Annotated in this window: 71 protein-coding genes, 1 tRNA gene and 1 pseudogene; 35 read left to right on the top strand and 38 right to left on the bottom strand. The window is 45.4% G+C overall.

All coding sequences use genetic code 11. The features are described 5' to 3' along the window. From ABIO93_RS06625 to ABIO93_RS06640, 4 genes and pseudogenes are all read right to left on the bottom strand, one after another. Positions 1 to 215, bottom strand: a pseudogene (locus ABIO93_RS06625) (hypothetical protein); the annotation flags it as partial. Between the two features lie 45 nt (positions 216 to 260). Continuing rightward, positions 261 to 2690, bottom strand: coding sequence for a phenylalanine--tRNA ligase subunit beta (gene pheT, locus ABIO93_RS06630; protein WP_348065710.1), 2430 nt, complete (start codon positions 2688 to 2690; stop codon positions 261 to 263). A 157-nt stretch (positions 2691 to 2847) separates the two neighbouring features. After that, entirely contained in the window at positions 2848 to 3222 is a 375-nt protein-coding gene (locus ABIO93_RS06635; protein ID WP_348065712.1) for a nuclear transport factor 2 family protein, read from the bottom strand. A gap of 81 nt (positions 3223 to 3303) precedes the next feature. Continuing rightward, positions 3304 to 3963, bottom strand: a complete 660-nt coding sequence (locus tag ABIO93_RS06640) for a DUF1684 domain-containing protein (protein ID WP_348065714.1) — start codon at positions 3961 to 3963, stop codon at positions 3304 to 3306. Positions 3964 to 4147: 184 nt separating this feature from the next. Between ABIO93_RS06640 and ABIO93_RS06645 the strand changes: the two genes are divergently transcribed. Together ABIO93_RS06645 and ABIO93_RS06650 are read left to right on the top strand one after the other, a co-directional pair. Next, entirely contained in the window at positions 4148 to 4525 is a 378-nt protein-coding gene (locus ABIO93_RS06645) for a response regulator (protein ID WP_348065716.1), read from the top strand. A gap of 8 nt (positions 4526 to 4533) precedes the next feature. Next, positions 4534 to 5295 carry an MBL fold metallo-hydrolase gene (locus tag ABIO93_RS06650; RefSeq protein WP_348065718.1) on the top strand — a complete coding sequence of 254 codons (762 nt, stop codon included), beginning with the start codon at positions 4534 to 4536 and terminating at the stop codon, positions 5293 to 5295. Positions 5296 to 5311: 16 nt separating this feature from the next. Here ABIO93_RS06650 and ABIO93_RS06655 read toward each other — a convergent pair whose 3' ends face one another. Beyond that, positions 5312 to 5944 (bottom strand): response regulator transcription factor, encoded by a 633-nt coding sequence (locus ABIO93_RS06655; RefSeq protein ID WP_348065720.1) that lies wholly within the window; start codon positions 5942 to 5944, stop codon positions 5312 to 5314. A gap of 62 nt (positions 5945 to 6006) precedes the next feature. Continuing rightward, a complete protein-coding gene (locus tag ABIO93_RS06660; protein ID WP_348065722.1) occupies positions 6007 to 9021 on the bottom strand; it encodes a two-component regulator propeller domain-containing protein in 3015 nt (1004 codons plus the stop codon). A 327-nt stretch (positions 9022 to 9348) separates the two neighbouring features. Between ABIO93_RS06660 and ABIO93_RS06665 the strand changes: the two genes are divergently transcribed. From ABIO93_RS06665 to ABIO93_RS06675, 3 genes are all read left to right on the top strand, one after another. Beyond that, complete coding sequence (locus ABIO93_RS06665) at positions 9349 to 13143, top strand: choice-of-anchor Q domain-containing protein (protein WP_348065724.1); 3795 nt, start codon at positions 9349 to 9351, stop codon at positions 13141 to 13143. Positions 13144 to 13234: 91 nt separating this feature from the next. After that, a complete protein-coding gene (locus ABIO93_RS06670) occupies positions 13235 to 14221 on the top strand; it encodes a ScyD/ScyE family protein (RefSeq protein WP_348065726.1) in 987 nt (328 codons plus the stop codon). Positions 14222 to 14241: 20 nt separating this feature from the next. After that, on the top strand, positions 14242 to 15210 hold the full coding sequence (locus ABIO93_RS06675; RefSeq protein ID WP_348065728.1) for a c-type cytochrome: 969 nt from the start codon (positions 14242 to 14244) through the stop codon (positions 15208 to 15210). 9 nt (positions 15211 to 15219) lie between these two features. On the opposite strand, the gene ABIO93_RS06680 is transcribed toward ABIO93_RS06675, so the two are convergent. Together ABIO93_RS06680 and ABIO93_RS06685 are read right to left on the bottom strand one after the other, a co-directional pair. Beyond that, a complete protein-coding gene (locus ABIO93_RS06680; RefSeq protein WP_348065730.1) occupies positions 15220 to 15912 on the bottom strand; it encodes a molybdopterin-dependent oxidoreductase in 693 nt (230 codons plus the stop codon). Positions 15913 to 15923: 11 nt separating this feature from the next. Beyond that, on the bottom strand, positions 15924 to 17153 hold the full coding sequence (locus tag ABIO93_RS06685) for a DUF819 family protein (protein WP_348065732.1): 1230 nt from the start codon (positions 17151 to 17153) through the stop codon (positions 15924 to 15926). 169 nt (positions 17154 to 17322) lie between these two features. Here ABIO93_RS06685 and ABIO93_RS06690 point away from each other — a divergent pair, with 169 nt between their 5' ends. The 6 genes from ABIO93_RS06690 to ABIO93_RS06715 all read left to right on the top strand — a co-directional run bounded on the left by ABIO93_RS06690 (position 17323) and on the right by ABIO93_RS06715 (position 22288). Continuing rightward, positions 17323 to 17835 carry a DinB family protein gene (locus ABIO93_RS06690; RefSeq protein WP_348065734.1) on the top strand — a complete coding sequence of 171 codons (513 nt, stop codon included), beginning with the start codon at positions 17323 to 17325 and terminating at the stop codon, positions 17833 to 17835. A 90-nt stretch (positions 17836 to 17925) separates the two neighbouring features. Continuing rightward, complete coding sequence (locus ABIO93_RS06695) at positions 17926 to 18417, top strand: (2Fe-2S)-binding protein (RefSeq protein WP_348065736.1); 492 nt, start codon at positions 17926 to 17928, stop codon at positions 18415 to 18417. A 13-nt stretch (positions 18418 to 18430) separates the two neighbouring features. Further along, the gene (locus tag ABIO93_RS06700; protein ID WP_348065738.1) at positions 18431 to 20620 is read left to right on the top strand and encodes a molybdopterin cofactor-binding domain-containing protein; all 2190 of its coding nucleotides are present in this window, start codon (positions 18431 to 18433) and stop codon (positions 20618 to 20620) included. A gap of 359 nt (positions 20621 to 20979) precedes the next feature. Next, a complete protein-coding gene (locus tag ABIO93_RS06705) occupies positions 20980 to 21750 on the top strand; it encodes a type IV toxin-antitoxin system AbiEi family antitoxin (RefSeq protein WP_348065740.1) in 771 nt (256 codons plus the stop codon). A 60-nt stretch (positions 21751 to 21810) separates the two neighbouring features. Further along, positions 21811 to 22134, top strand: coding sequence for a nucleotidyl transferase AbiEii/AbiGii toxin family protein (locus ABIO93_RS06710; RefSeq protein ID WP_348065742.1), 324 nt, complete (start codon positions 21811 to 21813; stop codon positions 22132 to 22134). Then, entirely contained in the window at positions 22121 to 22288 is a 168-nt protein-coding gene (locus ABIO93_RS06715; RefSeq protein WP_348065744.1) for a hypothetical protein, read from the top strand. The genes ABIO93_RS06710 and ABIO93_RS06715 overlap by 14 nt, the downstream gene beginning before the upstream one ends. A 170-nt stretch (positions 22289 to 22458) precedes the next feature. Here the strand turns inward: ABIO93_RS06715 and ABIO93_RS06720 are convergent, their stop codons facing one another. The 3 genes from ABIO93_RS06720 to ABIO93_RS06730 all read right to left on the bottom strand — a co-directional run bounded on the left by ABIO93_RS06720 (position 22459) and on the right by ABIO93_RS06730 (position 25703). Next, positions 22459 to 24021 (bottom strand): phosphatase PAP2 family protein, encoded by a 1563-nt coding sequence (locus ABIO93_RS06720; RefSeq protein WP_348065746.1) that lies wholly within the window; start codon positions 24019 to 24021, stop codon positions 22459 to 22461. Between the two features lie 18 nt (positions 24022 to 24039). Further along, entirely contained in the window at positions 24040 to 24966 is a 927-nt protein-coding gene (locus ABIO93_RS06725) for a hypothetical protein (protein WP_348065748.1), read from the bottom strand. Positions 24967 to 25151: 185 nt separating this feature from the next. After that, positions 25152 to 25703: a hypothetical protein gene (locus ABIO93_RS06730; RefSeq protein ID WP_348065750.1), complete on the bottom strand. Its 552-nt coding sequence runs from the start codon at positions 25701 to 25703 to the stop codon at positions 25152 to 25154. 232 nt (positions 25704 to 25935) lie between these two features. On the opposite strand from ABIO93_RS06730, the gene ABIO93_RS06735 reads away from it, so the two are divergent. After that, positions 25936 to 26442: a DUF6265 family protein gene (locus ABIO93_RS06735; protein WP_348065752.1), complete on the top strand. Its 507-nt coding sequence runs from the start codon at positions 25936 to 25938 to the stop codon at positions 26440 to 26442. 18 nt (positions 26443 to 26460) lie between these two features. Next, a complete protein-coding gene (locus ABIO93_RS06740; protein WP_348065755.1) occupies positions 26461 to 26979 on the top strand; it encodes a DinB family protein in 519 nt (172 codons plus the stop codon). A 71-nt stretch (positions 26980 to 27050) separates the two neighbouring features. Here the strand turns inward: ABIO93_RS06740 and ABIO93_RS06745 are convergent, their stop codons facing one another. The 4 genes from ABIO93_RS06745 to ABIO93_RS06760 form a co-directional block, all read right to left on the bottom strand. Then, a complete protein-coding gene (locus tag ABIO93_RS06745) occupies positions 27051 to 27518 on the bottom strand; it encodes an RES family NAD+ phosphorylase (protein WP_348065757.1) in 468 nt (155 codons plus the stop codon). Positions 27519 to 27520: 2 nt separating this feature from the next. Then, a complete protein-coding gene (locus ABIO93_RS06750) occupies positions 27521 to 27955 on the bottom strand; it encodes an antitoxin Xre-like helix-turn-helix domain-containing protein (RefSeq protein WP_348065759.1) in 435 nt (144 codons plus the stop codon). A gap of 113 nt (positions 27956 to 28068) precedes the next feature. Further along, positions 28069 to 30087, bottom strand: a complete 2019-nt coding sequence (locus ABIO93_RS06755; RefSeq protein ID WP_348065761.1) for a thioredoxin domain-containing protein — start codon at positions 30085 to 30087, stop codon at positions 28069 to 28071. A 15-nt stretch (positions 30088 to 30102) separates the two neighbouring features. After that, positions 30103 to 31737: a T9SS type A sorting domain-containing protein gene (locus ABIO93_RS06760; RefSeq protein ID WP_348065763.1), complete on the bottom strand. Its 1635-nt coding sequence runs from the start codon at positions 31735 to 31737 to the stop codon at positions 30103 to 30105. Between the two features lie 129 nt (positions 31738 to 31866). Between ABIO93_RS06760 and ABIO93_RS06765 the strand changes: the two genes are divergently transcribed. The 3 genes from ABIO93_RS06765 (at position 31867) to ABIO93_RS06775 (ending at position 33817) form a co-directional block, all read left to right on the top strand. Then, on the top strand, positions 31867 to 32325 hold the full coding sequence (locus tag ABIO93_RS06765) for a hypothetical protein (protein WP_348065765.1): 459 nt from the start codon (positions 31867 to 31869) through the stop codon (positions 32323 to 32325). Positions 32326 to 32408: 83 nt separating this feature from the next. Continuing rightward, positions 32409 to 33722 (top strand): MFS transporter, encoded by a 1314-nt coding sequence (locus ABIO93_RS06770; RefSeq protein ID WP_348065767.1) that lies wholly within the window; start codon positions 32409 to 32411, stop codon positions 33720 to 33722. A 20-nt stretch (positions 33723 to 33742) separates the two neighbouring features. Further along, a tRNA-Val gene (locus tag ABIO93_RS06775) sits at positions 33743 to 33817 on the top strand. 208 nt (positions 33818 to 34025) lie between these two features. Here ABIO93_RS06775 and ABIO93_RS06780 read toward each other — a convergent pair. After that, a complete protein-coding gene (locus ABIO93_RS06780) occupies positions 34026 to 35651 on the bottom strand; it encodes a serine hydrolase domain-containing protein (RefSeq protein WP_348065769.1) in 1626 nt (541 codons plus the stop codon). A 292-nt stretch (positions 35652 to 35943) separates the two neighbouring features. Between ABIO93_RS06780 and ABIO93_RS06785 the strand changes: the two genes are divergently transcribed. The 4 genes from ABIO93_RS06785 to ABIO93_RS06800 all read left to right on the top strand — a co-directional run bounded on the left by ABIO93_RS06785 (position 35944) and on the right by ABIO93_RS06800 (position 40316). Further along, positions 35944 to 36477, top strand: coding sequence for a sigma-70 family RNA polymerase sigma factor (locus tag ABIO93_RS06785; protein WP_348065771.1), 534 nt, complete (start codon positions 35944 to 35946; stop codon positions 36475 to 36477). A 5-nt stretch (positions 36478 to 36482) separates the two neighbouring features. Next, positions 36483 to 36701, top strand: a complete 219-nt coding sequence (locus ABIO93_RS06790) for a hypothetical protein (RefSeq protein WP_348065773.1) — start codon at positions 36483 to 36485, stop codon at positions 36699 to 36701. Positions 36702 to 36829: 128 nt separating this feature from the next. Then, entirely contained in the window at positions 36830 to 37507 is a 678-nt protein-coding gene (locus ABIO93_RS06795; protein ID WP_348065775.1) for an ATP-dependent Clp protease proteolytic subunit, read from the top strand. 1066 nt (positions 37508 to 38573) lie between these two features. Further along, positions 38574 to 40316 (top strand): serine hydrolase, encoded by a 1743-nt coding sequence (locus ABIO93_RS06800; protein WP_348065777.1) that lies wholly within the window; start codon positions 38574 to 38576, stop codon positions 40314 to 40316. Positions 40317 to 40344: 28 nt separating this feature from the next. Here ABIO93_RS06800 and ABIO93_RS06805 read toward each other — a convergent pair whose 3' ends face one another. From ABIO93_RS06805 to ABIO93_RS06840, 8 genes are all read right to left on the bottom strand, one after another. After that, positions 40345 to 41667 carry an NIPSNAP family protein gene (locus ABIO93_RS06805; protein WP_348065779.1) on the bottom strand — a complete coding sequence of 441 codons (1323 nt, stop codon included), beginning with the start codon at positions 41665 to 41667 and terminating at the stop codon, positions 40345 to 40347. Next, positions 41668 to 42258: a hypothetical protein gene (locus tag ABIO93_RS06810; protein WP_348065781.1), complete on the bottom strand. Its 591-nt coding sequence runs from the start codon at positions 42256 to 42258 to the stop codon at positions 41668 to 41670. It abuts the gene before it with no gap. Positions 42259 to 42379: 121 nt separating this feature from the next. Next, a complete protein-coding gene (locus ABIO93_RS06815; RefSeq protein ID WP_348065783.1) occupies positions 42380 to 43102 on the bottom strand; it encodes an alpha/beta hydrolase in 723 nt (240 codons plus the stop codon). 49 nt (positions 43103 to 43151) lie between these two features. Next, positions 43152 to 44329 (bottom strand): IS3 family transposase gene (locus tag ABIO93_RS06820; RefSeq protein WP_348065785.1). Its coding sequence is split into 2 segments (ribosomal slippage): positions 43152 to 44059 and positions 44059 to 44329, totalling 1179 coding nucleotides; the frame shifts between segments, so codons are not numbered across the junction. Between the two features lie 344 nt (positions 44330 to 44673). Continuing rightward, positions 44674 to 45186 (bottom strand): hypothetical protein, encoded by a 513-nt coding sequence (locus ABIO93_RS06825; protein ID WP_348065787.1) that lies wholly within the window; start codon positions 45184 to 45186, stop codon positions 44674 to 44676. Between the two features lie 11 nt (positions 45187 to 45197). Beyond that, positions 45198 to 46397: a C10 family peptidase gene (locus tag ABIO93_RS06830; RefSeq protein WP_348065789.1), complete on the bottom strand. Its 1200-nt coding sequence runs from the start codon at positions 46395 to 46397 to the stop codon at positions 45198 to 45200. Positions 46398 to 46838: 441 nt separating this feature from the next. After that, positions 46839 to 47075 carry a hypothetical protein gene (locus ABIO93_RS06835; RefSeq protein WP_348065791.1) on the bottom strand — a complete coding sequence of 79 codons (237 nt, stop codon included), beginning with the start codon at positions 47073 to 47075 and terminating at the stop codon, positions 46839 to 46841. 48 nt (positions 47076 to 47123) lie between these two features. Then, the gene (locus ABIO93_RS06840) at positions 47124 to 47912 is read right to left on the bottom strand and encodes an SDR family oxidoreductase (protein ID WP_348065793.1); all 789 of its coding nucleotides are present in this window, start codon (positions 47910 to 47912) and stop codon (positions 47124 to 47126) included. A gap of 136 nt (positions 47913 to 48048) precedes the next feature. Between ABIO93_RS06840 and purH the strand changes: the two genes are divergently transcribed. The 3 genes from purH (at position 48049) to ABIO93_RS06855 (ending at position 52351) form a co-directional block, all read left to right on the top strand. Then, positions 48049 to 49584 (top strand): bifunctional phosphoribosylaminoimidazolecarboxamide formyltransferase/IMP cyclohydrolase, encoded by a 1536-nt coding sequence (gene purH / locus ABIO93_RS06845; RefSeq protein ID WP_348065795.1) that lies wholly within the window; start codon positions 48049 to 48051, stop codon positions 49582 to 49584. A 109-nt stretch (positions 49585 to 49693) separates the two neighbouring features. Continuing rightward, a complete protein-coding gene (locus ABIO93_RS06850) occupies positions 49694 to 50569 on the top strand; it encodes a hypothetical protein (protein WP_348065796.1) in 876 nt (291 codons plus the stop codon). A 162-nt stretch (positions 50570 to 50731) separates the two neighbouring features. Further along, entirely contained in the window at positions 50732 to 52351 is a 1620-nt protein-coding gene (locus tag ABIO93_RS06855; protein ID WP_348065798.1) for a sodium/solute symporter, read from the top strand. A gap of 71 nt (positions 52352 to 52422) precedes the next feature. Here the strand turns inward: ABIO93_RS06855 and ABIO93_RS06860 are convergent, their stop codons facing one another. Together ABIO93_RS06860 and ABIO93_RS06865 are read right to left on the bottom strand one after the other, a co-directional pair. Next, complete coding sequence (locus ABIO93_RS06860) at positions 52423 to 52866, bottom strand: peptidylprolyl isomerase (RefSeq protein WP_348065800.1); 444 nt, start codon at positions 52864 to 52866, stop codon at positions 52423 to 52425. A 130-nt stretch (positions 52867 to 52996) separates the two neighbouring features. Next, a complete protein-coding gene (locus ABIO93_RS06865; RefSeq protein WP_348065802.1) occupies positions 52997 to 53761 on the bottom strand; it encodes a lytic transglycosylase domain-containing protein in 765 nt (254 codons plus the stop codon). A gap of 482 nt (positions 53762 to 54243) precedes the next feature. Between ABIO93_RS06865 and glp the strand changes: the two genes are divergently transcribed. The 5 genes from glp to moaA all read left to right on the top strand — a co-directional run bounded on the left by glp (position 54244) and on the right by moaA (position 58259). After that, a complete protein-coding gene (gene glp / locus ABIO93_RS06870; RefSeq protein ID WP_348065804.1) occupies positions 54244 to 55434 on the top strand; it encodes a gephyrin-like molybdotransferase Glp in 1191 nt (396 codons plus the stop codon). Between the two features lie 55 nt (positions 55435 to 55489). Beyond that, the gene (locus ABIO93_RS06875) at positions 55490 to 55729 is read left to right on the top strand and encodes a MoaD/ThiS family protein (protein WP_348065806.1); all 240 of its coding nucleotides are present in this window, start codon (positions 55490 to 55492) and stop codon (positions 55727 to 55729) included. Between the two features lie 36 nt (positions 55730 to 55765). Continuing rightward, the gene (locus ABIO93_RS06880) at positions 55766 to 56215 is read left to right on the top strand and encodes a molybdenum cofactor biosynthesis protein MoaE (protein WP_348065808.1); all 450 of its coding nucleotides are present in this window, start codon (positions 55766 to 55768) and stop codon (positions 56213 to 56215) included. 112 nt (positions 56216 to 56327) lie between these two features. Continuing rightward, on the top strand, positions 56328 to 57236 hold the full coding sequence (moaCB, locus tag ABIO93_RS06885) for a bifunctional molybdenum cofactor biosynthesis protein MoaC/MoaB (RefSeq protein ID WP_348065810.1): 909 nt from the start codon (positions 56328 to 56330) through the stop codon (positions 57234 to 57236). Positions 57237 to 57266: 30 nt separating this feature from the next. Next, positions 57267 to 58259 carry a GTP 3',8-cyclase MoaA gene (gene moaA / locus ABIO93_RS06890; RefSeq protein WP_348065812.1) on the top strand — a complete coding sequence of 331 codons (993 nt, stop codon included), beginning with the start codon at positions 57267 to 57269 and terminating at the stop codon, positions 58257 to 58259. Between the two features lie 146 nt (positions 58260 to 58405). Here the strand turns inward: moaA and ABIO93_RS06895 are convergent, their stop codons facing one another. Further along, positions 58406 to 58651, bottom strand: coding sequence for a hypothetical protein (locus ABIO93_RS06895; RefSeq protein ID WP_348065814.1), 246 nt, complete (start codon positions 58649 to 58651; stop codon positions 58406 to 58408). A 233-nt stretch (positions 58652 to 58884) separates the two neighbouring features. On the opposite strand from ABIO93_RS06895, the gene ABIO93_RS06900 reads away from it, so the two are divergent. Further along, positions 58885 to 59289: a hypothetical protein gene (locus ABIO93_RS06900; RefSeq protein WP_348065816.1), complete on the top strand. Its 405-nt coding sequence runs from the start codon at positions 58885 to 58887 to the stop codon at positions 59287 to 59289. A 57-nt stretch (positions 59290 to 59346) separates the two neighbouring features. On the opposite strand, the gene ABIO93_RS06905 is transcribed toward ABIO93_RS06900, so the two are convergent. The 5 genes from ABIO93_RS06905 to ABIO93_RS06925 all read right to left on the bottom strand — a co-directional run bounded on the left by ABIO93_RS06905 (position 59347) and on the right by ABIO93_RS06925 (position 66189). Beyond that, positions 59347 to 60537: a glycosyltransferase family 87 protein gene (locus ABIO93_RS06905; RefSeq protein ID WP_348065818.1), complete on the bottom strand. Its 1191-nt coding sequence runs from the start codon at positions 60535 to 60537 to the stop codon at positions 59347 to 59349. A gap of 66 nt (positions 60538 to 60603) precedes the next feature. Further along, positions 60604 to 61533 (bottom strand): alpha/beta hydrolase, encoded by a 930-nt coding sequence (locus tag ABIO93_RS06910; RefSeq protein WP_348065820.1) that lies wholly within the window; start codon positions 61531 to 61533, stop codon positions 60604 to 60606. 46 nt (positions 61534 to 61579) lie between these two features. Beyond that, entirely contained in the window at positions 61580 to 62884 is a 1305-nt protein-coding gene (gene xrtN / locus ABIO93_RS06915) for an exosortase N (RefSeq protein ID WP_348065822.1), read from the bottom strand. Next, a complete protein-coding gene (locus ABIO93_RS06920; RefSeq protein WP_348065824.1) occupies positions 62871 to 65462 on the bottom strand; it encodes an XrtN system VIT domain-containing protein in 2592 nt (863 codons plus the stop codon). The genes xrtN and ABIO93_RS06920 overlap by 14 nt, the downstream gene beginning before the upstream one ends. Before the next feature lie 139 nt (positions 65463 to 65601). Beyond that, on the bottom strand, positions 65602 to 66189 hold the full coding sequence (locus ABIO93_RS06925) for a hypothetical protein (RefSeq protein WP_348065826.1): 588 nt from the start codon (positions 66187 to 66189) through the stop codon (positions 65602 to 65604). 121 nt (positions 66190 to 66310) lie between these two features. Here ABIO93_RS06925 and ABIO93_RS06930 point away from each other — a divergent pair, with 121 nt between their 5' ends. The 4 genes from ABIO93_RS06930 (at position 66311) to ABIO93_RS06945 (ending at position 72894) form a co-directional block, all read left to right on the top strand. Beyond that, positions 66311 to 69394: a PVC-type heme-binding CxxCH protein gene (locus ABIO93_RS06930; RefSeq protein WP_348065828.1), complete on the top strand. Its 3084-nt coding sequence runs from the start codon at positions 66311 to 66313 to the stop codon at positions 69392 to 69394. A 121-nt stretch (positions 69395 to 69515) separates the two neighbouring features. Beyond that, entirely contained in the window at positions 69516 to 69770 is a 255-nt protein-coding gene (locus tag ABIO93_RS06935) for a hypothetical protein (RefSeq protein WP_348065830.1), read from the top strand. Further along, positions 69757 to 70059: a type II toxin-antitoxin system RelE/ParE family toxin gene (locus tag ABIO93_RS06940; protein WP_348065832.1), complete on the top strand. Its 303-nt coding sequence runs from the start codon at positions 69757 to 69759 to the stop codon at positions 70057 to 70059. Before ABIO93_RS06935 ends, ABIO93_RS06940 begins: the two co-directional genes overlap by 14 nt. A gap of 135 nt (positions 70060 to 70194) precedes the next feature. Then, positions 70195 to 72894, top strand: coding sequence for a PVC-type heme-binding CxxCH protein (locus ABIO93_RS06945; RefSeq protein WP_348065834.1), 2700 nt, complete (start codon positions 70195 to 70197; stop codon positions 72892 to 72894). On the opposite strand, the gene ABIO93_RS06950 is transcribed toward ABIO93_RS06945, so the two are convergent. From ABIO93_RS06950 to ABIO93_RS06965, 4 genes are read right to left on the bottom strand one after another with little or no spacing between them, the layout of a single operon-like run. Continuing rightward, positions 72891 to 73814, bottom strand: coding sequence for an NAD(P)-dependent oxidoreductase (locus tag ABIO93_RS06950; RefSeq protein WP_348065836.1), 924 nt, complete (start codon positions 73812 to 73814; stop codon positions 72891 to 72893). The two genes, ABIO93_RS06945 and ABIO93_RS06950, sit on opposite strands and share 4 nt — an antisense overlap. Beyond that, positions 73811 to 75340 (bottom strand): class I adenylate-forming enzyme family protein, encoded by a 1530-nt coding sequence (locus ABIO93_RS06955; protein WP_348065838.1) that lies wholly within the window; start codon positions 75338 to 75340, stop codon positions 73811 to 73813. Before ABIO93_RS06955 ends, ABIO93_RS06950 begins: the two co-directional genes overlap by 4 nt. A gap of 2 nt (positions 75341 to 75342) precedes the next feature. Beyond that, entirely contained in the window at positions 75343 to 76332 is a 990-nt protein-coding gene (locus ABIO93_RS06960; protein WP_348065840.1) for a ketoacyl-ACP synthase III, read from the bottom strand. Next, entirely contained in the window at positions 76329 to 77219 is an 891-nt protein-coding gene (locus tag ABIO93_RS06965; RefSeq protein WP_348065842.1) for a diiron oxygenase, read from the bottom strand. Before ABIO93_RS06965 ends, ABIO93_RS06960 begins: the two co-directional genes overlap by 4 nt. Positions 77220 to 77551: 332 nt before the next feature. On the opposite strand from ABIO93_RS06965, the gene ABIO93_RS06970 reads away from it, so the two are divergent. Beyond that, positions 77552 to 78472, top strand: a complete 921-nt coding sequence (locus ABIO93_RS06970) for a TIM barrel protein (RefSeq protein WP_348065844.1) — start codon at positions 77552 to 77554, stop codon at positions 78470 to 78472. 159 nt (positions 78473 to 78631) lie between these two features. On the opposite strand, the gene ABIO93_RS06975 is transcribed toward ABIO93_RS06970, so the two are convergent. Together ABIO93_RS06975 and ABIO93_RS06980 are read right to left on the bottom strand one after the other, a co-directional pair. Next, a complete protein-coding gene (locus tag ABIO93_RS06975; protein ID WP_348065846.1) occupies positions 78632 to 78940 on the bottom strand; it encodes an isoamylase early set domain-containing protein in 309 nt (102 codons plus the stop codon). 148 nt (positions 78941 to 79088) lie between these two features. Beyond that, positions 79089 to 81350, bottom strand: a complete 2262-nt coding sequence (locus tag ABIO93_RS06980; protein ID WP_348065848.1) for a TonB-dependent receptor — start codon at positions 81348 to 81350, stop codon at positions 79089 to 79091. A gap of 212 nt (positions 81351 to 81562) precedes the next feature. On the opposite strand from ABIO93_RS06980, the gene ABIO93_RS06985 reads away from it, so the two are divergent. Next, positions 81563 to 81973 carry a DoxX family protein gene (locus tag ABIO93_RS06985; protein WP_348065850.1) on the top strand — a complete coding sequence of 137 codons (411 nt, stop codon included), beginning with the start codon at positions 81563 to 81565 and terminating at the stop codon, positions 81971 to 81973. Positions 81974 to 82038: the final 65 nt, after the last annotated feature.

The following is an 82038-nucleotide window of genomic DNA, read 5'->3' on the forward strand; positions in this document are numbered from 1 at the left end:
GACTTATTAAAGTCTTTTTCCAAAGTAGTGTATTTTTTCTTTATTTCTTTCGCTTCTTCCTTGAGTTGGGTATTCGACAGACGAAGCTCCGTATTTTCACGTTGCAGCTCTGATATTGACCAGGTTAGTTTCTCTTTTGTATTGATCAGTATCTCGAGCTTTTTTTCAAGGTCGGATAACTTGTGTTCAATGATACGTTCAATGCTCCTTTCCATTTGCTAACCTTAAAATATCGCCCAAAGCAAAAATTCAGTATCTAATCATTTTCGGATGACGGCTTCAAACTCTCTTTCGTAAGCCCCGATCAGTCGCTGCATGGTTTTGTCAATGACTTTATCAGTCAATGTTTGCTGGTCATCTTGCAGCGTAAAGCTGATCGAATAGGACTTTTTACCTTCCAGATTAGCGCCTTCGTATACATCAAACACATTCACAGAACGCAGCAGCTGGCGCTCGGTCTTGTAGGCGATCTGGCGCAGCTCTTCAAAGGTGATCTTCTTGTTGACTACCACTGACAGATCCCTTCGCACTTCCGGGAATTTGGACACTTCTTTATATTCAACGGCTGCATGGTACTGGCGCAGTATGTAATCCCAATCAAAGTCGGCAAAGAAAACGGGAGCTTTCACGTCGAGTTTTTTGGACAATGAGCCATGAAGCAATCCAAAAGAGACCACCGCTTTACCCTTGAATGACAAGGTAAGCCCTTCTTTGAAAATGGCAGTATCAGCCGGCTGCTTTTCCACTTCCCTGATTTTGACAGCGGTCAGCACCTGATTGACAAAAGCGGCCAGATCATGGAAAACAGTCTCGCGCGACTTTTCAAACCAGCTTTCCTGCGCAATGCTGCCGGTTACGAATACCGATAACCTTTCCTTTTCAACATACTTTTCGTTGATCTCGTGGTAGGTTTTGCCAAATTCAAATACTTTCAAATCCTTCTGGCGGCGGTTGCTGTTGTAGGCGATCACTTCCAGTCCCGAGAAAAGCAGGGTCTGGCGCATTACGGACAGATCTTCGCTGAGGTAATTGAGAATCTTGACAGGATTACCAGCCAGACTTTCTCCCAACGAAGCCTGATATTCGGGCTTGGTCAGTGAATTGTTGATCATTTCATTGAAACCATTTCCTACCAATAATTCGGCAACCCGCAGTTTGAGCTTTTCAGGATCATTAATTGGAAAATCAGAAAGGAAATCTGAGCTCAGCGTCTCAGAAAGCTCGACTTGTCCAAACCCGTAAATGCGCAGGATTTCCTCAATCACATCCGCCTCTCTTTGCACATCGACGCGGTAGGGTGGAACGATTGCCATAAATGACGACTCATTTTCGTCCGCAAGCTGTATGTCCAGACTTTCCAGAATAGTTTTGATCAATGCTCTGTCAAGCGTTTTTCCAATGAGCCTGTCAATGTTCTTATAGCTCATCACGACCCGAAAGTCTTGCACGGGCTGTGGGTAGATGTCGGTGATCTCGGAGGTAACAGTTCCTCCTGCGATTTGCTCAATCAGGAGTGCAGCCCTTTTCAATGCAAAAAGAGGCATATTAGGATCAGTACCCCGCTCAAAACGGAATGACGAATCGGTTTTCAATGCAAAACGCTGAGCAGTTTTACGAACCCAGGCAGGGGAGAAATACGCGGATTCAAGAAATATAGCAGTCGTTTGGTTAGTCACACCCGAAGTGAGCCCGCCAAAAACGCCTGCGATACACATAGGCTCGGGGCTGCCACTGCTTCCTGCATTACAGATCATCAGATCAGAGCCCGAAATTTTTCGCTCTACGCCATCCAATGTAATGAATGGTGTGCCGTCAGCAACTGTGGTTACAACTACTTTGTTTCCAATGACTTTTTCTGCGTCAAATGCATGCATGGGCTGACCCAGCTCGTGGCATACATAGTTGGTGATATCGACAATGTTGTTAATCGAGCGGATACCAATCGTTTGCAGGCGGTCTTTAAGCCACTGGGGAGATTCTCCTACTGTAATTCCGGAAATGGTCAGTCCGGTATATCTTGGGCAGGCGTCCTGATTTTTTACTTCAACCGTGATAGGAAGCGTATGGTTGGTAACAGCAAACCCGTCCACAGAAGGCAGCGTAACCGGCCGGTTCAGAACCGCTTTCAGATCGCGGGCAACACCATAATGCGAGGCCGCGTCGGCACGGTTGGGCGTGAGCCCTATTTCAATTAAATAATCAGATGAAATTCCAAAATATTCACTGGCAGGTGTTCCATTAGCAAGTGCCGTTTCCAGTACCAGGATACCGTCATGGGAGCTGCCCAAGCCCAGCTCGTCTTCGGCGCAGATCATGCCTTCGGAAAGTGCGCCTCTTATTTTTGATTTTTTCAAAACTAATGGCTGATCGCTGCCTGTCGGGTAGAGTACCGCGCCGACTGTGGCGACGATGACCTTCTGGCCGGCAGCCACATTGGGAGCGCCGCATACGATAGACAATAGGTTTTCGCCACCTACATCAACGGTGGTAAGGCTTAAACGGTCCGCCTCGGGATGTTTTTCACAGGTCAGCACCTGGCCGATGAGCACGCCCCGCAAACCACCTTTAATGGATTCAATCTCTTCAATGCTTTCAACTTCAAGTCCGGTTGCCGTTAAGAGCTTTCCGATTTCCTGGGGTGTTTCTGTGATTTCAATTAATTCCTTAAGCCACTTATAAGAGATCTTCATGCGAATGCTTTAAAAAATAAAATTTCAAGGCTGCTGCATCCAAGCAGGGCGCCTTTCTCGCAAAATTAATGATTTAAGTTTGAGATGTATGTGCTACAAAAGAAAATAGCCGGGTCTTTCGACCTGCGGCTATTTTCCTGTTTTATTTCAAAATATATTACTGAGCGGGCGCTACCTCATAGAAAAATTGCTCACTAACAATCTTACCATCAGCCACTTTGTACAATGCAATCTCTTCCATTGGCACCCGGCCCATTCCTTTAAAGGTGATATCCATCGTGAGGCTAATTGAAAAATAGTTGCCTGCTACAACCGGATCGGAGAGCTCCTGGCCGTGAAACTCTTCAATCATTGCCTGAAAATGATTTCCTTTTTCAACGATCTTATCCAATCCCTTAACAGTGGTCATGCCGGGCGATCCTTCGGGTTCGATGCTGACTGCATCTTCCGAATACAATTCCTTTTGCGCCTGCTCGTATTTATTCTCGCGGCTTAGTGCTACAAGGCGTTCTGCAATTTCAGTCGTTGTCATGCTGTGTTGTTTTATTTGAATGGAAATGTAGATATTTCCAAGTCACAAGTTTACGATTTAATATAAATAATTTATTAAATCTCACTCATGCACAGCAGATTCAGTGAGTTCACCGGCCTGGATAGCCGCAGTGAGCGTGTTTTCTGCGGGTGGGACGGGGCAGGCATAGCTGGCCTGGTAAACGCAGTAAGGATTATAGGCTTTATTAAAGTCGAGCACGATCACATTATTCTTGATCTCTGAAAGCGGATAATCCAGGTAACGCCCACCGCCATAGGTTTCTTTTCCACTGGTTGCATCTCTGAAAAGAACAGAGATTACACTTTCATTTTTAAGCAGCAGCAGCTTTTGAGCCTCACCCGCCACAGTAAAATTAGCGTAGCCATATTTTTCATATTTCTCAGAGGTGCCGTCCGTATATTTGACTACCACTTCCTTATCATCTTTCATATAAGGAGAAATATTGGCCTTAATGCGAAATGAAAGATTAGGCTCAAAGTAATGCAAACCGTGAAAACTAGCTTTGTCTGCAATAGGGGAGTCTTCTGTGGTTTTGAACTGCTCGTCCTTAGCTGCGCGCTCCCCTAGGATCTTGGTTTTATACTTTTCAGGACTTGCAGCGATCAGGTCTTCGCTGGAAGAACCGGCGCTGAGGCCTGTGAAATTTTCTACCACAAAATATGCCAGAATTGCGATGATCATCGCGATCGTGCTGTATCGGATCACTTTATTTTTGAACATAAGCCTCAATTATTGTAAACGGATTGCAAACTTACACCCGAATGTCAGCTTTGAAAAAGTATAGGATGTTTATTTACTTTTTTATGATAATTTTGAAACTTCACACCCGGGCTGTTTGCGATGTTGGTTGAAATATACCTAAATTGACCTGGCAAATTATTAAACACAATACCTGACCCATCATATGTCATACACAAAACGAGTACTCATTGCCGAAGACAGTTCAGTGATTCAAAATCTGGCAAGGAAGATTCTGGAATTTCAACATTACGAGATCACTTCGGTGAAAAATGGAGAACAAGTATTGCAACTCCTTGAAAAAGAAGATTTCGATATCATTTTGCTTGATATCAATATGCCTGTGATGGATGGAATGGAGTGCGCCAGAAGCATTCGTAAGTTGCCAAACGAGAAAACGGCCAAGACACCGATTGTAGCGATAACAGGTAACGCCAAGAATTACTCTGAGGAAGATTTCAAAGAAGCAGGATTTGACGATGCGTTGATGAAACCCTTGAATTTTGACCGCCTGGTTGAAGTGGTTGCGCATTTGACAGAATAAAAAACCTGATGAGGATTACATTTTTAGGAACCGGCACCTCGCAGGGAATACCCGTTATTGCCTGCGAGTGTGCCGTTTGCCGTTCTAATGATCAGCATGACAAGCGTTTACGGACTTCCGTGTGGATACAGGCCAACGGAAAATCCTTTGTAATTGATACCGGGCCCGACTTTCGGCAGCAGATGTTACGGGCCAATGTAAAAGAATTGGACGCTGCTATTTTTACACATCAGCATAAGGATCATACTGCTGGCCTGGACGATATCCGCGCATTTAATCACCGTCAGCAAAAAGATATGCCTTTGTATGGCAGGCTGGAAGTGCTCAACCAGATCCGCAATGAATTTGCCTACGCTTTTTCCGAAAAACGCTATCCCGGCGTTCCGCATTTCGAGCTTCATGCCATTGAAAACAAGCCTTTCGAGATAGAAGGCGTGCAGTTTATCCCGATCGAGGTTATGCACCACAAACTGGCCGTTTACGGCTACCGGATCGGGGACTTTACCTACATTACCGATGCTAACTTTATCTCAGAAGAAGAGCAAGAGAAGATAAAAGGCTCGCAGGTACTCGTGCTGGATACCCTCCAAAAAGAGCCGCACCTGTCCCATTTCACCCTTTCGCAGGCGCTGGAATTAATCGATAAATTAAATGTGCCGCAGGCTTACCTGACCCACATCAGCCACAAGCTGGGCTTGCATTCGGTGGTTGAAAGTGAATTGCCCTCCAATGTCAAGCTGGCCTACGACGGATTGGTGCTGGATTTTTAATGCCCGTCAAAGCATCTTACACCAGCCTTTGTTTAATGGCCAGGCTCACCGCTTCGGTGGCGCTGTTTACATATAGCTTGTCGTAGATATTTCGAATGTGGTTGTTAACAGTGTTGTAGGAAATACCACACTCAGCGGCGATCAGTTTGTAGCTGTAACCTTTTACCAAAAAGCCCAGGATATGTTTTTCGCGTTCGGTGAGATGGTAGTCTTTCTGGGCTTGGGTTTCCCCAGAGAAGTGCCGCAAAACCTTGGCGGCAATGCTGCCCGTCATCGGGGCGCCGCCTTCGAGGGCCTCTCTTAAACTTTCCAGAAATCGTTCAGGACTTGTTTTTTTAAGAAGGTACCCGTTGGCCCCAGCCCTCAGGCTGCCAAAGATGCGCTCATCTTCTTCAAAGTTAGTCTGAATCAACACGGGTAATGCGTCAAAATGCTTTCGCACCAGTTTGGTTGCCTCAATGCCGTCTAAACCGGGCATATCGATATCCATCAGCACAAGGTCGGGCTTGGAGCTGGTAATGTCGGCCACCAGGTTGGTCGCATTGTGAAAGGTACCAGTGCATGTAAAGTCAGCCGAAAGGTTCAATAGCATTGCTACGCTATTTAGCCTTTCCTGATTATCGTCGAAAATGATGATCCTTGATGTCATTGCGCAAAATTAGCGACTCCCAAGTTAGTATTAGATAGCAAATATTTGCCATACAAATTCGACTAAAAAGCCAGTGTGATGGTCGTTCCGCTCATTTGCCGGGATTGGATCGTGAGCTTTCCCTTCATCTGGGCAGCACGCTGCTGCATATTCGCCAGACCGTTTCCCCGTTTGATGTTAGCGATGTCAAACCCTTTACCGTTATCTTTAATAACCATGGTGACAGTGCCATTATCGTAGTTGATATCGACATCCAATGCACTGCATTCGGCATACTTGGCCGCATTGTTGATGGCCTCTTTAAATATCAGGTAAAGGTTTTTGCGGGTTTGCATGTCCAGTTTCATTTTTTCAAGCAGTTTGTCTGTTTCAAAATGAAACGCAATGTCTTTGGACTCGGCCAGTCCGCTCCCGAAATGGAACATGCGGGCAAACACATCTTGGATCTCGTCGCTGCCCGCTTTTACACTCCACACAATGTCGCTGAGCCCTTCCTGCACCTGCTGTGCATTTTCTTTTATTTTTTGAACCACTTGCTGATGCTCGGCTTTATCGATTTGCATCAGCAGCGCCTGGCTGTAGAAAGTAATGCTGCTCAGCGTGCTTCCGATTTCGTCGTGCATGTCGGCGCTGATGCCATTCCGTATTCGCTGGATTTGCAAGACCTGCCCAAGCCGGTAGCGGTAAAAAAGGTAGATCAAAAAACCGATGGACAGCGTGCAGAGGATAAAGAACCAGGGGGATTTGTACCACGGCGTGATCACTTTCACAGCAGCCTGCCATTCCTGTACACCCCAATCCGCGCCTGCTACCGAAACCTGTACCCGCAATGTGTATGTACCAGGCGGCAGACTGTTCAAAAGCAGCTTGTTTCCATTTTCGAACATGTGCCATCCGTCATCGTCCCACCCGTCTAGCCGGTAGCGGAACCGGTTGAGCGCCGTGTTATGATAATCCGGGCTCATAAATGAAAATGCAAAAAGACGATCGCCAGGGTTAAAAACAATCTGGCTGTCCGACTGATGGTTTATGACCGTATCCGCTTTATTCTGCCCTGCATTGAATTTGGAATACGATATCAGCTCCAATCCGCGCTCTTTTTGCGCGCTGGTATCCATCCGCGCCGGATCAAAGGCAACAATGCCATTCAGGCCTCCAAAGTAGAGCGTGCCGTCTTTTGATTTGAGATAGGATCCGTGGTTGAACTCCGTATGCGGCAGCCCGTCCGATATGCCGTAGTTATAAAACTTTTGCGTGTTAGTGTTTAAACGGGATAAGCCTTTGTTGGTGCTCAGCCAGAGATTTCCGCGCTGATCGGGCAGGGATGCATAAATGTTGTTATCGGGCAGGCCATCCTCGGTGGTAAAAAGCCGCGCATTTTTCAGGGTAGTATCAATGCGGATCAATCCTTGTGTCGATCCGGCCCACAATGCTTTGTTATACCAAACACTATGAAATATTTGCAATGCGGGCAGCTTGATCTTGTCTGCGGCACCCTGTCCGTAATGTTCCTGGATGGTCGCATCCTGATTGAGAATATACAGACCATTGGTCGTACTGACCAAAGTTCTGCTGCCGGTCCAGGGCGTAAAGTGGTTTACACGTTCATTTTTGATATACCTGCCTGCTCTGTCGTTAAACAGGACCGGTTTCAGGTTCCGGGTATCGATCATAGCCATCCCACCCCAGGTACCCATCCAGAAAGTGTGATCATTGAGCTTGTAAAAGGAAGTAAACCCACGCCCACTGACAAACGGAAACTCCACAGGATAGTACTGCTCGGTCTCAGGTTCTATTTTAATGAATTGGGTTCCATCGGTGACGGCATAAACCTGGTCTTTTGCAAACAGCACTTTGTAAGGGATCACATGTTCCCCCGGGATACTCTTTGGACGGTGCAGCACCATGTGCCGGGCTCTGGCAGTGATCGGGTCAATTTGATGGAACATATAGGCCATACTATCAGCCCGAAAGCCATACGAGCATACCCATATTCTCCCTGAGCTGTCCTCGGTGATTCCCCGTATGCTGCTACCAATGTCGCCTGGCTTCTCCAAAGGCACACTCAGGTATTTTTTGAATACTTCCTCAGTCAATGTAATCTTGAAAAGGCCATCGACGCATGATATCCAGAAACTGTCGTCCGTGCTCAGAAACGTCGCAAAGAAAAAGATACTGGCGCCCGATTTTTGCCGCAGCCGGGTGGTTAACGCAGTGAACTGGCCTGTTTTCTGATTTAAAAAGCCAATCTCTTTTTTCGCGTTATACCATGCATATCCTTTTGAATCCTGGTATATGAAATCCGGAATGAATGGCGCGTCAGCCTCCATGATGGGCCCAAAAGTTTGATTGATAAAGGAGTATTGGCGCATCTGGCCTTTTCCCTTTCCCGATTGTTTGTAATAGATGGTGATCGCGTCCGTGCCGGATTGTACAACGCTGGCCACCTGGTACTGGCTGGCAAACTGCTCCGGCCCGGCCAAATTGACCCGTCGAATGAAATTCGCCTTCTGGTCGATCACATCCAGCGAATTACCTCCCATGTATGCATACAGATTACGTTGACGATCAGAAAAAAGCCTGGACACCTGACTTTCGGCTGAAAGTGAAAGCTCAGGGCCGGCTGGCGGCGTATACAGGGCAACGGGAACATGATTTTTGTCAATCTTCACCAGCCTACCTGCTGATATGGCCACCCATGCGTTGTGATTTTTGTCGAAAAATATATTCAGATTTTGTTTGGAATCAACCCCCTTGATATGCCGCGAGGGATCGATGGTGACGCAGGTCAGATTGATGGGATCTACGATGCTGACGCCATTATTGTGCGCAAGCCAAATGTTGCCAGCCGGGTCTGTCCGCATTTGGTTGATGAGTGTGCTGCCGCCAATGGAGCGGGTTAGCATCCCTGTGAAATTCTGAAATGTATAACCGTCGTAGCGCCAAAGATCCTGGCCGGTTCCTACCCACATGAAGCCGCGGCCATCCTGGGACAGGCTGCGCGTGTTTCTGCTGGGCAGTCCTTGCTCAGGTCCCAGCAGCTGAATGTTAATGCGTGTTTCAACGGCCTGCGCCATGCAGGGATTGATCAAATTTTGGAATACGAAAAGAAGTAATCCAAAACCCTGGATTTTTACGGATAAACCTAAAATTATAAACCTGGGGAGTTTACGTAGCATGCAAGATCGGACAGCATTTGTAGAGGAGCTCAAAGGTATGCGCGGAAAGATAAAATAACAGCTGCGTATAGCAAGAATTTGCTATTGTGCCTTGCAGCTACATTGTATTCTTTTGCTAACACAAAATCCAGCATCCATATAAGCCTGGCACCTGCTCTTGTTACTTCCGGGACACGCCGCTTTTTAGATATTTCGATTTTACTCAACGTTATTGATCTATTCCAAATGGAGAAATTTTACACTACCTACCTCAGCAGGTTTTTATTCATGATCTGCCTGCTTTCTTTGTTTCAACTGTTTCCTTTCGAAGCTTTCGGTGCAGTTAAGCAGAAAGATTCGCATCGATCCAGGTCACTGCTATCCGCAACAAAAAGCGCGGCAAATCCTGCAACCCATCCTGCAAGGAGAGATAGGAAAAACAGGCAGGCATCCGACAGTATTTCAACGAGCCGTATAGACAAAGCCATTGCCGCATCTTTAAAAAAGCATCGCGCAAAAAGCAGCAACGGAATGCGCGCAACCAAGGCGGAAAGGTCTGCGGCAGTTCCACCTGTTTTGTATGTCAATGCAAACAGGAATGATGGGGCCTTCGATGGCAGTAGCTGGGAAAATGCATTCGACAACTTATCAGAAGCGTTTAAATATGCCCATGAAAATGCCGGAGTTGGGCAAATATGGGTTGCTAACGGCGTTTATCGCCCGGAATACGACTTCGATTATACAGAACAAGTAGGGGGAGATCCAAACGACCACACGTTCAGGTTAGTGCCCAATGTAAAGATCTTTGGCGGCTTTAAAGGAGTTGAGAAATCCCTGGCCGAACGCAAACTCATGGCAGCTTACAGTACTGAGTTTCAAATTTCGGAAGACAATGAGGATGAAGATATTGTAACCATTCTCGACGGAGGCGACCAACTATACCATGTAGTCACGTCGGCAGGCGAAGTAGGCAGTGCCAGTCTGGATGGGTTTATGATATATGGCGGAAATGCAGGCAACCTGACAGATGCCTCCGTAGAGGGCATGACAATTCCACGCAATGCAGGCGGCGGAATTGTGGTTGTTAATTCGTCTCCAACATTGAGCAATCTGCTGATCAGATACAATTTTGCGGTAAATGGTGCCGGGATCTTCGTTAGTAATTCTTCTTCATCATTGAGTAATCTTGAAATTGCCAACAACCGTGCAGCAAATAATGGTAGTGCAATCTATACTTCTCAGTCTAATGTCGTTTTAACCAATTCGATCTTCCACGACAATCGTGCGGATGGAACCGGTGGCGTTTTACTGCTTAATTCCTCCGATGTGCTTACCAATATTACCATATATTACAACAATGGGGAGTTTGGAGGCGGCGTGTATATTTCGGGTGGTTCTCCCAAGATCCGTAATACCATTATCCACAGAAACGATAGCTCCATAGGAATTCAAGTGGAGGTAGTGGATGGTGGCACCCCTTCTTTCGCCAACTGCCTTGTTACGGGAAGTGGCGGAAGCGGCTCGTGGAATACCGGTTTCGGGCAGGATATGGGTGGTAATATTGACGCAGACCCTGTCATGCATCGCTTCTCAAGTCTTACTTTCGGACTGCACGCTGGCAGTCCTTGCATCAATAAAGGTAACAATGTGTTTTTTCAGCCAGGCCAAGTACCCGATCTGTCAGGCTTCACAACGGATCAAAGGGGAACGCCACGGATCATGGATGGCACGGTGGATATGGGCGCTGCGGAGAGTTTATTCGGGATTTTATCTTCCAACCTCACCCCGAACGAGGACGAAATATTATTTGTCAAAAAAGGCGGCAGTGGCTCAAAAAACGGGTCCAGCTGGGATAATGCCGCGCCCGAGCTGGCTGACGCACTTTTTGCTGCTAATCTCAATGACCGTATTTACGAAATATGGGTTGCGGGTGGAACGTATCATCCATTATACCGCCCTGATAATTTCTCGAATGCGGATCCCAAGAGCCCGTACAATTCTTTCCTGCTCGTTCCCAGCGCCAGTATATACGGCGGATTTAAAGGGGATGAATCAGAACTCGCCGATCGCGATCTCAGCCTGACAGCTAACGCCAGTATTTTGAGTGGCGATTTCAATGAAAATGACAGCTTCAATTTCAGCGACCTGTCTAATAGCGGCATCAAAAATGAATTCAGTGAAAACGCCCGCCACGTGGTTTATAGTTTCGGCAGCAATGAATTGAATGGTTTCACGATCGAAGGGGGGAATAATACGACTCCAATTCCGGGAGAAACGCTCTTCATTGACCAAACAATTGTTCCCACTGAGTACGGCTCAGGTATTTTGTCTCATGCTGGACGCGGGACTTTTGAAAACCTGGTGATCAGAAATAACTTAGGTGGCAAAGGCGGGGGATTTACGGCATACGAAAGTGGCGAGTCGATCACCAATTCGGTTATTTACCACAATTATAATAAAGGATCTGGCGCCGGTATTATGATAGCTTACCCGGAGGCTTTGGTTATCAATAATACGAATGTGGTACAAAACCTGTCGGTAACCGGGCTAGGTGGAGCGGGCGTCTCTTCGACCGGTAGTGGACTGCTAGCAATTGGAAACAGTATTATTGCTAATAACATATTGAGGGACAATGAGGACTCTCCCCATGCTAACCTGTATTCCGTCGGATCATCCGAAGCTTACGCAGGCAATAATATCATTGCCGGAAGTGGGGGAAGTTTGAGCTGGCAGCTCAATGATTTTAACGATGAAGGTGGAAACATGGATGTAGACCCGCAATTTGTGGACATGAATGCCGGTGACTTTTCACTGACTGAATGTAGCAGGGCAATTGACGCGGGAGACACCCAACTTTATCCCCCTTGGAATGCTGTTCCCGGGACAGATATAGTGAGTAACAGCAGGATTTTTAATAGTCGGATAGACATTGGTGCGTTCGAATTCCAGAGCGTGCGATCACCCAGTGCAACTGCGCTGGCTGGCAATGCAAAAGAAAGTTCTTACACCTTCGAAGACAATGCTACGCATACATTCATGGCCGAAGCTGATGTGTGTGATTCAGACCTGCTGACGCTGGTACCGACCAATTTGAGCGGCGTGGTTACTGCCAAAGTGTGGGTCGATACGCAGGTGAATTCCTATGCCGGCGCCGTTTATCTGCAAAGGCACTTCGACATTACTCCGGACGATAACGCTGAATCTGCAACGGGCCGCGTGGTGCTGTATTTTACGCAGGGTGAATTTGATGCGCTGAATTTGAAACTCTTGACTGATTCCGAATATTTACCGACCGGAGAAGTAGCGGGGGAAGAAAAAAGAAAGGCAAACCTTCGCATTTACCAGTTTCACGGACCAAGCTTGGACGAAAGCGGAAGCCCTGCATCTTACGGAATTTCAAGAACTGTCATCGACCCCGGCGACCAGGATATTAAATGGAATGCCGGATTAAACCGGTGGGAAGTCTCATTTTCCGTCGAAGGTTTCAGCGGTTTTTTCGCAGGAACTGTTAGCCAGAATCCACTGCCCGTTCGCCTGATCAGTTTTGAAGGAAAACAGAGGGATGATCAAAAAATAAAACTCGACTGGAAAGTAGCAGAACAGGAAGGCATAGATGTCTACGAAGTGGAGTACAGCCCAAATGGTAAAACGTTTACCAAAATCGGTCAGGTAGTCGCTAATATCCTGGCAAACACAGACTACCATTTCACCGATACCCTTTCGCATCATGGCGATGTAGCCTACTATCGCTTGAAAATCAATGAACTGGACGGAAAGACAGCATATAGTAAATTAATATCTATCAAAATACTGACACAGCAAGGATTGGTCGCTTACCCGGTTCCAGCCAAAAACGAACTCTGGATCGATTGGCAGAAAAGTAACGCGGTATCTGCTGAGTTTATTGATTCCAATGGCAGGATCTTAAAAACAATCAAGAAATTATCCGCGTCCCAAAAAGTAGATATATCAGCATGGCCTAGGGGCTTATTCTTTTTGAAAACAAGCGAAAATACTGTCTTAAAAGTACTAAAAGAATAATAGGAGGCCAGGCCGATTTTCAGACATACCAATTTTACTCAACGTTACTTTCAAGATTGCAATTATCAAGTAAAACTCAATGGAAACAAAAATGAAAAAGTTTATTTACTCGCTTCCAACGTTACTAACTTTCCTCTTTTTCGTGCTGGCCTGCACAGACCATGATTCATTTGTTCCGGAACCCGAATTTCTCTCTTCCGAGCCTTTTGTAAGCGGCCTAAAATCACCCGTTGGGATAGCCCTTGATGACAAGGGGAATATCTGGGTAACCGAGGCTGGGACAGGTAGCAACAACGATGACGCGAGCATTGCCATGATCACCCCGTCTGGCACGAAAACTATATTTGTAGCCGGGTTGCGGTCCATCACCAATCAGGGATCAACAGAAGGAATTGGCCATTTGCTTTACCGCGACGGGAAGTTGTATTTCCTGCATGGCGTCAATGGCATGCTCTATGTAGCCGACGTTTCCTCATTCAAAGCGGGTGATAAGCCTGTCAATATCGCTGACATTCCTTCTCAGGATGTTGCTACTTATATTAAAAGTCTGGCCTTAGCCAAGCCGGTGAATTCCAATGCATTCGATCTGGTATTCGGACCGGACGATCATTTGTTTATTGTCGACGCGGGTAGCAACGCGATTTTTAAAAGAGATAAAAAAACAGGTGAAATCAGTCTGTTCACCCACTTTCCCGAAGCTTCGGCAGGTGTAGATGCAGTGCCGACAGGCATTGTTTATGACGGGGCCAAGTTCTTTGTAACCACTTTAACGGGCTTTCCTTTCACGCCGGGTGACGCAAAAATCTATACGGTCGATCAGGCAGGAGCTTACAGTGAGTACAAAAAAGGTTTCACGACCCTTTCGGGTATCGTACTTTCAGCCAACAACAAGCCATTGGTATTGCAGCACGGAATATTCGGAAAGGGATTTGAGGCCAAATCAGGCAAAGTCCTCGACGAGAAAGGCAACACCATCTTCAACTCCATTTCCCAGCCAACTGATATCGTTCGCGCTGCCGACAAAATGTATTATCTGCTGAGCTACAAGGACGGAACAATCGTTAAGCTTAGCTATTAATAAGAATCCCTGACACTAGTATGAAAGCATTAAAAATTTCCGGCAAAATACTCGCTGGCCTGTTGGTTCTTGTTGCAGCAGCCATCGTTTATCTCAAAACGGCCCTACCCAATATCGCCCCTGCCCCAGCTCTTAAAATACAGCGAACCGCGGCACGTATCGAGCGTGGGAAATATCTGGCCAATCATGTGACGGTCTGTATGGATTGCCACAGCACCCGCGACTGGTCTCAATATGCAGGGCCACTTTCCGGCGCATTAGGCGGAGGGGGCGAGGAGTTTACGCAGGAAATGGGTTTTCCCGGAAAATTTTATGCACCCAATATCACACCTTTCGCACTGGCTAGTTGGACGGACGGGGAAATTTTCCGTGCCGTCACAACCGGTGTGAATAAAAGCGGAAAAGCATTGTTTCCCGTAATGGGCTATCACCGGTTCGGCCAGCTCGATAAGGAGGATATTTACTCGGTGATTACCTACATTCGCGAATTGCCTGCGGTGCAAAAGAGTATCCCTCAGTCTGAACCGGATTTTCCTGTCAACATCCTTATTAATACAATGCCTCACGAAGCTTCCTTTACAAGTCGTCCTTCGGAGACCGATCAGGTGGCTTATGGCAAATATCTGATCACCGCGACCGGCTGTGTAGATTGTCACAGCAAGACGGAAAAAGGCGCGGTGATTGCCGGAACAGAGTTTGGTGGAGGAATGGAATTCAGAAGTCCTACCGGCGTTGTGCGCTCGGCCAACATTACCATGCACAAGGAAACCGGGATTGGAAACTGGACGAAAGAAGCCTTTGTAGCACATTTCAAAGCCTATACCGACAGCAGCTATGTTTCACCGAAAGTAGCATCCGGTGAGCTCAACACGCCCATGCCCTGGGTCATGTACTCAGGCATGAAGGAAAAGGACCTTGCCGCGATCTTCACCTATCTGAGTACGATCAAACCCATTGCGCATAGCGTAGTAAGGTTTGAGAAAAATTAGATCTTCTTTCTAACTATACCGATCATTGCGCCAGGGGTAAGCCGTGCTCGAATAGCCCCTTAGTTCCCAGAAGCCCAGCTTGTTGAAGGACAAAAACTCGATCCGGTTGATCCATTTACTGCCTTTCCATGCGTAAAGCTGCGGGGTGATCATTCTGACCGGCCCGCCGTGATCGCGCTCCAAAGGTTTGTTATCGGCGGTGTGAACCAGCAGTACATCTTCTTTTAATGCTTCTTGCAATGAAAGATTGGTCGTGTATTGATCAGAGCCATGACATAAAATGTGTGTGGCCGATGATCTGGGCGAGACCAGGGCCGCCAGATCAGCCATACGGACACCTTTCCAGGGAACATCCATGCGCGACCAGGTCGTTACACAGTGAAAGTCGCTGGTATCTTCGGTCTGAGGCAGGGCCATGAAATCATCCCAGGTTAAAGTAACAGGCGATTCTACGTCTCCATCGATGACCAGCTTCCATTTCTGATGTGAAATGTCAGGCTTAAAACCCAGATCGAGTACAGGCCATTTTACGGTTTTAATCTGTCCAACAGGCAGCTGAGGCATGCCGTGACGGTTAATGGGGCCGCTGCCCATGGGCTTAGCATCTGAAACAGAGGGGGTAGTCGCCATTTGATCTTCAAAGCGAGCCTTCAGTTTCATGCGGGCCTCAATAATTTTATCTAATTTGCTTTTCTCTTCCATGTTTTAATAAATTAACCTTCGCTTACCCATTGCATCATTAAGGCAGTCAGATAACCGCCATAGGTCCCAATTGCATACCCTAATATAGCAAGTAAAACGCCAACTGGTGCCAGGGAAGGGTGAAAAGCTGCTGCTACCACGGAGGCCGAAGCCGAGCCGCCCACATTGGCCTGGCTTCCAACAGCCAGAAAGAAGAATGGTATTTTCAGCCATTTACATACCAAGATCAATAGGATACCATGAATGCTGATCCAGATCAGGCCAATGGCAAACAGGCCCGGGTTCCCGGCAACAGCGCCCAAATCCATCTGCATACCAATGGTGGCGATCAGCACATATAAAAATACCGAACCCAGTTTGGAAGCCCCCGAATATTCCAGTTTGCGAACTGGTGTGACTGAAAGGCCAATTCCGATCAGGGTGGCAATGGTAATGACCCAAAAAAAGTTGGACGTAAGGCTATATTTGGCAAGAACAGGGTAGTTTTCAGCTAAATAAGGGGTAATGATCTCCGCCAGCCCATGCGCCGCGCCCGTGGCTCCAAAGCCCGCGGCAGCCAGAAAAATGTAGTCGCGAACGGCAGGCGTTTTTTCGTTGGCAACCTGATCCGAATCCAGATGCTCTTTCACCCGCTGAACCTGGCTGCTGTCAGCGCCTAGCAAATGATCCATGTTGGCAGCCATCCCTGCTCCATAAATGAGTGCAGCCATCCAAAGCTCTGCAATCAGCACATCCACGGCTACCATTTGGGAGAACAATGCATCGCTAGGGTGAAAGACTTCCCGCAATGCAGTCTGGTTGGCGCCGCCTCCGATCCAGCTGCCTGCAATGGTGGCAAGGCCCCGCCAAACAGCGTCCGCGCCCTGGCCCGCTACGGTTTCCGGACTGATCATACCCACCAGCCACAATGCGATAGGACCGCCAATCATGATCCCGGCCGTACCGGCCAGCATTGCAATGAGCGCTTTCGGACCCAGGCTGGCCAGCGATTTCCAGTCCATTCCAATGGTGAAAAGCACCAGGCAAGCGGGCAGAAAGTATTTGGATACCACCGGGTATAGCTGGGAGGTAACCCCGTTGATAATGCCAAATGAATTAAGCAGACCCGGAATAAAGTAGCAAAGCAGCAATGGAGGAATGATACTGTAAAACCGTTTCCACTGCGGAAGTGAAGCAGTATAGAAAATAGATGCCAGAATCAGCATTAGCAGTCCAAGTACGACAGCGTCGTTTGTGATCATTGTTCGGAATTCAGTTTCAGCGGTGGTTAATGGGTAAAAATAGCTTTGTTTTCGAATAAAATAGCCATTAGCCTCTCAGGTTAGTGCTTTCTAATTTTTTCTAAAATATTTGCCTCCGTCGTGATCCATGTTGGCAGGTTACTTGTTATCGGTAAAAAAACTTCCAATCATGATCATCTCAGAAGAAACAAAATCCGCTACGGCAGACAGGCAGTTATTTATTAAAATGGTAGTCTCCAACTGGGAATTGCAAAATCAGCGCCTCAATGGACTGATCGATAAACTCTCCGATGACCAAATGTTGCAACCGGTGGCGGCTGAAAAAAACAGGGCCATCTACCTGCTTGGACATTTAATTGCGGTCAATGACGGTATGATCCCGCTACTGGGACTGGGAGAAAGACTTTTTCCTGAACTCGAAACGCCTTTTGTCAAAAATCCCGACGATGTGGCCATACATACCGCTTCGGTAGCCGAGCTACGGGCCAGCTGGATAAAGTTAAACAATGCGTTGACTGTTTATTTCAATGGCATGGATCCGAGTGATTGGTTTACCAAACACAGCGGGATTTCCGAGGAGAATTTCGCCAAAGAGCCGCATCGTAACAAGCTTAACATTTTGATTAACAGGACCAACCATCAGGCCTACCACCTTGGACAACTGATCTTTTTAAAATCCTAATGTAACCGACTGGGATTGTTATTGTCGGGTTTTTAAGATATTTTACGTCTTCATTGTCAAGATCACTTCAATACTTGATCACCTTCATATATGGCGAATTATAATTTATTGGTAAATGGCAAAAGGGTAAAGGTGGATGTGGAGCCTGATATGCCTTTGCTTTGGGTAGTACGGGATTTTGCGGGGCTGAAAGGAACAAAATTTGGCTGCGGAATGGCGCTATGCGGAGCCTGCACCGTGCATTTGAACGGGCAACCGACCCGGGCCTGCCAGATGCCGATATCGAGCGTGGGCAAAAATGACAAGATCACAACCATCGAAGGAATAGGGGATGGCAAACTGCACATTATCCAGAAAGCCTGGATCGAAGAGCAGGTCCCTCAATGCGGTTACTGCCAGTCGGGACAGATTATGTCCGCCGTTGCTTTACTTAAAACCAACCCCGAGCCGACCGATGCAGACATTGACTCCGCCATGAGTGGGAATCTGTGCCGCTGCGGCACCTACGACCGGATCCGCAAGGCTATTCACCGTGCTGCCGGTGAGATGAAGGTTTCGGAAAGCGGAATTGGGAAAAGGTAGTTTTTGTAAAGTTGTGATCAACCCCTTAGCCAAAAAGACATTGGAAAATATACCAACTTCACGCCGCGATTTTATCAAGGCATCCTCTCTGACCACATTTGGGCTGGCATTGGGAATCTCGGGTTTTAGCAGGGATGCGGCCCTGAAAAAAATTACTCCGGCCATTTTGAGACTGGAAATCAATCCCTTTATCATCATTGATACGGCGGGTAACATCACATTGGTAAACCCGCGTCCTGACATGGGACAAGGCTCTACCCAGGCTGTACCCTCGCTTTTGGCAGAAGAGCTGGAAGTAAGTCTTGAAAAAGTGCTGATCGTCCAAAGCGACGGAAGGGGCAAATATGGCAGCCAGACCTCCGGTGGAAGCAGCTCTGTCAGAGAGCTTTGGATGCCGATCCGAAAAGCTGGCGCAGCAGCCAGAGAAATGCTCACAACTACCGCAGCCAAAAAATGGAATGTGCCAGTCACAGAATGCGTAGCCGAAGATGGTAAAATACATCACAAGGCTACCGGCAAGAGCCTGACTTACGGTGAGCTGGCCGATGATGCCTCCAAGCTGGAAATCCCCAAAGACCCCAAACTGAAAGAAGCCAAGGATTTTAAGATCATTGGAAAATATAATAAGCGCCTTGATGTTCCCGAACGTGTGAACGGCAAGGCTGTCTACGGCATTGACATTGATATACCCGGTATGGTTTATGCCAGCATTCTGCATTCACCGGCCATACACGGGAAAGTGGTTTCCATCGATGATTCGGATGCCAAAAAAGTGAAAGGCGTTTTGCAGGTTATCAAAACCGAACGTACCATGCCCCACCGCAGCTCTGAGGCCGTAGCCGTAGTGGCCACCAACTGGTGGGCGGCGTTAAAAGGCAAAAAAGCGTTGCGCGTCAAATGGGACAATGCAGACTATGAAAAAACGCTGACGACGGCCGGCTATTTTGCCCAGACCTACGAGGCGGCTAAAAAAGAGGGCATCAATTTTGAGGAAAAAGGAGACTTTACCGCCAAATACACGACTGCCAAAGATAAGCTGGAAGCGCAGTATGAGACGCCTTTTCTGGCCCATGCCCCCATTGAACCGGAAAATGCGGTCGTACATGTCAAAGAGGACGGCTCGGTGGAAATATGGGCGCCTGTGCAAGGCCCCGACTGGGCCATGCGCGATGTGTGCGGCTATTTAAAGATCAAGCCCGAGCAGGTAAAGATCAATGTGACACTGCTGGGGGGAGCCTTTGGGCGGAAGGCCTATCACGATTTTCTTTTGGAAGCGTGTCATATTTCAAGGGAAATTAAAAAACCAGTCAAGGTAATATGGACGCGGGAGGATGATATCAGCCAGGGACCTTACCGTCCGGGTATGCTGAGCCACATGCAAGGTTTTGTCGAGGATGGTAAAATAACAGGCTATCATCACCATGCGATCGGAGAATCCATTGTGAGTCAGGTTTTTAAAGGTTTGAAAACAGACGAAGCAGATCCATGGCTGAGTGAAGAGATTAGTACGGGGAATAATAAGTACAATTTCAGTTCGGCTTCCAAAGTGAGCTGGACTCATGTGAAAACTGATATTCCAGTCGTTTGGTGGCGCTCGGTATATGCTTCCAATTTTGGCTGGGGCCAGGAATGTTTCATTGACGAGCTGGCCCATCTCGCCAAAAAAGATCCATTGAAGGCCAGATTGGAGATACTGCCAGATGAGCGTTTTAAAAAAGTATTAGAAACGCTTGCCGAAAAAGCCAATTGGGAAGAAAAGCTCCCAGAGGGCACAGGTAAAGGAATCGCTATCTTCAAATCCTTTGGCAGCATTTCGGCATGCTGCATTACAGTTTCAAAAAGTGGGAGGGGCGTTAAAATTGATAAGATCGTATCAGTCATTGACTGCGGTCATTACGTGAATCCCGATAATGTCAAAGCCCAGACCGAGGGCAATATCGTCATGGGCATTACCGCCGCTATTAAGGACGGCATAACATTTACCAATGGTGTTTGTGACCAGAGCAACTATCATCAGTACAATGTACTCCGGCTCAACGAGACACCGGCCATGGACATTCACATTGTCGACAGCGGAGCTGTTCCGGGAGGAGTGGGAGAGCCAGGCTTGCCACCTGTGGCGCCAGCATTAGGGAACGCAGTTTTTGCCGCTACCGGAAAAAGGCTTCGTAAACTACCATTTGACATCACCAATCTCGCCTAAATCAAAATCAGGCTGGGTTGCTATGGCTTATGATGAGAAGCTTGCCGACCGGGTCGCACAGGCGCTAGTGGAGCTCCCGGTGTGGCTAAATCTGCCAAACAGAAAAAGTAATGCATGGCCTGCTGGCCGGTCGGATATATAAGCTGGAAAAGGTGCAGGGAAAGGTGTGTGGACCTATGTTGTGATCGAAAAGCTAATCCGAGCCAAGAAGCTCTTACGGTTGGAGGGTCAGGTTGGAAGGTTATTTTTTAAAAATATTGGAAATTGTAAACTAAAAGTATACATATATAGTTATTTTTAATGAAATTGTCTTGCTTAGATCACTTAACGATCATTAAAATTTACACTATAAGTAAACTATGAGTTTACTAAATAACATAAAAATAAAGAATTTGCTCGAAAACTGGCTTCCAGGCCATGTAGCCACATCAGCTTGGCTTAAAGAGATGGGTGTATCTCGGCAATTAGTGCAACGCTATCAGCAAAGCGGCTGGGTAGAAGCCATCGGTGTAGGGGCATACAAAAGGCCAAAAGAATTCGTGGGATGGTACGGAGCCGTGGCTAGTCTTCAAAAGCAGCTTTCCTTGGATGTGCATGTGGGTGGTCCAACTGCATTCTCCGTCAGAGGTGGGGGGCACTACCTTCGCCTGGGAAAAGAACCTATCTTCTTATTTTCTGTTTTGAACGAGCACTTGCCTAAGTGGTTCACTGACTTTAATTGGGGTAACCCAATACATCATCTAAGAACATCAACATTTCCAGTAGACGTTGGCGTTGGAAGCTACAATCACCTTAACATCGAATTAAAAGTATCTGCGCCAGAGCTTGCAATCCTTGAATGTCTGTATATCAGTCCAAAAGCATTTGATCTGTTGGAATGTTATCAGATCTTAGAAGGACAGCAAACATTGAGGCCGGAGCTCATGCAGCAGCTTCTGGTTGAATGTAGTTCCGTGCGCGTTAAAAGGTTATTCTTATATATGGCCCAGAAAGCAAAGCTGCCGGTTATGAAATACCTGGATTTAGAAAAAATAGACTTGGGGACTGGCGACCGGAGCATCGTAAAACAAGGAGTCTATAACTCCAAATTCCGGATAAGTATTCCAAAAGAACTGGTGGATTATGTTTGAAACCTATAGGAAAAAAGTTGAACTTCTTATCAAAGTCATACCTCTTATCAATGAAGCGGGATGTTTCGCATTACACGAGGGACGGCCATAAACCTGTTTATCCATAACATGCCCCGACTTTCGGTGGATATCGATCTTACCTATGTGCCTGTCGAAGACAGGGAAAGGTCTCTGCGTAACATTAGCGAAGCCCTGATACTGATCAAACGACGGTCTGAAGCCTCGATACCGGATGTGAAAATTCAACACAGGCAGGATGCAGGCAAACTTTTGATTATGCACCAAGGATTAGAAATAAAGCTGGAGGTCAATTTGGTAGGCAGAGGAGTAATCGAAGATATCAGTCTGACAGACAGAGATAAAGCTTTTTTTGCTCAGTTTTAAGCAAGTGCAGCCGGATTGGGCAATATACGATTTTGAAAAATTTCCTTCCATCCAGTGGAAACTCAAAAACCTGAACGCGCTCAAAAAAAGTAATCCGGCAAAACATCAGCAGCAGTTTGAATTGCTGCAAGGAAAACTGGGCGATCCGTCGTGATTATGTAAGGCTGGTGGATATGCTTACAACAGCCTTAAAAAGAAGAGCAGGGGAATAAAATTAAAATGAGCCCGATTGAATACCAGGCTCATTTCACAAATCTAGTCACTAAACCTTGTTTATTTTTTAGGGCAGTCCATTTTGAAACTCTCTTGTCTGTACAGATTCAGTTACTGGGCTCCGTCCGCTTTGGCACGCTGCACGGCATACTCTCCCACTTTGTGACCGGACGCAAGTCCTGCTTCGCAGTCAAAGCGGTAGTGGATTAGCCCGTAAATGCGCGAAACAGAAGCCTCGCTGGCCATTGCATCGAGCTTTGCTTTTTCGGTCGGGAAGATGAAAGCCAGTAGTTCGGCCGCAGCGCCCGAGAATGTCGAATGCCCTGATGTGTAAGACGGGAAGTTAGGTAGCCCGACAGATGTTTTGATCTTGCTGTCCATCTGATTAGGGCGGGGATAGTAATAATAATATTTGGCATCCCAGCAAGCAATTCCTGCGTCTTGCAATGTAGTGCCTAGCAGCGCAAGTGTGCGGGCGGTACGCACTTCACTGAAATTGTTCTTGTGACACAAATCAGCGCCTCTGCGGTGCCAGTGTCCCGGAGGCGTATAGCTTCCTACCCCGTCAGACCAGAAGCTTGCAATTTTAGCTTGTTCACGGGTCTGATTTTTGGCAATGTCACGCAGCTCGTCCATATTTTTTGTGTATTCAGCACTTCCAATTGCCGGAGGCGGACTTGGACGTAAAGTCGGCAGTGTTGCTTTATCAAAATTCCAGGTTGCCACAAAACCATAAGTAGGTAGCATAGGAGGGCGAGCAGGGAATTCCTGACTTAACCAAGGCTCGGTAGTACCAATGGTTTTTGCGTTTGCGATCATTTCGGCAGTTTTGGCCTGGTTGTTGGCCGTAGCCATGCCGTCGGTTTTCGCTCTTGCCATTACTTTTGCGCCTACGGCTTTACCCAGTTCTGCGCCGGCAAGGATATCGCTTTCCACATTCATGCCTGCCCAAAGACGGCTGTTTTTATGTTGGGCCAGCTTCTCTTCCAAAAATGGTACTTCGCCTGGAAACATGGCTTTTAATACCAGGAAAGAGGCTTCTGCTACGACTGCGTCCTCGGACGGATAAGAAGGCAGGTCCGTAACTGGAAGCAGTGTTTTGATAGACTCATCAGTCTTGGAAGGCGCCTTGCGGTTGTATTTGAATTTGTAATTCCATGCGCTGATCAATGCATCGTACTGGGCCACGCTCAGGTAGGCCAGCGCGCGCGCCGTATAGGGCGGGTTGGCGAAAGGAAACTTGGGGTCCGCCAGTGGATTGGCTGCATCAGGCAGTGGGTATTTGCCATCTTTGTTGGATGCCGGCGGGGTATTGTAGCGGGCAGAAAGCTCGCGGCCAATCTCATTCCAGCGAAATACAGCGCCCGCGCCCCAGTAGCTGACTTGTTCTTTTTGCTGGGGCGTCACTGCGCCAACCACTTCTTTAAGTTTTTTGAGCTCTGCTTTGTAGTAATCCGAGGCAACTGCCGTCGGCGCAACCACCGCCACGTCGCTGGTCGATGCGAGTACATAAGGCTTCCAGGTGCCTGCATTCTGGTCCAGACTGGAAGGTGTATTAATGCCCGCGGTCGGTTCGTCTACTGTTTTGGTACAGGAAGAAACAATCGTTACAAGCATTAGTAATGTTTTGGCGTATTTGAAATTAATACTGCGCAATGGGTTTGTATTTTTCATTAGAATAGAAATGATATTTTATTTTTTATCTGCTTTCGCGTACCGGAATTGGTAAAGCACCCCAATCGAGTAAGAAGTGCTTTTACCCACATTGGACCCTTCAATCACTTTGGAGAAGCGTGCATTAACCCCTATGTTTTTAGGCTGGAACTTGGCATAAACACCTACCTGGGTGGACTTCATGTTATTGGTTGGAAATGGCATGTCGTTTCTGCGAATGTTATCGCCTCCGTCACATGCTCCGTGTTCCAGAAACGCCTCTCCTTGAATGGCTTTTTTCAAATAGCCCAGTCGCACGGCGCCATCATAAGCATTGGGAACACTGACCCGATTGGAGTTATATAGTTTGCCGTCTGCCTGGTAGGTGTCGCGATCAATGTCGATCTTGCTTCTGAAAATATAGCTAGCCGAAGCGGTCATGTAAATTCCGCCCTTGTGCCGGTAACTGGCCAGTAGCCTTGCTGTAGCGGTTTTACATTGCAGCCCGATGGACATAGGGAGAAAATCGGGAATATAATCGCCCACCGGAATGGAGGCGCCTGCGATGGCATGCAGTGAGAAACCCGACACATTGATAAACCGGTATTTGATCCAACCCGAAGCATCCTGAAAACCGCGCTGCCATCTCAGGTTACCTGCACTGGTTTTGGTGCGTATATAGGGAATGCCCGCGATAATGTTCAGGTTCTTGGTAAGACCAACGGCCAGCATGGCCATACCGGCTTGGGCGGTATGGGTACCGATGTTGAGGTTTTCTCTCAGTAAAGCATTTTCCCAATACTGGTCCCAGGAGCTGTGGTTATAGGAAACGGCAAGACATGCGGTATTCTTACCCATATAAATGGCGTCATTAGGCATTTGGGCAAAAGCGGAAGACACACAGCCTACGCATGCGAACAAAAGCATAGCCAGTAATCGCTTTCTGATTTGTAAAGAATGCAACATATAGAAATTTAATTTGAAGTAATACGTATACCGAAAAATGTCCCTATAAAGGAATTCCCCAGCTTATGGTTTTAATTCTTGGTCAGTGACAATGCTGTCGTGATGTAGTTTGCCTGCAATGACAGCCCAAATGGTCGCGCTGAGATTAACGAAGCAATGAAGCGGGCTGGGCCCGTTAATGTGGCTTAGGAAAGTTCGGGTGGGGGCGTTGATAAAAGACTTTCGAATGACCTATACGTCAGCTCAAAAGGGGAAGGAAATAATGGTTGCGTTTCAGGCAAAAATTGTTTCGCATAAATCGTGAAGTCGTAGGAGTTGGAAACGTAATTTTTTAGAATGCTGCCAAGTAGCTTGATCATTTTTCCGTAAGGCTGCCCTGGTAAATCTGCCTGAGGATCTGCAGTGACCTGCATGGCGTTGGCCAGCTCGAAAAAATGATCCCTGGCGGCCTGATTGGATTTTAATGTGATATAAAGCGTATCATTTTCATGGAGCACACTAGTAGGATTGTAAAAATTTCCGTCTTTTCTGACCAGTCCTTCGATTTTCCCACTCACCTCGGCGTGCTCTGTATAGGGTAGGGAGGGCAGGTACATTTTCACCAGCCGGGTATCTTCTACATGATTTGAAATGGAGGCAACCTGGTAATTTTTCCCGAAGAAAAGGATAGCAAAGCTGAGCCCAAACGTGTGGTAGAGCAGCAAAGCTAACAGCGCTATGGGTAGCGATTTTTTCAATTTCAAGAGGATTTATATCCAAATGTAACAATAATCAGTGCAATTAAGCAAGAAGTGTTTCCAAAATGGCTAATCTCCTGTCAGTCTGCAAAATGTAGTCACCATCGGTTATTTATACCGGAATGCAAAGGAGCCATTTGAGCGGCTGCAAGCATAAGTATTTTTGATTTCCGACTGGTTGCGCCGCCGATTTTCACTAATTTACCATTGTAATTGTAAAATGGAGCTTACCATGAAAAAGACCGGCAAATTAATGCGAGGCGCGCCGCTGTGGACTGCTTTGTCAGCCATTTTGCTGGTAATGGCTTTTTCGGAGAATGCTGGCTTTACAAAACAGGATTTTGAAAAGCTGAAACCATTGTCTGGCCTTTGGATTACCAAACGCGCCAGCGGTGATATCTACGAGCAGTGGGCCATGTCCTCGGAGTCGGAACTGACCGGAAAAAGCTACAAAGTCCTCAAAACCGATACCTTCCTGCTTGAAACGATGAAGCTTTATCATAGCGGAGGCGAGATCGTGTTTGCACCTGTGGCGGCAGGGCAGAATGAAGGAAAAACTGTGCTCTTTAAATTGAGGTCCATCCAAGGCAGCAAGTTTGTTTTTGAAAATTTAAAGCACGATTTTCCGCAGCGGATCGTCTATGACATCAAATCCCAGGATTCGTTGCATGCCTATATCGAAGGACAGGTCCAGGCAAAAAACAAGCGGATCGATTATCCTTACAGTAGAATACATTAAAAATAATAGAGCAACACCATGAAAAGATCCGAGATTAACCCAATGCCACCCTTTTTTGATCGTTACATCAACCTGGTTGAGGATATCGACATTTTTGAAGCATTTGAAAAATATGCACCTGAACAGATCTATTCTGAAATTTCAAAGCTGAGCGCGCTGGGAGATCAGGTTTACGCCGAAAATAAGTGGACAGTGCGTGATATTTTACAGCATGTCATCGATAATGAGCGGATCATGTCTTACCGCGCCTTGCGTTTTTCAAGAAATGATCAGACTGAGTTGCCTGGTTATGATGAGGCGGTTCTGGGAGCCAACACCATTGCCAGCCAGCGCACGATCCAGGATCTGATGGAAGAGTTTACTCAGGTGAGGGCGGCGACCAAACTGATGTTCAAATATATGAACAATACCATGATCCATTGCGCCGGAACGGCCAATCAAACACGAATCACGCCCTTGGCACTGGGATTTGTGATCATCGGGCACCCGATCCACCACATGAATGTGATTCGTGAGAGGTACTTTCCGTTGTTATAACAGGATCAGACAATGGGGCTATGGCTAAGCCTTGGAATGCTTTTACAGCAAAAATGGAGTATCACTAGTGATCATCGATACTTCTTTAGAATATCTTCAATCCTGGGATCAGGAATCAGATTTGTGGTACCTACTAGTATGGCCTGCTTATAATCCGGGTGCATGGTGTTGATCATATAATTAAATGCTTCCGGCATTACCGCTGACGGTACTTTTAGGGCAATCGACTTTGCCTCGCGGTACCATTTATCTCCTAGCGGCAAGCATAAGGAGTAGTCGTTGGGATCCCTCCATGTAGAATTTAGTGTCTGTGCACTAACTTCTTCTATGGATACTGTATCGGGAATAGAGATGAACATGATCTGAAAATCGTTGTTAAACCCAACTCCCTGTCTCCTAACCATGTTCTCAAGAAATGCTAATGGGATTGACTCGGCAGCATATAGTACTTTATTACCAGCACTGTTCCATCGTCCTTGTACGCCAGACGCAAATAAAGATCCGCTATACAGTTTGTGCACAATTCTGTAAATGAGCATATTTATACGGGATACCCTTGTGCAAGCTTGTCGAGTTCCTCAGACAAAACGTCAACACCTCCACCGGTTCCAAGCCAATCCCAAGGCTTTTCGGTTGAGTTCCAGAACGGTTTTTGAAGCCAATAGTTGAATTCGTCTACATTGCCAAAAATCTGCTCGCCCTTTTCGAATAAAGCAATCAGTTTCAGTAAATGCTCCCCGTATAAAGGATCAAGCTTTTTTTGCGAGTCTTTGTAGTTGCTGATCGTCCGTGAAGTAAGATTGATTAGTGCTGCCAAATTCCTTTCGGACATCTTAATGGCTTCGGCAAAATCATAAAAAACCTTTGGCTGCAAACCTTTACGGGCTAAAATTACAATTGCAAAGTTAGTTGCTATGTCCAGATTTGTAAATTTTGCCCTGATGCTAAGGTTGGGCTGGCTTATTACTGATTTCATCGCGCTATCTTTTACATAAATTCCTGAACAAATGTATGAATTTTTTCTCGATTAAAAGCGAAAATTTTCCTTTGTGTGATATACGTAGTGCCTGATGACCGACATTAGATTTCTTACAACCTGCCCGAAAGCTGGGCAAGAGCGTCTTCAACCCGCGTTACGGGCAGCTGACAGGTTTTATCGTAACAAATGTAGATAGCTGTTTTTGCATTCAGGTCTGTCCGGTTTTCAAGCAGCGGCAGATTTGATGCTGTTGTGGTTCCCATGACGATCTTATTGGGGATGAAAAACCGGTCAAAGTCCTTTCTGATGGCCTCTGCCTCGTGGCCGACGATGACGATTTCGGCCGTAGGCACTGACCTGAGGCAGTATAAAGCTGCCCAGTTGGTCACCCATTGCACATCTGCGAGCAGCAGCTTGGTGATTTTAGCGAGCATTTTGTCGGAAATTTTACTGTAATCGTCCCGATCGAGCATTTTGCCCAAAATGTAAAGGTTATGGGCCATCATGGAATTGGAAGCAGGGATCACATTGTCAAAAATTTCTTTTTTGCGGGCAATGAGCGTTTCGCCATAAGCGTCGGTGAAGTGAAAGAAACCCTCTGACTGGTCATAAAAGTTATGAATGCTGTAATCGGTTAGCTGCTGTGCATTTTGGATCCACTGCTCATCAAATGTGATCTGGTAAAGGCCCAGGTAGCCCTCAATGACGGCTGCGTAGTCTTCCAGGAATGCGGTAATCGAAGCCAGCCCGTTTTTGTAGCTATGCCATAATTTATCTTTTGCTGTCATTTTATCAGCGATAAACCGGCCGGTAGCCACTGCAAGTTCACGGATTGATTCATCGCCCAGGGCCCGGTAGCAATCGCATAATCCTTTGATCAGAAGCCCGTTCCAGGAGGCCAGGATCTTGTCATCCAGTCCGGGGCGGATTTTCTCTGCTCGTTTTAGGGCGAGCCTGACCAATGCATTCCGGTACAGCTCCGGCAGCTGATCAGAGAAAATACCGGCGGCTTTGGCTGTTTCTTCGACAGCATGCGTCAGGTGCAAATGGTTGTAGCCGTGCTCCCAATTGCCTTGCTTGGAGATTTTGTATAGCTTGGAAAACCATTCAAAATCATCTCCTAACGTCTGGCGCAGTTCCTGCTGAGTCCAGATATAGAATTTCCCTTCAATTCCCTCACTATCCGCGTCGAGTGCTGAGTAAAAACCACCGTCATTACTTAACATTTCAGACCGAAGCCACTCGATCGTACGTTGAATACGGTCGGCATAAACCGGATTTTGTGTCAGCGAAAACGCTTCGGCATAAATGCTCAGTAGCTGGGCATTATCATACAGCATTTTTTCAAAATGAGGAATAAACCAGTCTTCATCGACCGAGTACCGCGCCCAGCCTCCACCTACATGATCGTAAATGCCGCCCAATGCGATCCTGTTTAATGATAACTCTAAGTGTGCGAGTGCGTCTGGGTTTTGACTGATATCATAATAACGCAGCAGAAATTTGTAAATGGAGGGCATCGGAAACTTGGGTGCCCTGTCCATTCCTCCTTTTTGGGTGTCAAAATTTCTTTGCAACTGCTCAAACATCAGATCCAGGTTGGCGGTGCTATACACAGCGGTCGAATCAGTCAAGCCGTATTTTTGCGAATCCGAGACGATCATATTTTCAACAAATCCTTCGGCGGAACTGGCCAGTTCATCATAATGATCGGTAAATGCCTTCTGAATGCTATGGAGGAGTTGAACCCAGTTTTGAGGGGGCAAATAGGTCACCCCGTAAAAAGGTTTACTGGTAGGCAGCAAAAAAACGTTTAGCGGCCAGCCTCCGCGCACACCCATGGCCTGGACAGCATCCATATATACAGCATCCACATCGGGCCGCTCCTCTCTGTCCACTTTAATGCAGACAAAATAGTCATTCATTACGGCGGCAACGGCCTCTTTTTCAAAACTTTCCCGCTCCATCACGTGACACCAATGGCAAGCAGAATAGCCGATACTAACCAGAATGGGCTTGTTTTCGGTTTTCGCTTTGGCAAGCGCCTCGGGGCCCCAAGGATACCAATCGACTGGATTATGGGCGTGCTGAAGAAGGTATGGGCTGGTTTGCTGACTAAGACGGTTCATGGAGCAGATGGTAAGCTATTGAAGAACAACCACTTTTTTAGTGATCGTTTTTAGAGAAGTAGTAAAGCGGGCAAAATATATACCCGAAGAGATGACGGGTAATGGGACTAGCTCTGTGGTCTGGCCAGCCACTGATTTAATTTTCTTTTCAAAAACCAGCTGGCCTTTAGTGTTGATCAAAGAAAAATCCACATCAGTGGCGCCATTCACGCCCGTTAGTGCCACATTGAGCTCCCTGCTGACCACACTGGGGTACACATAGGCTTCTGACAAGAATGGTTGGGTCGAACTGATGATGTCAGTCAGGTCAAATTTGCAGAGAAAAATCTCTTTTCCTTTCAATGAAATTGTCCTGGACCATTTTTGATAGGAGACAAAAACATCGGTCTGCGCGTTATCAGCCGCATATGGGTTTTGCGCAGCAATCAAAATCTCATTTCCCTTCACAGCTCCTCTCCAAACCGGGGTTTGCTGCTCCATCAGATCCCGGGCTGACTGCGGTATGACTAGTTGATAGCTGCCCTCGAAGATATCCTTAAATGCAGAAAGGCGGTAGAGGCCATAGATGAAGTGCTCATAGGCCGCATAGTTTTCCTGACGGTTGCCCGGAAAGGATGGATTCTCCCAAAACCATAATCCTTTTGCGCCCGAAAAAAACGGAAATATGGCTGTGGCCTCGGCCATAAAAGGGGTGATCAAGGGCGTAGCGGGGTCATAGCTATCATGGATCCGCATCCATACAAAGGGAATGACGGGTTTATTACTCCATGCCGTATTGGACTCTATATTGAAAAGAAGGTAGGACAGATAGTCTTTGCCGATGGGATGATCATAGCCGTAATAATAGTAAGGAGAGGGCGAGAGAAAATCCAACCCATTGTAGAAGCTGCCCCCGATTTTACCGGTGTTATCCTGGGTCAGGTAGTGGGTGCGGGCCAGGTTGGTGGTCCAGTCCTGCCAGCTGTTGGCGGTAATGTTAAGCCAGGTATTGCGAACGGGAACGTCACTATAACTGGTAATAGATGCTTTGACGCCTTTGGCCCTCAGGCGGTTGATGGCCTCTGTATACCACCAGCGCAAATCGCGTTTATAAGTAAATACAAAATCGGCATCCGACAGGCTGCGATAGTTCTGTGGGATCTTCGGGTTGGTTTTAAGGGCCAAAATATCGCGGTCTTCGCGCTGCATCCGCTCAATGTCCAGGCAAACAATATCTGAATCCGAAATGGTGCCGGCGTAGTTATCCCAAAAACTGCGGTAAGCAGCCGTGTCATTTCCCCATGGACTGCGCAGCGCATTGTCCGACCAGGGCTGATCCCCCCCCGAGGAAGTCGCCACGCCATACCATAAGATAGCCCGGTTCTGTCCTTTCAGTGAGCCGGGTTCTGGCCCGCTGTATGCAGCGATGTGGCTGAAACCGTGTTTGAGTGGCTGCGACTGGGTATCGCCAAACCTGGGGCCACTGTAAATGATCTTAAAGGGCAGGGTGAATTCGGGAAACTTGCTCCACTCGATGGTGTTGTTGACAGTCACCGGGTTTAGTATATAAGCAGGCTTGCAATCCTGTCCCCATGATTGGATCGAGATGGTAAGCAGGAAAAGAAAACCGGTGTAAGCCGTCGTGAAATAGATCTTTGTAGAGTGGATCATAAGAATTGACCAGACAAATTCGTTACTTTTGCGTTGCGAGTAATTTGATTTTTCCGCGAAAGCAACAATATTTTATTCGCTAAAAAGTTTTCATTTTAAAATTGCCTTGAAACATAAAATCTGACAGCTATGAGACGAATACTGCTTTTTATCCCGCTTTTATCGATGCTTTTATTACTGGGTTGCGATAAGGACAAAGATAAGAACGAAAACCCGACGCTGACAGAAAAGGATAAAATACTGATTAATTATCCCTGGCGCATGTCTGCGGTGACAGATTTGTCCTATAAAGACATTCCTGTCAATAAGCTCAATACCCAGACGCAGGGGATTAAAGAAGTAATGGATATCCAATTTCTTCAAAATAATGTCACCAAGGCGATAGACCAAAAATCCAAGCAGGTAATTAATGGAGGTACGTGGTATTTGATCAATGAAAATAAAGTACTTGACATTAAGATTTCGGGCTTTTCAGGCGAGTTTGGGGTGGAAGAGCTTACTAACAGCAAACTAAGGTTAAAAAGTAAAATGCCCGTTGATGGCGTAGAGCAGGAAACGATCATGGTTTTCGAGCCTGTCATCAAATAAAGCGGGTGGGCATATAGGATTTCTTTAAACGAGCGGCGGATAAAATCTGTCGCTTTTCTTATTTTGTGGCAAATTTAGTAAGAATGACAAAGAACAACCCCTCTATCATTAATGCCTGGTGTATGTACGACTGGGCCAACTCAGTTCACGCCCTGGTGATCGTTTCCAGTATTTTTCCCGTTTATTTCAGCGCTACGGCGTTGAGTGCATCAGGTACACCCGAGATCGATTTCCTAGGGATGCATATCAAAAGCTCAGTGCTTTTTTCCTACACCGTTTCCGCTTCTTTTCTGATCACAGCCCTGCTGATCCCGTTATGCACGGCAATCGCTGATTTTACTGGCAGGAAAAAAACGTTTATGAAATTTTTCTGCTACACGGGTGCGGTGAGTTGTATGCTGCTGTATTTTTTTACCAAGGATACGCTGACCGCCTCTGTTTTTCTGTTTGGACTTAGTTTGATTGGGTGGGCTGGAAGCATTGTTTTTTATGATTCCTACCTGCCTGAAATTGCCACCGAAGAAAACTACGACCGCTACAGTGCCCGTGGTTTCTCGATGGGCTACCTGGGCAGTGTTTTGCTGCTGCTTTTTAACCTGAGCATGATACTGGCCCCGCAATTTTATGGCATTACCCACAAAGCCATTCCGGCCAGGATCTCCTTTCTGACGGTCGGTATTTGGTGGATTCTCTTTGCGCAGATCCCCTTTCATTACCTGCCCCAGGGCAAAACAGCCAAAAAAAGAGCAGGCAACTGGGTATTGAATGGTTTTAGTGAATTAAAAAAGGTTTATTCACAGCTTCGAGAGCAGCCTTACTTAGCCAAATTCCTGAGCGCCTTCTTTATTTACACCATGGGGCTGCGTACTGTGATGTATGTGGCGACGATTTTTGGGGCGACCGAGCTAAAACTTCCTTCTCAGAGCCTGATCATTACTGTGCTGCTGATCCAGTTGGTGGGAATTGCAGGCTCCTACGCTTTCGCCTGGCTCTCGGGAAAGATTGGCAATATCTTTGCGTTAATGGTCGGGGTGAGCATTTGGATAGGGATATGCATGGGGGCCTACTATACTACGGAGGCATCCGAGTTTTATGTCATTGCCTGCATGGTAGGAATGGTCATGGGTGGGATCCAGTCGCTCTCCCGGTCTACTTATTCCAAGCTCATTCCGGAGAATGTGCCTGATACTGCGTCCTATTTTAGTTTTTATGATGTCACCGAAAAGCTGGCCATTGTGATTGGTACTTTTATTTATGGCGCAGTCGAGCAACTGACCGGAAGTATGCGCAATAGTATCCTTGCTTTGCTCGTAATTTTCATCATCGGCTTAGTGCTGCTCTACCGGATCCCTTCGCGTAAAGTTTACCATTTCGAATTGGAAACAAACAAAAATTAGGCTATTATCGCGGCTCCAACAGGATGTTAGCTCAGCTGGTTCAGAGCGCCGCCTTGACAGGGCGGAGGTCAGCGGTTCGAACCCGCTACGTCCTACTTTCATAGCCCATTAAAATCAAAAGCTCTGATTTTAATGGGCTTTTGACTGGACTACGCCTGGGAAGGAATTAATATCTTTCTTGATAAATTTGCATCATGAAAACGACCCTACCGACCGAGACCCTCCCTGATAAAAACAATGACAATAGCGCTATGAGCACTTTGCATTCCCTCTCACCTTAGCTTTTTCTAAACTGTCTTGAATTTATTTGACCTTATTGAATTTGATATTGAAAGCCCGTGCCATAGTTATTGCAAAATTTGTGACTTGACCTGTTTTCGTTTTTGTAAATCTAAGGTCAGCTCTCAAGTCTGGGACCATAAAATGATCCTTATTGATCACAATAATCGGATAGTCATTAGCCGGGGCTTGATGCAGCAGCAGTTTGCCATCTTTCAATTCAATGGTAAACGAAGCTTTTACTTCATCGGAATAGTATGTGCCCAGATACAAATCAATGGCTGCTTTTGTCGAATCTACCTTATAAAAGGTGTAATGATCAAAAGGAGGATTAATGTAAGCCACTTGGTGGGTTTGGGTAAAGTCGAATGCACCTTCACCCCATTTAAACTGGGTGGCCTGTGTGGGAGCTAGAACCTGGTCCCCAATCGCTAATTTTTTATCCGTAATCTGAAACGATACACTGCCTGTTATACCACTTTGATACTGGCCCGCATACCGCTGTAATTGATCATAGGGAATAACAATAGGACGGTCGGGTGAAGAGTTGGAAGGACTTTCTTTCTGCGTAGTATTCCCAATAAAAAGTTTCTCCACTTCTACAATTAAATTAGTCCTGGCCGTATCGAACTGCGCCGAGTTACTTAACCAAGCAATCGACAAGTCTAATTGTGGGAAGCGCTCTAGCATAGCCCGGTAGCCTGCCGTTGCCCCTGAATGCTGAATGAAGTCTAATCCGTATCGCTTGCTTACGAATAGGCCTGCCCCGTATGAATTTAGGCTTCCGTCAATAAAGCGGTCGGTCTCTATTAGTTTTGCCAGCAACGAGGGAGTACCGAACTGACCATTCCAATAGTATTCATTCCATTTGATCAGATCCTCCGTCGTGGTCAAAAGGCCGCCATTGCCGTAAGCATTTTCATTGGGCATGTCGGTTTTAAATTCTCCTTTATCTGCGCTGTAAGCCAAAGCCCGGTTAACCACTATTCTCTTAAAATCGTCGCGCCACTGTGTATGGATCATTCCAGCTGGGAGAAAGATATGTTTTCGGGTGTACTCGGCCAAACTCATACCACTTACCCGCTCAACGATGATAGCTAATAGGTTATAATTTGAGTTGCTGTAAATGAATTTTGTGCCTGGTTTATTGTTGAGGCTCTTTTGCTCAGAGACGATTTGTAAAACATTAGTATTGTTGTAGGTCTTGGTCGTCCTCGGCCATCCAGCCAGTTCCGAAATTGTTCCCCAATCCCGAAGGCCACTGGTGTGATGAATTAGCTGACTAATCGTTATGGGATCATCATAGATTGGAAGTTCGGGAAGATACATTCGTATGTTATCCTGTAAACCCAATTTTTGTTGTTGCTCAAGTAGAAAGACGGCTGCTGCTGTAAACTGTTTGGAAACTGAGCCAGCTTCATTGATAGAGAAATTAGTCATAGGTACCTGGTGCTCCATGTCGGCCATTCCCCAGGCCTTTGAATAAATGAGCTTCCCGGAACGGCTTAGGGATAGCTGACATCCCGGACGATCAGGCTGGTAACGGCTGAACATTTGATCTATGACGGTGAGCGTGTCCTGCAAGGATTGAGCAAAAGTAACGGACAACGAAGTCAGAAGTATCGTCACTACAAAGCATGCTTTCCGCATTTTTATCAGCAATTAAGTTGGGAACCGAATTTAAGAAGGCTTAGGGGGATAAAATATACCGCATCTCTGCCTAGTCCAATTGGTTCTTTCTGCCCAGTGCTACGGTGGCAGCACTCTTGATAGCAATGATGAGATCGGTATTTCCAGGTAGATATTTTCTTTGTTTGACTTCATTTTTCCGTAGTCTATAATTTCAGGTGATAATTTTTTTCTTATCAGTGGGTGATAATTGGGCGTAATTCCGATAAACCATAAAAAGCGTTAGCGTATGATTTCGATACAAAGCCTGTCAATGAACGCAGCCCTGCTGACCGACCGTGAGCGGACGCTGGAACGCATCTATGCGAAAACCTATCCGATGGTGCGGCATTATGTGAAGGAAAACAGTGGCACCGACGATGACGCCAAGGATATTTTTCAGGAAGCGCTCATCACCTATTACGAAAAGGTGGTATACGACCAGCTGACGTTAACTTCATCGCTGAGCACCTACCTGATGGGCATTTGCAAGAATCTCTGGCGGCAGGAGTTGGACAAGCGGGCTCGCAAAACATGGTTATCGGAGGCGCCAATTGATGAAGTCGGCGAAGAGGTTATTGTAGATGACGAGCAGCCAACAGCAACGTTAATGGCCTTCGTCGAGCAATTGGGAGAAACCTGTAGATCGCTTCTGGTCAGCTTCTATTACTTCGGTCAGCGGTTAGAGCAGATCGCTGAGCAGCACAGTTACCGGAGCGTGCGCTCAGCTACGGTGCAGAAATTTAAGTGCTTGGAGCGGCTGCGCAAAGCCGTAAGCCACCTGTCCATCAACCAGTTCAAATTATAATGCCCATGCGTCCACTGTTAAACGAAGTGCAACTGTTGGAGGATTACCTCAAAGGCACTTTACCCGAAGAACAGCAGCTCGACGTAGCGGTTCGCTTGCTGTGGGATCAGGAATTGCAGCAAAAGCTGGCCAGACAGCGACTGGCGTATAAGGCCCTGCGCCTGTTTGGGCGCCGGCAGCTCCGAGCCGAGTTAGAAGCCATCCACACCCGCCTGTTCGGATAACCCCTAAGTAATCACCCAACCGTTTGATATTGCCCGATTGCTTTATACGAGCGATAGGGCTTCGTATTGCCCTGAATCAACCATCTTTTCAAGAGTCAACTTTCATCACATATTTATTTTCCTACCTTATGTATTACCCAGACTTTAGCCGCAGCGAGTTCCGCCGGTTCGCCGTACACCATCAGCACCTGAACGGCCTTACCGTCGACCGGTATCTACACCAAATCGAAAACATGACCCGGTCGGTCATTGAGGAACGCCCGATGAACTTCCGGGAGGTCGACGTCTTCTCGCGCCTGATGGCTGACCGGATTGTGTTCATGGGCGCGGCCGTCGACGACAACATTGCCAACGTGATCATAGCGCAGTTGCTGTTCCTGGAGTCGGTCGATGCCAAGAAAGACATCCTGATGTACATCAACAGTCCCGGTGGTTCGGTTTACGCAGGTTTGGGCATTTACGACACCATGCAATACGTCCAGCCCGACGTGGCGACCATCTGCACCGGCATCGCCTTATCCTTCGGGGCGGTATTGTTGTGCGCGGGTGCAGCCGGTAAACGGTCGGCTCTCCCTCACGCCCGCGTCATGATTCACCAGCCACACGGTGGCGCACAGGGCCAGTCGGTGGACATCGAAATCACCGCCCGCGAAATAGTCAAGCTTAGAAATGAGCTGTACGAAATCATGGCCCTTCATAGCGGCCGGTCAGCCGAAGAACTCGAACGCTGGGCCGACCGTGACTATTGGATGAAAGCCGAAGAAGCGAAGGTACATGGCTTTGTCGACGAAGTGCTAGTGCGCTAATCTAGCCGAAACGCCTGCGCCCGGGTGTTATCACTACAACACAAATAGCCGTCAGCCCAAATCCAGGGCTGACGGCTATTTGTATCTGCGCCAAGCCGGGACTGGACTTGCACCAGTATGGTAGAGATTTTTAGGCGGCTAACATTAGCAGATACTTTTGCCAATCCATCTATGTTAGTGTAAGGGTGATTTTCATAGGGCTAGGTAACACTGCATTCAGTCAGGCAATTCAGGAGAAACCAGAAGCACAAAAGCCTAAAATAGAATTGGACGAGCCTATTTTTATGGTTGTCGAAGTGCCCTTAGAGTAGTGAACTTGATGCCGAAATGGATTCCCGGCAGACAATCTGGAAAAAGAATACGCGTGAGATACATACAGCCTGTTGAATTCCCGTAACAACACGTACCTATTCATTTAAAAAAGTTGTCGAAAAAAAACTGAATCAGCATAAGCTGGCAGTCAATGCCATGTTCTCTCAATTCCTTTTACATATTAACCATGGGTATGAGTACCTAGGGAAGTTATTTTTAGAGCGTAATTTATAACTATGCGTTACGCGTTCTACATTGGCTGGATAACTTTCATTTTACTTCTAGGATCGTGCCTGCTGGCTTATGGACAAGCAACAGCCCTATTGACTGGCTAGGTGACAGATGCGACGACAGGAAAACCCATGCAGCTTTCCTGGTTCAGGAGTGGCCCGGTTTATATGAATTTGGTAAAATGAATGATACGCCATCGGAAAGTACAAAACCCATTAGGCACCGAGCATCATGAAACGTCGGAAATATTTCATGATTACTGAATTACAGGGGCTAGAACAGTTGACATGTGAACCACCGCCATGAAATGAAGTCGATTGAAACATTCCCGGATGCAGCGAAAGTATCTGGGCAAATTTTTGTATACTATATCCAACTTCTCAGGGGCTATAATCCATTGCAATTCGTAAAATCGGCCGAAGCGGCAACTTTTACATTTCGTTAACCTTATTTTACCGATACTTAACAGACGCCAGGATAACTACTTGTAGCTTTGATGAAATCCATTCCAACCAAACCATCCATGAAAAATCAACGCCTGCTTCTGATTCTTTCCTTTCTATTCGTTGTATTTCACGTCCACGCGGATGATCTGGACGATTTTATCCGGAGCCAAATGCAGAAGCGGGGTATTCCCGGTTTGTCCCTGGCTATCATTCAGGACGGAAAAATCTTGAAGGCTCAGTCCTATGGGTTTATTGATAAGGATGGAAAGGTGCCTGTCACGACGAACACTTTGTTTCAGGCAGGCTCGGTTAGTAAATCGGTTGCGGCTATGGGCGCCCTGTATCTCGTTGAACAGAATAAACTTTTTCTGGATGAGAATGTTAACGTAAAACTTAAAAGTTGGAAAGTCCCTGATAATGAATTTACAAATGATAAAAAGGTTACACTGCGCGGGATACTCAGCCATACTACCGGTCTTACAGTGCACGGATTCCCGGGATACGCTGTGGGCGCCAAGATGCCTTCGGTCGTGGAGATTCTGGATGGGACAGCCCCAGCCAATACACCACCGGTTCGCGTAGACTTTGTTCCGGGCTCCCGTTGGAGATATTCAGGAGGTGGCTATACTGTCATGCAACAGCTGATGGTGGATGTGACTGGCTCTGTCTTTCCGGAATTCATGAAAAGTCATGTGCTTTCGCCACTTGGTATGAAAAATAGCACCTACCAACAACCTTTACCCCAGGAATTGGCAAAATTGACGGCAACCGGTCACTACAACAATCGAAGTTTGGTGAAGGGTCGCTGGCACATTTATCCTGAGATGGCAGCAGCGGGATTGTGGACTACACCGTCTGATCTGGCCCGGTTCGCGATCAGTATTCAGAATGCTTATGCTGGAAAATCAGGAAGTGTATTATCCCAGTCCATGACCCGCCAAATGTTGACAGATCAGAAAAACAGGGATGGACTTGGTGTTTTTTTGCAGGGTGACAGTGCTACGCTCCGCTTCGGTCACAGTGGGCGCGACGAGGGTTTTGATGCGTTACTTACCGCTAGTGTGGACAAAGGACAAGGCATTGTGATCATGATCAATGCGAATGATAACTCGCTTATGATGGGCAGAATTGTTGATTTTATCGCTGACTATTACCACTGGGATGGATTTCCTGGTAAGCGCGCTAAACCGGCCGCGGTAGATGTGGATTCCAAAACTTTAACGGCTTTCGAAGGGCGATATGAATTATTTAATAATCGAATTATCACTTTTGAAGCTGATAATCAGCGCCTTTTTACCCTGGAAGATGGTTTTGTTGATGAAGAATTTGTGCCCGTCGCTAATAATACGTTTACATCGACTGACCGCAATGTTTCTGTAACCTTCAATGCCGACGCTAATGGAAATGCGACTGGCTTCACGCTTAAAGACAAGGGCCAAGGCTATGAGCGAAAGGTACCACGTATTGGGCCGCTTGCCGATGCCCATCAAACCAATGCCGATCCTGATCCGTTACGCACACCCAAAATCATGGCGGTTTTGCAGGCTATGGTAAAAGGTGGTAAAATATTAGAAGAAGCATCAGGCCTCACTTTGGGAGCCAAACGAGATTTTGCAGGAGGAATGCGAGAACCGGAAACTTTGAAATCATTAACTTTTATTCATTCGGAGAACGTTGCCGGCCGGGGAATTCAACGCCATGATAGCGACGTAAGCGAAATAATAACTTACCAATTGAAGTCCAATCAGCCGGACACCTATATACTCGTCCATCTGACCTCCGATGGCTTGGTTACGGATTGCGATCTCGTTGAAAAATAATAGCTATTTGAAGCGAACACAGATACCGCTATTCATTTTTTAAAGGATAGACAATTTCGGTTCTATGAATTGTAATTGCGTCGGCCAGACCTTCCATCTCCAAGGTGCTTAGGAACTTGCTTGTACCTACTTTTCTTGCCCGGTAATCGGCTTCATTGTTATAAAAGGCTATCGAGAGAATCAGGTTCTCATCCTGAAATACCGGAAGCTGCAAAAAGTCATTCCTTTCATCCCCACTAATCCAAAAGCTTATTTTATTGATCCCTGCCTTTCTCATTGCTGGTAAATAGCATTGGCGGAGGAGTTTAATGAGCTTTGATCTCTTTTGGTTTGATATGTAATAATCTAGCACCACAATCCCGCCATTATTACTAAACCATTCCCTATTGATTAATTCATTACTTCCAGCTTCAAGGCCCAGAAGTGGCTTAACTAACTGCACATTATCGTTATTGACAATCATGCTGTTTGCTTCCGTCCGATTCTTTTTCCATACAGGACCAAAGTAGAAATTGTTAAGAAACAAACTTCTGGACTCCATGCTTTCGAAGCCTCTAAACCATAAAAAATGGGTAGTATCGTTATTTGGAGCAAATTGTCCCATCGGATAGCCGCCGGCTTCTATCTGGGCATGAATTAGTTCTTTCTGGAATAAGTTATTGAACTCGGAAGCTTTACCTGGTTTTAATAGATAATTTCGCACTTCAAGTACATTAATGCCTAAATTAGGTACTGATATTGTTGGCTTTCTTGAGAAGTGCATATACCAATTCCATTCCCAGGATTTTCCATCATCAGCCGAAAATGCCTGGCTCCAAACCGGGTGTTCTGGATCCATAGCATTCCAGTTAAAACGGACAAGGATGTTATCTCCCAGATATTGATCCCGGCAATAAAAGTCCCCGATTTTTCCATTAAAGGAGCCGATCATCGGTGTGTCAAGTGTTCCGTTGTTGCTATCTGACCAGTGGATGCTCCAAAGTTTGGTTTTTGGATTAAAGATACGCAGTGCCGATCCTTCGAATGGTTGATCTTGAATGGTAGCGGTATATTTCTCGACGTTACCAATGCCAAGCAAAATCTTTTGGGTTTCACTTTTAGAATTGAATATATTCCAATGCTCATTTCCTTCCAGCCTACTTTGTCTTTTTGTGTTTGTTACCTCCCACAGTCCCTGAAGAAAGTCGAAATCCCGTTCCGAGGAATTCGCAGAGGCTTGAACAATCAGCGTTCCTGCCGTGGTTATTGTCATATTTGTTGATGATACAGCTTGTTCTGTTTTTTTTATCTGAGCCTTTAGGGTTATCGTGTAAAGAATGCTCAGAATCAGTAGTATATAATATTTCATCATTTAAAACTTAGTAAGATCCATATACCAGTTCCATTCCCATTGTTTTCCGTTGTCTTCTGAGTAAGCCTGTCGCCACTGTGGATGCTCCGGAATTGTATAATCCCATTGATAAACGACGAATATAGGTTTTCCCTTAAATTCATCTCTGGTAAAGAAGCTTCCAACTTTACCCTCAAAAGAGCCAACTACCGGATGTAGGTCCAGGGTGCCTTCGTTACTGTCGGCCCAATAATCTGTCCAGAGCGCGGTTTTGGGATTGAACAGCCTAAGTGCTACGGCTTCATAAGGATTGCCGTTTATGGTTGCTGTAAAAGTTTCGCGGTTTCCGATACCAAGGAGTATTTCCTGTAATTCCAGGACTGAATCGAATTTGTCCCATTCTTTGCTACCGGACAATCTTGACCGTAATTTTCGATTTTCAACCTTCCATTTGCCCATCAAAAAATTAAAATCGGTCCTCGATGAGCTCGCAGAGGGGGTCAAAATTATTGTTCCGTCTTGATTAACTTGTACGTGTTTCATCATATTGCTTTCTTTCCCCTGCGCATTCGTTCGATTGGAATACAACAGACTAAGCAAAATCAGGGGCATAACATTGTATTTGCATAGAATTTTCATGACGAAGAAAGGATACTGTTTTTCAACACAAATCTGCGGTCTTAATGGTTGGTACAACTCATCCAATTTATCAGTAATAGATAGTCCAATAATTTCATGGCAATTTTGAAACCAATAATTTCAAATTGTCAAGGATCAGGCTCGGCTGGTCAATCATGATATGGTGTCCCGAATTTGTAGTGGCGATATGAGTAAAATCGGTTAAACCATTTTTTAATGATTCGTGTGCATTATACCAGCGTTGCTTCACTGATGATGGATGGTTGGCATCCACTTGCATGCTGGTCAGTACAATTACGGGTACATTTGGCAATGGGGGTAATGTGCTGGTATACTGTGAATCTTCGATGACTTCCCTGGCTTCAAGCGTCCCACCGAAATTGGCACCGTTGGCATTTTTGGATGCATCGTATAGCATGTCTTCCTCAGCCTGCGAGGGACGATTGTAAGATTCGTGGGAGGGATCAACAAATAATATGGCTGCGGTTTTCAGCGGGTTTTTAATCGCATAGTCTCTGACAATCATGCCCCCTAATGAGTGGCCGATCAATATTACTTTTCTTCCGTTGGCAAACTGATTGATAACGCTTTCCAACTCGCTTCGTAAGCGTGCGATATTTCTTGGGCCGGGGCCATTTTCTGATCGCCCGTAACCTGCCCGGTCATACATGAGCACATCATAGTTGCTGCTTATTTGTGAGGCAAGGGAGTTGTTGTTCCATACGCTATGGTCATCGCCTAACCCGGATTCCAACACAACCAAGTACTTAGCGTCTTTTATTACGGAGAATGATTTCAGTTTGTGCGTGCCTAACATGATCGGTGTTTCCGTAAAGTGGAATTGCAACAATAAAGAGGACAAAAGATTAAGCCGCAATTTTCTGCTTGTTTAAAAGTTCTTCAAATTCTTTGGGAGAGACATATCCTAAGGCAGAATGTAATCTTTTTCTGTTATACCATATTTCAATGTATTCGAATACAATCACGGCGGCCTGCTGCTTATTTATGAATTTGTTTTGGTAAACGCATTCTGCTTTCAAGGTCTTGAAAAAACTCTCTGCAACCGCGTTATCCCAACAATTTCCTCTCCGGCTCATGCTTCGGATCACGAAAGGATTTTTGTCCAATAGATTTTTAAATTCATTGCAGGCATATTGAATTCCTCTATCCGAGTGGAAAATCAGCTCAGACGTTATATTTCTATTTTTCTGGGCCATTTTCCATGCAGGTATCACAGTGTCAACAGCTTTCATTGTTGCGCTTAATGCCCATCCGATGACTTTCCTGTCAGCTAAATCCAATATCACTGTTAGGTATAACCAGCCCTGAATTGTCTTGATGTACGTGATGTCAGACACCCATACGGTCGCTATTTTGTCTGCTTTAAATTGCCTGTTGAGTACATTTCCAACGACTGGATATTTGTGTTCAGAATCTGTTGTAACTCGGAATTTCCTCTTAACAATGCTTCTTATTTTTGCTTTTTTCATCAGCCTGGCAACCCTTGGACGGGATACTTTAACGTCTAACTTAACCAGCTCCTGAGTGATCCTAGGGCTTCCATAAGTTTGCCTACTATTACCATGAATAGCTCTGATTTTCTCAGTGAGAACCTGATTTTCAATGGATGTATTTGATAATCCATTGTTCAGCCAAGTGTAAAACCTGCTTCTGCTCACTCCAAATACTAGGCACATTTTCTCAATGGGAAATAATTTCCGGTGATTTTTTATGAACCGGAATATTTGCCATCGCTCCTGGAGAAAATGCCGACAGCCTTTTTTAGTATATCTCGTTCAAGTTGTGTGTCGCGGAGTTCTTTCCTTAGTCGAGCCAATTCCTGATCCGTTTCGCTCAAAATTACCTTTCCATTGCCAGGAAAACTACCGTTCTGTTTCGCGGAAAACTCTCTGCGCCAGCGGTATAACATCGCTGGTGGAATATCCAATTCTTTTGCCAATGCACCAAGGTCTGTGCGGCTATTGCTCAGTTCAACGCTCATCAGTTTGAACTCCTTGTCAAATACTCTTCTTTCTCCTGACATAAGTGTTAAGTTATAAAAGTTCCCTTAACTCAGTGTCCACTTAAAGGTATCAAGTCCAGACTTAAAACGACCAACCCCGAGCCACTCGTCCTAAATTTAAGTCAAATAAAACAAAGTAGCCTATGTATTATCTAATTTTTTGGATACTACTAAGATAGAGCCTGAAGGTAGGTTGTCGTCTGGCTATCGGACTAGATTGCTGTTGTTTAAAGATGATCAGTCCCTTCAAATCCGGCAAGAATTATCAATTGAAAAGGGTGCCTTTTGGAGACACCCTTTTCAATAGTGCAGCTTAGAATAAGTAGAATCAGCTTTGTTTGTTATAAAAACCAATAGATTGGTACTTATGGTTTTATAACTTTGAATGTGCTGAGGTCAGCATTGGGTTTGGCCTCGTCCCACTCCAATTGCCCGTTATAGGAAGCTTTATTAATGGCGGTGTAGGCTTTCCTAATCACATATGATGCTGCTATCGTATCCGTGCTCCCGTCCTCAAATTCAAGATAAGTAATGCACTCAAGTGATTTGTCGTTATCTATATTAGGAAAGTTTGCGAAAACCTGAAGATGGTAATGGTCGTTAACTGCAAACTTTTCGATGACATAGCCATACGGGGCATCCATCCAAGGGTCATAAATCAATTTTCTCTTCCCATTTATCAGATAATAGACTCTGAATCTAGTTAAGGACTCTGGATTGCTAGGGTCAAGTAAATCTGTGCCTTTTGGATCCTTAATCGAGATGTAGACACTGTTTGAGAAGTACATACCCAATAATGCTTCATCTTTACTGTCTTTGCAGCCTAAGTTTAATATGCTGAAAACCAACAGAATAAAGTAATATGATAAATTTTTCATGGCTAAATCAGTTAAGGTTTGATATTTGTAACCATTACCAGGTTCTGATAAGCAGATCCTAGTTTGTTGGGATCCCAGCCAGTACTTGTTGTATAAAATGCATTGCAGGAACCATCCCATCCCCAATTCATCCGTAACATTGGGGCGGCAGGTGACCCGCATGAAAAGTATTGATAGTAACCGTCGCACACCCAGGCATGGCCGCCAAGATTAGGATAAACGCCGCCAAGGACTACAGGCCTCGCAAAATTCAAAATCTCACTAGTTATGGTATTTATATTGTATGGACCGTAGGCGGCACCAGGCGAATAGCCAAAACCATTAGCAAAACCTGACGGGATTGCGCTTCCATAAGCAGATGACCCGGTGCAGTCATACGTCATATTAACACTGTTAGCGGCAGCTCTCATCAAACGAGCTGTTTCTGGCTTTTCCGCTCCCATTTCAGACCAATTGTAATTATTGGGGAAGTGGTGAAAGTTCATAATTTCGGCCATCGCTGTTGCAACACAGCCAGTTAGCATACGTCCATTCGGCATACCCATACATCCAAATGAAAAATCAAATGGCATTTGAGAATTCCATGAGACCTGTTGTCCCCAGGAGGCGGTGCCTAGTGTTACATATATCTGAGAGTCCTGGCAAGGTGGGTTTACAGGAGCATCCGTAGTCCTGGCCCCCGATTTTCGTGCGCTTTGAACCCATTCATTAATAGCAGTTGTGTTTCCTAGTCTTTCCCATTCCTTCAAAATTCCGGGGTCAGGTTCGGAATTACTTAGTCTTGCCTTCTTGATTGACTCCCTGTAACTATCCATGGTTTCTCTTACCCCGTTTGGAAGCTCCTTATCAACAGGAAAATCATTGGTGTCAGAAAATGCGAGTATAGGAATCGTCTTTTTTTCTGCCGAAACAATTACGAACCCACCTTCATTATAGGTAATTACGTAATAAAGTACCTCCCCGGCCTCATCGTTGAAAGGGGTAACGTTTTTTATGGTTTTTTCTCTGTCGCCGGTTCTGGCATTCTTTGCATCATCTTTACTTGTAGCAACCGAAACAAATACATCGAAATTCCTTGCGATTGTTAAGACTGCTTTCGGGATTACTTCTTTAAGTTGGCCTGCATTGTTTAACGAGTCTACTTGTTCCGGCCGCTGGCATGAAGCAACAAAAATCAACAGCACCGACAATACCCAATAAATTTTTTTCATTAAAATAGCATGTTAAAAATCCAACCTCCCAACACACATTTGTGCGACTTCGTGATGTAGTGCAAATGTGTGTCAGAAGGAGAAGTATTTCCAACAAGCTATGCTTATAACTCTATAGCCAATGCTTTTAAAGTCATAATCAAAACTGATAATTCAGAGTATTGGAGGTGTATAGCCTCGCTGAATCTTCGAATGGGAATGCTTGAATGTAATTTATCGGCTATTTCTTCTCTGGATTTGTCCTGCGATTTGCTCCTCATGTAGAGAATAGCGTCCAGACGCGCGGTTTCAGTTTAGCCTGGGAGTACACCATTAGAGGTGAGCAGCGAAATAAGAACTCTTCGTTATCTGTGGCCGAATTGAAAAGCGTTTTCGCCTTCTGATGCTTTGCGGAGTCTTGGGAAATTAATAAATTGATCAGGACATCAGTATCGAAATAAATCATAGATTCACTTCATTGGCCATTGCGGATAAATCCAGTTTTGGATCAACCTTTACATTTTTGAACCGGTCTATGATAGGCAGGGACTTTTTGTAAAGTTCCTTTTGGCTAAGCGGGCGTGCTTTTTCTACGTCTTCTATTACAATTTTGATCTCCCTGTCCCCGAAGATTGCACGGACAGATTCAAGGAAATGTGCATTTAAGCTACCGGATTTTATTTGAAATGTGTGTTGCATGGTTAGGCCTTTTTACAAATGTAACATAGTTGAAACCAAAATTCAATCCTACATACTCTCAGTCCTGCCCCCATCCACCGCCAAACTAACCCCGCTGATACTCCCAGCAGCCGGGCTGCAAAGGAATGCTACTGCCGCTGCCACTTCCTTGGCCTCGCTAAATCGTCTGATTGGAATGGCTGATTGTAATTCTTTGGCTACTTCTTCTTTGGATTTGTCCTGCGATTTGCTTCTCATTTCGAGAACAGCATCCAGACGTGCAGTTTCTGTGTAACCGGGTAGGACATTGTTCGATGTAATGCCAAACTGCCCCAATTCGAGGGATAGTGTTTTGGACCAGCTTGCCACGGCGCCGCGGATGGTATTGGAAACGCCCAAACCAATGATCGGTTGCTTGACAGAGGTGCTGATAATGTTCACAATTCTACCATAACCCGCTTTTTTCATGAACGGAACCACAGCCTGAGCCAGAAACTGATTGTTGATCACATGCATTTGAAAGGTCTTCAAAAACTGATCTGGTTCTGCGTCAATGATCGGACCTCCCGATGGACCGCCGGTGTTATTGACCAGGATATGTACTTCCGGGCAAAGGCGGAGGTAGTTGTGTATCGCTTCTTTTACATTTTCATGATCGGCAAAGTCGGCGACTACATATCGGTGAAGTTGCCCCATGGATGTATCGAGGTCTTCGACCGCTTCCCCCAATTTTTCTTCATTCCGGGCTACCAAGGTTACATTTGCGCCAAGTAATGCCAATTCAACGGCCGAAGCCAGGCCGATTCCTTGCGTGCTTCCGCATACCAAAGCTGTTTTTCCGGTCAAGTCCAGGTTCATAGTTTTTCGATTTTAAACAGGTTATCCCTTGATGATATGTCTTTGATTTAGTTTGTTCCTCCTTCAAACTTCGTGCTTTTTTCGGCTATCTTTGCGGTTTATTTTCAGTTTGTACTCTTACAGCTAACGTTGCACAATGTCTAAAAAAATCCAATCCGCGCTTATATCTGTTTATTATAAGGACGGACTTGAACCTTTGGTTCGCCTCTTGCACAACAACGGTGTTAAACTTTATTCAACCGGAGGGACTCAGACTTTTATTGAAAACCTGAATATTCCTGTTACTGCGGCAGAAGAACTGACCGGTTACCCCTCTATTTTTGGCGGTCGCGTCAAAACATTGCATCCTGCTATCATGGGTGGTATTTTGTACCGCCGAGACGATGCCGGTGATGTTGCCCAGGCAGAACAATACAATATTCCTGCCATTGATATGGTCGTAGTGGATCTGTATCCGTTTGAAGAAACTGTTGCTTCCGGTGCAAGCGAAGAAGATATCATTGAGAAAATTGACATTGGCGGCATTTCATTGATCCGTGCAACCGCGAAGAATTTTAAAGACACATTGATCGTTTCGTCGCGTAGCCAGTACGCAGAGGTAGTGGAATTGCTGAATGCAAAAGCCGGTACTACTGACCTCGAAGACCGTCGCTATTATGCAGGCCAGGCTTTTGGTGTGTCTTCTCATTATGATGGCGCTATCAATCGCTTCTTCACCGCTGGTACTGAAAAAACAGACAAAGACCTTTTTGATTTTACCAGCCTTGCATCACAAACTTTGCGCTATGGCGAAAACCCACACCAGAACGCGACCTATTATGGTGATCTGGACGGGATTTTTGACAAATTGCACGGTAAGGAATTGTCATATAATAACCTCGTAGATGTAGATGCCTGCGTGAACCTGATCGACGAATTCGTTGGCGCTGATCCTACATTCGCGATCATCAAGCATACCAATGCATGCGGAATAGCCACTGCGCCGACAGCGAAAGAGGCTTACGACAATGCTTTGGCATGTGATCCAGTTTCTGCATTTGGCGGAGTCGTGATTACCAATGCGAAAGTGGATCTGGCTACGGCGGGAGAACTGAACAAACTGTTCATGGAAATTCTCATTGCACCTGAGTATGATGAAGAGGCTTTACAACTTTTGAAATCGAAGAAAAACAGGATTTTGCTGAAACGCAATGCGGTAGATCTGCCTCAGGTGATGTTCAAAACGATCCTTAATGGTGTGCTGGTTCAAGACAAAGACTTGTCTACTGAAATCGCTTCTCAATTCACGACTGTAACTGAAAAAGCGCCTACAGAGAATGAATTGACAGCATTGGAATTCGCATTGAAAGTTTGCAAACATACCAAATCGAATACTATCGTGTTGGCAAAGGAAAACCAGCTGCTGGCAAGTGGTACCGGACAAACTTCCCGCGTGGATGCATTGCGCCAGGCGATTGATAAGGCGAATGCATTTGGTTTTGACTTGAGTGGTGCTGTTATGGCGTCAGACGCATTCTTCCCATTTGCCGATTGTGTTGAAATCGCGCATTTGGCTGGAATTACTGCCGTAGTACAGCCAGGAGGCTCTATCCGTGATAAAGATTCTACCGAATATTGCAATGCGAATGGAGTAGCAATGGTCACTACGGGGATTCGTCATTTTAAACATTGATTTTCGTTGTCGGCCTGAGCGGAGTCGAAGGCATCTGTGCACGATGCCCTTCGACTCCGCTCAAGCCGACAAGTAAAGCCATTGCATAAATTAACTAGCGTATCATTCATTGAAAAAGCACAGTCCAGTCAAAAGAGCGATTTTCCGGTCAGGGAAATTTCTTTTGATTGGACTGTTTGTTTTAACGGTCAGCCTGTTTTTTCTCTATCCTCAATTATTTTACTGCGAACTGATTGGCTTTTCGAGTTTTCGGTCGGAAGCAGGAACAATCTATTTCAGCCCTGATGTCAATCCCGTATATGATGTGGCTTTAAAAAGAGTTGTCAGGCAGGCCGAGACGCGTGTGGATTCATTTTATTCAGGGAAAAAATCCAAACCAATTATCATCATTTGCAGCAATCCGCAGGAGTACCAAAAATATTGCAGCAGTACAGAAGGCGCGGGATGCAGCCTGGGCACGCCCTGGGGACATTCTTTCGTCGTTTTGAATGGACGGGAGATGAACATCGATGTGGTCGGACACGAAATGGGGCATACTGAATTGCTGGAACGCCTGGGTTGGTGGACAATCGCGACAGAGATCCCCCAATGGTTTAATGAAGGCCTGGCTTTAATGCTGGATAAGCGTTTTGTCAATAATCCCGATCCTGCAGGGCGCTACCTCGATTATATGGACGAGTGGATGTACTACACGGGCGGCGGGCAGGAAATTTCGGAACTGAAAGACATGGAAACGATCAAAGGATTTTTCAGCGGCGGGCAAAAGCGGGTGATGCGTGCCTATATGTCGTCGGGGATGGAAGTTTCGTACTGGCTGACATTGGCTGGCGACGACGGATTGAAAACATTGATTTCCGAAATCAAAAAGGGACGTTCTTTCGACGATGCTTACCGGGAAACAGAAAAGCAAAGGCTGAAAACTTACTTCAAAAGACTTCCGGCGAATCCGCTCCGTTTGGGGAATTCAAAGAAAATATCAGAGTAAAGCTTTACGAATATGTGCTTGTAGCTATATTTATGAACTCCTTATAAAAAGCAAGGATAAACGTCTTTACGACATTTATAATTTTGTACTATTTTCGGAATTTAATGTACCTTTCGATTTATACCAAAAAGCCTCATCCATTCATCTATTTTATTATTTGAAATGCAACAATTACAAACCCTGGATTATGTCGTTTTCTTCTTCTATTTCATTGTAGTCTCCGGTTACGGTTATTGGATTTATCAGCGGAAAAAGTCCACCACAGAGTCAACCAAGGATTTCTTTTTGGCAGAAGGCTCTCTTACCTGGTGGGCGATCGGTGCATCCCTCATTGCTTCCAACATTTCGGCGGAGCAGTTTATCGGGATGTCGGGAAATGGTTTTTCGATGGGTTTGGGTATCTCTACCTATGAATGGATGGCGGCAGCGACTTTGGTGATCGTGGCCGTTTTTTTTATGCCCATTTATTTAAAGAACAAGATTTACACCATGCCTCAGTTTCTGAGCCAGCGATATAATCCGACTGTAAGTTTGATTATGGCTGTTTTCTGGCTGGCGCTATATATTCTGGTGAACCTTACTTCCATCCTTTATCTGGGAGCATTGGCGGTATCAGGTATTTCCGGACTCGATTTTCAGTTTTGCATGATCGCGCTGGCCGTTTTCGCTATCATTATTACGGTGGGAGGTATGAAGGTGATTGGTTATACCGATGTAATTCAGGTGTTCTTCCTGGTAATTGGCGGTTTGGCTACTACCTATCTGGCTATCAACCTGGTTTCAGGCGATGCCGGTATCGATGGTGTAATGAGCGGTATTAAAATGATGCGTGAAAATCACGACGATCACTTTCACATGATTTTCCCAAAAAGCAGTCCGTTTTACATGCAGCTACCGGGATTAGCGGTGTTGCTAGGCGGTATGTGGATTGTGAACCTGAACTACTGGGGATGTAATCAGTATATTACCCAGCGTGCGTTGGGTGCGGACTTGAAAACAGCCAGAAATGGTATCCTGTTTGCAGCGTTTTTGAAATTATTAATGCCTGTGATCGTGGTTTTGCCGGGTATTGCGGCTTATGCATTGTATAGCAAAGGAATGTTCCAGGCCGAAATGCTGGATGCCGATGGAGCATTGAATGCAGATAAAGCTTATCCCGTACTATTGAATTTGTTGCCAGCTGGCCTGAAAGGGCTTTCATTTGCTGCACTTACCGCCGCAGTAGTGGCATCTCTGGCCGGAAAAGCCAACAGTATTTCAACGATTTTTACCCTGGATATTTTCAAAAATTACATTGGTAAAAATGCAGACGAAAAGACACTCGTAAGAATCGGCCGTATCGTAGTGGTAGTGGCTATGATCCTGGCGATCGTCGTATCTCCTTACATGGGTATCGATAAAAAGGGAGGTTTTCAGTTCATTCAGGAGATGACCGGGCTACTATCGCCGGGTATTTTTGCTTCCTTCATCATGGGTTTCTTCTGGAAACGTACCAATTCAGCCGGAGCATTGTTCGCGATCGTAGGTGGATTTTTGATCGCATTAGCGATGCACAACAATTATTTCCCATTTGCAGATTGGACACAGGTTCCGTTCCTGGATCGTATGGGACTGGTATTCCTGATATGCGTGGTAGTGATGGTAATCTTGGGGCTAGTTATGCCGGATGAGAAAAAAGGCCTCGCTATCGATTCTTCCATGTTCATACCTCACCGTACCTTTATCATCGGAGCAGTTGTGGTACTGGCGATCATCATCTTCTTGTACTCACATTTCTGGTAAGAATCGTTACCACAATATAAAACAGCAAAAGGCCCGATTTCGGGCCTTTTGCTGTTTAGGAGAATGCCAGATTAAGCTACTTCCTCGATAATCGTAATCTTCTGGATCTTATCACCCTGGCGGAGCAGATCAACTGTATCTACACCTTCCACTACTTTTCCAAAGCAAGTATGGTTTCCATCCAAATGCGCCGTGTTATTACGGCTATGGCAAATGAAGAACTGAGAACCACCGGTATCACGTCCAGCATGTGCCATTGACAGCACGCCGCGATCGTGGTATTGGTTACCTCCGGTCAGTTCGCATTTGATCTTGTAGCCCGGACCTCCACGGCCGGTGCCGGTAGGATCACCACCCTGAACCATGAAGTCAGGAATAACGCGGTGGAAAATCAGGCCGTCATAAAATCCTTTTTTCGAAAGGTCAACAAAGTTTTTCACTGCGATTGGAGCATCCTGATCATAAAATTCGATCAGCATGGTCCCCTTATCGGTGATCATTTCCGCTTTTGTCATATCAATAATAGAGTATTTGAATAAAATTAAACGTTGCCACAGCAGGTTTTTTACTACCTTCTATAACAACACAAAGAAAAGGATAATGTATCCTTTTCTTCTCATATGCGATCAAATAAAATGATTGTTCTCAGGAATCGGTGGAAGCTCTAACCAGCTGTTTTGCTAATAGCGCAGCGGCTTTTTTCTGCTCCACTTTAAAATCTGCAAGACGATCCACAACGTCGCCGCTTCCCCACTCCCTACTTCTTTCAGGGTTTGAGAACCATTCTTTAACGGCAAGCAGCTTGTAGATGTACCTGGTGGTTTCTGAATTTAAACGAAGTTTGAAGTAATCATCTTTGTTCTGTGAATCCATTCTGTTCTGAATGTGCGTAGGGCCGGCATTGTATGCAGCAGCTACGAGTGTCCATGAACCCAGTTGGCGGTGCAGCTCGCGGAGGTATTTGCCCGCAGCGTGCGTTGATTTAACTAAATGCTTGCGGTCGTCCCTGGTTTCATTTACAACCAGCCCGAGAGATTTTGCTGTTGACGGCATGAACTGCCAGTAGCCCCCTGCGCCTCTGTGTGATGTAGCTTCATCGCTCATTGCGCTCTCAATTAGAGGAAGATATTTGAAATCGGCTGGTACTCCGTACTTTTTAAGAATCGGTTCTATAATTTTGATTCTTTTTTTTGTCTTTGTCATCAGCTTACGAAAAGTGGGATTGTCGTAATTTCTGATCGTGTTTTGATATCGCTCGGCGATACGAAGCTCTGATAATGGGATGGCTTCGCCACAGAAGTCAATAGCAAGAAGATCTGAATTGATAATAGTTGCTTCTTTCAGTTCCTTCTTTTCCACCCCCACCTCGCTTGTCGGCGTCTTGCCCCAGATAGCGATTGAGAAGGCCATAAAGATAAGTCTTATCATGCATTTTGTATTTCGTGAAACATAATTTTTGGCCTGAGCCAGGGTGCAAAGATAACGCTATTGAATTAATAAAATTTCATTTTTGGGTAAAAAACTGATTTATAGGCTTTTATACAATATGGTTGTAGTACTAATTCAAGATTGTAGAATTTGGTATGTTCTAAGTGTTTCACGGTAAAATCTTCGTCTACTTTTCCTAAACTGGAATTTTAATTGGTAAAATCGCTTTTTTGCCAAATCCAGATTCTAAATTTAAATATGATTATACCGGGGGTGAAATATTTTTAGCTCTACTTACTAATTGATAGTCAGTCGGTTACATAATTTTATAGAATTAATTCGCTATGCCATAAGTGCAATTTTAGCTCGATTTGGCGTTTTTTGTAAAAAATCGATTCTCCTTCCGTCTGTATTTTTGAGTGACGGAAGTGCTAAATTGCAGGTCCGAATTTCCATTCACTAATATGGTCACTGTCAACGAGGCGAAACAAAAAATTATTGCAAACTCATTGGTTTTACCTTCCGAAACACGTCGGTTGGAGAATGCATTAGGACATGTTTTGGCGCAGGATATTCTCGCGCCGATCTCCCTGCCATCGTTCCGCCAGTCGTCCATGGATGGTTATGCAGTGATACATTCCGACATCCTTTTTGACGGAAGTTCGTTGCCCGTTTCTGGAGAATCGAAAGCAGGCCAGACTGAAATTCAGAAATTACTGCCTGGTACAGCCATCAGGATTTTTACAGGAGCGCCCGTGCCGGAAGGCGCTACGGCTGTTGTCATGCAGGAACATACGGTATTGGAAAATGGCTATGTCAGCATTCAGGAATTTCCGGTGAATGCGGGCAAAAACGTCAGGAACATTGGCCAGCAAATACAAGCCGGAGTTGTTGCCCTGCCCAAAGGCACCTATATCACGCCGGGAAGCATTGGTTTTTTGCTGGGTATGGGGGTTGAAAACGTGGAGGTTTACCGAAAACCGAAGATCGGCTTGTTGGTGACTGGCGACGAACTGTTGAAAACCGGCGAGCCGCTGGTATATGGCAAAATTTACGAATCCAACTCAGCAATGCTCGTCGCAGCGTTAAAAGAGGAAAATATTGCTGACATTGAAGTCAAATATGCAGCCGATGATCTGGATTCCACCATTGCGGCATTGAACGAGCTTTCCATTCATAATAATGTTATACTTGCCACAGGTGGGGTTTCGGTAGGGGATTACGATTTTGTAGGAGTAGCTTTGCAGGCGATACAAGCTGAGACTGTGTTTTATAAGGTAAGACAGAAGCCAGGTAAGCCGCTGTTATTTGCGAAAAAGGGTGAGAAACTGTTTTTTGCTTTGCCAGGTAATCCTGCTTCGTCGCTGGTATGTTATTACGAATACGTGCTTCCCGCACTGCGTATGATCACGGGCAGGCAAGATGCTTTTTTGAAAACATTAAGATTGCCGTCGAAGTACGCGTATTCATTCAATGGTGAAAGGGATGAGTTTCTGAAAGCATTGGTCGAGGAAGACTTCGTGACCCCGCTCGATGGCCAGGAATCATTTGCTTTGCGCTCATTTGCGATGGCCAATGCGATTATTTACCTTCCCGTAACGCAGAATGTAGTAGCCGAGGGTGATTTGGTAGAAGTTCATTTATTGACTTTCTGAATCAGATTTTGAGATTCATTGTTATCGAAATGACCATTAAATTAAATTGCTACAAATGAGCCTTCATGTGATGTACTATGGAATGCTGGCCGAAATTACAGGGTTAGCCGAGGAGGTCTGGGTAGGAGATAGCCAGCTTACAGTCGGAGGATTCCGGAACCAGCTATTGGATAAATATCCGGCTATGCGCGAAAAAAAATTTAAAGTAGCGGTAAATCAGAAGATTTCGGAGGATTTTGTTCCTATTGATGCACAATCAGAAATCGCATTGCTGCCGCCTTTTGCAGGCGGTTGATCGATTTCAACCAATTATCATTTAAATGTCAGTTTGATGGAGAAGGTACATAAGCCCAAAAAAGTGTTTGTTCAGGGACCGATCAGCCCGGATTTTGTTTCAAAATCCATTGCCAGTCACCAGTCCAAAACGAACATTGGCGCACATGCTATTTTTCTGGGACAGATCAGAGCAGATAAAAAGGAAACGGGATTGGTGAGCGGCATCGAATATACCGCTTATGAAGAAATGGCCGAACAATTGTTTCACGAGATCAGAGAGGCGGCATTTGCGAAATTTGAACTCAGCTGCATGCACATTTACCACAGTCTAGGCGTAGTTCCGACAGGAGAAATTAGCCTTTTCGTGTTTGTTTCCTCGCCCCATCGCCGCGCTGCTTTTGAGGCATCCGAATACATTGTGGAAGAGATAAAGGCAAATGTCCCAATCTTCGGCAAAGAGCTGGTGGGGGAAGGCGGGGAGTACGTGTGGAAGGAGAATAAGTAGTACTTCGGCTGACGGCCGTCGGCTGTCAGAATTTGACCGTTGACCATTGACCATCGCAATTCACTCATTGACTCATTGACCATCGACTCATTCACTCATCCACTCATTATAAATGGTTGACATTACATACAAGACTAATACCCTGAGAATTGCAACTGCGCAGGCTATTGTACAGGTGAGTAAACCCGAGACCATTCAAGCCATTGAAAATAGGGCAGTACCGAAAGGTGATGTGTTCGAAATGGCCAAAGCAGCAGGTTTTCTGGCGGTCAAAAAAACACCGGACCTTCTCCCTGATTGTCATCCAATTCCTGTCGAATATACTGGTGTGCAATATCGCATTGAGGGATTGAGTATTTTTATTGAACTGACTGTCAAGACGATTTATAAAACCGGCGTCGAGGTAGAAGCCATGCACGGTGCATCCGTGGTAGCGCTCACGATGTACGATATGCTGAAACCCATTGATAAGGGTGTGGAGATCAGAAATATCAGGTTATTGGAGAAAAAAGGAGGAAAAAGTGATCGAAAAGCAATTCCTGAAAATCTGAAAACGGCTGTAATTGTTTGTTCCGATAGTATCTCAAAAGGGCTTGGTGAAGATAAATCCGGTAAAAAAACCATTGAAAAACTGGAAGCTATGAAGCTCAGCATTCAGGATTACAGCATCATTCCGGACGATAAAACAGTTATTCAGGATAAGATTAAAAGTCTTTGTGCCGCTCATTATCAATTGATTTTGATCACTGGCGGAACCGGTTTATCGCACAGGGATGTTACACCGGAAGCAGTATCGGAGCTTTTGGACCGTGAAATTCCGGGAATTGCGGAAACAGCACGGCAATATGGCCAGGAACGTGTCCCTACTGCAATGCTTTCCCGCTCGGTCGGTGGCCTTGTGGGCGATACGCTGGTGGTGACCATGCCTGGCAGTACCGGAGGTGTTACGGAATATATAGATGCTCTTTTCCCACATATTTTGCACGTTTTCAGCGTTTTGGAAGGCAGCAGGCACGAGTAATGAGCATCGTAATCAATTAGTTATAAGTAAATGTCACTACCCATTACAGATACATTTGGCCGTAAGCATACCTATCTGCGCATTTCGCTGACGGATAAGTGCAACCTGCGTTGTACCTATTGTATGCCGCAGGAAGATATGCAGTTTATGCCATCCAAATGGCTGATGCAGGCTGATGAAATTCAGGCACTTGCGGAAATTTTCGTGGAAATGGGTGTAGAAAAGATACGTTTAACTGGCGGCGAACCACTGATCAGGAAAGATGTCGGGCAGATTGTGTCTAGTCTGGGAAAATTACCCGCGTCGCTCACATTGACGACCAATGCGGTTTTTATTGATCAGTTTATCGGTGATTTGAAGGAAGCGGGTGTTGACTCTTTGAATGTCAGCCTGGATACATTAAAAGAAGAACGCTTCAAAAGCATTACCAAACGCGATCATTTTACCAAAACACTGAATAACATCCGGCTGCTTTTGTCGGAAAATTTTGTCGTCAAACTGAACATGGTAGTGATGCGCGGCGTGAATGATGATGAGGTCAATGACTTCGTCAGACTGACGCTCGATCAGCCGAATTTGCATGTTCGGTTTATCGAATTCATGCCTTTCAATGGTAACCAGTGGGATATGTCAAAGATTGTATCCTATGCTGACCTGATCACAGACATTACTTCTGAATTCGATTTCCAGAAGCTCACGGGAGAGGTGCATGATACAGCTCAGCGGTTTCAAGTAACCGGTGGCGCCGGTACATTCGGGATTATTGGAACGGTAACACATCCGTTCTGTGCGGGATGCAACCGGATCAGGCTTACTGCGGATGGCAAGCTTAAAAACTGCCTTTTTGATACGTCCGAAATGGATTTACTTACTCCGCTACGTCAGGGACAGGACGTTAGGGGCCTTATTTACTCCCATTTTCACAAAAAACACTTCGCGCACGGTGGCCACGTTGATTTTACAGAAAAACAGGCGAAGTCAGAATACGAACAAAACCGCAAAATGATCGCTATTGGCGGTTGAGCAGCCCATTATTCCTGCTCCATCTAAAATTTTTCAGGGTCTCTATATTGGGACAAGACAGCGTGTACTTGTATCTGATGATTAGTCTGACGCAGATTTTATATCTCTGACGGCCTCTGGCGTAAATTTCAGTTTGTAAAACGCCATTATTCTGCGTCCAGCATTTTGAACACTGGATCTTCATCAATCAGTAAATCAGGTTGGTCCCTATATTTTTTGATTCTCTGATTCACCTCCTCTTTTTGCCAGGCTGGAACAATTTCATCATCCGACTCCTTAATCAGTTCAACGGCGTCCATTTTTTGCAAATCTTCTATCAATGAAGCAGCATAATCCTTTTTAATCCTGATATGATAAGTTACCGACATATGAGTATCTGATTGATGTTGCATTCAACTTGACCGTTTTACCAAAGTTAAACAAACGAGGTCAGATTTCAGTTTTCGAGTACTACAACAATCCGTATTAACGTAACCATTTTGGCCTAATTTTATACTTATCGCCATTCAACATCAATTTCTGCCGTTCAAGTAATGCGTGCAACATGGCCGTAGAAGGTATCATCATTAGTGAAAATCATTCAAATTTTTACTCAAAGTAACCTTCATAAGCCATGAAAAACGTGATGAAAACAATTGCTGCAGCCGCATTCGGACTCTTCTTAGTGAGTAGCGCCGTAATCGCAGACCCAATCATCGAAGCCAAAGCAGAATGTAAAAATAACACTTGCGAGAATTTTCGGGTGGGTATGTACCGCGTCAGGAATACCGTTTCTATGAATGTATTAATGGAAAAACAAAAAGGGCAGCGTGTCTCAATCAAGCTGCTCGATGCAAAAGGAAAAGTAATGCACGAGGAAGTTGTGCCGAAATACCTTACCAAATTTGGCCGGAAACTGAATTTCGAGGAGATCAAAGACGGTGACTACACGCTGGAAATTTCTGACGATTCGGAGAAAATCGTAAAAAACATTCACCTGGAAACCAATGATGTCAGAGAAACTGCACGTACGTTGGTAGGGATGAATTAAGGTTCTAAAAGTGTGCGTTACGGGTTTGAAGCCGCAACATTCCTGTAACGCCGCTTTTTATTGATTAGCCAATTCTTCTTGCGAGGGACGTGGCCGCAGCTTCACCGCCAGCAGATCGTAAGTGATTTTTGCCCAGATCAAAATACAGGGTACAGCCTTTATCACATAAGGTTTCATCCATTCATTTCGTATAAATGGTGGAAAAACGTCAGTCGGTGACAATGCTGTGAACACGAATGCTAGTACCAGTAAAAAATAGTTGCCCTTTTCAGGATATTGCGAATAATACCAAAGCGCCACGCCACTGATCGCAATGATAAATGTGGGCGACTCAGCCCGGTGATTGAAAATAACCACCCAGATCAGGATCGATGCGAGTATAAGCATTCGGAAATGGAAATTACCGTATGATTTGATCCTTAATAGTGGGATGCAAAAAAGCACCGCACCCGCTACACTCACATAAGTTTTATTGACCTGCCACCCAAACCAGGTTTTCAGCCAGCCAATCACCGACAGCCCGTCGGAAATGGAATGATCATTGGCGAGCATATGGCCCCAGCTTTTGTACAGAAATATAAACTGATCCATATCCACCACCAGCAGCGGAAAAATGGTGAAGACGATGACCCAAAATGCAGTCGTGTAAGTGAGTTTGAATTTATCGGGATATAGAAGGTACAGCGCGAGGCCGACAATGCCGAACAGCTTAATGTAGATCGTGGAAACCAGGCAGAATGATGCCATCCAGTACTTGCCCCGCTCTAAAAAGCCGAAGGTAAAAAGTAGCAATCCGGCGATCAATGCATTGCTTTGCTCGTTTTGAACCGAGGTAAGGAGTTCTACCAGCATGAAAACGAGTATCAATCCTTTGGTACGGATATCAATTTTAGGCAAATAATAAACCGAAAAGAAAAGTACGGTAACATTCAGAATGTTCCACAACGAAAGGCCCAGCACGTCGGGAAGTACGGCTAGCAAACCGAATAGCAGCGCGAACGTGGGGCTATACTTAAACAGATCCCACTGCTCTTCCTCAAACAGCGAATATAAATCCTGTCCATGAATCAAATGGAAGAAGGACTGCTTGAAAATGATGTAGTTGTTGTAGGTAGTATAAAGCCTTCCGCCTTCGAGAAAGGTTTTGAGATCACTGAAATAGGATTGCAGGCTGGCAAAAATGGCAACACCAATAAATACAATTAGTATGGACCTCTGATTAGTCAAAAAGCGGTTTATTGCTGTCATAAGGCGGGATTATCTCCTTCAATTTTAAATTCTGTCCAAATTTAGAGATAAAAATCACACCTCATTTCAATTCTTCATATACCCAAGAGATTTTAGCCATCCTTCCATCGCTGCGGGCCAGTTGGCCAATGATCCTTTTCCTTCCGTGCGCATACCGTAGCCATGTCCGCCTTTGGGATACAAGTGCATTTCAGCAGGTATTTTTTTGTTTTTTAAAGCCAGGTAATATTGAATGCTGTTCTCAACAGGAACGCCGGTGTCGTCCATAGCGTGCACTAAAAACGCTGGCGGTGTCTGTTCGCTGACCTGCAATTCATTGGAGTAGTACTTGATCAGCTCGTCAGATTTTTCGGGTCCTAACAAATTATCACGCGAGCCACCGTGAGCGATACTTGGCTGAAGAGAAATAACCGGGTAGAGCAAAATGGAAAAGTCTGGCTTTGCGTCCTTTGAGGCCTTTTCCCCCATATTGTAATGCGTCGACAATGTTGCCGCGAGATGTCCTCCCGCGGAAAAACCCATTACGCCGATTTTATTGAGGTCAATGTTCCATTTGGTGGCGTTTTGACGAATCAGCTTCATTCCCTGCATGGCGTCCAACAGAGGAACTTCATGCTGGTGCGTCATTGCTTTTTCATTCGGCAGCCGGTACTTCAATACAAATGCTGAAATGCCACGATCATTGAACCATTTGGCAAAATCACTTCCTTCATGCGAAGCAGCCAGAATTCCGTAGCCTCCGCCGGGGCAAATCATGACAGCTGCGCCGGTAGCGGTTTCTTTTGGGGCAATGTAGGCAGCGATCGTCGGGACGGTAACCCCGCTGATGCGCAAAATTCCGCTGGCATCGGTAACCGATTTTTCTTCGACCGAACTGGTTTTGAAATTAGGTATTTTGCCGTCTGGCCAAAGGTTAATGACTTCGGTTTGTGCCATGGATTGATAGGATAATGCGGAAAGGCTCAAAGCGATAAGGGCTGCCGATATTTTTCTCATTGATTGTGTTTTTCATCAATAAGACGCTTTGAGATGCAATTTACCCTCAAATACGGGGCATCCATTCGATGATGGCCTGTTTTAAATCCTTTTGATCACCAGCAGTGACATTAACTAGTTGAAAGCCAGGTTCTCCGCGGATGACTTTCCATCGCCAGTCGATCTGGCTGATGGTTGTGTGGTGATTATTGGAAAACCACCAAGCTGTATGCAAAATGTCAGTTCCTTTTTTTAGAGTTCCAAAGTAAATGCGCCGACCTGCGAAATTTTCCTCACGGATATTGGTGAATTCGTAACCAGAGCCTTTCCAGCAGGTAACCGGGCTGTGATCGGTGGAATAGAAAGCGGGAATAGGTTTCACATAAATGAGCGCGCTGTCGTTTCGGAATCGGATGATGCCATTTCGAAGAACACTGGAATTGTATTCACCGGCTGGACTGATTATCGGGTTTTTCGCGGAACTGATATTGATCTTTTTCTCCTGAAAAATAAGGTAGCCACAGCCAAGTAAAATCATGCAATTCAGAACCGATATCATTGATTTCCAGCGAAAAACCACTATTGGCCGCTCGCTAACCAACCGGCCATACCGTTTAAACAAATATCTGGCCAGGAGCGAAACCGGTATCCATACATATAGCAACAGGCAAAGTACTCCCACGATATCGTGAATGGGATTTTCGGGTGCAATTTTGAAAATGACCAACATGATGATCCGCATCAGATTGCTCAAAATGTTGAGACCAAAGACCAGGATCATCAGTAATGTATTCATCAACAATGGCAGTTCTTTCCGGCTTGATCGCTGGTAATGAACCAGCAGGAAAATGCCTGCCAGCAACGAAAATCCGGTCATTTGCAGACCCATGCAAGCCGGATCGACGCGGAAATCTGTGCCATTGACCTGAATTACATTGCCGGTAACAGTCACAGGAAAATTCGCGATTTGTAGCAGCTTTCCGGCCCATTCGCTGAGTTGGAGACGGATGGGAAATGTGAATACTTCGGACAAATATTTGAACAAAGGTGATATAATGATCAGTATCCAAAAAATCAGTGGGCTCGTTTTGCTGTACAGACTTTCAATGGTGAAAAGAATCGCAAACAATAATGTCAAATACCTGAATGTGAGTTCTTGAATAAAGAAACTGCCGATAAAAAATAGCATTACTACCAGTAACAATCGCAGACTTTTCCCCCTGGCCGGCAACATACAGATGATAAAAGCCAATAAACCGGTACCGATCAGAAATGTGGAGTCTGCGATCAGGTAACCATTTGCTAATAAGCTGATAATCAAGGCTGCATATCCGATGAAGTACAGTAGCCACTCTTTTTTACCAGCGAGCATAGCTGCGGAAAGTATAGTAGGAAACCAACAATGCAAAAATGATGATCAATGCCCATTCGTGAGGTTCAGGTACCGCTCCGGAATTCTTCAATGTTGCATTATCAAGGCTGTTTTTGCTTTTTTGAATGTCAAAACGTGTGTAATCTTGCGCAGTTTCTAACACGATCAGGCTGGAAATGGGCGTGACGATGTTGGCTTGTTCGGCCTCTGTGATCAGACCGGAAGTGGCAGCGGAGTCTTTCAGATAATCTTTGCTGAGGTATTTTGTGCCAATCTGCTGCATCATGTGATTGTAGGCATATAGCCGCGCAATGTGGTCCGGTGCGCCAATGGATACGCTATCTTCACTTTCAGAGATCGTCATTTTTGCATTGTCAATTCGTACCAGGTTCTTGGAAGCGCCTTTTTCCTGATCTATTGGGAACTGGTTCTTCGCTAGCATTTCAATGATTTGCCTCAAATCTGCCTTTTCGCAACGGACGATTCGTAACTCATGAAGGGTTTTGAAATAGGGCGATAATTCGTTTCCAATGTTGAATGTTCTCAATGGATTTGCCAGCGTATCATTTCTAAGTGCACGACCAAACTGGGTTTCCTGTAAATCCTTCACATTTGGCGAGATATGCGTCTCTTTTGTGATCAGTAATGCGTCGCTTTGATGGCGCACGGCATGAACGGGGAACAGGGAATAGTTCCAGGACGAAAGCCTGGCGAAAATAGCATCTTTGTTCTGACTGGATAGTTGGATCATCCCATCATCATACACAAAAACAGCCTTGTTTTTCACCAAAGCATACACCGAATCAAATTCATTTTTCGTCCAGGCTTTGTTAATGTCCAGGTAAATTTTCTTGGCAGAAAACGATTCTGGAATTTCTTTGAATGGCTTGATCTGGTATGTTTTGGAATTAAAAACAAATCCTTTATCCGAAAGCGGAATGGCATCAAAGCTCAGGTTCCACGATGGAATGTATGTTCTGTTCAGGACCAATTGATTCGCTCCCGACTCCTCCATTTCAAATGGAATTTTCAGCCCGCTCACATTTTTGGTAAAATCCAGCCGGATACCTTCCGAGGCATCGTCGCTGGGCGGTCCTTTGAAGTAAATGTTCTCGTAGGTCAACCGGTTACCATTCAATTGTAGCGGGGAGGTAATGCCAATCTTGAATTTTCTCCTCTCCCGTGCGATGCAGGGGAACACTTTCACTTTTACGGTATTACCTTCCTGCCAGTGAATGACGGACGGGTCGCGACTTTCGACTCCGACAATGGTTTTGTAGGCAGAATCCGCCTTGGTCTGAGTAGTCAGATATCCTTTCTCTTCCTTATCATTGATCCAAAGCGAAAGCGAGCTGACGACGGAGCCCTCTGGCAAATAAAAAGTATATATTGCTTCTTCTTGCCAACTTGATAGGCTATGGTTTGCGATACTAAGTGTTTTTTCGGTATAAGCAGTGCGAAAATCCGGATAGATGCGAATTTGCGTGACCACATTTTCAGTACTGAGATTGTTCCCCGACCATAATCTTTCCTGCGTGTAATGTCGGGCATCATTCAAAACTTCGAGCAACTTAATTCTGTCTGATTGACTCAGATCAGGTTTCTTAGTAAATAATGAAGCGATCAGTACCAGTGGATCGTGCCTTACCGTATTACCCAGGTTGAGTGTGCGAGGGAGAAAATCGAAATCGCTACGTGGTGTTTGATAGGCGAGATAGTCCATCATCACCTGTTTTGTTATCCAGTCGTCATCCATTTGCTTCCCTATTTCAATCCAGGCGGGAAGGTCGTCACTGTCTTGGGTGGCAATGGAATTGGTAAGAGACTGAATTTTTTTGCTGATCAGGTTCCATTGCACAACGTAGCCAATCACGAATAAGACAGGCAGCAAAATCCCGGCCATTATGGGTATTTTGTACGTTTTCCACCTTCGGGACAAAATCCTGAAATGCGTGATGCACAACATGAATGGGATAAAGCTATGGATCGACAGACCAAAAAATACAAGGCCAATAATGCTTGCAGGATACAGCCACGACAGATAAATCGCATAGTATGCCCACAAAACTGACGACGATCCAAGCAAAAGGAATAGCAGTTTCCTGAAAAATAGGGTAAGCGATTCTTCCCAGGTGAAAGCAATGCAGACTCCTGCTGAAATCATTATAGCGATAGACAGCCATGCTGCCGATTCGTGGAAAACAGGAAATGCAGTATTAAATGAAAAGCAGCTGACCAACCAGATAAGCCAAAGCAGCAGGCGATGCGGCTGATAAATTTGGTTCTTCGTTTTCCAGAAAGAGAACCAGGTTTCACCTTTGGTAGACATTCTGATCGTGTAGAATACCGCTATGACGTAGGAAAACAGAAAAGAAGACTCGAATAGCAGGGCGGGAGAATCAGCAGATTGTTTGGCGAATACGAAAATGCCGAAGCTCAGGGAAAGGCAGATCAGGCCTATCAGGTAATCGGTCTCCATCGCGAATGGCTTTCGCGATTCCGTTGGAATGCCCGTGTTATTGGTTGAATGATCATTCGCAGCGTAATCTGCCTCAGACGATTGGAGCATTGTTTTCATAGATTCTTTCTAGTTTTAAAAGTACTTTGAATTACAAAGTAAAATTTCAAAACCCAATATTCCTACGATTATGCTCCTAATTATTTTGAAGGGGAGTACTTAATGATCAGCCGTCAGGAAATGATGATTGAATGGTTGATTACGGCTTGGCAGGATTGATCATGATGTGCGCGCGGTGCGTTCCCGGGTCCATGATCCACGGCATACCAGGCATGTCGGGTTTGAGAGCTAATCCGGTACTTTCGGCGGTAGCGAAAGGAATGTAGATCACGTAGCGCAGATAGCTGTTTTTTAGTGCGCCGGTAGCATTGTCGTAGTTGTCTTTCGATCCGGATAGGACATATAATGTGGAGGGTTGCTTCGGCATTAACAGCGTTCCGTCTTTGACTTCTTTCTCACGGGTATCGAAAATGGCCTTTGCATTTTTACCCTCCTTACTTAAAACCCGTCCACGTTCCATAAAGGCATCCAGGTCGCTTTGATAACAGGAAACGCTGATATCTTCTTTTTTTGGATCGTCGGCGAGGCAAACAAAATCGTTGGTGCCGTTTCTGATAATGGTAAATGAGCCGTCAGTAGCGTACCCATAAACTTTGGCACCGGCCTGTTTTTCAGACGGTGCGGCAAGTACAGCCGTCTTGATTTGGACATCAGCCGACGGAATATTTTGCGCCGACACTTCCAGCGTGAAACTCAGGGCTATCAGGCAAAAAAAAGTCATCTTCATAATAGTAAATGTTTATCTGTGAACTCTTATACCGTAAGTTAAAATTTTTATTGTAAAATTGACACGTTTAGACCAGAAGTGAATATTTACTTAATTTCTGGAAAAATTTCAATAATTCACTATGAACCTAAGAAAATCGCTACTCCTCTTTCCCACAGGTTGCTTATTGGCAGGCTTGATGGTCGCTTCATACCAGCGTTCCAACCCGAGTACATTCCACAGTTCAACGCTGGACAGCCTTTATAAGGACCTGACAGACGCTCAAAAGCGGTCGCCCAAGTATGCGGTTGCGGGATTATCTGTTGCCGACGGTCTGGAAGCAACACTGTTCGCCTCGGAGCCTAACATTACCAACCCTACCAACATTGATGTGGATCATTTGGGGAGAGTTTGGGTGTGTGAAGCATATAATTATCGTCCCGCGATCAATGGTAACCCTACCAAGAACGAGGGCGACCGGATTCTGATCCTGGAAGACAATGACGGTGATGGTAAATCGGACAAAACAACTGTTTTTTATCAAGGCAAGGAAATCAATGCGCCGCTCGGAATTTGGGTAATGGGCAACAAAGTACTTGTTTCCCAGAGTCCGTATGTGTGGCTTTTCACGGATGAGGATGGTGATTTGAAAGCAGATAAAAAAGAAATCCTTTTTGAAGGAGTAGGCGGCGAGCAGCATGATCACGGCATGCACGCATTCACATTTGGGCCTGACGGTAAGCTGTATTTCAATTTTGGAAACGAGGGTGGACATTTGCTCGATGGAAAAGGGAATCCGGTTCTAGGAAAAGATGGTCAGCCGATTGATTTCAAAAAATTGAAGCAAGGAATGGTTTTTCGCTGCGATCCTGATTTTAAGAACATTGAGGTGTTAGGTAACAATTTCAGAAATAACTATGAGGTAGCGGTTGACAGCTACGGAACCATGTGGCAGTCGGACAATGATGATGACGGTAACAAAGGCGTAAGGATTAATTATGTGATGCAGTATGGCAACTACGGCTACACCGACGAATTGACCGGCGCGGGCTGGCGTGCAAACCGTACCAATATCGAAGATTCCATTCCATACCGCCACTGGCATTTGAATGACCCGGGCGTGGTACCGAACTTATTGCAAACCGGTTCAGGCTCGCCTACTGGTATGGTGGTGTACGAGGGAAGACTTCTGCCCAAGGAGTTTTGGGATCAAATGATCCATTGCGAGCCAGGACACAATGTAGTACGGTCTTATCCTGTGCAAAAAGCGGGAGCAGGATATTCAGCCAAAATTGTGAATGTAGTAGATGGCAAAAGAGACCAATGGTTCAGGCCTTCGGACGTGTGCGTAGCGCCTGATGGTTCATTGATCGTGTCCGACTGGTATGATCCGGGCGTGGGAGGCCACCAGGCTGGTGATCAGAATCGTGGCCGTTTGTATCGCATCGCGCCATCGAATTCTCCTTATCGCAACCCGAAGGCTGATCTTACAACGCCAGCCGGTGCGGTTGAAGCATTGCAAAGCCCTAATGTTTCGGTGCGTTACCTTGCGTGGACTGCGTTGAGTAAGATGGGAGCGCAGGCGGTACCAACTGTTGAAAAGTTATTTAATGATAAAAAAGCAAATTATAGAATGCGTGCCCGCGCCTTGTGGCTGCTGAGCAAATGGCCTGCTACTAGCAAAAAAACCATTGATATTGCCATAAAAGATACTAATCCTGATATGCGCATAGCTGCATTGCGGGCTGCCAGTGAATTGAAGGAAGTTGATATCACGAGTTATATCAAATTATTAGTGAAAGATGCAGAGCCGCAGGTTCGCAGAGAATGTGCATTGATCCTACATCACAGCAAATCAGCCGAGGCACCTGCGTTGTGGGCAGAGCTGGCGAAGCAATATGACGGGAAGGACCGCTGGTACCTGGAAGCATTAGGAATTGGTGCGGACGGGCAGTGGGATACTTTTTTCAAAGCGTGGCTGGCAAAAGCGGGCTCGAACCCGGTAAGTACCCAAGCTGGAAAAGACATTGTTTGGCGTTCGCGTGGCAAAGAGTCTGTGACATTGCTGGCTACACTGGCCGGCGATCCTAACGTTGATCTGAAAAGCCGTCTGCGCTATTTCCGTGCTTTTGATTTCAATACAGCAGCGAATGAAAAGTCAATGGCACTATTGAAAATCATGAAAGGAACCGCCGCGGATCAGGCAAAAGTGAATGAACTGGCGTTGCGGCATTTGGATCCTGGATTTGTGAAGCAAAATCCGGAGGCATTAGCGGCGCTTAAAAAGCTGCTGGATTCCTCATTCGGCACGCCTGTGTATCTTGAACTGGTCTCGAAATACGAACTGACCTCTGAAAATGAGCGGTTGCTGGATATGTCGATTAATCAGGCTTCGACCAGAAATGGTTCTGCTGCGGCTACACAATTGATGAAACAAGGTGGTGGGGAATTGGTGAAGGCTATCATCAAAAGCAAAGATCCCGTAAAAAGCGAAGGCATACTGACTGCATTGAAAGGAGTAGGGAGCAAAGAGTCGCTGGAAATCCTGAAAACGGTTGCGCTGGATACTGACTATCCGATCGGCTTGCGTACGGTGGCGGCGAAGTCATTGGGAGGTACCATGAGCGGTGAAGATCAGGTGCTTATTTTATTGAAAGATGGTAAACTCACCGGCGATCTGAAAACGGCGGCTGTACAGGGATTGAGCGGAGCTTGGAGGAAATCAGTGAAAATGGAGGCTGCCAAATATCTGGAAGGTGCCACTGCGACAACTAGCAAACATCCCGAAGTGAACGTATTGATTGGAATGAAAGGTGATGCTGCGAAAGGAAAGCAGATTTTCACATCCTACTGCTCGGTTTGCCACCAGGTGAATGGCGAAGGGATGGATTTCGGGCCAAAGCTTTCTGAAATCGGAAGCAAATTGCCAAAGGAAGCGCAGTATGCGGCTATTTTTGAGCCGAGTGCGGGTATTGGTTTTGGCTACGAAGGTTTTGAAGTGACCTTGAAAGACGGCTCAACCGTTTCCGGAATTGTGGCAAGCAAAACCGAAACAGACCTGATTCTGAAATTCCCGGGCGGCTCCACACAGGAGTACAAAATGTCCCAGGTGAAATCCATCAAACAAATGAAAGATTCGATGATGCCGGCTGGCTTGCAGGATGCTATGAGTACTGAGGAGCTGGTTAGTTTGGTTGATTATTTGAGTAATTTGAAGAAGAAATAATCTCGCCGTGCGAAAAAAATAATTTGATAAATGTTGTTACCTATTCAATGTTTCGGCGTCTATGATTTAAACAATCGGCCCGGAGGTTGAATAGGTAACTGTATTTTATTAAATTTAAATTATGATCACACTTAGAGTAGAAGTCGAGGAAGAAAAAGACCTGTCCATTCTAAGGAAGGTTTTGACAGAACTGGGTTTGAAATTCAGTTTTGACGAGAAAGAGCATGTTTTTGAAAGTCTCTCCGATGCTGCAATTTATGGAATACAAGAAGGGCTAAATGATCTGGAAAATGGCCGGGTTTATAGCCACGAAGACGCAAAGTCACGTTTGAATGACAAAATCTCGGAAATGCGCGTGAAGTATGCCGGACAGTAAGACGCTGCAATGGACTGAACGCGCTATTCTTGATTACGAGGTACTGACAGAATATTTATTCTATAAATGGGGTGAGAAAATCGCGCTGCGCGTTCTAAGCGTGATTGATTTTCAAATCGACCGCATAAAAAATCACCCCCTTCAATTCCCGATTTTTATCAGACAAAATGAAATACGGCGATGCGTAGCGTCCGCTCAAACATCGATATTTTTCGTTGAGAATGCTGAAACGATTACGCTACTATCCATTTTTGACAACAGACTCGATCCGTTGAAATATCCTCAGTAGATAAGTTCACAGTAACTCTCCAGCGGTCACAATTTCAAACTTTATTCCAAAACCTGCTTAGCTTCTTTTCGTTATTCAGGAAACAAAAGGTATTTTTAGACGTTTTTTGAATAGTCTGCATCATCAAAGTTTGTTTTGAAACAATTCAATTTTAAGAGATCTGCGTTACTTGTTGCCGTAAATACTGTTTTTCTCCATTTCTACGGTTTTTGTCAACTTGCTGATACATTAATAGTTACCAATCCTGACAGTGCCTATGCTGCGCTTTCTGAACCTGAGAGACGGTTTTCCAGAAATGCTGTGGCTGGCCTGAAAGTAGCGGACGGGCTGGAAGCAAATTTATTCGCTTCTGAGCCGAATGTGATCAATCCGATCAACATTGATGTCGACCATCGCGGGAGGGTATGGGTGTGTGAGGCTTACAATTATCGACCTGCCGTGAATGGAAAGTCGGAGCTGGGAATGGGCGACCGTATCCTGATTCTGGAAGACAAAGACGGGGATGGAAAAGCGGATGTTACCAAGGTATTCTACCAGGGCCCCGAAATCAATGCGCCACTGGGTATTTGGGTAATGGGGAACAAGGCTGTGGTTTCGCAAAGTCCGTACGTTTGGCTCTTTACGGATACTAATGGTGATGATAAGGCTGATACCAAGGAAGTTTTGTTCAAAGGAATAGGAGGTACTCAAAGTGATGCCGGTATACATGCATTTGTCTTCGGTCCCGACGGCAAATTTTACTTCAATTTCGGTAATGCAGGCAGGCAGCTGGTCGATGGACAGGACAGGCCTTTGCTAGACAAATATGAGCGGCCCATTGATTTCAGGCAGTTCAAGCAAGGAGTCGTTTTTAGGTGTGAGCAGGATTTTACCAAAGTGGAGATCATGGCTGAAAACTTCCGGAATGGATTTGAAGTGGCAGTTGACAGCTATGGTACCATGTGGCAATCTGATCAGGAAGAGCCTGGGAATGGTGGGGACAGGGTTTCCTATGTGATGGAAAATGGCAATTTTGGATACATTGATGAAATGACCGGAGCCAGCTGGCGCCTCAACCGGACCAACCTGGAAGATGAAATTCCGCGCAGGCACTGGCATCAGAATGACCCGGGCGTAGTACCCGACCTTTTGGAAACAGGATCCGGTTTCCCGATGGGCATGACAATATATGAAGGGGAACTGCTTCCGCGCCGGTATTGGGACCAGATATTACTTGCCGATGCCGGACAAAACTATGTAAGCGCATTCCCGGTGCAGAGTGATGGGGCTGGGTATAAATCAACTGGTATTATTCCTTTGATAGAAGGAAGCAGGGACAAATGGTTCCGTCCGACGGACGTTTGCGTGGCGCCCGATGGTTCGCTGATCGTGTCCGACTGGTATGATCCCGTAATAGGTTCTAATAAAATGAAGGATAAGAGCAGAGGCAGATTGTTTCGCATCGCTCCTCCTGGTACTCCTTATAAAATTCCAGTTTTTGACCTGAGTATACCCGAACAGGCTGTGAAGGCGCTTCAAAGTCCAAATTTGTCACAGCGTTACCTGGCTTGGAATGCTTGCGTAAAGCATGGCTGGGAAGCTGAACCATTTCTGGAAGAACTTTTCAGGCAGTACAATGCGAACCCGAAATTAAAAGCAAGGGCTTTGTGGGTTTTAAACCGTATTGAAGGTTTTAATTACCGTAACCTCGACATTGCATTCAGAGAACTGAACCCGAATATAAGGATCACAGCACTGCGGGCCGTGCGCCAGAGAAATAGCGATCCTACTGAATACATTAAGCGGCTAACCGCCGATCCGGACCCGCAGGTAAGGCGTGAATGTGCGCTGGCGATCAACCATAACCACACGTATGAGGCGCTGGATGTATGGCTGCAGCTTGCGAAACAATACAAAGGCAATGACCGCTGGTCCGTGGAAGCATTGAGTATTGGCGCTTTCGACCAATGGGAGCGGATATTCCCTGCCTGGCTGGAAAGAGCAGGCGCACGACCTGGTGGGACTGATTCCGGAAAAGACATTATATGGCTGGCGCGTACCAGAAAGGCTATTCCCTACCTGACCGAACTGGCCGCCGATACGTCGGTCAGTTTCAAAAGCAGGCTGCGTTACTTCCGGGCTTTTGACTTTTTTCATGCCGGTTACGAGAAATCCCAAGCTTTGCTGAATGTGATGACGGTGAATTCTTCCGACCGTATTGAAGTCAGTAAACTGGCTTTGCTGCATTTGGATAAATCATTTGTGACCAATTCCCAGCAGGGCCGTACCGCATTGAACAAATTGCTGGACGAAACTTACGGTACCGAGCATTACATTGACCTGATGACCAGATATGAGCTGGAAACGGAAAATGACCGGCTCCTCAAACTGGCATTGGACAAGTCGGACGAGGTACTAGGCCGCGACGCGGGCGCTTTGCTACTCGAACAGGCCGGAATTTCCTATGTTACCCAGAAGCTGGCAGGAATGAATGATGCAAGAAAATCTGCATTGCTGGCTTCTATTCAAACAGTAGGAAGTGCCGAATCGGTTTATCTGCTGCGTTCTACTGCTTTGAGTGACGGTGAATCGACGACTGTTCGAAGAAATGCTGCGAAATACCTGGGCGCGAGCTGGCCGGGGGAAGAAGCAGTTGTTAAATTGCTCCTTGATAATCGTCTTGACGGAGAAGTAAAAGTGGCTGCATTGGAAGGCGTGAAGAATGCTTTCAGGGAAGAAATCAAAGTCCAGCTTGCTCCTTATTTTCCCAAACCTAAGGAAGAAATTAAGGCAACAGAAATATCCGAGGAGCCCAAAAGCAAAAAGGAAAAGCGGAGAAAACGCAGAGGAAACTAGATATCTAACTGATCGATACTGACGTAAAACTCGTGTTGGCCGATATAGCCTAGTAATTTTTCAGCTTTTTCTACACTGATCACTGAATCCTCTGTAATATATTTGAGCGCCTGCTTGCTTATCTTTCCTCTAATACCCAGGTACGATCTAACATTTACAAAAAACGCAACGACTGGCATTGGTATGAAAATAAACTTCATTCTCCCCGATTTTCGCTTTAAAATCTCACCCAATACGGTTTTTAAGTTATAGGTGGTTTTGTCAGCTACATTGAAAACATCTACTCCGGGGCTCGACTGTGCCAAACATTTCACCACGAGTTCTGCGAGATTTCCTATATGCGTCATGCTGGCTTTCGAACTGAGCTTGGCTGGCAAAATCATTTGATTGTTTCTAATTAATGCAAGGATTTTTGGTAGCAACACCCTATCACCGCGCCCGTAAACAGCTCTGGGCCTTAAAATGTAAATAGAACTGATCCCGCATGTACGGACCACTTCTTCCGCCAACAACTTGCTCTGCCCATACAAGGAGATGTGTTTATTCATCTGAGCATCCTGTTCAAATTTCAATGTCCCGTCGGCAAAATCATAAACGGACGCCGACGATATGAATATCAGTACTTTACAGTGGCGAACAGCGCGTAAAAGATTCTTCGTGGCTTTTACATTATGATTATTAAATTCTTCCCGGGAAGCCTTGTCATCGGCTAAGCCTGCGCAGTGAACACAAACATCACAACTTTGATCGGGAACCGATACGCTCAAATCCTGTTGAAAGTAAGTAACATTAGGATATGGATCGAATTTATTGGTAAACGATCTTCCAGTGGCCAGAATGTCGTTACTATCGTCAGCGGCAAGCAATTCAACAAGATGACCTCCAATAAACCCTGATGCTCCTGTAACAAGTATCTTCATCGATTTTCAGCTGTCAATTGTTCCACAAGCTGCTTTCGATCTATTTTTGCCTGTCTGCCTGAATGCGGTATGGGCCTCAAAATGATCTTGTCCGGCAGTGCTTCCTTATCAATGGAATATTTGCCTGCTGTCAGCTGCTTCATGACATTCTGCGCGGTTAGTTTCTCTTCGCCATCGATAACAAGCACAATTTCTTCATCCGCCTTTTCATCGTTATAAATCCCGACCATCACGGCCTCTTTAACCCCGTCGATTTGATGTATGGTGGGCTCGTAAAGACCGGGGTAAATATTAAAATTGCCCCGTATGATCATGTCTTTTTTTCGGCCCAAAAGGATAAGCCGTCCAAGATCATCGATTTTGCCTATATCGCCCGTAAAATGAAGATTCTGAGTCTTCTCCATCTGCCAGTAATGCGAGTAAATCTGATCCGAGTGGATACAAATTTCACCGTCATCGGCTATGGATAGCGCAACGTTTGTAAACGGTTTTCCTACCAGATCGCCCTGTGTCGTGTATGCCAATTTTTCACGTCCGTCCTGGATGGTAACCAGCAAACTCTCGGTCATACCATACATGCAGGTAATTTTCAAAGTATTAGATAGCGGCACGAGTCTCGACAGAAATGAATTATATATCGGTGCCGAGCCTAAATAAATATTTCTAACACAATCAGGGAATTCGGCTGCCTTTCGATTCAGATAATTGATAATGGGTACAAAGTCGCTGGGTGGGCCAAATAAAGTGGTGATATTCCGTTCTAGGATAAAGCGAACCTTGGAAGCGGGATCCATACCATTTTCCCACAGATAAACTTTAATCCCGGCATTAATTCCTAAAAGTGCATAGTGAGGTAAATGTGTCGCCAAAACTTCGTCCTTGTTGTCAAGAAGTAATTTTGTCAAATGTTTTATGCTGTTAGACAAGCCTGAATAATGGTGAACGACACCCTTTGGCTCGCTTAATGTTCCACTTGTATATGTGATTAAGAAATCACTATTTTCCTCAATAGGCGTAAAATTCAGGGTGGGGGCTTGCCTTTTGATCAACCGGGCAACCTTCCTGTGTTTTTGAAACAATGGCAGCCAGGAGCCTGTTGTAAATAGCTGGCAGTTTTGAATTCTCGGAAAAGATGGAACCGTTTTATTCAATCTTAACACTGCAAATTTGAGCAGCGGATGCTCATTCAACAGGATAAGTTTACTATCAACAAAGGCGTGATCCGGAGCAAATTGTTTTAATTTTTGTAAATAATTTTCACGTCCCATTTCAGGATCTATGATTGAAATGATAGTTCCCACCATCATGTTGGCATACATGACTTGCAAAAACTCAATCCCCGGCTTTACCGCCATCACCACTCTATCACCTTTGTTTACTCCGCTGTCATGTAGTGCAGATGCAAGCGAATAAGCAGAATTGAGCAAATATCCAGCCGTGATCGACTTGCTTCCTTCATACAGTATGATGTCTGAAGCAACCCGATTTCGCAAAGCCTCGACGAAATAGTTGGTATAATGCGCCATGTTTACCATTCCACTAACTGTACTGACATACTTACTCCCGCTCCTAGACCCAAAAGCATTAATTGATCTCCCTTTGCCAATTTTCCCGTCTCAATAGCTTCATGTAAGGCAAGTGGAATGGTTGCAGCCGCCGTGTTTCCATATTTACCAAATGTGTTCACAAACCTGGACACCGGAATGCCGCTGTATCTGGCGATCTGATCGGTGGTGGTCGATGAAATCTGATGAGATACCACGCAATTTATATCATCACGCCTCCAACCGGCTTCATTCAAACATTCATTCACAAATTTCGGCCCCTCATCTTGGAATATTCTTTGTAAACCTCTGGAATCACTTTGAAAATAATATTTATCGTAGTCTCGATAAGCCATGGAACCCCCACCTGCCACGGTGCAAAGCTGCCAGTACTCACCCCAGGACCTGAATTTTTGATAAACAATTTCACTACCGCTTTTACCCAGCAGCATGGCAGCCCCGGCATCACCCAAACTATACCCGGAGATACTTTTTCTTAAATCCTCACTATTCAGCGGAGAGTAATTGACAACTTCACCCAGTTTTTCTCCGCAAACAATAAGGATATTTTCATACATACCTGATTCAATAAACGCAGACGAAACCTGCACCGCAGAAACGAAACTGTTGCAAGCATTTTTGATGTCCATCACAGGGCAGGTGAGTCCAAGTTTGGCTTGAACGATGTTAGCTGTGGCAGGCTCAATCAAATCAGCAGAGGCTGCGGCAAAAATTAAAAGGTCAATTACAGTGTCTTTGTTTGCGGTAATGACCGACCTGGCTGCATTACATGCCAGGTCACTCACCTGCATATCGTCCGACGCAATCCTTCGGCTGTGGCTCCCAAAAAGCTTTTCCAGAAAACCGTGATCTATGCCTTTGCCATCAAATTTGATCTTATCCTCAATTTGCTGGTTATATACAACATTCTCAGGTAAATAGGCCGATACATATTTTATTGACGCCTTTTTCATGGCTTCACATTTAAGGCCCAGTTCCATAAAGGTTTTGTCAGCCAGTTAAAGCCATTAAAACTCTTTACAAACGCAACAGTCGCTCCAAGTGCATGTTCCACAAATTTAATATTGTAGTTCTTTAAAGCTTCCTGATAATATAAATCGGGATCGCTAACTCCTATCTGCTCAAAAAATTTCTTTTGTACATAAAGTGTGCGCATGAAGTATACATTCAGCATGACAATGATGCTATACGAGGTGGCTTTGAAAAACCCGGCATTGTTGGTAAACTTTTTTAGCCAGGTCTCCGTGTAAAAAATATGTCTGCCTTCCTCAATGTGGTGAAGTTCAGACGATTTCCGCATCACGGAATATACCTTTTCGTCCTTTCTGATATGTTTTGCATAAATGTCAGCCATTAATTCAACGGACAATACAGACATAAATACCAATGATGACGGGAGCCATTTTACTGTGAAATTTCCGAAAAAATGATGCAGCCGTGTTGGCATGATCGGCTTTCTATCGAGTTTGCGGATCGCCATGCCGAACATTTCCTGGTGCCTGAATTCCTCGATAATTTCCCGGATCAAAAAACGGTACTCTACAGAATCCGGATTTAAGGTTAAGAGATGACGGTTAAAAAAATAACAGGCAAGCGTTTCGGACCATGCATACGAATACATTACCTGCACCACTTCCAGCCTGCCTATTTCAATTTGCTGTGTTTTCGAAAGCGTAGCCCATAATTCGTGCCCTTCCAGTGAAACCAGTTTTTCAGGCATAAACAACGTGTCTGAATCTGGCTCGTCGTCCCACGGGATATACGTTTCCGGCAATAGAGGTTTTTCTTTGCTAAGCTGAATCATGCGTTCAACATGAACCTCAAATTTTGTAGAATCCATTTTATTGTAGTTAAGTGTGTTAATATCTACCGAGTAGGACTACAAAGGAACGATATGTTTGAGATTTAGATCTTGTCCTTCGACATAGATTGGTGTTGTCGTAAGACAAGATTTTATGGCCCATGAAAGAATAGACCTTAATCTTTCCTACCGACATTTTTATTTTTGGCAGAAGAAATCAACATGAGAAAAGTGAGCTTCTTTCATTTGACCCGTTGCGTTGAGTAAGCGCTGGTCATTCCCGAATTCACGTTATTTTAAGTTTCCTGCGTGATTTTGGGGTATATTTATTCGGCGTGCATCTTTACAATTTAAACAAAACGTAAAGAAATATGCTCCGCAGAAATTTTGTAAAATCTTCACTTGGTTTGGCTGGCGCAGCGATCGCATCAGGAGAAGCTTTCGCAACAGCACCATTAGCTAAAAACAATTTCAAGCTCAAATATGCGTCACATTTTGGTATGTTCCAGAATAGTGCCGGAAAAGATGTGATCGATCAGCTCAAATTCATGGCTGATAATGGTTTTATGGCCATTGAAGATAATGGAATGATGGGCCGCCCGGTGGAGCAGCAAGAAGCCATTGCAAAGGAAATGACCCGGCTGGGAATGCAGATGGGCGTTTTTGTGGTAGATAAAGGAGGTAATGGCGCCAATACATTAGCAGCTGGAAAACAAGAATATATCGACATCTTCCTTAATGGATGTAAAAAGGCAGTGGAAGTCGCCAAGCGCGTGAATGCAAAATGGATGACAGTAGTACCGGGCGATTTTGAAAGAAATCTGCCGATCGGCGTGCAAACTGGCCACGTAATCGATGCATTGCGCCGCGGAGCCGAAATTTTGGAACCGCACGGATTAGTCATGGTTTTGGAACCGTTAAGCGATTCTCCAAACCTGTTCCTGCGTACTTCTGACCAGACGTACGAAATTTGCAGAGGGGTAAACAGCAAATCGTGCAAGATCCTGTACGACATTTACCACATGCAGAAAAACGAAGGCCGCCTAATCTATAACATTGACAGAACATGGAGTGAAATTGATTACTTCCAGATCGGCGATGAGCCAGGCCGGAAAGAACCTACTACCGGCGAGATCAATTACAAGAACATTTTCAAATACATTTACGACCGCAGCAAGAAAGAGAACAAGTCCTTTATTATGGGAATGGAGCACGGTAACTCGCAGCAGGGCAAAGAAGGCGAACAAGCGCTGATTAAGGCGTATGTGGAGAGTGACAATTTTGCAATTTGATGGCCGTCGGTTTTCGGCCGTCAGCTATCGGCTTTTGATTTGAACTTAGCGTTATAAAACAAAACCGGGATGTAGGTGACTACATCCCGGTTTTGTTGTTTGTGGCAGGTTAAAGCCAATGCTTAAAATTGACAGCCGAAAGCCGACGGCCGAAGTTTCTTACAATACTACTACTGAATTCTCAGTCGCAGCTACACCCGCAGGCACATACTTATCAGCTTCCCAGTCGTTTTCCCATTTCTCATCATTCAGGATGTAACGGAATTGGTACTCGCCAGCGCCAAGTTCAAGGATCGCTTTGAAAGAACCGTCTTTTTGCTTTTTCAATGCGATTGCTTCTTCTGGATTCCAGCCATTGAATTCGCCAACAAGAGCCACTGTTTTAGCTTCCGCCGCTGCTTCTGCAGGTACTGTAAATGTTACTTTGTAGATAGATTTACTCTTTACAAATTGTTTCGTTAATGCCATGATCAAGTAGTGTTAAAAAGTTGATGGCACAAATATACAATCAAAAATTATTCAAATCAATGAATATCAATATTATATACATTTTTCGTCTTTGAATAATCATATAATAACATTTCAGGCGACATTTTTTAATACAAATCAGCGCGATTTATCTAAGCGTATAGCGCATTCCGAGAAAGCCTCTGATACCTTGGTTCGGTGCGAAAACGTATGACGGATCGAATGTCAGCCGGTACGGGTTGTCGGGTGTTGCGATCACCTGTCCGCGGTCGTCAAACTTCACGTTTTTATCAAATGGATCATTCGCTCGGGCAATAGAATTGGCCGGAGGAGTGAAGTTGAGCAGGTTTTTGACCCCGCCGTATATTTCCAGTCCGTTATCAAATTTCTTTGTAATTTGAATATTTTGCAATGACCAGACCGGTGAATTGCTCGCCCGCGGATCATCCTCGCTCAGAATTGGTAACCGCATCGGGCCGTAAATGTTGCCCGTGTAATCAAAGGAAATACCAGCCTTCTGGATCTCATAAGATATCGCCCATACTCCTGTGAATTTTTCGGTCAGTACCGGTCTGAAACGCACACCGTTCTCTTTCTGATAATTTTCCATGTAAGTACCACCGGCAATGATCTTTAAAGGAAAAGGGAAGTTAAAGTCCAGATTGAGACTAACTCCTTTTGACACGGCATAACCGTCCAGATTATCATAAATGATCTGGTTCGGGTTGGTATCGTAGTCAGGCAGGATGCGGTTGGTAAAATATGTGTAAAATACAGAAGCATCGAAGCCGATGAACGAGTTGCCCGTCACGATCTTTTTTACAAAATTGACATTGGCATTCCAGCTCTGCTCAGGATTAAGCGCCTCTTTCAATACCACCTGCCGCGATCCGGTTAATGCAGCGTGATCTTCGGTGAACAGGTTGACAATCCTGAACCCGCGGCCGATATTCAGCCTTACCACATCCGTCTGGTTAAATTTGTATTTGTAGGCTACCCTGGGTGTGAAAATGCTCCCATGGCGGCTATTATAGTCGTATCGGGCTCCCAGCAACACAGAATGTGCTCCCGCTTTGATTTCGTCCTGAACAAAAAAACCGGGCAGGAAAATCTTATCAGGATGATCCTGTCCATCCAGATTCTTGGTAGCCGTCGTGTTGTCATTGTAAAAAGTGTAACGGAATGGTGATCCAAACAGCAGATTATGATTGCCTATCTCTTTGTCCCAAAGCAATTGCGCAAAAAAGATTTTCTGGTCCGCATTAAATGGAACATGACCGTATGCCGAATTCTGATTGTGCGAGCTGAAAGAGTATTGTAATGTCATCTTTTCCGAAACCGGCAGCTGGTAATTTCCCAGGATCTCAAACCGCTTGGTGTAAATGCTTTCACCATAAATCTGATCTCCGCCGCGGTATGACCTGTTCCACCTCATATCTCCACCCCAACGGTCTTCGTAATAGTACCGGGCAGCAACGTTCGCCGTGCGGTTATTTTTCAGGTTAAATGACCATTTGTTAAAAACAGAAATACGGTTTTGCAATGTCAGGTCTGTAAATCCGTCTTTGTTATTATCGATCGGATTCTGGTAGTTGAAATAGCTAATGCCCAGTAATGAGCTGGTTCTTTCTCCGGGGGTAAATTTCACGCCGAGATCAATGTTGTAATCCCGCCAGGAAGTACTGAATGCATCCGCCGAAAAAACCGGCGCTTTGGATGGATTTTTAGTAATGATGTTGATCAGTCCGCCAACCGCCTCGGATCCGTATAACGTAGATGCAGGTCCTTTAACGATTTCCACTCTTTCAATGAGACTGTTAGGGATGCCAGAAAGCCCATAAACAGTAGAAAGCCCGCTCACCATCGGCATTCCGTCGATCAGTACCATCGTGTACGGCCCTTCCAGACCGTTAATGTGAATGTCGCCGGTGCTGCAAACGTTGCAATTCAGCTGTGGCCTTACACCATTCACATAACTCAGTCCTTCAAAAATGCTCGGAACCGGGTTTTTATAGATGAATTTGGCAGTGATGATATCAACGGGCACCGGGCTGTCCAGTTTGGATACTTCCTTCATGGTGCCTGTAACAACCACCTCGTCCAGCGAATTGGCGCCCGATTTCATGATGAAATCCCTTGTAAGGTTCTGCTCAATGCGAACGTTTTTCTCTGTGACCGTCGGCAGGGAGATGTAGCTCACCTTTAATGTGTAGCTGCCTTTGGGTATGCCGGCAATGTGATAATTTCCGATCGTATCGGCAGTAGTGCCGATTTTTAGTTCATTGATATAAACAGCAGCACCAAATGCAGATTCAGCCTGCCCTTCCAATGTGATTTTACCAGAAAGGGTAAACTGGGCGGCGGCATCCAAACATAATGTACTGAAAAACAAAAGTATGAGTAGCTTCATATAACGTCCGAATTATTATTTTACTTTTATCTCAATATTAATTTAGACAAACCTAAAAATAAAATCTGATAAATAAAAGTGTATAATTTTGCTGCAACTAAAAAATGGATGAAACTATATACAGAGTCAGCATAGTTACTTGTTATAACTAAGAAGTAACGGAGACTTTACGAGCATGATAAGTGCTGATCATTCACGCTAACCCATTCATTATGTTAAAGAAATTTCTCAAACCCACAAAGCTTCCGGCATCTGCGGACTGGGCCGTATTGATCTTACGAGTAGGGATGTCCCTGATGATGCTTAGGCACGGGTATGCGAAACTTTCAGGATTTCTGGGCGGGGATCATTCTTTTGCGGATCCTATCGGGCTGGGAGAGGAGCTTTCACTGATCCTGACCGTTTTTGCTGAATTTGGTTGTTCCATTTTGCTCATTCTGGGCCTGGTAAGCCGGGCGGCGCTGCTGCCGCTGATCTTCACGATGCTGGTAGTGCTGCTCGTTGTCCACTCCGGTGACACATTTGATGACAAGGAACACGCATTAACATTTCTAATCGTATATGTGACTTTGCTACTGACGGGGCCGGGGCGGTTTTCGGTTGATAGTAGTTTGTTTAGATAGGAAATGCGCTTGTATCAAAAAGGTAGACATCGTTAGGAATTGTCGGGCTGAGCATTTAATCACCT

The sequence above is a fragment of the Dyadobacter sp. genome (genome assembly GCF_039919315.1).
Lineage (GTDB): Bacteria > Bacteroidota > Bacteroidia > Cytophagales > Spirosomataceae > Dyadobacter.

Bases quoted from the DNA above. Each gene is read 5' to 3' on its own strand.
- ABIO93_RS06865 (WP_348065802.1), bottom strand. From the start codon at position 53,761: ATGGCCTTCTCAATCGCTATCTGGGGCAAGACGCCGACAAGCGAGGTG.
- ABIO93_RS06875 (WP_348065806.1), top strand. From the start codon at position 55,490: ATGAGCCTTCATGTGATGTACTATGGAATGCTGGCCGAAATTACAGGG.
- ABIO93_RS06785 (WP_348065771.1), top strand. From the start codon at position 35,944: ATGAACGCAGCCCTGCTGACCGACCGTGAGCGGACGCTGGAACGCATC.
- ABIO93_RS06840 (WP_348065793.1), bottom strand. From the start codon at position 47,912: ATGAACCTGGACTTGACCGGAAAAACAGCTTTGGTATGCGGAAGCACG.
- ABIO93_RS06880 (WP_348065808.1), top strand. From the start codon at position 55,766: ATGGAGAAGGTACATAAGCCCAAAAAAGTGTTTGTTCAGGGACCGATC.
- ABIO93_RS06765 (WP_348065765.1), top strand. From the start codon at position 31,867: ATGAGACGAATACTGCTTTTTATCCCGCTTTTATCGATGCTTTTATTA.
- ABIO93_RS06920 (WP_348065824.1), bottom strand. From the start codon at position 65,462: ATGAAAACAATGCTCCAATCGTCTGAGGCAGATTACGCTGCGAATGAT.
- ABIO93_RS06825 (WP_348065787.1), bottom strand. From the start codon at position 45,186: ATGAAAAATTTATCATATTACTTTATTCTGTTGGTTTTCAGCATATTA.
- ABIO93_RS06750 (WP_348065759.1), bottom strand. From the start codon at position 27,955: ATGAAATCAGTAATAAGCCAGCCCAACCTTAGCATCAGGGCAAAATTT.
- ABIO93_RS06895 (WP_348065814.1), bottom strand. From the start codon at position 58,651: ATGCAACATCAATCAGATACTCATATGTCGGTAACTTATCATATCAGG.
- ABIO93_RS06900 (WP_348065816.1), top strand. From the start codon at position 58,885: ATGAAAACAATTGCTGCAGCCGCATTCGGACTCTTCTTAGTGAGTAGC.
- ABIO93_RS06930 (WP_348065828.1), top strand. From the start codon at position 66,311: ATGAACCTAAGAAAATCGCTACTCCTCTTTCCCACAGGTTGCTTATTG.
- moaA (WP_348065812.1), top strand. From the start codon at position 57,267: ATGTCACTACCCATTACAGATACATTTGGCCGTAAGCATACCTATCTG.
- ABIO93_RS06690 (WP_348065734.1), top strand. From the start codon at position 17,323: ATGATCATCTCAGAAGAAACAAAATCCGCTACGGCAGACAGGCAGTTA.
- ABIO93_RS06760 (WP_348065763.1), bottom strand. From the start codon at position 31,737: ATGATCCACTCTACAAAGATCTATTTCACGACGGCTTACACCGGTTTT.
- ABIO93_RS06965 (WP_348065842.1), bottom strand. From the start codon at position 77,219: ATGGATTCTACAAAATTTGAGGTTCATGTTGAACGCATGATTCAGCTT.
- ABIO93_RS06725 (WP_348065748.1), bottom strand. From the start codon at position 24,966: ATGTTGCATTCTTTACAAATCAGAAAGCGATTACTGGCTATGCTTTTG.
- ABIO93_RS06745 (WP_348065757.1), bottom strand. From the start codon at position 27,518: ATGCTCATTTACAGAATTGTGCACAAACTGTATAGCGGATCTTTATTT.
- ABIO93_RS06985 (WP_348065850.1), top strand. From the start codon at position 81,563: ATGTTAAAGAAATTTCTCAAACCCACAAAGCTTCCGGCATCTGCGGAC.
- ABIO93_RS06810 (WP_348065781.1), bottom strand. From the start codon at position 42,258: ATGCCCCTGATTTTGCTTAGTCTGTTGTATTCCAATCGAACGAATGCG.
- ABIO93_RS06815 (WP_348065783.1), bottom strand. From the start codon at position 43,102: ATGTTAGGCACGCACAAACTGAAATCATTCTCCGTAATAAAAGACGCT.
- pheT (WP_348065710.1), bottom strand. From the start codon at position 2,690: ATGAAGATCTCTTATAAGTGGCTTAAGGAATTAATTGAAATCACAGAA.
- ABIO93_RS06980 (WP_348065848.1), bottom strand. From the start codon at position 81,350: ATGAAGCTACTCATACTTTTGTTTTTCAGTACATTATGTTTGGATGCC.
- ABIO93_RS06790 (WP_348065773.1), top strand. From the start codon at position 36,483: ATGCGTCCACTGTTAAACGAAGTGCAACTGTTGGAGGATTACCTCAAA.
- ABIO93_RS06940 (WP_348065832.1), top strand. From the start codon at position 69,757: ATGCCGGACAGTAAGACGCTGCAATGGACTGAACGCGCTATTCTTGAT.
- ABIO93_RS06805 (WP_348065779.1), bottom strand. From the start codon at position 41,667: ATGATGAAATATTATATACTACTGATTCTGAGCATTCTTTACACGATA.
- ABIO93_RS06905 (WP_348065818.1), bottom strand. From the start codon at position 60,537: ATGACAGCAATAAACCGCTTTTTGACTAATCAGAGGTCCATACTAATT.
- ABIO93_RS06695 (WP_348065736.1), top strand. From the start codon at position 17,926: ATGGCGAATTATAATTTATTGGTAAATGGCAAAAGGGTAAAGGTGGAT.
- ABIO93_RS06675 (WP_348065728.1), top strand. From the start codon at position 14,242: ATGAAAGCATTAAAAATTTCCGGCAAAATACTCGCTGGCCTGTTGGTT.
- xrtN (WP_348065822.1), bottom strand. From the start codon at position 62,884: ATGCTCGCTGGTAAAAAAGAGTGGCTACTGTACTTCATCGGATATGCA.
- ABIO93_RS06975 (WP_348065846.1), bottom strand. From the start codon at position 78,940: ATGGCATTAACGAAACAATTTGTAAAGAGTAAATCTATCTACAAAGTA.
- ABIO93_RS06710 (WP_348065742.1), top strand. From the start codon at position 21,811: ATGTTTCGCATTACACGAGGGACGGCCATAAACCTGTTTATCCATAAC.
- ABIO93_RS06835 (WP_348065791.1), bottom strand. From the start codon at position 47,075: ATGCAACACACATTTCAAATAAAATCCGGTAGCTTAAATGCACATTTC.
- ABIO93_RS06770 (WP_348065767.1), top strand. From the start codon at position 32,409: ATGACAAAGAACAACCCCTCTATCATTAATGCCTGGTGTATGTACGAC.
- ABIO93_RS06685 (WP_348065732.1), bottom strand. From the start codon at position 17,153: ATGATCACAAACGACGCTGTCGTACTTGGACTGCTAATGCTGATTCTG.
- ABIO93_RS06670 (WP_348065726.1), top strand. From the start codon at position 13,235: ATGAAAAAGTTTATTTACTCGCTTCCAACGTTACTAACTTTCCTCTTT.
- ABIO93_RS06950 (WP_348065836.1), bottom strand. From the start codon at position 73,814: ATGAAGATACTTGTTACAGGAGCATCAGGGTTTATTGGAGGTCATCTT.
- ABIO93_RS06640 (WP_348065714.1), bottom strand. From the start codon at position 3,963: ATGTTCAAAAATAAAGTGATCCGATACAGCACGATCGCGATGATCATC.
- ABIO93_RS06795 (WP_348065775.1), top strand. From the start codon at position 36,830: ATGTATTACCCAGACTTTAGCCGCAGCGAGTTCCGCCGGTTCGCCGTA.
- ABIO93_RS06705 (WP_348065740.1), top strand. From the start codon at position 20,980: ATGAGTTTACTAAATAACATAAAAATAAAGAATTTGCTCGAAAACTGG.
- ABIO93_RS06660 (WP_348065722.1), bottom strand. From the start codon at position 9,021: ATGGCGCAGGCCGTTGAAACACGCATTAACATTCAGCTGCTGGGACCT.
- ABIO93_RS06665 (WP_348065724.1), top strand. From the start codon at position 9,349: ATGGAGAAATTTTACACTACCTACCTCAGCAGGTTTTTATTCATGATC.
- ABIO93_RS06650 (WP_348065718.1), top strand. From the start codon at position 4,534: ATGAGGATTACATTTTTAGGAACCGGCACCTCGCAGGGAATACCCGTT.
- moaCB (WP_348065810.1), top strand. From the start codon at position 56,328: ATGGTTGACATTACATACAAGACTAATACCCTGAGAATTGCAACTGCG.
- ABIO93_RS06800 (WP_348065777.1), top strand. From the start codon at position 38,574: ATGAAAAATCAACGCCTGCTTCTGATTCTTTCCTTTCTATTCGTTGTA.
- ABIO93_RS06720 (WP_348065746.1), bottom strand. From the start codon at position 24,021: ATGAAAAATACAAACCCATTGCGCAGTATTAATTTCAAATACGCCAAA.
- purH (WP_348065795.1), top strand. From the start codon at position 48,049: ATGTCTAAAAAAATCCAATCCGCGCTTATATCTGTTTATTATAAGGAC.
- ABIO93_RS06970 (WP_348065844.1), top strand. From the start codon at position 77,552: ATGCTCCGCAGAAATTTTGTAAAATCTTCACTTGGTTTGGCTGGCGCA.
- ABIO93_RS06830 (WP_348065789.1), bottom strand. From the start codon at position 46,397: ATGAAAAAAATTTATTGGGTATTGTCGGTGCTGTTGATTTTTGTTGCT.
- ABIO93_RS06635 (WP_348065712.1), bottom strand. From the start codon at position 3,222: ATGACAACGACTGAAATTGCAGAACGCCTTGTAGCACTAAGCCGCGAG.
- ABIO93_RS06655 (WP_348065720.1), bottom strand. From the start codon at position 5,944: ATGACATCAAGGATCATCATTTTCGACGATAATCAGGAAAGGCTAAAT.
- ABIO93_RS06680 (WP_348065730.1), bottom strand. From the start codon at position 15,912: ATGGAAGAGAAAAGCAAATTAGATAAAATTATTGAGGCCCGCATGAAA.
- ABIO93_RS06645 (WP_348065716.1), top strand. From the start codon at position 4,148: ATGTCATACACAAAACGAGTACTCATTGCCGAAGACAGTTCAGTGATT.
- ABIO93_RS06855 (WP_348065798.1), top strand. From the start codon at position 50,732: ATGCAACAATTACAAACCCTGGATTATGTCGTTTTCTTCTTCTATTTC.
- glp (WP_348065804.1), top strand. From the start codon at position 54,244: ATGGTCACTGTCAACGAGGCGAAACAAAAAATTATTGCAAACTCATTG.
- ABIO93_RS06925 (WP_348065826.1), bottom strand. From the start codon at position 66,189: ATGAAGATGACTTTTTTTTGCCTGATAGCCCTGAGTTTCACGCTGGAA.
- ABIO93_RS06960 (WP_348065840.1), bottom strand. From the start codon at position 76,332: ATGAAAAAGGCGTCAATAAAATATGTATCGGCCTATTTACCTGAGAAT.
- ABIO93_RS06910 (WP_348065820.1), bottom strand. From the start codon at position 61,533: ATGAGAAAAATATCGGCAGCCCTTATCGCTTTGAGCCTTTCCGCATTA.
- ABIO93_RS06735 (WP_348065752.1), top strand. From the start codon at position 25,936: ATGAAAAAGACCGGCAAATTAATGCGAGGCGCGCCGCTGTGGACTGCT.
- ABIO93_RS06860 (WP_348065800.1), bottom strand. From the start codon at position 52,866: ATGACAAAAGCGGAAATGATCACCGATAAGGGGACCATGCTGATCGAA.
- ABIO93_RS06955 (WP_348065838.1), bottom strand. From the start codon at position 75,340: ATGGCGCATTATACCAACTATTTCGTCGAGGCTTTGCGAAATCGGGTT.
- ABIO93_RS06935 (WP_348065830.1), top strand. From the start codon at position 69,516: ATGATCACACTTAGAGTAGAAGTCGAGGAAGAAAAAGACCTGTCCATT.
- ABIO93_RS06740 (WP_348065755.1), top strand. From the start codon at position 26,461: ATGAAAAGATCCGAGATTAACCCAATGCCACCCTTTTTTGATCGTTAC.
- ABIO93_RS06755 (WP_348065761.1), bottom strand. From the start codon at position 30,087: ATGAACCGTCTTAGTCAGCAAACCAGCCCATACCTTCTTCAGCACGCC.
- ABIO93_RS06780 (WP_348065769.1), bottom strand. From the start codon at position 35,651: ATGCGGAAAGCATGCTTTGTAGTGACGATACTTCTGACTTCGTTGTCC.